The organism is Streptomyces sp. NPDC086766, from assembly GCF_044746005.1.
Taxonomy (GTDB): domain Bacteria; phylum Actinomycetota; class Actinomycetes; order Streptomycetales; family Streptomycetaceae; genus Streptomyces.
The window spans coordinates 1-111,073 of the sequence record NZ_JBIVBI010000003.1; the positions used below are offsets into that span (position 1 = coordinate 1).

104 protein-coding genes, 2 rRNA genes, 2 pseudogenes and 1 riboswitch (1 of these 109 cut by a window edge) are annotated in these 111,073 nt (G+C 73.5%); of the genes and pseudogenes, 54 read left to right on the forward strand and 54 right to left on the reverse strand.

The window, feature by feature from the left end; all coding sequences use genetic code 11:
* The 12 genes from ACIPM1_RS05770 to ACIPM1_RS05825 all read left to right on the forward strand — a co-directional run.
* Positions 1 to 73, forward strand: a 23S ribosomal RNA gene (locus tag ACIPM1_RS05770); the annotation flags it as partial.
* An 85-nt stretch (positions 74 to 158) separates the two neighbouring features.
* Positions 159 to 275: ribosomal RNA gene (rrf, locus tag ACIPM1_RS05775) — 5S ribosomal RNA — on the forward strand.
* A 110-nt stretch (positions 276 to 385) separates the two neighbouring features.
* Positions 386 to 994: a CDP-alcohol phosphatidyltransferase family protein gene (locus tag ACIPM1_RS05780; protein WP_356193823.1), complete on the forward strand. Its 609-nt coding sequence runs from the start codon at positions 386 to 388 to the stop codon at positions 992 to 994.
* Between the two features lie 113 nt (positions 995 to 1,107).
* Positions 1,108 to 3,603 (forward strand): mannose-1-phosphate guanyltransferase, encoded by a 2,496-nt coding sequence (locus ACIPM1_RS05785; protein WP_356193825.1) that lies wholly within the window; start codon positions 1,108 to 1,110, stop codon positions 3,601 to 3,603.
* Positions 3,604 to 3,780: 177 nt separating this feature from the next.
* A complete protein-coding gene (locus ACIPM1_RS05790; protein ID WP_402429437.1) occupies positions 3,781 to 4,617 on the forward strand; it encodes a DUF881 domain-containing protein in 837 nt (278 codons plus the stop codon).
* Complete coding sequence (locus ACIPM1_RS05795; RefSeq protein WP_003988855.1) at positions 4,614 to 4,946, forward strand: small basic family protein; 333 nt, start codon at positions 4,614 to 4,616, stop codon at positions 4,944 to 4,946. Before ACIPM1_RS05790 ends, ACIPM1_RS05795 begins: the two co-directional genes overlap by 4 nt.
* 5 nt (positions 4,947 to 4,951) lie before the next feature.
* Positions 4,952 to 5,929 carry a DUF881 domain-containing protein gene (locus tag ACIPM1_RS05800; RefSeq protein ID WP_402429440.1) on the forward strand — a complete coding sequence of 326 codons (978 nt, stop codon included), beginning with the start codon at positions 4,952 to 4,954 and terminating at the stop codon, positions 5,927 to 5,929.
* Positions 5,930 to 6,119: 190 nt separating this feature from the next.
* A complete protein-coding gene (locus ACIPM1_RS05805; RefSeq protein ID WP_402429443.1) occupies positions 6,120 to 6,944 on the forward strand; it encodes an FHA domain-containing protein in 825 nt (274 codons plus the stop codon).
* 43 nt (positions 6,945 to 6,987) lie between these two features.
* Complete coding sequence (locus ACIPM1_RS05810) at positions 6,988 to 7,725, forward strand: MerR family transcriptional regulator (RefSeq protein WP_402429445.1); 738 nt, start codon at positions 6,988 to 6,990, stop codon at positions 7,723 to 7,725.
* A gap of 84 nt (positions 7,726 to 7,809) precedes the next feature.
* Positions 7,810 to 8,283, forward strand: a complete 474-nt coding sequence (locus ACIPM1_RS05815; protein ID WP_026253112.1) for a bifunctional nuclease family protein — start codon at positions 7,810 to 7,812, stop codon at positions 8,281 to 8,283.
* Positions 8,284 to 8,556: 273 nt separating this feature from the next.
* A complete protein-coding gene (locus ACIPM1_RS05820; protein WP_356193839.1) occupies positions 8,557 to 9,240 on the forward strand; it encodes a MerR family transcriptional regulator in 684 nt (227 codons plus the stop codon).
* A 69-nt stretch (positions 9,241 to 9,309) separates the two neighbouring features.
* Positions 9,310 to 10,890, forward strand: a complete 1,581-nt coding sequence (locus tag ACIPM1_RS05825) for a DNA polymerase IV (RefSeq protein WP_402429449.1) — start codon at positions 9,310 to 9,312, stop codon at positions 10,888 to 10,890.
* Here ACIPM1_RS05825 and ACIPM1_RS05830 read toward each other — a convergent pair.
* Complete coding sequence (locus ACIPM1_RS05830) at positions 10,812 to 11,183, reverse strand: PRC-barrel domain-containing protein (RefSeq protein WP_356193842.1); 372 nt, start codon at positions 11,181 to 11,183, stop codon at positions 10,812 to 10,814. The two genes, ACIPM1_RS05825 and ACIPM1_RS05830, sit on opposite strands and share 79 nt — an antisense overlap.
* Positions 11,184 to 11,296: 113 nt before the next feature.
* A riboswitch (glycine riboswitch) is annotated at positions 11,297 to 11,391 on the forward strand.
* Positions 11,392 to 11,567: 176 nt separating this feature from the next.
* Here ACIPM1_RS05830 and gcvP point away from each other — a divergent pair.
* Positions 11,568 to 14,453, forward strand: coding sequence for an aminomethyl-transferring glycine dehydrogenase (gene gcvP, locus ACIPM1_RS05835; RefSeq protein WP_402429454.1), 2,886 nt, complete (start codon positions 11,568 to 11,570; stop codon positions 14,451 to 14,453).
* A gap of 121 nt (positions 14,454 to 14,574) precedes the next feature.
* Here gcvP and ACIPM1_RS05840 read toward each other — a convergent pair whose 3' ends face one another.
* From ACIPM1_RS05840 to ACIPM1_RS05870, 7 genes are all read right to left on the reverse strand, one after another.
* Positions 14,575 to 14,994 carry a molybdopterin-binding protein gene (locus tag ACIPM1_RS05840; RefSeq protein ID WP_402429457.1) on the reverse strand — a complete coding sequence of 140 codons (420 nt, stop codon included), beginning with the start codon at positions 14,992 to 14,994 and terminating at the stop codon, positions 14,575 to 14,577.
* Positions 14,995 to 15,088: 94 nt separating this feature from the next.
* The gene (locus ACIPM1_RS05845; RefSeq protein WP_402429460.1) at positions 15,089 to 16,180 is read right to left on the reverse strand and encodes an ABC transporter ATP-binding protein; all 1,092 of its coding nucleotides are present in this window, start codon (positions 16,178 to 16,180) and stop codon (positions 15,089 to 15,091) included.
* Positions 16,177 to 17,019, reverse strand: coding sequence for an ABC transporter permease (locus ACIPM1_RS05850; protein WP_402429464.1), 843 nt, complete (start codon positions 17,017 to 17,019; stop codon positions 16,177 to 16,179). The genes ACIPM1_RS05845 and ACIPM1_RS05850 overlap by 4 nt, the downstream gene beginning before the upstream one ends.
* Positions 17,016 to 17,852 carry a molybdate ABC transporter substrate-binding protein gene (modA, locus tag ACIPM1_RS05855; RefSeq protein ID WP_402430694.1) on the reverse strand — a complete coding sequence of 279 codons (837 nt, stop codon included), beginning with the start codon at positions 17,850 to 17,852 and terminating at the stop codon, positions 17,016 to 17,018. Before modA ends, ACIPM1_RS05850 begins: the two co-directional genes overlap by 4 nt.
* A gap of 176 nt (positions 17,853 to 18,028) precedes the next feature.
* The gene (locus ACIPM1_RS05860; protein WP_402429467.1) at positions 18,029 to 18,424 is read right to left on the reverse strand and encodes a molybdopterin-binding protein; all 396 of its coding nucleotides are present in this window, start codon (positions 18,422 to 18,424) and stop codon (positions 18,029 to 18,031) included.
* Between the two features lie 99 nt (positions 18,425 to 18,523).
* Entirely contained in the window at positions 18,524 to 20,473 is a 1,950-nt protein-coding gene (locus tag ACIPM1_RS05865; protein WP_402429471.1) for an amino acid transporter, read from the reverse strand.
* A 333-nt stretch (positions 20,474 to 20,806) separates the two neighbouring features.
* On the reverse strand, positions 20,807 to 21,403 hold the full coding sequence (locus ACIPM1_RS05870) for a hypothetical protein (RefSeq protein ID WP_402429474.1): 597 nt from the start codon (positions 21,401 to 21,403) through the stop codon (positions 20,807 to 20,809).
* A 141-nt stretch (positions 21,404 to 21,544) separates the two neighbouring features.
* Between ACIPM1_RS05870 and ACIPM1_RS05875 the strand changes: the two genes are divergently transcribed.
* Positions 21,545 to 21,772: a potassium-transporting ATPase subunit C gene (locus ACIPM1_RS05875; protein WP_402430697.1), complete on the forward strand. Its 228-nt coding sequence runs from the start codon at positions 21,545 to 21,547 to the stop codon at positions 21,770 to 21,772.
* A gap of 406 nt (positions 21,773 to 22,178) precedes the next feature.
* Here the strand turns inward: ACIPM1_RS05875 and ACIPM1_RS05880 are convergent, their stop codons facing one another.
* Both ACIPM1_RS05880 and ACIPM1_RS05885 read right to left on the reverse strand, forming a co-directional pair.
* Positions 22,179 to 22,385: a DUF5999 family protein gene (locus ACIPM1_RS05880; RefSeq protein ID WP_356193862.1), complete on the reverse strand. Its 207-nt coding sequence runs from the start codon at positions 22,383 to 22,385 to the stop codon at positions 22,179 to 22,181.
* Between the two features lie 406 nt (positions 22,386 to 22,791).
* Complete coding sequence (locus ACIPM1_RS05885; RefSeq protein WP_402429478.1) at positions 22,792 to 23,376, reverse strand: hypothetical protein; 585 nt, start codon at positions 23,374 to 23,376, stop codon at positions 22,792 to 22,794.
* Between the two features lie 562 nt (positions 23,377 to 23,938).
* Between ACIPM1_RS05885 and ACIPM1_RS05890 the strand changes: the two genes are divergently transcribed.
* Both ACIPM1_RS05890 and ACIPM1_RS05895 read left to right on the forward strand, forming a co-directional pair.
* Complete coding sequence (locus ACIPM1_RS05890) at positions 23,939 to 25,456, forward strand: glutamate--cysteine ligase (protein WP_402429481.1); 1,518 nt, start codon at positions 23,939 to 23,941, stop codon at positions 25,454 to 25,456.
* 315 nt (positions 25,457 to 25,771) lie between these two features.
* A complete protein-coding gene (locus tag ACIPM1_RS05895; RefSeq protein WP_402429484.1) occupies positions 25,772 to 26,572 on the forward strand; it encodes a CPBP family intramembrane glutamic endopeptidase in 801 nt (266 codons plus the stop codon).
* A 22-nt stretch (positions 26,573 to 26,594) separates the two neighbouring features.
* Here the strand turns inward: ACIPM1_RS05895 and ACIPM1_RS05900 are convergent, their stop codons facing one another.
* A complete protein-coding gene (locus tag ACIPM1_RS05900; RefSeq protein WP_402429487.1) occupies positions 26,595 to 27,422 on the reverse strand; it encodes a PhzF family phenazine biosynthesis protein in 828 nt (275 codons plus the stop codon).
* A 174-nt stretch (positions 27,423 to 27,596) separates the two neighbouring features.
* Here ACIPM1_RS05900 and ACIPM1_RS05905 point away from each other — a divergent pair, with 174 nt between their 5' ends.
* The 4 genes from ACIPM1_RS05905 (at position 27,597) to ACIPM1_RS05920 (ending at position 31,453) form a co-directional block, all read left to right on the forward strand.
* Entirely contained in the window at positions 27,597 to 28,211 is a 615-nt protein-coding gene (locus ACIPM1_RS05905) for a PadR family transcriptional regulator (RefSeq protein ID WP_402429489.1), read from the forward strand.
* Between the two features lie 325 nt (positions 28,212 to 28,536).
* Positions 28,537 to 29,232 (forward strand): Clp protease N-terminal domain-containing protein, encoded by a 696-nt coding sequence (locus ACIPM1_RS05910; RefSeq protein ID WP_402429491.1) that lies wholly within the window; start codon positions 28,537 to 28,539, stop codon positions 29,230 to 29,232.
* Between the two features lie 84 nt (positions 29,233 to 29,316).
* Positions 29,317 to 30,321, forward strand: a complete 1,005-nt coding sequence (locus ACIPM1_RS05915; RefSeq protein WP_402429494.1) for an EamA family transporter — start codon at positions 29,317 to 29,319, stop codon at positions 30,319 to 30,321.
* 178 nt (positions 30,322 to 30,499) lie between these two features.
* A complete protein-coding gene (locus ACIPM1_RS05920) occupies positions 30,500 to 31,453 on the forward strand; it encodes a DMT family transporter (protein ID WP_402429497.1) in 954 nt (317 codons plus the stop codon).
* A 49-nt stretch (positions 31,454 to 31,502) separates the two neighbouring features.
* On the opposite strand, the gene ACIPM1_RS05925 is transcribed toward ACIPM1_RS05920, so the two are convergent.
* A complete protein-coding gene (locus tag ACIPM1_RS05925; RefSeq protein ID WP_402429500.1) occupies positions 31,503 to 32,135 on the reverse strand; it encodes an FMN-binding negative transcriptional regulator in 633 nt (210 codons plus the stop codon).
* Positions 32,135 to 32,818 (reverse strand): pyridoxamine 5'-phosphate oxidase family protein, encoded by a 684-nt coding sequence (locus tag ACIPM1_RS05930; RefSeq protein ID WP_402429503.1) that lies wholly within the window; start codon positions 32,816 to 32,818, stop codon positions 32,135 to 32,137. The genes ACIPM1_RS05925 and ACIPM1_RS05930 overlap by 1 nt, the downstream gene beginning before the upstream one ends.
* A gap of 35 nt (positions 32,819 to 32,853) precedes the next feature.
* Here ACIPM1_RS05930 and ACIPM1_RS05935 point away from each other — a divergent pair, with 35 nt between their 5' ends.
* Positions 32,854 to 34,185, forward strand: coding sequence for an aminotransferase class I/II-fold pyridoxal phosphate-dependent enzyme (locus ACIPM1_RS05935; protein ID WP_402429506.1), 1,332 nt, complete (start codon positions 32,854 to 32,856; stop codon positions 34,183 to 34,185).
* A gap of 35 nt (positions 34,186 to 34,220) precedes the next feature.
* On the opposite strand, the gene ACIPM1_RS05940 is transcribed toward ACIPM1_RS05935, so the two are convergent.
* Complete coding sequence (locus ACIPM1_RS05940) at positions 34,221 to 35,264, reverse strand: DMT family transporter (protein WP_402429509.1); 1,044 nt, start codon at positions 35,262 to 35,264, stop codon at positions 34,221 to 34,223.
* A gap of 75 nt (positions 35,265 to 35,339) precedes the next feature.
* Between ACIPM1_RS05940 and ACIPM1_RS05945 the strand changes: the two genes are divergently transcribed.
* Complete coding sequence (locus ACIPM1_RS05945; protein ID WP_356192827.1) at positions 35,340 to 36,242, forward strand: LysR substrate-binding domain-containing protein; 903 nt, start codon at positions 35,340 to 35,342, stop codon at positions 36,240 to 36,242.
* 45 nt (positions 36,243 to 36,287) lie between these two features.
* On the opposite strand, the gene ACIPM1_RS05950 is transcribed toward ACIPM1_RS05945, so the two are convergent.
* Positions 36,288 to 36,755, reverse strand: coding sequence for a pyridoxamine 5'-phosphate oxidase family protein (locus ACIPM1_RS05950; RefSeq protein WP_402429513.1), 468 nt, complete (start codon positions 36,753 to 36,755; stop codon positions 36,288 to 36,290).
* A 369-nt stretch (positions 36,756 to 37,124) separates the two neighbouring features.
* Complete coding sequence (locus ACIPM1_RS05955; RefSeq protein WP_402429515.1) at positions 37,125 to 37,601, reverse strand: Rieske (2Fe-2S) protein; 477 nt, start codon at positions 37,599 to 37,601, stop codon at positions 37,125 to 37,127.
* Between the two features lie 161 nt (positions 37,602 to 37,762).
* Between ACIPM1_RS05955 and ACIPM1_RS05960 the strand changes: the two genes are divergently transcribed.
* The 7 genes from ACIPM1_RS05960 (at position 37,763) to ACIPM1_RS05990 (ending at position 43,918) form a co-directional block, all read left to right on the forward strand.
* Entirely contained in the window at positions 37,763 to 38,527 is a 765-nt protein-coding gene (locus tag ACIPM1_RS05960; RefSeq protein WP_402429518.1) for a HipA family kinase, read from the forward strand.
* Entirely contained in the window at positions 38,524 to 38,964 is a 441-nt protein-coding gene (locus ACIPM1_RS05965; RefSeq protein WP_402429521.1) for a DUF3037 domain-containing protein, read from the forward strand. The genes ACIPM1_RS05960 and ACIPM1_RS05965 overlap by 4 nt, the downstream gene beginning before the upstream one ends.
* 161 nt (positions 38,965 to 39,125) lie before the next feature.
* Positions 39,126 to 39,887 (forward strand): 3-oxoacyl-ACP reductase FabG, encoded by a 762-nt coding sequence (fabG, locus tag ACIPM1_RS05970; protein WP_402429524.1) that lies wholly within the window; start codon positions 39,126 to 39,128, stop codon positions 39,885 to 39,887.
* 17 nt (positions 39,888 to 39,904) lie between these two features.
* Complete coding sequence (locus ACIPM1_RS05975) at positions 39,905 to 40,663, forward strand: SDR family oxidoreductase (RefSeq protein WP_356192810.1); 759 nt, start codon at positions 39,905 to 39,907, stop codon at positions 40,661 to 40,663.
* Between the two features lie 210 nt (positions 40,664 to 40,873).
* Positions 40,874 to 42,451, forward strand: coding sequence for an ABC transporter substrate-binding protein (locus tag ACIPM1_RS05980; RefSeq protein ID WP_402429527.1), 1,578 nt, complete (start codon positions 40,874 to 40,876; stop codon positions 42,449 to 42,451).
* Positions 42,452 to 42,543: 92 nt separating this feature from the next.
* Complete coding sequence (locus ACIPM1_RS05985) at positions 42,544 to 43,227, forward strand: uracil-DNA glycosylase (RefSeq protein ID WP_402429530.1); 684 nt, start codon at positions 42,544 to 42,546, stop codon at positions 43,225 to 43,227.
* Positions 43,228 to 43,396: 169 nt separating this feature from the next.
* Positions 43,397 to 43,918 carry a hypothetical protein gene (locus ACIPM1_RS05990; protein ID WP_356192803.1) on the forward strand — a complete coding sequence of 174 codons (522 nt, stop codon included), beginning with the start codon at positions 43,397 to 43,399 and terminating at the stop codon, positions 43,916 to 43,918.
* A 67-nt stretch (positions 43,919 to 43,985) separates the two neighbouring features.
* Here ACIPM1_RS05990 and ACIPM1_RS05995 read toward each other — a convergent pair whose 3' ends face one another.
* The 3 genes from ACIPM1_RS05995 to ACIPM1_RS06005 form a co-directional block, all read right to left on the reverse strand.
* The gene (locus ACIPM1_RS05995) at positions 43,986 to 44,462 is read right to left on the reverse strand and encodes a hypothetical protein (protein ID WP_402429533.1); all 477 of its coding nucleotides are present in this window, start codon (positions 44,460 to 44,462) and stop codon (positions 43,986 to 43,988) included.
* Between the two features lie 125 nt (positions 44,463 to 44,587).
* A complete protein-coding gene (locus ACIPM1_RS06000) occupies positions 44,588 to 45,100 on the reverse strand; it encodes a DinB family protein (RefSeq protein WP_402429536.1) in 513 nt (170 codons plus the stop codon).
* Positions 45,101 to 45,128: 28 nt separating this feature from the next.
* Complete coding sequence (locus ACIPM1_RS06005) at positions 45,129 to 45,734, reverse strand: TetR/AcrR family transcriptional regulator (RefSeq protein ID WP_402429539.1); 606 nt, start codon at positions 45,732 to 45,734, stop codon at positions 45,129 to 45,131.
* A gap of 160 nt (positions 45,735 to 45,894) precedes the next feature.
* Here ACIPM1_RS06005 and ACIPM1_RS06010 point away from each other — a divergent pair, with 160 nt between their 5' ends.
* Both ACIPM1_RS06010 and ACIPM1_RS06015 read left to right on the forward strand, forming a co-directional pair.
* Positions 45,895 to 47,079: an FAD-dependent monooxygenase gene (locus ACIPM1_RS06010; protein WP_402430700.1), complete on the forward strand. Its 1,185-nt coding sequence runs from the start codon at positions 45,895 to 45,897 to the stop codon at positions 47,077 to 47,079.
* A 10-nt stretch (positions 47,080 to 47,089) separates the two neighbouring features.
* The gene (locus ACIPM1_RS06015; protein WP_402429542.1) at positions 47,090 to 48,001 is read left to right on the forward strand and encodes a Gfo/Idh/MocA family protein; all 912 of its coding nucleotides are present in this window, start codon (positions 47,090 to 47,092) and stop codon (positions 47,999 to 48,001) included.
* On the opposite strand, the gene lnt is transcribed toward ACIPM1_RS06015, so the two are convergent.
* Both lnt and ACIPM1_RS06025 read right to left on the reverse strand, forming a co-directional pair.
* Positions 47,919 to 49,493 (reverse strand): apolipoprotein N-acyltransferase, encoded by a 1,575-nt coding sequence (gene lnt, locus ACIPM1_RS06020; RefSeq protein ID WP_402429545.1) that lies wholly within the window; start codon positions 49,491 to 49,493, stop codon positions 47,919 to 47,921. The genes ACIPM1_RS06015 and lnt overlap by 83 nt on opposite strands.
* 165 nt (positions 49,494 to 49,658) lie before the next feature.
* Positions 49,659 to 50,141, reverse strand: coding sequence for a nuclear transport factor 2 family protein (locus ACIPM1_RS06025; protein WP_402429548.1), 483 nt, complete (start codon positions 50,139 to 50,141; stop codon positions 49,659 to 49,661).
* Between the two features lie 265 nt (positions 50,142 to 50,406).
* Between ACIPM1_RS06025 and ACIPM1_RS06030 the strand changes: the two genes are divergently transcribed.
* Positions 50,407 to 51,147, forward strand: a complete 741-nt coding sequence (locus tag ACIPM1_RS06030; protein WP_356192786.1) for a glucose 1-dehydrogenase — start codon at positions 50,407 to 50,409, stop codon at positions 51,145 to 51,147.
* Between the two features lie 25 nt (positions 51,148 to 51,172).
* Here ACIPM1_RS06030 and ACIPM1_RS06035 read toward each other — a convergent pair whose 3' ends face one another.
* Entirely contained in the window at positions 51,173 to 51,352 is a 180-nt protein-coding gene (locus ACIPM1_RS06035) for a hypothetical protein (RefSeq protein WP_402429552.1), read from the reverse strand.
* 196 nt (positions 51,353 to 51,548) lie between these two features.
* On the opposite strand from ACIPM1_RS06035, the gene ACIPM1_RS06040 reads away from it, so the two are divergent.
* Positions 51,549 to 52,490: an N-acetylmuramoyl-L-alanine amidase gene (locus ACIPM1_RS06040; protein ID WP_402429554.1), complete on the forward strand. Its 942-nt coding sequence runs from the start codon at positions 51,549 to 51,551 to the stop codon at positions 52,488 to 52,490.
* Positions 52,491 to 52,496: 6 nt separating this feature from the next.
* On the opposite strand, the gene ACIPM1_RS06045 is transcribed toward ACIPM1_RS06040, so the two are convergent.
* Together ACIPM1_RS06045 and ACIPM1_RS06050 are read right to left on the reverse strand one after the other, a co-directional pair.
* Positions 52,497 to 53,372, reverse strand: coding sequence for an undecaprenyl-diphosphate phosphatase (locus ACIPM1_RS06045; protein WP_402429557.1), 876 nt, complete (start codon positions 53,370 to 53,372; stop codon positions 52,497 to 52,499).
* A 268-nt stretch (positions 53,373 to 53,640) separates the two neighbouring features.
* Entirely contained in the window at positions 53,641 to 54,513 is an 873-nt protein-coding gene (locus ACIPM1_RS06050; RefSeq protein ID WP_402429560.1) for a TVP38/TMEM64 family protein, read from the reverse strand.
* A 371-nt stretch (positions 54,514 to 54,884) separates the two neighbouring features.
* On the opposite strand from ACIPM1_RS06050, the gene tuf reads away from it, so the two are divergent.
* Positions 54,885 to 56,054 carry an elongation factor Tu gene (gene tuf, locus ACIPM1_RS06055; RefSeq protein WP_356192768.1) on the forward strand — a complete coding sequence of 390 codons (1,170 nt, stop codon included), beginning with the start codon at positions 54,885 to 54,887 and terminating at the stop codon, positions 56,052 to 56,054.
* Positions 56,055 to 56,204: 150 nt separating this feature from the next.
* Positions 56,205 to 57,050 (forward strand): spermidine synthase, encoded by an 846-nt coding sequence (locus ACIPM1_RS06060; protein WP_402429563.1) that lies wholly within the window; start codon positions 56,205 to 56,207, stop codon positions 57,048 to 57,050.
* A 61-nt stretch (positions 57,051 to 57,111) separates the two neighbouring features.
* Here the strand turns inward: ACIPM1_RS06060 and ACIPM1_RS06065 are convergent, their stop codons facing one another.
* Positions 57,112 to 58,116 carry a hypothetical protein gene (locus ACIPM1_RS06065; RefSeq protein WP_402429566.1) on the reverse strand — a complete coding sequence of 335 codons (1,005 nt, stop codon included), beginning with the start codon at positions 58,114 to 58,116 and terminating at the stop codon, positions 57,112 to 57,114.
* A gap of 144 nt (positions 58,117 to 58,260) precedes the next feature.
* Between ACIPM1_RS06065 and ACIPM1_RS06070 the strand changes: the two genes are divergently transcribed.
* Complete coding sequence (locus ACIPM1_RS06070) at positions 58,261 to 58,698, forward strand: DUF4442 domain-containing protein (protein WP_402430703.1); 438 nt, start codon at positions 58,261 to 58,263, stop codon at positions 58,696 to 58,698.
* A 97-nt stretch (positions 58,699 to 58,795) separates the two neighbouring features.
* Here ACIPM1_RS06070 and ACIPM1_RS06075 read toward each other — a convergent pair.
* A pseudogene (locus ACIPM1_RS06075) lies at positions 58,796 to 59,248 on the reverse strand (sugar phosphate nucleotidyltransferase); the annotation flags it as partial.
* 359 nt (positions 59,249 to 59,607) lie between these two features.
* Between ACIPM1_RS06075 and ACIPM1_RS06080 the strand changes: the two are divergent.
* Together ACIPM1_RS06080 and ACIPM1_RS06085 are read left to right on the forward strand one after the other, a co-directional pair.
* Complete coding sequence (locus ACIPM1_RS06080; protein WP_402429569.1) at positions 59,608 to 60,720, forward strand: hypothetical protein; 1,113 nt, start codon at positions 59,608 to 59,610, stop codon at positions 60,718 to 60,720.
* A 190-nt stretch (positions 60,721 to 60,910) separates the two neighbouring features.
* Positions 60,911 to 61,564: a DedA family protein gene (locus ACIPM1_RS06085; RefSeq protein ID WP_402429572.1), complete on the forward strand. Its 654-nt coding sequence runs from the start codon at positions 60,911 to 60,913 to the stop codon at positions 61,562 to 61,564.
* A gap of 88 nt (positions 61,565 to 61,652) precedes the next feature.
* On the opposite strand, the gene ACIPM1_RS06090 is transcribed toward ACIPM1_RS06085, so the two are convergent.
* Positions 61,653 to 62,180 (reverse strand): gamma carbonic anhydrase family protein, encoded by a 528-nt coding sequence (locus ACIPM1_RS06090; protein WP_402429575.1) that lies wholly within the window; start codon positions 62,178 to 62,180, stop codon positions 61,653 to 61,655.
* An 86-nt stretch (positions 62,181 to 62,266) separates the two neighbouring features.
* Here ACIPM1_RS06090 and ACIPM1_RS06095 point away from each other — a divergent pair, with 86 nt between their 5' ends.
* On the forward strand, positions 62,267 to 63,121 hold the full coding sequence (locus tag ACIPM1_RS06095) for an acyltransferase (protein WP_402429578.1): 855 nt from the start codon (positions 62,267 to 62,269) through the stop codon (positions 63,119 to 63,121).
* A gap of 57 nt (positions 63,122 to 63,178) precedes the next feature.
* Here ACIPM1_RS06095 and ACIPM1_RS06100 read toward each other — a convergent pair whose 3' ends face one another.
* Positions 63,179 to 64,036 (reverse strand): EamA family transporter, encoded by an 858-nt coding sequence (locus tag ACIPM1_RS06100; RefSeq protein ID WP_402429581.1) that lies wholly within the window; start codon positions 64,034 to 64,036, stop codon positions 63,179 to 63,181.
* Positions 64,037 to 64,129: 93 nt separating this feature from the next.
* Between ACIPM1_RS06100 and ACIPM1_RS06105 the strand changes: the two genes are divergently transcribed.
* Together ACIPM1_RS06105 and ACIPM1_RS06110 are read left to right on the forward strand one after the other, a co-directional pair.
* On the forward strand, positions 64,130 to 64,702 hold the full coding sequence (locus ACIPM1_RS06105) for a helix-turn-helix domain-containing protein (protein ID WP_402429584.1): 573 nt from the start codon (positions 64,130 to 64,132) through the stop codon (positions 64,700 to 64,702).
* A gap of 43 nt (positions 64,703 to 64,745) precedes the next feature.
* Positions 64,746 to 65,300 carry a YbaK/EbsC family protein gene (locus ACIPM1_RS06110; protein WP_402429587.1) on the forward strand — a complete coding sequence of 185 codons (555 nt, stop codon included), beginning with the start codon at positions 64,746 to 64,748 and terminating at the stop codon, positions 65,298 to 65,300.
* Between the two features lie 60 nt (positions 65,301 to 65,360).
* Here ACIPM1_RS06110 and ACIPM1_RS06115 read toward each other — a convergent pair whose 3' ends face one another.
* Entirely contained in the window at positions 65,361 to 66,560 is a 1,200-nt protein-coding gene (locus tag ACIPM1_RS06115; RefSeq protein ID WP_402429590.1) for a cation diffusion facilitator family transporter, read from the reverse strand.
* 62 nt (positions 66,561 to 66,622) lie between these two features.
* Here ACIPM1_RS06115 and ACIPM1_RS06120 point away from each other — a divergent pair, with 62 nt between their 5' ends.
* Complete coding sequence (locus ACIPM1_RS06120; RefSeq protein WP_356192744.1) at positions 66,623 to 66,982, forward strand: metalloregulator ArsR/SmtB family transcription factor; 360 nt, start codon at positions 66,623 to 66,625, stop codon at positions 66,980 to 66,982.
* Between the two features lie 373 nt (positions 66,983 to 67,355).
* Here ACIPM1_RS06120 and ACIPM1_RS06125 read toward each other — a convergent pair whose 3' ends face one another.
* Together ACIPM1_RS06125 and ACIPM1_RS06130 are read right to left on the reverse strand one after the other, a co-directional pair.
* Positions 67,356 to 68,984: an APC family permease gene (locus ACIPM1_RS06125; protein WP_402429593.1), complete on the reverse strand. Its 1,629-nt coding sequence runs from the start codon at positions 68,982 to 68,984 to the stop codon at positions 67,356 to 67,358.
* 210 nt (positions 68,985 to 69,194) lie between these two features.
* Positions 69,195 to 69,602, reverse strand: a complete 408-nt coding sequence (locus tag ACIPM1_RS06130) for a CoA-binding protein (RefSeq protein ID WP_356192739.1) — start codon at positions 69,600 to 69,602, stop codon at positions 69,195 to 69,197.
* Positions 69,603 to 69,807: 205 nt separating this feature from the next.
* Here ACIPM1_RS06130 and ACIPM1_RS06135 point away from each other — a divergent pair, with 205 nt between their 5' ends.
* The 5 genes from ACIPM1_RS06135 (at position 69,808) to ACIPM1_RS06155 (ending at position 76,140) form a co-directional block, all read left to right on the forward strand.
* Complete coding sequence (locus ACIPM1_RS06135) at positions 69,808 to 70,575, forward strand: hypothetical protein (RefSeq protein WP_402429597.1); 768 nt, start codon at positions 69,808 to 69,810, stop codon at positions 70,573 to 70,575.
* On the forward strand, positions 70,572 to 71,114 hold the full coding sequence (locus ACIPM1_RS06140; RefSeq protein WP_402429600.1) for a SixA phosphatase family protein: 543 nt from the start codon (positions 70,572 to 70,574) through the stop codon (positions 71,112 to 71,114). Before ACIPM1_RS06135 ends, ACIPM1_RS06140 begins: the two co-directional genes overlap by 4 nt.
* 129 nt (positions 71,115 to 71,243) lie before the next feature.
* The gene (locus tag ACIPM1_RS06145; protein WP_402429603.1) at positions 71,244 to 71,870 is read left to right on the forward strand and encodes a YigZ family protein; all 627 of its coding nucleotides are present in this window, start codon (positions 71,244 to 71,246) and stop codon (positions 71,868 to 71,870) included.
* A gap of 116 nt (positions 71,871 to 71,986) precedes the next feature.
* Entirely contained in the window at positions 71,987 to 73,150 is a 1,164-nt protein-coding gene (locus ACIPM1_RS06150) for an exonuclease SbcCD subunit D (protein ID WP_402429606.1), read from the forward strand.
* A complete protein-coding gene (locus tag ACIPM1_RS06155) occupies positions 73,147 to 76,140 on the forward strand; it encodes an AAA family ATPase (RefSeq protein ID WP_402429609.1) in 2,994 nt (997 codons plus the stop codon). The genes ACIPM1_RS06150 and ACIPM1_RS06155 overlap by 4 nt, the downstream gene beginning before the upstream one ends.
* A 64-nt stretch (positions 76,141 to 76,204) precedes the next feature.
* On the opposite strand, the gene ACIPM1_RS06160 is transcribed toward ACIPM1_RS06155, so the two are convergent.
* Both ACIPM1_RS06160 and ACIPM1_RS06165 read right to left on the reverse strand, forming a co-directional pair.
* Positions 76,205 to 77,896: a DUF885 domain-containing protein gene (locus ACIPM1_RS06160; protein ID WP_402429612.1), complete on the reverse strand. Its 1,692-nt coding sequence runs from the start codon at positions 77,894 to 77,896 to the stop codon at positions 76,205 to 76,207.
* A 61-nt stretch (positions 77,897 to 77,957) separates the two neighbouring features.
* A complete protein-coding gene (locus tag ACIPM1_RS06165) occupies positions 77,958 to 78,467 on the reverse strand; it encodes an Lrp/AsnC family transcriptional regulator (protein WP_356192721.1) in 510 nt (169 codons plus the stop codon).
* 60 nt (positions 78,468 to 78,527) lie between these two features.
* On the opposite strand from ACIPM1_RS06165, the gene ACIPM1_RS06170 reads away from it, so the two are divergent.
* Entirely contained in the window at positions 78,528 to 79,763 is a 1,236-nt protein-coding gene (locus ACIPM1_RS06170; RefSeq protein WP_402429616.1) for a trans-sulfuration enzyme family protein, read from the forward strand.
* Positions 79,764 to 79,919: 156 nt separating this feature from the next.
* Here ACIPM1_RS06170 and ACIPM1_RS06175 read toward each other — a convergent pair whose 3' ends face one another.
* The 5 genes from ACIPM1_RS06175 to ACIPM1_RS06195 all read right to left on the reverse strand — a co-directional run bounded on the left by ACIPM1_RS06175 (position 79,920) and on the right by ACIPM1_RS06195 (position 88,364).
* Positions 79,920 to 81,368 carry a GNAT family N-acetyltransferase gene (locus ACIPM1_RS06175; protein ID WP_402429619.1) on the reverse strand — a complete coding sequence of 483 codons (1,449 nt, stop codon included), beginning with the start codon at positions 81,366 to 81,368 and terminating at the stop codon, positions 79,920 to 79,922.
* 133 nt (positions 81,369 to 81,501) lie between these two features.
* On the reverse strand, positions 81,502 to 84,171 hold the full coding sequence (locus tag ACIPM1_RS06180) for a DUF6493 family protein (protein WP_402429622.1): 2,670 nt from the start codon (positions 84,169 to 84,171) through the stop codon (positions 81,502 to 81,504).
* Positions 84,168 to 85,592 (reverse strand): SWIM zinc finger family protein, encoded by a 1,425-nt coding sequence (locus ACIPM1_RS06185; RefSeq protein ID WP_402429625.1) that lies wholly within the window; start codon positions 85,590 to 85,592, stop codon positions 84,168 to 84,170. Before ACIPM1_RS06185 ends, ACIPM1_RS06180 begins: the two co-directional genes overlap by 4 nt.
* A 142-nt stretch (positions 85,593 to 85,734) precedes the next feature.
* Positions 85,735 to 87,318, reverse strand: a complete 1,584-nt coding sequence (locus ACIPM1_RS06190; RefSeq protein ID WP_356180463.1) for an alkaline phosphatase D family protein — start codon at positions 87,316 to 87,318, stop codon at positions 85,735 to 85,737.
* A 215-nt stretch (positions 87,319 to 87,533) separates the two neighbouring features.
* Entirely contained in the window at positions 87,534 to 88,364 is an 831-nt protein-coding gene (locus ACIPM1_RS06195; RefSeq protein ID WP_356180461.1) for an alpha/beta fold hydrolase, read from the reverse strand.
* 282 nt (positions 88,365 to 88,646) lie between these two features.
* On the opposite strand from ACIPM1_RS06195, the gene ACIPM1_RS06200 reads away from it, so the two are divergent.
* The gene (locus tag ACIPM1_RS06200) at positions 88,647 to 89,408 is read left to right on the forward strand and encodes a GntR family transcriptional regulator (protein WP_402429628.1); all 762 of its coding nucleotides are present in this window, start codon (positions 88,647 to 88,649) and stop codon (positions 89,406 to 89,408) included.
* Positions 89,409 to 89,762: 354 nt separating this feature from the next.
* Here the strand turns inward: ACIPM1_RS06200 and ACIPM1_RS06205 are convergent, their stop codons facing one another.
* A complete protein-coding gene (locus ACIPM1_RS06205; protein ID WP_402429631.1) occupies positions 89,763 to 90,920 on the reverse strand; it encodes an ROK family transcriptional regulator in 1,158 nt (385 codons plus the stop codon).
* A gap of 240 nt (positions 90,921 to 91,160) precedes the next feature.
* Between ACIPM1_RS06205 and ACIPM1_RS06210 the strand changes: the two are divergent.
* The 3 genes and pseudogenes from ACIPM1_RS06210 to ACIPM1_RS06220 form a co-directional block, all read left to right on the forward strand.
* A pseudogene (locus tag ACIPM1_RS06210) lies at positions 91,161 to 91,406 on the forward strand (ABC transporter ATP-binding protein); the annotation flags it as partial.
* Positions 91,407 to 91,408: 2 nt separating this feature from the next.
* Positions 91,409 to 92,125 (forward strand): ABC transporter permease, encoded by a 717-nt coding sequence (locus ACIPM1_RS06215; protein WP_402429634.1) that lies wholly within the window; start codon positions 91,409 to 91,411, stop codon positions 92,123 to 92,125.
* Between the two features lie 90 nt (positions 92,126 to 92,215).
* Positions 92,216 to 92,659 carry a hypothetical protein gene (locus ACIPM1_RS06220; RefSeq protein WP_402429637.1) on the forward strand — a complete coding sequence of 148 codons (444 nt, stop codon included), beginning with the start codon at positions 92,216 to 92,218 and terminating at the stop codon, positions 92,657 to 92,659.
* 121 nt (positions 92,660 to 92,780) lie between these two features.
* On the opposite strand, the gene mug is transcribed toward ACIPM1_RS06220, so the two are convergent.
* From mug to bioB, 12 genes are all read right to left on the reverse strand, one after another.
* Positions 92,781 to 93,326, reverse strand: coding sequence for a G/U mismatch-specific DNA glycosylase (gene mug, locus ACIPM1_RS06225; protein ID WP_402430706.1), 546 nt, complete (start codon positions 93,324 to 93,326; stop codon positions 92,781 to 92,783).
* Complete coding sequence (gene purB / locus ACIPM1_RS06230) at positions 93,323 to 94,765, reverse strand: adenylosuccinate lyase (protein WP_356180449.1); 1,443 nt, start codon at positions 94,763 to 94,765, stop codon at positions 93,323 to 93,325. The genes mug and purB overlap by 4 nt, the downstream gene beginning before the upstream one ends.
* A 110-nt stretch (positions 94,766 to 94,875) precedes the next feature.
* Complete coding sequence (locus ACIPM1_RS06235; protein WP_402429640.1) at positions 94,876 to 95,658, reverse strand: SGNH/GDSL hydrolase family protein; 783 nt, start codon at positions 95,656 to 95,658, stop codon at positions 94,876 to 94,878.
* 66 nt (positions 95,659 to 95,724) lie between these two features.
* Positions 95,725 to 96,738: a hemolysin family protein gene (locus tag ACIPM1_RS06240; RefSeq protein ID WP_402429643.1), complete on the reverse strand. Its 1,014-nt coding sequence runs from the start codon at positions 96,736 to 96,738 to the stop codon at positions 95,725 to 95,727.
* Positions 96,735 to 98,129: a hemolysin family protein gene (locus ACIPM1_RS06245; RefSeq protein WP_402429646.1), complete on the reverse strand. Its 1,395-nt coding sequence runs from the start codon at positions 98,127 to 98,129 to the stop codon at positions 96,735 to 96,737. The genes ACIPM1_RS06240 and ACIPM1_RS06245 overlap by 4 nt, the downstream gene beginning before the upstream one ends.
* 161 nt (positions 98,130 to 98,290) lie before the next feature.
* Positions 98,291 to 99,178 (reverse strand): LLM class F420-dependent oxidoreductase, encoded by an 888-nt coding sequence (locus tag ACIPM1_RS06250; RefSeq protein ID WP_402429649.1) that lies wholly within the window; start codon positions 99,176 to 99,178, stop codon positions 98,291 to 98,293.
* 46 nt (positions 99,179 to 99,224) lie between these two features.
* Complete coding sequence (locus tag ACIPM1_RS06255; protein ID WP_402429652.1) at positions 99,225 to 101,792, reverse strand: ABC transporter permease; 2,568 nt, start codon at positions 101,790 to 101,792, stop codon at positions 99,225 to 99,227.
* Between the two features lie 3 nt (positions 101,793 to 101,795).
* On the reverse strand, positions 101,796 to 102,647 hold the full coding sequence (locus ACIPM1_RS06260; RefSeq protein ID WP_402429654.1) for an ABC transporter ATP-binding protein: 852 nt from the start codon (positions 102,645 to 102,647) through the stop codon (positions 101,796 to 101,798).
* Positions 102,648 to 102,955: 308 nt separating this feature from the next.
* The gene (locus tag ACIPM1_RS06265) at positions 102,956 to 103,657 is read right to left on the reverse strand and encodes a class I SAM-dependent methyltransferase (protein ID WP_402429657.1); all 702 of its coding nucleotides are present in this window, start codon (positions 103,655 to 103,657) and stop codon (positions 102,956 to 102,958) included.
* 382 nt (positions 103,658 to 104,039) lie between these two features.
* Positions 104,040 to 104,768 carry a dethiobiotin synthase gene (gene bioD / locus ACIPM1_RS06270; RefSeq protein ID WP_402429660.1) on the reverse strand — a complete coding sequence of 243 codons (729 nt, stop codon included), beginning with the start codon at positions 104,766 to 104,768 and terminating at the stop codon, positions 104,040 to 104,042.
* 1 nt (position 104,769) lies between these two features.
* Positions 104,770 to 106,059, reverse strand: a complete 1,290-nt coding sequence (locus ACIPM1_RS06275; protein WP_402429663.1) for an adenosylmethionine--8-amino-7-oxononanoate transaminase — start codon at positions 106,057 to 106,059, stop codon at positions 104,770 to 104,772.
* Positions 106,052 to 107,335, reverse strand: a complete 1,284-nt coding sequence (bioB, locus tag ACIPM1_RS06280; RefSeq protein ID WP_402429666.1) for a biotin synthase BioB — start codon at positions 107,333 to 107,335, stop codon at positions 106,052 to 106,054. The genes ACIPM1_RS06275 and bioB overlap by 8 nt, the downstream gene beginning before the upstream one ends.
* Positions 107,336 to 107,482: 147 nt before the next feature.
* On the opposite strand from bioB, the gene ACIPM1_RS06285 reads away from it, so the two are divergent.
* A complete protein-coding gene (locus tag ACIPM1_RS06285; RefSeq protein WP_402429668.1) occupies positions 107,483 to 108,610 on the forward strand; it encodes an 8-amino-7-oxononanoate synthase in 1,128 nt (375 codons plus the stop codon).
* 91 nt (positions 108,611 to 108,701) lie between these two features.
* On the opposite strand, the gene ACIPM1_RS06290 is transcribed toward ACIPM1_RS06285, so the two are convergent.
* Complete coding sequence (locus tag ACIPM1_RS06290) at positions 108,702 to 108,926, reverse strand: DUF397 domain-containing protein (RefSeq protein ID WP_356180415.1); 225 nt, start codon at positions 108,924 to 108,926, stop codon at positions 108,702 to 108,704.
* A gap of 17 nt (positions 108,927 to 108,943) precedes the next feature.
* A complete protein-coding gene (locus tag ACIPM1_RS06295) occupies positions 108,944 to 109,804 on the reverse strand; it encodes a helix-turn-helix domain-containing protein (RefSeq protein WP_402429671.1) in 861 nt (286 codons plus the stop codon).
* 212 nt (positions 109,805 to 110,016) lie between these two features.
* Here ACIPM1_RS06295 and ACIPM1_RS06300 point away from each other — a divergent pair, with 212 nt between their 5' ends.
* A complete protein-coding gene (locus ACIPM1_RS06300; protein WP_402429674.1) occupies positions 110,017 to 110,481 on the forward strand; it encodes an ATP-binding protein in 465 nt (154 codons plus the stop codon).
* 176 nt (positions 110,482 to 110,657) lie between these two features.
* On the opposite strand, the gene ACIPM1_RS06305 is transcribed toward ACIPM1_RS06300, so the two are convergent.
* Positions 110,658 to 111,073 carry the 3' portion of a C40 family peptidase gene (locus ACIPM1_RS06305; RefSeq protein WP_402429677.1) on the reverse strand. 58 nt of this gene lie beyond the right edge of the window, so the window shows 416 of its 474 coding nt (coding positions 59-474); its start codon lies beyond the right edge, outside the window; its stop codon occupies positions 110,658 to 110,660.

A 111,073-nucleotide genomic window follows, 5' to 3' on the forward strand; every position in this document is an offset into this window, starting at 1 on the left:
GTTGATAGGCCGGATCTGGAAGCACGGTAACGTGTGGAGGTGACCGGTACTAATAGGCCGAGGGCTTGTCCTCAGTTGCTCGCGTCCACTGTGTTGGTTCTGAAACCACGAACAGCCCCGCTGTAAGAGGCGGTGTGGCGTTCACAGTTTCATAGTGTTTCGGTGGTCATAGCGTGAGGGAAACGCCCGGTTACATTCCGAACCCGGAAGCTAAGCCTCACAGCGCCGATGGTACTGCAGGGGGGACCCTGTGGGAGAGTAGGACGCCGCCGAACTCCTTTTAGAGCTCCGGCTCCTGGGCACACAGCCCAGGAGCCGGAGCTTTTTTGCGTTGAGGTAGGGTCGGGGGGAATCGATCGGTACGTTTACCACAGGAGGCCCCCGGGTGGAGGTCCAGGAGACCCGTGTCCAGACGGACCGGGTCCTCACCATCCCGAACATCCTCAGCATGGCGCGGCTCGTCGGTGTGCCGCTCTTCCTGTGGCTGATTCTCCGGCCGGAGTTCGGCGGTCCCAAGAGTGATGGCTGGGCCCTGCTGGTGCTCGCCCTGAGCGGCGTCAGCGACTACCTCGACGGCAAGCTCGCACGGCGCTGGAACCAGATCAGCAGCCTCGGCCGGCTTCTCGACCCCGCGGCCGACCGGTTGTACGTCCTTTCGACGCTGCTCGGCCTCACCTGGCGTGAGATTCTGCCGCCCTGGCTGACCGCGCTTCTCCTGGCGCGGGAACTGATGCTGCTGGTGGCCGTGGCCGTTCTCCGGCGCCACGGGTATCCGCCGCCGCAGGTGAACTTCCTGGGCAAGGCCGCGACGTTCAACCTGATGTACGCCTTCCCCCTTCTGCTGCTCAGCGACGGAAGCGGATGGATCGCGTCACTGGCCGCTGTTTTCGGATGGGCGTTCGCCGGATGGGGTACAACCCTGTATTGGTGGGCAGGAGTCCTCTACGTGGTACAAGTCCGCCGCCTGGTCCGTGCGGACGCCATGGCCGACTGAGCCTGCCAATGGGGGCGGCTGCGGTGGCTCGATGGCCCGCTGGGGAAAAGTGCGGGACAATCTGGACGGGTGAAGTCGGCTAGACCGTCGTCTCTGAGGAGGACGCTTCCGACATGAAGGCCGTCGTGATGGCCGGAGGCGAAGGCACTCGCCTTCGTCCCATGACTTCGAGTATGCCGAAACCGCTCCTGCCGGTGGCCAACCGGCCGATCATGGAGCACGTTCTCCGGCTGCTCAAAAGGCACGGGCTGAACGAGACCGTCGTCACCGTCCAGTTCCTGGCCTCCTTGGTCAAGAACTACTTCGGTGACGGTGAAGAACTCGACATGGAGCTCACCTACGCCAACGAGGAGAAGCCTCTCGGAACCGCCGGAAGCGTCAAGAACGCCGAAGAGGCGTTGAAGGACGATGCCTTCCTGGTCATCTCCGGCGATGCCCTGACCGACTTCGACCTCACCGACCTGATCCGATTCCACAAGGAAAAGGGCGCGATGGTGACCGTGTGTCTCACCCGCGTGCCCAACCCCCTGGAATTCGGCATCACCATCGTCGACGAAGAGGGGAAGGTCGAGCGTTTCCTCGAGAAGCCGACCTGGGGCCAGGTCTTCTCCGACACCGTGAACACGGGCATTTACGTGATGGAGCCCGAGGTCTTCGACTATGTCGAGGCCGACGTTCCGGTCGACTGGTCCGGTGATGTCTTCCCGCAGCTGATGAAGGAAGGCAAGCCGATCTACGGCTATGTCGCCGAGGGCTACTGGGAGGACGTCGGCACACACGAGAGCTACGTGAAGGCCCAGGCGGACGTCCTGGAGGGCAAGGTCGACGTCGAGATCGACGGCTTCGAGATCTCGCCCGGCGTCTGGGTCGCGGAGGGCGCCGAGGTGCACCCCGACGCCGTGCTCCGGGGCCCGCTCTACATCGGCGACTACGCCAAGGTGGAGGCCGGCGCCGAGATCCGCGAGCACACCGTCGTCGGTTCGAACGTCGTCGTGAAGAGCGGTGCCTTCCTGCACAAGGCCGTCGTCCACGACAACGTGTACGTCGGGCAGCACAGCAATCTCCGCGGCTGCGTCGTCGGGAAGAACACCGACATCATGCGGGCGGCGCGGATCGAGGACGGCGCCGTCATCGGCGACGAGTGCCTGATCGGCGAAGAATCGATCGTGCAGGGCAACGTCCGGGTCTACCCGTTCAAGACGATCGAGGCCGGCGCGTTCGTCAACACCTCGGTCATCTGGGAGTCGCGGGGCCAGGCGCACCTCTTCGGGGCGCGCGGGGTCTCCGGCATCCTGAACGTGGAGATCACCCCGGAACTCGCCGTGCGGCTCGCCGGCGCCTATGCGACGACGCTGAAGAAGGGCTCCACGGTCACCACGGCCCGTGACCACTCCCGTGGTGCCCGTGCGCTCAAGCGGGCGGTCATCTCCGCGCTCCAGGCCAGCGCCATCGACGTCCGGGACCTGGAGAACGTGCCGCTGCCGGTCGCACGGCAGCAGACGGCCCGGGGCAGTGCCGGCGGCATCATGATCCGGACCTCGCCCGGAGTGCCCGACTCCGTCGACATCATGTTCTTCGACGGGCAGGGCGCCGACCTGTCGCAGGCCAAGCAGCGGAAGCTGGACCGGGTGTTCGCGCGGCAGGAGTACCGGCGCGCGTTCCCGGGCGAGATCGGAGACCTGTACTTCCCGTCCAGCGTCTTCGACTCGTACACCGGATCGCTGCTGCGGAACGTCGACACGACCGGGATCGCCGAGTCGGGACTGAAGGTCGTCGTCGACGCGTCCAACGGCAGTGCCGGGCTCGTCCTGCCCAGCCTGCTGGGCAAGCTCGGTGTGGACTCGCTGACCATCAACCCCGGTCTCGACGAGTCACGGCCGACGGAGACCGCCGACATGCGGCGCGCGGGGCTGGTGCGCCTCGGCGAGATCGTGGCGTCCTCCGGGGCGGCCTTCGGTATCCGGTTCGACCCGGTGGGCGAGCGGCTGTCCCTGGTGGACGAGAAGGGCCGCATCATCGAGGACGACCGGGCTCTGCTGGTCATGCTCGATCTCGTCGCGGCCGAGCGGCGCAGTGGCCGGGTCGCGCTGCCGGTGACCACCACCCGGATCGCCGAACAGGTGGCCGCCTACCACGGCACGCAGGTGGAGTGGACGACCACTTCTCCGGACGACCTGCAGCGGGTCGGCGGCGAGGAGGGCACGATCTTCGGAGGTGACGGCAAGGGCGGCTTCATCGTTCCGGAGTTCAGCAGTGTCTACGACGGCACGGCCGCCTTCGTCAGGCTCATCGGTCTGGTGGCGCGTACGCAGCTCACGCTGAGCCAGATCGACGCGCGGATCCCGCGGGCGCACGTCATCAAGCGGGACCTGGCGACGCCGTGGGCCGTCAAGGGACTGGTGATGCGCCGGGTCGTGGAGGAGGCCGGAGACCGCTCCGTCGACACCACGGACGGAGTGCGGGTGGTGGAGACCGACGGCCGCTGGGTGATGGTCCTGCCCGACCCCGCCGAGGCCGTCACGCACCTGTGGGCCGAGGGTCCGGACGACGCCTCCGCCCAGGCCCTGCTCGACGAGTGGGCCGCGGTCGTGGACAGCGCCGGGCGCTGACCGGTAGCAAAACGGACAGCGCGCACGCGTGCCGGACAAGTGTCCCCAAGGGGGCCTGTCCGGCACGCCGGTGGGGCCATTCGGAGGACACGGCCGCCCCATGCGACTATGTGCGACATGCCGCAGCAACCCCCCATTCGGAGCACCCCCTCGCGGCCCTCCCGTCCGGATGCCTCCATGTCGTTGATCACCAACGTCATGGACCACAGTCTCGACGAGGGTTACGCCGAGGCGGCGGCCCGGAAGAAGGCCGCGGGCGAGAGCGGGATGCCGAAGACCCTCAGGGCGCGCCTGGGACTGGCCGCCGGCCTGGTGCTGGCGGCGCTCGTGGTCACGGTGGGCGCGGCACAGGCGAGGGTGGCCGCTCCCGTCGTCGCCAAGGAGCGCCAGGAGCTGGTCGACCGCATCGACCGTGAGACCGCGGCGGCGGACGACCTCGAGGGCACCGTGGACAAGCTGCGCGACGATGTGAGCGCGCGCCAGCGGCAGGCCCTCCAGAAGAGCGGCGGCAATGCGCAGGCCGATCTCGTGAGCATCCTGGCGGGCGCGACCGCGGTGCACGGCCCCGGGGTGAAGCTGGTCGTGAACGACGCCAAGGAGGCCAGCTCGGGCGGGGGCGGCAACCCGCGCGAGACGTCGGGTTTCTCCGACACCGGCCGGGTACGCGACCGGGACATGCAGCGCGTGGTCAACGGACTGTGGCAGTCGGGCGCCGAGGCCGTCTCCATCAACGGGCAGCGGCTGACCGCCCTGTCCGCGATCAGGGCGGCCGGGGACGCCATACTGGTCGACAACAAGCCGCTGGTGCCGCCCTACACGGTGCTGGCGGTGGGGGACGGCGACAAGGTGAGCACCCGGTTCCAGAACAGCCCGGACGGGCTGTACCTCCATGCCCTGCAGGAGAACTACGGCATCCGGACCAGCATCTCCACGGAGGGCGACCTCCGGCTGCCCGCCGCACCGAGCGTGATCGTACGTACAGCACAGCCGAGCACTGAGAAGGGCACATCGTGATCGCCGTACTGGGCCTCGTCGTGGGAGTCGTGGCCGGCCTTTTGGTCCGGCCGGAGGTTCCGGCGGTGGTCGAGCCTTATCTGCCGATTGCCGTCGTGGCGGCCCTGGACGCCGTCTTCGGCGGTCTGCGGGCGATGCTCGACGGCATCTTCGACGACAAGGTCTTCGTGGTGTCGTTCCTGTCGAACGTGGTCGTCGCCGCGCTGATCGTGTTCCTCGGCGACAAGCTGGGCGTCGGGGCGCAGCTGTCCACGGGCGTCGTGGTCGTCCTCGGCATCCGCATCTTCTCCAACGCCGCGGCGATCCGGCGCCACGTGTTCCGGGCGTGAGACCGATGAGCAACCAGGACGAACTGCCCCAGACGCCCCGCGACGGCCTGTCCCGCGAGCCGGCCGGGAGCGAACCGCACCGCGATCATTCCGGCAACAGGCTGCGCAAGGAACTGCCCGAGGAGATTCCCGCGGCGGCTTCCGGCGCCGCCCCTGAGGCCACCGCCGAGGCCGCGCCCGAGGCCGCTGCGGCGCCCGGGGCCGAGCAGACCTCCGGCCCCGGCGGTCCCTCCGGAGACGAGGAGCGGACCGAGCCGGCGCTGACCGGCCGTCGGCGACTGGCCGATGGCCTGTGGCCGCCGCGCGTCAGCCGGGCCCAACTCATCGTGGCCGTGCTCCTGTTCGGCCTCGGCTTCGGGCTGGCCGTCCAGGTGGCGTCCAACAGTGACAGCGACAGCGCGCTGCGTGGCGCCCGCCAGGAGGATCTCGTGCGCATCCTCGACGAACTGGACGGCCGCACCCAGCGTCTCGAGGACGAGAAGCAGGGTCTGGAGAAGCAGCGTCAGGAGCTCCAGAACAGCTCCGACCAGGCCGCGGAGGCACGCAGGCAGACGGCCGAGAAGGAGAGGCAACTCGGCATTCTGGCGGGCACGGTGGCCGCGCAGGGACCCGGCATCACCATCACGATCGAGGACGCGAAGGGGACGGTCCAGGCGGACATGCTGCTCGACGCGATACAGGAGCTGCGCGCCGCCGGTGCCGAGGCGATCCAGGTGAACGATGTGCGGGTCGTGGCCGGCACCTACCTGACGGACTCCGGGAAGAGCGTGGACGTCGACGGGAACAAGATCAACGCCCCCTATCGTTTCAAGGTCATCGGCAAGCCGCAGGACCTCGAGCCGGCGCTCAACATCCCCGGAGGCGTGGTGCAGACCCTGGAGAAGGAGCAGGCCACCGTTACCGTGGAGCAGTCGGGCAAGATCGTCGTCGACGCCTTGCGGGCGGCGAAGCGGCCTGACTACGCTCGGTCGTCCTCCCAGTGAACCGGGGGTGCATGGCGGCCGTCCGGCAGGGGCATGAGGTTGCGGGGGGTCGGCGCACCGATTGGGTGGTGCGTGATGGAAACTGTTTGGTGGATACGGACGTTGTGAGGATGTCCGGGTCGACCGGTGTACGCAATCAGGGTTCGTCCTGCCCCACGGGCGGGTCTGTTTCGGTCAAGGGGAATCGCCCGTGAAGTTGTTTGCGAAGTTGTTCGGCAAGAGCGCGCGAGAGGACAGCGACAACGCGACCGCTCGGCATCGCGCACAGCCCGACGCGGAAGGCCGGCGCCCGCTGTTCCGGGACCAGGTTCCCGGTCCGGGCGGCGACATTTCCGGTGGTCAGGGCGTGCCGTCTGTTGACCCTGCCCAGGCGGGCGACATAGGTTTCGGGCAACCGTCAACCTCAGGTACGGGTGGAGGGTTTGCTCCCGACCCGTACGCGTCCCATGCCCCCGCGGGGCAGCCTCGGCAGGAGGATCCGTCCATGTCGGCCCTGGTGTGTACGAGGTGCGGTAACCGCAACGCGGAGAACAGCCGCTTCTGTTCCAACTGCGGTGCCCCGCTGCGTCCGGGCGTCGCTCCGGAGCGTCCCTCGGAGACGACGTCCACGATCTCCATCTCGGGTCTGGAGGCGTACGACTCCGAGGCCACCGGCCAGACTCCGATGCTCTCCCCGGAGGCGCAGGCGGCCGTCGACGCGCTGCCGCTGGGCTCCGCCCTGCTGGTGGTGCGCCGTGGTCCGAACTCGGGCAGCCGCTTCCTCCTGGACGGTGAGCTGACCACGGCCGGGCGTCATCCGCAGAGCGACATCTTCCTGGACGACGTGACCGTCTCCCGTCGCCACGTGGAGTTCCGGCGCAGCCCGGACGGCTCGTTCACGGTGGCCGACGTGGGCAGCCTGAACGGCACGTACGTCAACCGGGAGCGGATCGACTCGGTGGCGCTGTCCAACGGCGACGAGGTGCAGATCGGCAAGTACCGGCTGGTGTTCTACTCGAGCCGGCAGGCCATCTGACCCTCTCCCGGACTAGTTCCGGGGGGATGTCGAGGGAAGGTCCATGGGTCAATCACCGAGCGGCGGTGCCTGGCACGGCACCGCCGCCGCGGACAGTGGGCTGATGAGCATCGGCGCGGTGCTGAGCGCGCTGCGCGACGAGTTCCCCGAAGTCACCATCTCCAAGATCCGGTTCCTGGAGTCGGAAGGGCTCATCGAGCCGCGGCGGACCCCCTCGGGGTATCGCAAGTTCAGTGCCGAGGACGTCGAGCGCCTCGGGCACGTGCTGCGAATGCAGCGGGACCACTACCTGCCGCTGAAGGTGATCCGCGAGCACCTGGACGCGATGGAGCGCGGGGAGGCCGCCCCGCTGCCGGCCGCGGGCCGCCAGCGCGACGGTGAGCCCGCGCCGACGCCCGCCGAGGGTCCGGCGGTGGCCCGGGTCGGGCGGGCCGAGCTGCTCGCCGCCGCCGGGATCGACGACACGGACCTGCGGGAATGGGAGTCGTACGGGCTCATCACCCCACTGGAGGGCGGGGCCTACGACTCCGAGGCGATCACCGTGGCCTCGCTCGTCACCGAGCTGGGGCGGTTCGGTATCGAGCCACGGCATCTGCGTGTGATGAAGGCGGCCGCCGACCGCGAGGCCGGCCTCGTCGACCAGGTGGTGGCCCCGCTCAGGCGCCACCGCAACCCGCAGACCCGCACCCATGCCGAGGCCCGCGCGAAGGAACTCGCGGCGCTGACGGTGAAGCTGCACGCGGCGCTGGTGCAGACCGCGCTGGGGGTGCGCCTGCCCTGAGTGCCGGGCGTCGAGGCGGCCGGATCGGCCTCCCGTTTCCGGCCCGACTACCCAAACCTTGCGGGCACGGCCTAGGGTTGCTGTGTGAACGAGCTCGATGTCGTAGGTGTCCGGGTCGAAATGCCCTCCAACCAACCGATCGTGCTCCTGCGTGAAGTGGGAGGCGACCGCTACCTCCCCATCTGGATCGGGCCGGGGGAGGCCACGGCCATCGCCTTTGCCCAGCAGGGCATGGCGCCCGCACGGCCGCTGACCCACGACCTGTTCAAGGACGTGCTGGAGGCCGTCGGCCAGGAGCTCACCGAGGTGCGCATCACGGATCTGCGCGAGGGTGTGTTCTACGCCGAGCTGGTCTTCGCCAGCGGGGTCGAGGTGAGCGCCCGGCCGTCCGACGCCATAGCGCTGGCCCTGCGCACCGGGACGCCGATCTACGGCAGCGACACGGTGCTCGACGACGCGGGGATCGCGATCCCGGACGAGCAGGAGGACGAGGTGGAGAAGTTCCGCGAGTTCCTCGACCAGATCTCGCCGGAGGACTTCGGCACCAGCAGCCAGTGACCGACCGGGCTTGAGGCGGGCCGTGCCCGCCGGAGCAGTGACCTGCCGGGGCGGCCGTCCGCTCGGTGCCGGACCGGCCGTCGGCACATGCCGTCGGCCATTGAGGGCGTCCTGCGGGTTTCCGCGAGGTCATTCGGCTAGCCTTTCCCCGCGGTAGGGCACGGGAAACCACTCTTAGGGTGATTATCACTCGGCGTGCCTAGTGTGGCGATCGTTGACGCACCCCAGGTGACTGCCTACCGTCGAGGAGGCAGGTCAAGGACGGAGGTCGGCGTGAGAAGCAGCGGCGACGGTACGGCTGGGGGTGCCCCCGAACGCGGTGTCGGGGGGAACGGCCCGTACCCTCCCACGCACTCCCGGCTCCGCGCGAGCAGGGGATATCACTCTCACGGCGGCGCGGCCGACCACGTTCCGCAGCGGCCCGCAGCCGTGCCGAACAGCGGAGGGGCGACGTCCGTGGCGTCCGAGCAGATCGGCTATCGCGGTCCGACGGCCTGCGCGGCCGCCGGCATCACCTACCGGCAACTGGACTACTGGGCGCGCACCGGGCTGGTCGAGCCGAGCGTGCGGCCCGCCCACGGGTCCGGCACACAGCGGCTGTACAGCTTCCGCGACGTCGTCGTCCTCAAGATCGTCAAGCGGTTCCTGGACACCGGGGTCTCGCTGCAGAACATCCGCACCGCCGTTCAGCACCTGCGGGAGCGCGGCTTCAGCGACCTGGAGCGGATGACGCTGATGAGCGACGGCGCCACGGTCTACGAGTGCACCTCGCCGGACGAGGTCCACGCCCTGCTCCAGGGCGGCCAGGGCATCTTCGGGATCGCCGTCGGCGTGGTGTGGCGCGACGTGGAGAACGCGCTGTCGCAGCTGCATGGCGAGCGTGTCGACACCGGGGAGACCCTGCTGGGCCACAACCCCGGCGACGAGCTGGCCCGGCGGCGCAACCGGGCGGTCTGACGGCGCTCCGGCATCCCCGCCGGTGGGACGCCCGTCGCATTGTCAGTGGTGTGGTGCAGCATCGGACATGTGAGAAGCGCGCCCACGATCCTGCATCTCGACATGGATGCCTTCTTCGCCTCGGCGGAGCAGGCGTCCAAGCCGAGCCTGCGCGGCAAGGCGGTCGTCGTGGGCGGCCTCGGACCGCGCGGGGTGGTCGCCACCGCGTCGTACGAGGCACGGGTCTTCGGTGTCCACTCGGCGATGCCGACGGCTCAGGCGCGCCGTCTGGCGCCGAACGCGGCGTACCTGACGCCGCGCTTCGCCTTCTACCGGTCGATCAGCGAGCAGGTCATGGAGCTGCTGCGGGCGCTGTCGCCGCTGGTGGAGCCGCTCAGCCTGGACGAGGCGTTCGTGGACCTGGAGGCCGGGGGAGCGGCCTGGGACGAGGAGTCGGCCGGCCGGGTGGGGAGGCGGCTGCGTGCCGACATACGGGCCGTCACGGGCCTGACCGGGTCCGTGGGTCTCGCCGCGTCCAAGATGCTCGCCAAGATCGCCTCGGAGCAGGCGAAGCCGGACGGGCTGGTGCTCATCCGGCCCGGCACCGAGCGGGCCCTGCTCGGGCCCCTGTCGGTGCGGACCCTTCCGGGGGTGGGCCCGGCCACGGGTGACCATCTGCGCCGGGCCGGGATCCACACGGTCGAGGAGCTCGCCGAGGCGGGCGAGGACGAGCTCGTCCGGCTGGTGGGCAAGGCGCACGGGCACGCGCTGTACGCCATGGCGCTGGCCCACGACGAGCGGCCCGTGGTCGCCGAGCGCGAGGCCAAGTCGGTGTCGGTGGAGGACACCTACGACGTGGACATCCACGACCGGGTGCGGGTGGGACTCGAGGTGCAGCGGCTCGCCGACCGCTGCGTACGGCGGCTGCGCGGGGCCGGGGTGTCGGGGCGGACCATCGTGCTGAAGGTCCGCCGGTACGACTTCTCCACCCTGACCCGGTCGGAGACGCTGCGCGGGCCCACGGACGATCCGGCGGTGGTGCGGGAGGCCGCGGCCCGGCTGCTGGACTCCGTCGACACCACGGGCGGGGTGCGGCTGCTCGGCGTCGGCGTCACCGGGCTCGCCGACTACACCCAGGAGGACCTGTTCGCCCAGGCGGCGGGCGCCCGGCCGGAGGGGCCCGAGGAGGAACCGGCGGTCGAGCCGGCCGTGGAGCGGCCGGCGCCCGCCGAGCGGCGCTGGCCGGCGGGCCACGACGTGCGGCACACGGTGTACGGCCACGGGTGGGTGCAGGGCAGCGGGCTCGGCCGGGTCACGGTCCGCTTCGAGACTCCCGACTCCGGGCCGGGACGCGTACGCACGTTCCGCGTGGAGGACCCGGAGCTGGAGCCGGCGGATCCGCTGCCGCTGGTGGCGCGAAGACCTGGAGCCGGCGGGCCCGGGGAAACCTCGGCGGGTTCGGCCGATCGGGGCGCGGACGCCGCCGCGATGACGTCGCCGGAGGCGGCCGGGGCGGTGTCGCCGGACGCGGACGGGGCGAGGTCGCCCGACGCGGCCGGAGGGGATGTGGCGGAGGCGGACGACGCCGTGGCTCAGGCCTCCTCCGAGCCCGCCAGCTTGCCGAAGTCACGGTCCGGGACCGCCGGCGGAGCGGCCACGTCGAGGCCGTAGTGGTGGTAGAGCTGCAGTTCCTGTTCGGGGGAGAGATGGCGGCCGACGCCGAAGTCGGGGGCGTCCCTGATCAGGGCCCGGTCGAAGGGGACGCGCAGGGCGCCCTCGACCAGTTCGCTGGGCTCCAGGGGCACGAAGGCGTCCCTGGAGAACAGGCCGGTGCGTATCGCCGCCCACTCCGGCACGCCGGTCGCGTCGTCGAGATAGACCTCGTCCACCGTGCCGATCTTGATGCCTCTGCGGTCGAACGCCTTGCGGCCGATCAGGTTGCGCGGATCGATGTCGGTCTGCACGGGCCCTCCACATGGTCGCAATACATCCGTAAGCACTACAAAAGAGCACATCGCGATAGGCGGCCACTCGAAAGCCCGTGTGGTGGGCCCGCTGGTACGCTGGCAGCGGCTGCTGACCCCGTGCGGGAGAGTCCTCCAGCATCATCGGAGGCGCCGAAGGAGCAAATCCTCCCCGGAATCTCTCAGGCCCACGTACCGCACGGACGAGGTCACTCTGGAAAGCAGGGCGGGTGTCGACGGCTTCCGCTCTCACCGACGGTGAAAGCCGGGAGCCTCAGTGCGACCCGGTGAAGCTCTCAGGTCGAGATGACAGAGGGGGAGGCCGTTCGGGTACCCGCGCCGTGGTGCCCCTCGAAGGTCGCGTCAGACCAGGAGGCCTCCGCAATGACCGCCCACCGCATTCCGCTCTCCGAGCTCGAACAGGGAACACCCTTCGAGCAGCGCCACATCGGCCCCGACCACGAGGCCCGGGCCAAGATGCTCGCGCAGGTGGGCTACGGCTCGCTCGACGACCTCACGGCCGCCGCGGTCCCCGATGTGATCAAGAACGCCGGCGCGCTGGACCTGCCGGACGCGCGGACCGAGGCCGAGGTGCTCGCCGAGCTGCGCTCGCTCGCCGACCGCAACGAGGTCCTCGGCTCCATGATCGGCCTCGGGTACTACGGGACCTTCACGCCCCCGGTGATCCTGCGGAACGTGATGGAGAACCCGGCCTGGTACACGGCGTACACCCCCTACCAGCCGGAGATCTCCCAGGGCCGCCTCGAGGCGCTGCTGAACTTCCAGACGATGGTCGCCGAGCTGACCGGCCTGCCGACCTCCGGCGCCTCCCTGCTCGACGAGGGCACCGCCGCGGCCGAGGCCATGGCCCTGTCCCGGCGCATGGGCCGCAACAAGAAGGGCCTGTTCCTGATCGACGCGGACGCGCTGCCGCAGACCGTGGCCGTCATCCGCACCCGCGCCGAGCCGTCGGGCGTCGAGGTCGTCGTCGCGGACCTGAGCGAGGGCATTCCGGCCGACGTCGCCGGGCGGGAGATCAACGGCGTGCTCCTGCAGTACCCGGGCGCCTCCGGTGCCGTACGCGACCTCAAGCCCGTCATCGACCAGGCGCACGAGCTGGGCGCGCTGGTCACCGTCGCCGCCGACCTGCTCGCCCTCACGCTGCTGAAGTCGCCCGGGGAGCTCGGCGCGGACATCGCGGTCGGCACCACGCAGCGCTTCGGCGTGCCGATGGGCTTCGGCGGGCCGCACGCCGGCTACATGGCGGTGCACGAGAAGTTCGCCCGCAGCCTTCCGGGCCGCCTGGTCGGCGTCTCCGTCGACGTGGACGGGAACCGGGCCTACCGCCTGGCCCTGCAGACCCGCGAGCAGCACATCCGCCGCGAGAAGGCCACCAGCAACATCTGCACCGCCCAGGTGCTGCTCGCCGTGATGGCGGGCATGTACGCCGTCTACCACGGCCCCGACGGCCTGCGGACCATCGCGCGCCGCACCCACCGCTACGCCTCCGTGCTCGCCGAGGGGCTCACCGCGGGCGGCGCCGAGGTCGTCCACGGCGCCTACTTCGACACGCTGACCGTCCGGGCCGAGGGCCGTGCCGCCGACGTGGTCGCCGCCGCCCGCCGCGACGGAGTCAACCTGCGCCTCGTGGACGCCGACCACGTCTCGATCGCCTGCGACGAGACCACCACCCGCGCCCAGCTGGGCGCCGTGTGGTCCGCGTTCGGGATCGAGGGCGATGTCGAGGCGCTGGACGCCGCCGCCGCGGACGCCCTGCCGCAGGCGCTGCTGCGCACCGACGACTACCTCACCCACCCGGTCTTCCACCAGCACCGCTCCGAGACCGCGATGCTGCGCTACCTGCGCAGGCTGGCCGACCGCGACTACGCGCTCGACCGCGGCATGATCCCGCTGGGCTCCTGCACCATGAAGCTCAACGCGACCACCGAGATGGAGCCGGTGACCTGGCCGGAGTTCGGTCAGCTGCACCCCTTCGCGCCCGCCGAGCAGGCGCAGGGCTACCTCACGCTCATCCGCGAGCTGGAGGAGCGCCTCGCCGAGGTCACCGGATACGACAAGGTCTCCCTGCAGCCGAACGCCGGCAGCCAGGGCGAGCTCGCCGGTCTGCTCGCTGTCCGCGGCTACCACCGCGCCAACGGCGACGCCCAGCGCACCGTCTGCCTCATCCCCTCCTCCGCGCACGGCACCAACGCCGCCAGCGCCGTGATGGCCGGCATGAAGGTCGTCGTCGTGAAGACCGCCGAGGACGGCGAGATCGACGTCACGGACCTGCGGGCGAAGATCGAGCAGTACCGCGACGAGCTCGCGGTTCTGATGATCACCTACCCGTCCACGCACGGCGTCTTCGAGGAGCACGTCGCCGAGATCTGCGCGGCGGTGCACGAGGCCGGCGGCCAGGTGTACGTCGACGGCGCCAACCTCAACGCCCTCGTCGGCCTCGCCGAGCCCGGCCACTTCGGCGGCGACGTCTCGCACCTGAACCTGCACAAGACGTTCTGCATCCCGCACGGCGGCGGCGGTCCGGGCGTCGGCCCGGTGGCGGTCCGCGAGCACCTCGCGCCGTACCTGCCGAACCACCCCCTCCAGCCCGAGGCCGGTCCGGAGAGCGGGGTCGGTCCGATCTCGGCCGCGCCGTGGGGTTCGGCGGGCATCCTGCCGATCTCGTGGGCGTACGTCCGTCTCATGGGCGGCGAGGGTCTCAAGCGGGCCACGCAGGTGGCCGTGCTCTCCGCCAACTACGTCGCCAAGCGTCTGGAGCCGCACTACCCGGTGCTCTACACCGGCCCGGGCGGCCTGGTCGCGCACGAGTGCATCATCGACCTGCGGCCGCTGACCAAGGCGACCGGGGTGAGCGTCGACGACGTCGCCAAGCGGCTGATCGACTACGGCTTCCACGCGCCGACGATGTCCTTCCCGGTGGCCGGCACGCTGATGATCGAGCCGACCGAGTCCGAGGACCTGGCCGAGCTGGACCGGTTCTGCGACGCGATGATCGCGATCCGTGCCGAGATCGAGAAGGTCGGCTCGGGCGAGTGGCCCGCGGAGGACAACCCGCTGCGGCACGCCCCGCACACCGCCGCCGCGCTCGGCGGGGAGTGGGAGCACGCCTACAGCCGTGAGGAGGCGGTCTTCCCGGCCGGGGTCTCGGCCGCCGACAAGTACTGGCCGCCGGTGCGCCGCATCGACCAGGCATTCGGCGACCGCAACCTGGTCTGCTCGTGCCCGCCGCTGGACGCGTACGAGGACTGAGCACCGCGTGTGGGCTCCGCCCCGGCCTCTTCGGAGGCCGGGGCGGAGCCTTCGCCGTGTCGTGGTCCTGCCCGGACGGGCCACGGCTCCCCGGGGCCGGTGTCCTCGGCGGCACGTCACGTCAGGGCGTCGAGAGCGCGACCTCGGTCGACTTGATCAGGGCGACGACGGGGCAGCCCGCCGCGAGGCCCAGCTCGGTGACGGCGTCCCTGGTGATCGCGGCGGTCAGCTCGCCGCCGTCGACGCCTACCTTGACGGACGCCATGGCCCGGCCGGTGGCGATGCCCGTCACCGTGCCGGGCAGCCGGTTGCGGATGGACAGGCCCTCGACCGGCCCGGTGGCCAGGGACACCTCCGTGGACTTCACCAGGGCGCGGACGGCGGACCCCACGGTCAGGCCCAGTTCGTCGAGGGACTCGCGGGTGATCGCGGCGGTCAGGTCCTGCCCGCCGTCCAGACGGACCCCGACCGTGGCCATGGCCTCGCCCGGGTTGACGGCGGTGACGGTACCGGGCAGTCGGTTGCGGATGCTCAGGCTCATCGGCACGCCTCGCAGAGTGAGGAGAAACGGAAGACACGGCAGAGAGAGGGGGGATTTCTCCCCGGCGGTCCTCACCGTAGCCGCGGCGGCCGGCTCAGGCCGGGTAGGCGTGGGTCTGCGCCGCCTTCACCGTCGCCCAGACCGGTGCACCGGGATGCAGGTCGAGTTCGGCCGCGGCGACCGTGGTCAGGTCCGCGGTGAGGGGCAGCTCGCCGCTCAGGTCCGCGCGGATCTGGTCGCCGTGGGTCTCCAGACCGGCGACCTCGCAGCGCCACAGGTTCCGGGCGCTGGAGCCGACGGGCCGGTCGCGGTGCAGGGTGACCGCGGCGGGCGGGAACGCCACGAAGACCGGGCCTGTCAGGATCTCGGTGGTGGTGAGGGCGGCACCGCCGTCGAGCCGGACCAGATGGCCCTCGGCCCGGCCCCGGTACAGGTTGAGGCCGACCAACTGCGCGACGTAGTCCGTCCGCGGGTGGCGGGCGATGTCGGACGGGGCGCCCTCCTGGACCACACGGCCGTCCTCGACGACGACGAGCCGGTCGGCCAGCACCATCGCGTCCAGCGGATCGTGGGTGACCAGGACGGCGACGGCCTCGAACTCCGCGAGCCGGCGCCGCAGCCCGGCACGGACCTCCAGACGGGTACGGGCGTCGAGCGCGGCGAGCGGTTCGTCCAGGAGGAGCAGCCGGGGCCGGGTGGCCAGGGCGCGGGCGAGCGCGACGCGCTGCGCCTGGCCGCCGGAGAGACGGCCGGGCCGGGCACCGGCGTGGTCGGCGAGCCCCATCCGTTCCAGCCAGACGGCGGCCTGAGCGCGGGCCTCCGCCTTCGAGGCGCCCCGGCAGCGCGGCCCGAAGGCCACGTTGTCCAGCGCGGACAGGTGCGGGAAGAGCAGGTAGTCCTGGAAGACGACACCGACCGGGCGCGCCTCGGGCGGCGTACGGTCCAGCGCGGCGCCGTCCAGGCGCAGATGCCCGGCGGTGAGCGGGGTCAGACCGGCGAGCGCGCGCAGGGCCGTGGTCTTGCCGGCGCCGTTCGGGCCGAGGAGCGCGACGACGTCGCCGGGGGCGGCGGTCAGCCGTACATCGAGGCGGAAGCCCCCGCGCTCGACGACGAGACGGGCGTCGAGACCCGGGGCGCGGGTGTCCGCGGCGAGGGCGCCGCGCGTGGTGTCGTCGAGGTCGGTCATGACGCCGTCATCCAGCGGTCGCGCAGCCCCGCCAGGACCGTGATCGACACGGCGAGCAGCACCAGGCTCAGGGCGATGGCGGCGGCCGGGTCGTTCTGCAGTGCCAGGTAGACCGCGAGCGGCATGGTCTGGGTACGGCCGGGAAAGTTGCCCGCGAAGGTGATCGTCGCGCCGAACTCGCCGAGGGCCCGCGCCCAGGCCAGCACCGCACCCGCGGCGATGCCGGGTGCGATCAGCGGAAGGGTGACCCGGCGGAACGCGGTGAAGCGGGAGGCGCCGAGTGTGGTGGCCGCCTCCTCGTAGCGCGGGTCGGCGGCGCGCAGGGTGCCCTCGACGCTGATGACGAGGAACGGCATGGCCACGAACGTCTCCGCGACCACCACCCCGGCCGTGGTGAACGGCAGGGTGAGCCCGAACCAGGAGTCCAGCCACTGCCCGACGACACCGCCCCGGCCGAGCGCCAGCAGCAGCGCCACACCGCCCACCACCGGCGGCAGGACCAGCGGCAGCGTCACCAGTGCCCGCACCAGTCCGCGCCCGGGGAAGGCGGTGCGGGCCAGCAGCCAGGCCAGCGGCACGCCGAGTACCAGGCTCACGGCGGTGGCGGCGGTCGCGCTGACCAGGGACAGCCGGAGCGCCTGCCAGACCTCGGGGCTGGTCAGCTGGTCCGGCAGGCCGCGCCACGGCGCCCGTACCAGCAGGGCGAGCAGCGGCAGCAGCAGGAACGCCAGACCCACGAGCGCGGGGACCAGCAGGGGCAGCGGTACGGGGCGGAAGGGGCGTCCGCGCCGGGACCCGCCCGCCGGGGTCACCGCGTCGGACCTGTCGGTGGCGGTCATGGCCTGAGGAATCCCGCCGCGGTGAGCACCCTCTGGCCCGCCGCGGAGCGCACCAGCGCGACGAACGCCTCGGCGGCCCGGGCGTTGGGCGCGTTCTTCAGCAGGGTGATCGGGTAGTCGTTGACGGCCCGGGCGGACTCGGGGAACTCCACGCCCTCGACCTTGCCACCGGCCGCGCGCACGTCGGTCCGGTAGACGACGGCCGCGTCGGCCTCCTTCAGCTCCACCTTCGTCAGGGCGCTCTTGACGTCCTGTTCGTAGGAGACGGGGGTCAGTTCGAGACCGCCGGCGGCGAGCGCCTTCCGGGCCGCGGCGCCGCACGGCACCGTCCTGTCGCACAGCACGACCTTGAGCCCGGGCCTGGTCAGGTCCTTGAGGGAGGAGACCTTGTCCGGGTTGCCGGGCAGGGTGGCGATCTCCAGCCGGTTGCGGACGAAGGTGACCGGCGCACCGGCGGCGTCCCGCTGGTCCGTCACCATCGCCATGGTCTTGGGGCTGGCCGCGGCGAACACGTCGGCGGGGGCACCGCCGGTGATGCCGGCGGCGAGGCTGTCGCTGCCGCCGAAGCTGAACGTGACCTTCGTGCCCGGGTGCTGCTTCTCGAACTCCTTGCCGAGCGTCGTGAAGCTCTCCTCGAGAGAGGCCGCAGCGAAGACGGTCACGGTTCCGGACAGCTTCGTGGGAGAGGACGGGCCGGAGCCGGCCGCCTTCTGCGACCGCGCCGAGTCCGACGAGTCCGACGCGGAGGAGCAGGCACTCAGAACCAGCAGCGCGGCGGCCGCGGCGCCGGCCGCCGGCAGGGTGCGGCGGGTCCGGCGCACGGGACGGATGATCACGGTCGACTCCCTCTGGCGCTTGCTCACCAGGACCCCCGGTCCTGCCACGGCCTCTCGGCGGCCATGTGGCGATCATACTGCCGCAGGTGCGAGGCGGAAGTCCCTTGTCGCATCGCATGAGCCGGGCAAGGGTTGCGTCGAGGGCCGCATGTGCGTTCGTACGGCCGTCCGGCTCAGGTCCGGTCGATGTGCACGTTCGTCGACTTCACCCTGGCCGTGGCCTCCATGCCGACCTCCAGGCCCAGCTCCTCCACGGCCTCCCGGGTCAGCAGCGAGACGAGACGGTGCGGGCCCGCCTGGATCTCGACCTGGGCGGCGACGTCGCCCAGCTTGACGGCGGTCACGATGCCGGGGAAGGCGTTGCGCACCGACGTGCGGGAGGGGATCTCCTCACCGTCCCCGGAGCGGGCGAGCTCGACGGAGAACGCGGCGAGGTCGCGGCCGTCGATGAGCCGCCGCCCGGCGTCGTCGCGGTGCGTGGCGACCCGGCCCGCGTCCGCCCAGCGGCGGGCGGTGTCCGGGCTGACGCCGAGCAGCCGGGCGGCCTGACCGATCGTGTAGGACTGCATGCCGGTCACGATAGGGCCCTCTGGGAGCTCGCCGCGGACGTGGGGCCGAGGTGGGGAGCCCTGTCACCGGCGGGCGGCCCCGTTGCCCGTGCCGATGGCTCAGCCGGTGTGCACCCGCGGCCGCTTGGCGCGGTCCGGCTCCGCCTCGCGCAGCACCTCGCGGGTCACCGGGGCGACCTCGCCCTGCCCGAAGAGGAAGAAGCGGAGGAAGTTGGCGAACGGGTTGCCCTCGGTCCACTCGAAGTAGATGTGCGGGGTGCGGCCCGTGCGCTCGCGGATGTGCAGGAGGAGGGCGGCCAGCGCGTTGGGAATGGAGGCGGATTCCAGGCTCAGGACGCGGTAGCGGTTGTGCAGCACCTCGCCGCGCACCGTGAGGCCGGCCTCGAACTCGGACGGGTCGGTGACCGTCACCTCGACGAAGACGAAGTCCTCGGTGGCCGGGATGTCGTTGTCCTGGCGGATCTGCTCGACCTTGTCGCGGTACTCGGCCTTGTCGCGCAGTCCCGGCTTGTTGGCGATGAGCCGTATCTTGCGGCTGGCCATGTCCCGGACGAAGCGCTCCGCCATGGGGTCCAGCGTCACGCCGGTCACCCGCAGCTCGAAGGACCGGGCCAGCCGGGACAGCAGCGAGACCAGGATGATGCCGACGATGAAGCAGGCGCCGATCTTCACGCCGTCCGGCCGTTCGACGACGTTGGCCACCGTCGTGTAGAGGAACACCGCGGCGATCGACCCGAAGGCGACGGTCCACCCCCGCTGGCCCGCCTTGCGGGCGGCGATGGTCACGGCGATCGCCGCCGAGCTGATCAGCACCAGCACGCCGGTGGCGTAGGCGCCGCCCTGCTTGTCGACGTTGGCGTCGAAGATCCAGGTGACCAGGAAGGCGATGAGGGTGAAGACGATGACCATCGGACGCACGGCGCGCGCCCAGTGCGGTGCCATGCCGTACCGGGGCAGGTAGCGCGGCATGAGGTTCAGCAGACCGGCCATCGCGGAGGCGCCCGCGAACCACAGGATGGCGATGGTGGAGATGTCGTAGACCGTGCCGAAGGCGTTGCCCAGGTACTCGTGCGCCAGATAGGCCAGCGCGCGCCCGTTGGCCTGGCCGCCGGCCTTGAACTCCTTCGCCGGGATGAGCAGGGTGGTGATGAAGCTCGTCGCGATCAGGAAGACGCTCATGATCAGGGCGGCGGTGGTGAGCAGCTTCCTGGTGTCCCGGATCCGGCCGGTGGGCCGCTCCTCGGTGTCGTCCGGGTTGCCCCGCACATGCGGCATGACGGCGACGCCGGTCTCGAACCCGGAGAGGCCGAGGGCGAGCTTGGGGAACACCAGCAGCGCCACCCCGACCATCGCGAAGACGTTTCCGTGCTGGGCCGTCAGCGCATGGGACCAGTCGGTGACCACCTGGCCGGCGGTCACGACGTGCCACAGGCCGACGACCACCACGACCGCGTTCAGCACCAGATAGACGCCCACCAGGGCCACGGCGACACCGACCGCCTCCAGGAACCCCTTGAGGAAGACCGCGCCGAGCAGCGCCACGAGCAGCAGGGTGATCAGCATCTGCTGGTTCTGCAGCACGCCTGTCAGGTGCGGGTTCTCCACCAGGTGGGTGGAGGCGTCCGCCGCCGACAGGGTGATGGTGATCAGGAAGTCGGTGGCGGCGAAGCCGAGCAGCGTCAGGACGAACAGCTTGCCCTGCCAGAAGGACAGCAGCCGCTCCAGCATCGCGATGGAGCCCTCGCCGTGCGGGCTCTCCGCGGCCACGCGCCGGTACACGGGCAGGGCGCCCGCGAGGGTGACGACCACCAGCACGAGGGTGGCCACCGGCGAGAGGAGGCCGGCCGCCAGCGCGGCGATGCCCGGCTGGTAGCCGAGGGTGGAGAAGTAGTCGACACCCGTCAGGCACATCACCCGCCACCATCGCTGGCCCTCGTGCGCCGGCTCGGGTGCGGCTTGCGGCGCCTGCTGCACGCCCTTGCCCATGTCGGACAGGCCCTCCAGCATCCAGGCGCGCAGACGACTCGGAGGGTGATCGGTGGTGGCCATCGGCCGGGCTCCTGGTGTGCGGTACGGGAACGCCGCCATCCCGCGGACGGCGGCACCAGCGTATGCGGAGAGTGATGTACGGGCCCACGGATACCTGGCCTCGCGGGCGTCAATCTTCCGTTAAGAACGGGCCCCGGCGGGGGAAAGGCGCACCAGGGAGGGCGTGCGAGCGCCGCCGCGCAGAGGATCGGGCAGGACAGGGGCGCACGGCAGACGGGCCACGGGCGTGCACCCAGCGTCATCGGTGCACGGGGCGCGGGGCGGGGACCGGTCGGCCGCACCTCGCCGGAAGCGGGACTGCCCGGCCAGTCGGGTCCGCCGCCCCGGCAGCCCTCATTCCAGCCCGGAGATCCTGAACACGGACAGGGCGGTCTCACGCTCGACCTGCTCCGCCAGACTCCGCAGCCCGTCCGGGTCGCACGGCGGGGAGCCCCGGGCCGGCGATGTCCGCGCGTCCGCGTCGAGCCGGTACCAGAGGTCCGGGTTGTCCACCAGGATTTCGGGGTCGATCTCCAGGCGGCCCCCGAGGGCGTCACGCAGGACCACGCGGCGGCAGACGCCGTCCGGGCACCGCACCGACACCAGCAGATCGGTGCGCACCGCTCGCCCGCGCAGCAACGAGCGGGAGGCGAGCCAGCCCTCGCCGGCGGAGACCCGGGCCGGGCAGAGCACCAGGAAGAGCAGTCCCGCGAGGGCGGCCCACAGAGCGGCACGCCACCAGGTGAGGCTGCCCGAGGCCCAGTCCAGCAGGAGCAGCAGGGCGAGGAGGGCCGCCGCGCACCCGGCAGAGCCGCGCACGTTCCGCGCCCAGTGGCGGTCGTGGAGGGCGGGTCCGCCGGATCGGGTGCCGGCCGGGCCGGCGGCGTCCGCCGCGCCTGCCGTGCCGGTCCTGTCCTCCGCGCCCGGCCGCGCGTCGTCACGGTGTCGCATACGACCCACCGTAGGACCGGGTGGAGCCGGTGCCGCGGGCGTTGACACGTCTCTGACGGCCGGTGGGCCTTTCTTGACGTCCTGACAGCGGCGACCCGAGGCCGCCGCGGGGAACGCAGGCCCCATGACCGGATTCCGGACATCTCCCCGGCGTGCGCGCGGATTCGGGTGGACGGGGTCGCCGAGCGGAAGGGTGTGCCCGTCACCCGGGTGGAGTGGCTGGTCAGGGACCGCGTCCCGCGGCGCACGCCCGGTCTCCCGGGCGAACCGCGGGTGAAGGTCGTTGAAATCGACACCGCGCCCCGGGAGCCGATCCGGGGCGATCGGGGACCGGGGGCCGACCGTGGCGGACGGCTCCTCACCTGGTGAAGCGTGGCCGCGCCGGACGGCCGGGGCGGAGCCGCCACCCGGGTGGCACCGTCGTGTCCACGGCGGGCCGATCACCGTCAGCATCGCGTCGGGGGGATGTCCGGGAGCGGGGTGCCGGGCATAGGGTCGGGTCCAGCCCCGGTCCGCCTCCCCGCGTCCGGGGCGCTTCGCTCGCCGTCGCGGACATGCCGCCCGCCTCGGCGTGTTGGCGCACGTCAGCCCGCCCGGGGCACATGCGTGCCCGTCCGGCCGGCGCCTCGCGGGAGGCGCGCTCACCGGGGGACCGCGTTCCCAATCGGCTACCGGGAGTAGTCGCCCCCGGACATGCGTCGGGGCCGGTGCGCACCGCGTGGGTGCGGGCCGGCCCCTGGAGAATCACGGACGGCCGCCCGGGCCGCCGGACCGCTCAGGCGGCCGTCATCACCTTGTCGCTGCCGAGCGGGCGGTGCGGGGCGATGATCTGGCCGTCAGGCAGGAGCTCACCGGTGTCCTCGAAGAGCAGAACGCCGTTGCACAGCAGGCTCCACCCCTGCTCCGGGTGATGCGCCACGAGGCGCGCGGATTCCCGGTCGGCGGAGTCGGCTGACGGGCACGGTGGCTGGTGCTGGCACATGGGTGGGATCTTTCGCTCTGTCGTGTGGTGTGGGCTGGCTGTCGTGCGTGATCCGCGGCTAGAGACATTCTCCATGGCCGCCCCCCGTTTGATAAGTCGGTCTGAACCCAGTGTTGCCCCACGGACGTGATTCCGCAGGCATTTCGCGGCACCGCTTCTCACAGGATGAGGACGCGTCACCCACCTGGGCGGTTCATCCCAACTGCCCTGTCCTTTTGGGTGGTTCGACGTGGCCGGATGGGGCTAGTCCGGTGGGGACGCGTCCTTTTGCGGCTCATGCGAGCGTATTCCGGCTCGTCCGAGCGTATTTCCTCGGTAAACGCCGCCGCACCCTCCGTAAACGGCGACGTACCCCGCTTCCGGGAATTCCGGCGGCGGGGTACGAGGCGGGGCGTGCGGCGCGCTGTCAGGCGGGTGATCCCATGAGCCGGACGGGAGTCGCCCGGTGCGTGAGGACCGGGATCAGCTCGGCGACCCGCAGGGGCCGGTGGGCCGCGATGCCGGGCGGAGCCGGCGCCAGCGGGACGAGCAGGTCGGTGGCGGCCGGGTGACCGGTGGCGCCGTCGGCGGTGAGGTCGCCGTGCAGCCACAGCGTCAGCATGTACAGGCCGGGCACGGACAGCAGGCGCGGCTGGTAAGGCTGGCTCATGGTCTCGGCCTGCCGCAGTGCGCGTTCGGTCGAGGTGACGTAGGGGCCCTCGAAGAAGTGGGAGAAGGTCCAGCCGTCGGGCGTCAGCTTGGTCTCCGCGGCGGCCACCGCGTGGCTGCCGCACCGGATCTGGAAGCGCCAGCCGGCCAGTCTGGTCGCGGAGACCCCCTCGGGGGTGATCCGGTCCAGTACGTGCACGGGCAGCGGAAGCTCGGCGGTGGCGGGTTCCTGAGCGGCGCGGAGGGCGGGAGTGCGGGCCTCGCGGACGGCGGTGGGGGACGCGAGGGCCGTGAGGACGGAACGCAGTGCGGGCGCGGGAGCCGGGGGGACGTGCAGGGGCATGGTGGGCCGCCTCTCTTTCGACAGGCACGGTGGCGCGAGGGCGCGGGCGGGGGCGGACGGCGCTGTCAGCTCTCGAGGCAGGGGAGGGTGGGACCGGGAGCGGCGAAAACGAGGGAGTGCGAAGTGCGGCCTGCACACGTGACCTTGGCGGCAGGATCCAGGGCCGTGGGCGCCAACCTTCTGCCTGTGGTGTGGAGTTTATACGACGCAGGTTCAGACGGTGTTTCGTCTAGCCGTTTTCGGCGCGCAGAACAAGGGTCTATTCGGCCGCGGATACGCGGGGATGATCCCGTTTCCGCACCGGCTTCGCCGCGCTGACCTCGGGTTGTGCCCGCGGGGCGGTCGGCCCGTTCTCGTCGGCGTTTTTCACGAGTTCTGCCGGGAACGGAAACTGCTTCGTGCCCCATGCCTCGTGAATGTGCCTCTGGTCACCTGGATCCAGAGTAGTCGGTGCGGGGCCGCCGTGGGACGTTATCGATCGCGTTCGCGGGGCATCATCACACCTGACCGGGACCCCAGGCGGCCGTATGCGCGGCCCGCCCATGCAAGGAGGGACACTGCGATGGGCGAGAAGGTCGTGGCAGGCCAGTTCGACCTGTCCGATCGCAACCGCTACCGCGACAAGCTCAAGCGGTGTCTGCGGGGGCTGGAGCGGCTCCTGGAGGAAAAGCGGTTCGATCGCCCCAAGAACCTCATGGGGTTGGAGATCGAATTGAATCTCGTCGGCTCCGACGGGACGCCGAAAATGCTGAATGCGCAAGTGCTGGAGCGCATCGCGAGCCGGGACTTCCAAACAGAACTCGCCATGTTCAACCTGGAAGTCAACATCGCCCCACACCGGCTCGGCGGCCGGGTATTCGACCGGCTCGCCGAAGAGGTGACGACCTCTCTGGCATATGCCCACCGGAAAGCGGGAGAGGTCGACGCCGGAATCGCGATGATCGGCATCCTGCCGACCCTCGACCGGGACGACCTGGTCTCCTCGAACCTCTCCGACGTCGACCGCTACACCCTCCTCAACGACCAGATCGTCGCGGCCCGCGGGGAGGACTTCACGCTCGACATCGAGGGGGTGGAACACCTCCGCTGCACCTCGAAGTCCATCGCCCCCGAGGCCGCCTGCACCTCCGTGCAGCTGCATCTCCAGGTCACCCCGGGCCGTTTCGCCGACGTGTGGAACGCGGCGCAGGCCGCGTCCGCCGCGCAGATCGCCATGGGCGCCAACTCCCCCTTCCTCTTCGGCCGCGAGCTGTGGCGCGAGTCCCGGCCCCCGCTGTTCCAGCAGTCCACCGACACCCGCCCGCCCGAGCTCCAGGCCCAGGGCGTACGGCCGCGCACCTGGTTCGGCGAACGGTGGATCTCCTCGGCGTACGACCTGTTCGAGGAGAACCTGCGCTACTTCCCGGCCCTGCTGCCGATCTGCGACGACGAGGATCCCCTCGACGTGCTCGACGGGGGCGGCGTCCCGAAGCTCGCCGAGCTCGTGCTGCACAACGGCACCGTCTACCGCTGGAACCGCCCCGTCTACGACATCGCGGACGGTGTCCCCCACCTGCGGGTGGAGAACCGCGTGCTGCCCGCCGGACCCTCCGTCGTCGACGTGGTCGCCAACGCGGCCTTCTACTACGGCCTCGTCCGCGCCCTCGCGGAGGAGTCGCGGCCGGTGTGGACCCGGCTGCCGTTCGAGGCGGCGGCCGCCAACTTCGACGCCGCCTGCAAGTACGGCATCGACGCCCGCCTCACCTGGCCGCGGCGCGGCCGCCATTCCGGCACGGCCGAGGTCGACGCCGTCAGCCTGGTCCGCGACGAACTGCTGCCGCTCGCCGAGTCGGGCCTGAACGCCTGGGGTGTGGAGCCCGCCGACCGGGACCTGTACCTCGGGGTGATCGAGGAGCGCTGCCGGCGCCGGGTCAACGGCGCGTCCTGGCAGGTCGCCACCTTCCACCAGGCCCTCGAGCAGGGACTCGGCCGGGAGGCCGCGCTGGCCGCCACCACGCGTGAGTACTGCCGCCTGATGCACCTCGGCGAGCCCGTGCACACCTGGCCGGTGGGCATGCCCCAGCCCGTGCCGACGGGGTGATCCGCCGGGCCTGAGGCCGGGGGACGGGAGGGGCGTCGGGCCACGTCCGCCTGCGCGGTCCTCCGGTCCACCGGCCGTGCGGTCCTTCCGTTGCGTACGGTTCCCGGTTCCCGCGTGTTTCCGGGGCCGCCGGTGTGCACGCCGGGCGGATGGGGCAAGCTGTGACGTCCGAGGACCGTCGTACCCCTGCCCACGACGGCCTCGTCGCCGCGTGTCCCCCATCGGCTCGGTCGCCTCTGCCGCGGTCCGGGCCGGTGCGGACGGTGATGCGGATCGGGTGAGGACGGGGGCGAGGCGGGACTACTGGAGGCAGGTGTGGAAGCGGAGGCGGGACCGGGGGCCGAGGCCGTATGGCGGGAGCGGCCGTCGCGGCGGATCCTGCGCGACGAGACCCTGCTCGTGCTGGCGCTCTCGCTCGGCGCGAGCGGAGTGTCCGCCCTGATCAGCTTCGTCGGGTCGGTCACCAAGCCCGGCGGCCTCAAGGACCAGGCGGCCACCCTCAACGCCTCCGCGGCCCCGGGCCGCCCCTGGCTCGACCTCGCCTGGCAGCTGTTCGGGATCGCGTCGGCGCTGGTGCCGGTGGCGCTCGTCGCGCACCTGCTGCTGCGGGAGGGCCGCAGCCTGCGGACCATCGGCTTCGACCGCACCCGGCCGTGGCCCGACCTCGGCCGGGGCGCCGGGATCGCCGCCGTGATCGGGGGCACCGGCATCGCCTTCTACCTGGCCGCCCGCGGCCTCGGCTTCAACCTCACGGTGGTGCCGGAGGCGCTGCCCGACGTGTGGTGGAAGTACCCGGTGCTGATCCTGTCGGCGCTGCAGAACGCGATCCTCGAAGAGGTCATCGTCGTCGGCTATCTGCTGCGCCGGCTCGGGCAGCTCGGCTGGACACCGGGGACCGCGCTGGTGGCCAGCTCCGTGCTGCGCGGCTCGTACCACCTCTACCAGGGCATCGGCGGCTTCGTCGGCAACATGGTGATGGGCGTGGTGTTCGTCCGGCTGTACCGGCGCTGGGGCCGGGTCGGCCCTCTCGTGGTCGCGCACTCCCTGCTCGACATCGGGGCCTTCGTGGGGTACGCGCTGCTGGCCGGGAAGGTGGGCTGGCTGCCCACCGCGTGAGCCGACCGGGAAGGGGTCCGGACTACCGGGCAGGCCCGGGTCCGGCGAGCAGTTCGCCGTCGATCACGGTGACGGCCCGGCCGGTGAGGAGGGTGCGTTCGCCGCGCAGTCCGGTGCGGACCAGTCCGGAACGCGGCGAGGCCTGGAGGCCGGTGAGGTCGGGGCGGCCGAGCCGTTCGGACCAGTAGGGGGCCAGTGCGGTGTGCGCGCTGCCCGTGACGGGGTCCTCGTCGATGCCGACGTTCGGGAAGAAGCACCGGGAGACGAAGTCGTAGCCGCGGGCGGGGTCCTCGGCACGGGCGGTGGCGATGACACCGCGGGTGGAGTACGCGGCGAGGGCCCGGTGGTCGGGGGCGAGACCGCGGACGGTCTTCTCGTCGGCGAGTTCCAGGACCAGGTCACCCACGTTCGGGCCGGTGTCGAAGGCGGTGCGCGGCTCGGCGCCGAGGGCTTCGGCGACGCCGTCGGGGACCTCGACCGCGGTGAGCGGCGCGGTGGGGAAGTCCAGGGTGATCGAGCCGTCGGCGGCGGGTGTGGCGACGAGTACGCCGCTGCGGGTGGCGAAGCGCACCGGGCCGTCGTGGGTTCCGGTGGCCTGCAGCACATGGGCGGTGGCCAGCGTCGCGTGGCCGCACATCGCGACCTCGGTGGCGGGCGTGAACCAGCGCAGCGCCCAGTCGGCCTCACCGCCCTCGGGCAGCCGGTGCGCGAAGGCGGTCTCGGCGTGGTTGACCTCCAGCGCCACCTTCTGGAGCCAGTCGTCCTCGGGAAAGGCGTCGAGGAGCAGGACCCCCGCCGGGTTGCCGGAGAAGGGACGGTCGGTGAAGGCGTCGACGATTCGTATGCGCATGTTCCGACGCTAGGCGGTCGGTGAAGCCCCGGGCCAAGGCCAATTCGCGGTCGGCGGCCTCTGTGCGGGAGGCGGCGGGGTCCGGAGATAGTCCGTCGGGGGATTGTCGCACGAGTTGTTCCGATATATCGTTGAGGTGTCGTGACCGATCAGCGATGGAATGGAGTGATGGCCATGCACGGCCATGGATTCGAGCGTGGCCACCGGCAGGACGGCCCCGGGGGCGGTCGGGGCGGCTTCGAGGGGCGGCGGGCGGCCTTCGGGCCCTTCGGTCCGGGCGGTTCCGGCTTCGGGCCGGGTTTCGGTCCGGGCTCCTGGGGTGGGCGAGGGCGCGGCGGGCCGCGCGGGAGGGCGCGGCGCGGTGACGTACGGGCGTCGATCCTGGCCCTGTTGAAGGACCGGCCCATGCACGGCTACGAGATGATCCAGGAGATCGCCGAGCGCAGCGGCGGCGCGTGGAAGCCCAGCCCGGGCTCGGTCTACCCCACGCTCCAACTGCTGGAGGACGAGGGGCTGATCGTCAGTGAGAGCGAGGGCGGTAAGAAGCTGTTCTCGCTCACCGAGGCGGGGCGCGCCGCGGCCGACGAGGGCGCGGACGCTCCCTGGGAGGAGGCCTCGCGCGGGGTCGACTGGGAGGCGCTGGGGGAGATCCGCCAGGCCGGCTTCGGTCTGATGGAGGCCTTCGGGCAGGTCTGGAAGACGGGGAGCAAGGAGCAGCGCGCGAAGGCGCTCACCGTCATCAACGACGCCCGCAAGAAGCTGTATCTGATCCTCGCCGACGAGGACTGACGGCCCGTCGGGCCCGGTGGACGCGTGCGGCCTGCCGCCCCCACCGCCGCGGCCAGACACAGGCGGCCCAGGGCGCCTCGCGGATCCTCCGCGGGGCGCCCTCGCTCGCGGTGCGGGGGACGTCCGAGCGCGTGGGGGTGTCGCGGAACGTGACGGCCGGAACGGCGATGTTCCGTACTGATGAACTGTCAGGAAGTTGTGGCCGTCGGCCTGATCTCATCCCCAAGGAGGAGATTCCATCGGCCCGAGTCCACTTTCCGTGGGACGCGAAGATGCTTCCCGCCGGGGATGCCCCCGGCCGCCGGGGGCTGATGAGGTGGGGGATGTGCACCCCCGTATTCCGCGGCAGTCGGCCGATGAGCAGGGCGACCGCCGCCCTGACGGCGAAGCCGGGCTGCTCAGCGCCGAACTGGCGACGGTGGTCGCCGGTGCCCGCCGGAGGGCCGTCCGGGACGGGGACCGGCAGATCGACACCGCCCATCTGCTGCACTCGCTGCTGGAGGCCGACCCCGGGGTGCGCGCCGTCTTCGCCGGCCCGCAGATCGCCCGGCTGCTCGGCTACCTCGTGCAGCGCAGCATCGGCTACGGCCTGCGCTGGCAGAGCGCCGTGGAGGACTTCGGCGCCGGCCCGCCGCCGACCGGACCGGTCGTGACCGGGCCCCTGGCGACGGGGCCCGTGGGGGCCCGGCCCGACGTGACGGACACCGACGGCTTCTCGCCCCTGGCCGCGGCCGCCCTGGAGTCCGCCCGGGCGCGGGCCGGCCGGCGCGGCGACGTCCTGGCGCGCGGCGTCGACCTGCTCGCCGGCAGCGTCGCGCACCCGCGGGCGCGTGCCGTCGAGGTGCTCACCCGCGCCGGCATCGACGCCCAGGACCTCGCCCTCAGGCTCGAGAACGAGCTCGGCAGCAAGCTCGACGGCGGGCTCGGCAGCCGACTCGGCGACGATCTCGGGAAGGGCCTCGACAACGATGCCGAAAGCCGCGTGGGGGAGTGCGCCAAAGGCGGCGGAACCGGCCCCTGAGCGCCCGGCGCCGGGAGATGGTCCTGTCCAGCCGATGAGACAGGTGCCATCGGGGGTGACGCTCATGTCATCGCCTGTCATCATGTGCCGATGCGTACGTCTGAGAGCAGTCGGGGCCGCTCCGGCAGAGGCGCGGGGCTCGGCCTGGCGCTCGTCTCCGCGGTGGCCTTCGGCGGGTCGGGTGTGGCGGCCAAGCCGCTGATCGAGGCGGGCCTGGACCCGTTGCACGTCGTCTGGCTGCGCGTCACCGGCGCGGCCCTCGTCATGGTCCCGCTCGCCGTGCGGCACCGCGCGCTGCTGCGCCGCCGCCCCGCGCTGCTCCTGGGCTACGGGCTGCTCGCCGTGGCGGGCGTACAGGCGTGCTACTTCGCCGCGATCTCCCGCATACCCGTCGGGGTCGCCCTGCTCGTCGAGTATCTGGCGCCCGCCCTGGTGCTCGGCTGGGTGCGGTTCGTGCAGCGGCGGCCGGTGACCCGGGCCGCCGCCCTCGGTGTAGTGCTCGCGGTCGGCGGACTCGCCTGTGTCGTGGAGGTCTGGTCGGGCCTGGGCTTCGACGCCCTCGGGCTGCTGTTCGCGCTCGGCGCCGCGTGCTGCCAGGTCGGCTACTTCATCCTCTCCGACCACGGCGGCGAACCGGGCGGCGCGGCCCCGGACCCGCTCGGCGTCATCGCGTACGGGCTGCTGGTCGGCGCCGTCGCGCTGACCGCCGTGGCACGCCCCTGGACCATGGACTGGACGGTGCTCGCGCACACCGCGCGCATGGACGGCACCGCGGTCCCGGCGGCCGTGCTGCTGGCCTGGATCGTGCTGGTCGCCACGGTCCTCGCCTACGTCACCGGAGTGCTCTCCGTGCGCCGGCTCTCGCCGCAGGTTGCGGGCGTGGTCGCCTGCCTGGAGGCGGTCATCGCCACCGTGCTGGCCTGGGTGCTGCTCGGCGAGCACCTCTCGGCGCCGCAGGTCGTCGGCGGTGCGGTCGTGTTGCTGGGCGCCTTCATCGCCCAGTCGTCGGCGCCCGCGAAGGGCTCCGCGGAGCCGGTGGCGAGCGGCGGCGCGGAAAGGGAGTTGGCGGCCCGGGGAACGGCGGCCTAGGGTGACGATCATGCACCTGCACGCACTCGTTCTTCCGCCTCCGGCCGCCTGAGGCGGGCCCTCCGGTGACCGAGCCCGGCGTTGTGCCGGGCCGAACGGTGCTGCCCGCAGAAGAAGTCCGCCGACCCCGCTCGACCGGGGTCCCTTCCCGAACTTCTGCACTCTGCGGAGAAATCTCGTGTCCGATGCTTCCTCCGGCCTGCCCGTCGGGCGTGGCCTCCTCTACCTGATCGTCGCCGGCGCCGCCTGGGGCACCGCGGGCGCGGCCGCGCTGCTGGTCTACCGGACCAGCGACATGGGCCCGGTCGCGCTGTCCTTCTGGCGCTGCGCCACCGGGTCCGTGCTGCTGATCGCCGTCCGTCTGCTGCGTCCGCGCGACCGGTCCGCGCCCTCGCTGCCCCTGCGGCGCAGGGTGGTGCGGTCCGGTGCCACCGGGATCGGCCTCGCGGTGTTCCAGACGGCCTACTTCGCCGCGGTGTCGGCCACCGGCCTCGCCGTGGCGACCGTCGTGACGCTGGGCGCCGGTCCCGTCCTCATCGCGCTCGGGGCCCGGCTCGCGCTGGGCGAGCGGCTGGGCCGCGGCGGCGTGATCGCCGTCGCCGGGGCGCTCACCGGTCTCGCGGTGCTGGTGCTCGGCGGCCAAGGCGCCACGGTGCGCCCGTGGGGTGTGCTGCTCGCGCTGGCGTCGGCGGCCGGCTACTCCCTGATGACGCTGCTCACCCGGTGGTGGGGCCGGGACGGCGGCGCGGACAACTCCGGCACGACCGTGGGGGCGTTCGCGGTCACCACGCTGTGCCTGCTGCCGTTCGCGCTCGCGGAGGGGCTGGTGCCGCACACCGCCGACCCCGGGCGTCTGCTGTGGCTGGTCGCCTACATCGCCACGGTCCCCACCGCCCTGGCCTACGCCCTCTACTTCGCGGGCGCGGCCGTCGTACGGTCGGCCACCGTGTCGGTGATCATGCTGCTGGAGCCCGTCAGCGCGGCCGTGCTCGCCGTCGCCCTCGGTGAGCGGCTGACGGCGGCGACCCTGGCCGGCACCGCGCTGATGCTCGGCTCGGTCACCGGCCTGGCATACGCCGAGGCGCGCGGGGCTCGGGCCGTGCGGGCGGAGCGGGAGCCGGTCCTGGTGTGACCGCGGGGGCGAACCCTGGCCACCAGGGCTCGCCCCCGCCTTCACGGCGTCACGCTCCGCCGCGGCGCAGCAGGTGCTCGCGCGCCGCCGCGTCGCGCGGGCCCCCGCGCTCCCCGAGCCCCACCGCGATGCGGTCCCGGACCTGCTCGGACCTCTTCCCCGCGTACTTGAACTTGGCGCGAACGCCGGTGACGGCCAGCCGCAGTCCGCGGATGCCGGACAGCAGGCGCCCGTACGGTTCCTCGCCCGCCGCGGCCCGGGCCGAGCCGCCCTCCGGCTGGAAGTGGCCCGTCTGCCGGTTCAGCAGCTCGGCCTTCTCCCGCGGATCGTCCACGACCCGCGCGGTGCAGGTGAGCTGGACGGCCGCGTACAGACTCGTCGGCACGCCGTGCTCGGGCGGGGAGTCCGGCGCCGCCTGCCAGGGGCCGGGGACGTACACGTAGTCGTCGACCACGCTCAGCAGCACCGTCGGGTTCGCCTCCAGCGCGGGCCACAGCGGGTTGGGTCGGGCGAGATGGGTGACGGCCTCGCCCCGCAGCGGGTCGTAGGCGAAGTGGAGCGGCTGGACGAACGGCGGTGCGCCGGCTGGGCCGTTGACGGCGAGCTGGCCGAAGTCGTGGGCGGCCAGCCAGCGCTGCCACTCCTCGTCGTCGCGCGGCGCGTCCCAGGGGTGTATCAGCATCACAGGGCCGTCAGGTAGTCCGGGAGCGCGGTGCCGGACGCCAGCCCGGGGTCGGGGACCGGGGCGCCGTACTGCCTGCGGACGGGGACGAGGCCCGCCCAGTGGGGGAGGGAGAGGTCCTCGGCCTCGTCGACCACGCCCCCGGTGTGCACCTTGGCGGAGACCTCGTCCAGATCGAGCCGGATCACCGCGGTCGCGGCCAGCTCCTTGGCGTTCGCGGGCCGGGAGTCGGCCGAGCGGCCCGCCACCACATGGTCGACCAGCGCGTCCAGCGCCGTGAGCTTCTCCTCGGGGTCGGTGACCTGGTGGGCGGTGCCGTGCACCACGACGGAGCGGTAGTTGACCGAGTGGTGGAAGGCGGAGCGGGCGAGGACCAGTTCGTCGACCAGGGTGACCGTCAGGCAGACCGGGAGCCCCGGGTCCGCCTTGCCCGTCATGCGCAGGGGGCGTGAGCCCGTCGAGCCGTGCACGTAGAGCCGCTCGCCGATCCGGCCGTACAGCGTGGGCAGCACCACGGGTGCGCCGTCACGGACGAAGCCGAGGTGGCAGACGTAGTCCGCGTCGAGGATCGCGTGCACCAGCTCCCTGTCGTACGAGGCCCGCTTCGCGGAGCGCGTGGGGACCGTCCGGTCGGTCGGAACGTACGCGCTGGGCGGTGACGTCGGCTGCTGGGTCCCCTGCATTGCGGTCTCCATTGCACTAGTGCATAATCATGTTTGTGCTAGGAGGATATCGGATCGAAGGGCGAGGCGCAGCGGAGATCGCGGCGAGCGTGGAGCGCGCGGTCGGGTCCGGAGAGCTGGAGCCGGGTCAACTGCTGCCGTCCATGCGGGAGTTGGCGGTCGAAGTGGGCGTCAACCCGAACACCGTCGCGGCCGCCTACCGCATCCTGCGCGAGCGGGGAGTCATCGAGACCGCCGGGCGCCGGGGCAGCCGGGTGCGGCCCGCGCCCGCCACGACCGGGCGGGACCACATCCGCGTGGACGTGCCCGAGGGCGTGCGCGACGTGTCGAGCGGCAACCCGGACCCGGCGCTGCTGCCGCCGCTGGCGCCCGCGTTCGCGGCGGCCGCCGCACAGGGCGACCGGGAGCCGGTGCTCTACGGGGACGACGCGGTGGAGCCCGATCTGGCGCGGACCGCGCGCGCCGGGCTGGACGCGGACGGAGTGCCGGACGGACCGCTCGCCGTCCTGTCCGGAGCGCTCGACGGAGTGGAACGCGTCCTCGCCGCCCACCTGAAGCCCGGCGACACGGTCGCCGTCGAGGATCCGGGCTGGGGCCGCACCCTGGACCTCGTCCCCGCCCTCGGCCTGCGCACGGCCGGCGTCGGCGTCGACGACGAGGGGCCGCTCCCCGACGACGTGCGGCGCGCACTGGAGGGCGGCGCGCGGGCCCTCATCGTCACCGACCGCGCGCAGAACCCGACGGGCGCCGCGGTGACCGCCACGCGCGCGCGTGCCCTGCGGGCCGTCCTGCGCGAGCACCCCGCGACGCTGGTGATCGAGGACGACCACGGCCACGGGATCGTGGACCTGCCCCTGCACCCGCTCGCCGGGGTCACCCGGCACTGGGCCTTCGTGCGCTCGGTCGCCAAGGCGTACGGCCCCGACCTTCGTCTCGCCCTGCTGACCGGCGACGACGTCACCGTCGACCGCGTCCGGGGCCGGCAGCGGCTCGGGCCCGGCTGGGTCAGTCTGCTGCTGCAACGGGCCGTGGTGCGGCTGTGGGCGGACGGTGTGCCCGACACGCGTGCGGTGGCCGCGGAGTACGGCAGACGGCGCGATCTCCTGATCGACGCGCTGGCCCGGCGCGGGGTGCGGGTCCACGGGCGCAGCGGAATGAACGTGTGGGTGCCCGTGCCGGACGAGACGGGGGCCGTCGCCCGGCTGCTCCACGCCGGCTGGGCCGTCGCGCCCGGCGCCCGCTTCCGCATGAGCGCCCCGCCGGGCATCCGGATCACCGTCTCGGCACTGACGGACGAGGACATCGCCGTACTGGCGGACGCGGTCGCCGCGGCCCTCGGACCGGCGCCTGCCCGCGGGTACGTCTAGGACAGGGTCAGGGCCTACCGTCTCCGGGCCGGGCCTCAGGCCTGGGCCGCCGGGGCGGCGCAGGCCGTGAGTTCGTCGCCGGCGCGGAGGGTCTCGTCCTCGGGCCGCGGCGCCGGCTCCCGAACGGCCTTGCGGGCGGGCTCGGTCCGCCGCTTCGGGCGGACCTGGGTCAGCGCCGCGCCCGCCAGGACGATCACCGCGCCCACCGGGGTCGACCAGGCCAGCTGCTCGCCGAGCACGGCGACACCGGCGGCCGTGGCGATGATCGGGACGAAGTAGGTGACCATCTGCGCCGTCGTCGGGCCGACCTCGGCCACCAGGCCGTACTGGACGAGCATGGCCAGGCCGGTGCCCAGGGCGCCCAGTGCGGCGACCGCCAGCAGGGGCAGCACGGACACATGGCGCGGCAGACTGGTGAACAGCGGCGTGACGACGGCCAGTTGCAGCGTGGCCAGCAGCAACTGCCCGCCGGTCAGCGCCAGGTGAGACTCGGTGGAACCGGCCAGGGTGCGCCGGACGTAGATCCAGCCCACCGGGTAGCTCAGCGAGGCCAGCAGGGCCATCGCCGTGCCCGCGGCGTCCAGGCCGTGGAAGCCCTGCCAGGCGCCCAGCACGGTGAGCACCCCGAGGAAGCCGAGCCCGAGCCCCGCGACCCGCACCCGGGTCGGGCGGTCCTCCGAGAGGGCGACCAGGGACAGGGCCATGCCCCACAGCGGAGAGGTGGCGTTGCAGATGCCCGCGAGCGTCGACGGGATCGTGAGCTCCGAGTAGGCGAAGAGCGAGAACGGCAGCGCGTTGAGGAAGAACGCCGCGACGGCCAGATGCATCCAGGTCCGCACCCCGCGGGGCAGGCGCTCCCGCTTCACCGCCATCGCCGCCGCGAGCACCGCCGTGCCGAACAGCAGCCGCCCGAAGGTGACCTGGAAGGGTGCGAACCCCTCCGTGCCGACCTTGATGAACAGGAAGCTGAAGCCCCACACGGACGACAGGAAGGCGAAGCGGACCCGCCACGGAAGGGGCCCGCGGGCGCGTGCGGCGGGACGGGGCGGGGTCGACGGGGCGGCGGTCGCTGTGGTCATGGCCGTAACCATGCCGCCCGGCAACCTCGTAGCACAAGCGAGAATTCGAGCGCTGCATCTCGTAGCATCGCTTACATGTTGAACTTGGAGCGCCTGCGCACCCTGGACGCGCTCGCCCGCCACGGCTCGGTGAGCGGCGCGGCGGAAGGGCTGCACGTGACGACGTCCGCCGTCTCGCAGCAGATGGCCAAGCTGGAGCGGGAGGTGGGCCAGCAGCTCCTCGCCAGGAACGGCCGGGGGGTGCGGCTCACGGACGCGGGCCGGCTGCTCGCCGAGCACGCGGCGCGCATCCTCTCCCAGGTGGAGATCGCCCAGTCCGATCTGGAGGCGCAACGCGGGCAGGTCGTCGGCGAGCTGCGGCTGGGCGCGTTCCCCACCGCCGCGCGCGGGCTCTTCCCCGCCGCGCTCGGCCATCTGCGCGACCGGCACCCGGGCCTGCGGGTCACCACCACCGAGATGGAGCCGGCGGCGGCCGTGCGCGCGGTGCTGCGCGGCGACGTCGACCTGGCCGTCGTCCTGGACTGGTACAACAAGCCGCTGCCCGTCCCCGACGGGCTCAGCCGGGCCCCGATCCTCGACGACCCCGCCGATGTGGCCCTGCCCGCGGCCCACCCCCTCGCGGCCCGCGCCGAGGCGGACCTGGAGGAGTTCGCGGACGACGAATGGATCACCTGGGGCGAGGCCGAGTTCTGCCACGAGTGGCTGCTGGACACCCTGCGCTCCAAGGGCGTCGAACCACGCATCGCGCACCGCGCCGAGGAGCACGCCACGCAACTCGCCCTGGTCGCTGCCGGACTCGGGGTCTGCGTGGCGCCGCGGCTGGGGCGCGGTCCGCTGCCGGCGGGCGTGCGCACGGTCCCGGTGCGGCAGGCGGTGCGGCGGCACGTCTACGCCGTGTGGCGGGCCGACGCCGACCGCCGCCCCTCCATCCGCGCGGCGGCCGACGCCCTGCGCGCGGCGGGGGAGGCGATCGGCTGAGCCACGCCTCGAGTCGACCGGTGGGTCCCAGGGCCCCCGCCGGGATCAGACCGAGCCGAGTTTGCGGAAGTCCCAGGAGACGATCTTCTCCGGGGTCAGGCGCAGCCACGCGTGCCGGCCGTCGTGGGGCATCTCGTCCAGCCCGAAGTTCTTCCGGGCGAACAGGGTCTCCGGCACGTCGAGTTCGGCGTGCAGCTCCCCGGTACGGGGGACCTCGCCCACGAACTCGACCGTGCCGGACAGCTCCGCGCCGCGCAGCTGGTCGTACTCCTCGCCCGTGTCGACCACGACCGCCACCCGGGGATCGCGGCGCAGGTCGGCCCAGCGCCTGCTGCGCACCACGGAGTACAGCCACAGCGACTTGCCGTCCCAGGCGAACCAGAGGGCGCTCACGTGCGGGGCGCCGCCGGTGGACACCGTGGCCACCCGGCAGGTGCGCTGGGTGGTGAGGAACTCGTCCAGCTCGCCCGGCGTCATCATGATCTTCCGGCCCCGGCGCTGTGTGGCGGTCATGCGGCCCCCTCCATGTCTCACGTCGTGCCAGAGGGGAAAGTCCCCCGGCCCGCCCGGGGGAGAGTCTCTGACATCACGTCAGAAAAGGATGGGTCGTCTTCCCTCCGCACGCAACGGTGGCCACTCTCGCCCGGCCGCACCGCCGGCGGCAAGGGGGACCGCGCCGTTGTCGCGGCGGCTCGGCGAGGCCGTCCCGGCCGAGTCGCCCGGCAGGTCGCCGCGCACGAGCACGGCTCGCCGGCACCCGCGCGGTGCGGGTGGCGCCGACCGCGATCGGGGTCGGCGGGGAGGACCTCGTGGTCCGTCGGCCGCGCGGCCCGTCCACGGTCCGGCGCCCGGAGGGCCCGGCCGGCGGGCCGGGCGTGAGCGTCAGGCGAGCGTGATCTCCTCCCCGGACACCGTGATGTCCTTGGCGGGCAGCGGCTGGGTCGCGGGGCCCTTCTTGACGCTGCCGTCGGTGGCGGAGAACTCGCTCTTGTGGCACGGGCAGCTGATCACACCGTCGGCGATCCGGTTCACCGCGCAGCCCTGGTGGGTGCACTTCGACGAGAACGCCTTGAACTCGCCCTTCGTCGGCTGGGTGACGACCACGCCCTGGCTCGCGAACACCTTGCCGCCGCCCTCGGGGATGTCGGCGGTCTTCGCGAGGACCGCGCCGCCGGCCGCGGCCCCGCCGCCCGAACCGCCGCCGTTGCCGTTGCCGTTGTCCTGGGTGCTGGAGGAGCCGGACGCCCCGTCGTCCGACCCGCACGCGGCCAGCGCGGCGGCGAGTCCCGCCGCGCCCACCGCCGCCACGACGGTGCGGCGGGCCGGTGACCCCGGGGGCTGAAGCGATTCGCTGGTCATGCTGACGTTCCCTTCCGCGCAGGCTTCGTGCGTCCGCACAGGGGTACGGCCGGCGGGCCCGAGGTGTTCAGGCGGGCCCCGCGGCCCGCCCTCCACCGGCCGGGCCCGGGCCCCGCCGCACGCCGGTGACCTGCCCCGCCGCACGCCAGTAACCTGGGGCGATGCTCAAGGAAGTCATCGCGACCCGCTTCATCACGCCGCTGCGCGAGGGCGGCTCGCTGCCGGGGCTCGTCGAGGCCGACGACTTCGGGACGTACGTCCTGAAGTTCAGCGGCGCCGGGCAGGGCCGCAAGACGCTGGTCGCCGAGGTGGTGTGCGGGGAACTCGCCCGGCGGCTGGGTTTCCGGGTGCCTCGGCTGGTGACCGTAGGCCTCGACCCGGTGCTGGGACTCGGCGAGCCCGACGAGCAGGTGCAGGAGCTGCTGCGGTCCAGCGGCGGCACCAACCTCGGCATGGACTTCCTCTCCGGCGCCCTCGGCTTCGACCCCCTCGCCTTCCCGGTGGACCCCGAGGAGGCCGGGCGGATCGTCTGGTTCGACGCGCTGGTGAACAACGTGGACCGCTCCTGGCGCAACCCCAACCTGCTCAGATGGCGGAGCGGGCTGTGGCTCATCGACCACGGCGCCACCATGATCTGGCACCACAACTGGCCCGGCGCCCAGACCTCGGCCGCCCGTCCCTACGACGCCTCGGAGCACGCCCTGCTGCCCTTCCACCCCGATGTCGCGGCCGCCGCCGCCCGCCTCGCGCCCCTGGTCACCGAGGACCTGCTCGCCGAGGTGACCGCCGAGATCCCGGACGCCTGGCTGACCGGCGAGCCCGGCTTCGCCACCCCGGACGAACTGCGCCGGGCCTACGCGCGGCCCCTGCTCGCACGGGCCGCCGTCATCCACGAGCGCGTCCGGGGCGTCGGGGAGGCCGCATGAGCGGGCAGCGCGGCGGCCGTCCGGACGACCGCCACATCATCAGGGGCGGCCCGGCGAGCGACCGGCACGTCTTCGAGTACGCCCTGCTGCGGGTGGTGCCGCGCATCGAGCGCGGCGAGTGCATGAACGCGGGCGTGCTCGTCTACTGCCGGCCCACGGCCTACGTCGGCGCCCGCACCCACCTGGACGAGGCGCGTCTGCTGGCGCTCGACCCGGACGCGGACGTCGCGGGCGTGCGCGCCGCACTACGTGCCGTCGAGGGCGTGTGCGCGGGGGGCGAGGCCGCGGGGCAGGCCGCCGGCGACGACGCCGGACGGCGTTTCCGCTGGCTGATCGCGCCCCGCTCCACCATCGTCCAGCCGGGGCCCGTGCACACCGGCCTGACCGCCGATCCGGCCGCCGAGACGGAGCGGTTGCTGGACCTCCTGGTGAGGTAATGGATCACACGCACCGGGTGTGCCGTTGACACCGGGTGCCAGGGCTTCTAGCGTCACGTCTGCTGAAGGTACTAAGCGGTCGCTCACCTGAGGGGCGTACCGTTGCAGCCGCAGATGTTCCGAAGGTGTTCCAGGCTTTCCAAGGGCGAGGAGAACCAGCAATGTCCACCACTGAGCAGCGGGTGGCCGTCGTCACCGGTGCCGCGCGCGGCATCGGCGCCGCGACCGCCGTACGACTGGCCGCCGAGGGGCGCGCGGTCGCCGTGATCGACCTCGACGAGGCCGCCTGCAAGGACACCGTGGAGAGGATCACGGCGGCCGGCGGCAGGGCCGTCGCGGTCGGCGCCGACGTCTCCGACGAGGCACAGGTCGAGGCCGCCGTCGCGCGCGTCGTCGAGGAGCTCGGCGCGCCGACGATCCTGGTCAACAACGCGGGCGTGCTCCGCGACAACCTGCTGTTCAAGATGAGCGTCTCCGACTGGGACACCGTCATGAACGTGCATCTGCGCGGCTCGTTCCTGATGGCCAAGGCCTGCCAGAAGCACATGGTCGACGCGGGCTTCGGACGCATCGTCAACCTCTCCTCGTCCTCCGCGCTCGGCAACCGGGGCCAGGTCAACTACTCGGCCGCCAAGGCCGGTCTGCAGGGCTTCACCAAGACCCTCGCCAAGGAGCTCGGCAAGTTCGGCATCACCGCCAACTCCGTCGCCCCCGGCTTCATCGCCACCGAGATGACCAAGGCCACCGCCGAGCGCGTCGGCATGGGCTTCGAGGACTTCAAGGCCGCCGCCGCCACCCAGATCCCGGTGCACCGCGTCGGCGAGCCGGATGACATCGCCAACGCGATCGCCTTCTTCACGGGCGACGCGGCCGGCTTCGTCTCCGGCCAGGTGCTGTACGTCGCCGGCGGACCGCTCGACTGAGGCCGGGGGACGGGAACATGACTTCCGTGGAACTTTCCGGCAAGGTCGCGCTCGTCACGGGCGCCAGCCGGGGCATCGGCTACGGCGTCGCCGAGGCGCTGGTGGCCAGGGGCGACCGGGTGTGCATCACCGGCCGCAACGAGGAGGCCCTCAAGGAGGCCGTCGAGAAGCTCGGCGCCGACCGGGTCATCGGCGTCGCGGGCAAGGCCCACGACGAGGCGCACCAGGCCGAGGCCGTCGAGCGCGTCATGGAGGCCTTCGGGCGCGTCGACCACCTGGTCAACAACGCCGGCACCAACCCGGTGTTCGGGCCGATCGCCGACCTCGACCTGAACGTGGCGCGCAAGGTCTTCGAGACCAACGTGATCTCCGCGCTCGGCTTCGCCCAGCGCACCTGGCACGCCTGGCAGAAGGACAACGGCGGCACGATCGTCAACATCGCCTCCATCGCCGGCCTCGCGCCCTCGCCCTTCATCGGCGCCTACGGCGTCAGCAAGGCCGCGATGATCAACCTGACCCAGCAGCTGGCGCACGAGTTCGCGCCGAAGGTGCGGGTCAACGCGATCGCGCCGGCCGTGGTGAAGACCAAGTTCGCCCAGGCCCTGTACGAGGGCCGCGAGGCGGAGGCGGCCGCGTCGTACCCGCTGGGCCGGCTCGGCGTGCCCTCCGACATCGGCGGCGCGACGGCCTTCCTCACCTCGCAGCAGTCCGACTGGATCACCGGGCAGACGCTCGTCGTCGACGGCGGCATCTTCCTCAACGCCGGAGTCGGCTGACCGGCCCGGGCGCCGTTTCCGTTCCCGTGACGATTTCCGCGGACCCCTTGACGGAAACGGCGCCCGCGTCGATGTATGACCCGTGCCGCAGACGGATGACAACGTAGTCAATCACGCGCTGATCAAGGTCTGGTTCAGACCGGGTTCAGCGGGCGGGGCACTGCGGTATGGTCTGCCAACCCTGGGTATGGCGGATCGAGGAGCGTGCGCGTGTTCAACCGGAACCGATGCCTGCGGCCCGTAATGGGCCTCGCGTCCATATCCCTGGTCGCCGGGTGCAGCGTCTTTTCCGACGGCACCCCGGACGACCAGGGACCGATCGTCGTGGGCACCACCAGTGCCCCGAGCACGCTGGATCCGGCCGCCTCCTGGGACGGCTCCTGGGAGCTGTTCCGCAACATCTACCAGACGCTGCTGGCCTATCCGAACGGTGCGACCACGCCCCAGCCGGACGCGGCCGAGAGCTGCAAGTTCACCGACAGCGGGAACACCACCTACAGCTGCGTGCTGCGCTCCGGGATGAAGTTCGCCGACGGCGACCCGCTCGACGCGCGGGCCGTCAAGCACTCCATCGACCGGATCCGCACCATCAACGTGGCCGGCGGCCCGGCGGGGCTGCTCGGCAGCCTGGACCGGGTGCAGGTGCTCGGCGACCAGCAGGTCGTCTTCCACCTCAACAAGCCCGACGCCACCTTCCCGTTCGTCCTCGCCACCCCGGCGATGTCGATCGTCGACCCCGACGAGTACCCGGCCCGCACTCTGCGCAAGGACGACAAGGTCTTCGGCTCGGGGCCGTACACCCTCAAGTCCTACGAGGACGGCAAGCAGGCCGAGCTGGTCAAGAACGGCAACTACAAGGGATTCGCCCAGCGCAGAAACGATGCGGTGACCATCCGCTACTTCCAGGACTCGGCCACCATGGTCAAGGCGCTGCGGGACCGGCAGATCGACGTCACCTACCGCGGCCTGGCCGCCGACGACATCATCGCCCTGCAGCGCAAGGACGCCAAGGACCTCCAGCTGGTCGAGGGCGCCGGCACCGACATCAGCTACCTGGTGTTCAACCCGAAGGACCCCTGGGCGGACAAGGTCGCCGTCCGCAAGGCGGTCGCCCAGGTCGTGGACCGCGGGGCGATCGCGCACAAGGTCTACAAGGACACCGTCGACCCGCTGTACTCGATGGTCCCCAAGGGCCTGACCGGCCACACCACCGGCTTCTTCGACGACTTCGGCGACCCCAGCGTGGCCAAGGCCCGCAAGATCCTCTCCGGGGCGGGCATCGACCAGAAGGTCCCGCTCACCCTCTGGTACACCACCGACCGCTACGGCTCGGAGACCGCCCTGGAGTTCCAGGAGCTCAAGCGGCAGCTGGAGGCGTCCGGCCTGTTCACCATCACCCTGAAGAGCCGCCCCTGGAAGACCTACGTGGTCGGCTACCAGAAGGGCGAGTACCCGGTGTTCGGCCGTGGCTGGTTCCCGGACTTCCCCGACGCGGACAACTTCATCGCCCCCTTCGTCGGCCAGCAGAACGCGCTCGGCACGCCCTACCCCGCGACCAAGATCACCACGGAGCTGCTGCCGAAGTCGCGCGGCGAGAGCGACCGCGGGGCCGTGGTGAAGGAGTTCGAGCAGGCGCAGCAGATCCTGGTGAACGACGCGCGGCTGCTGCCGCTGTGGCAGGGCAAGCAGTACGTGGCCGCGAGCGACGACATCTCCGGCGGCGAGCGGGCGCTCGACCCGTCGACCATCATGATGATGTGGGAGCTGTCCCGGAAGACCAGCTGGTAGGCGGGGGCGTTCTCCGGGGCGGCAGTCCGCTGTCAGTGGTCGCCGGTAGGTTCTGAGGCCTGGAAGTGACCGCACATCGTGAGGACGTTGACGTGACCGACATCGCCATGCTGCCCGAGTCCTGGCGCGGGGTTCTGGCCGACGAGCTGCAGCAGCCCTACTTCAAGGAGCTGACCGAGTTCGTCGAGGAGGAGCGGGCGAAGGGTCCGGTGTACCCGCCCCGGGAGGAGGTCTTCGCCGCGCTGGACGCCACGCCGTACGACGAAGTGAAGGTCCTGATCCTCGGTCAGGACCCCTACCACGGCGAGGGGCAGGGCCACGGCCTGTGCTTCTCCGTCCGGCCGGGGGTCAGGATCCCGCCGTCGCTGCGCAACATCTACAAGGAGATGCACGAGGAGCTGGGCACGCCCGTTCCGGACAACGGGTATCTGATGCCCTGGGCCCGGCAGGGAGTCCTGCTGCTGAACGCGGTGCTCACGGTCCGCGGCGGCGAGGCCAACTCGCACAAGGGCCGGGGCTGGGAGAAGTTCACCGACGCGGTGATCCGGGCGGTGGCCGGCCGCCCCGACCCTGCGGTCTTCGTGCTGTGGGGCAACTACGCGCAGAAGAAGCTCCCGCTGATCGACGAGTCCCGGCACGCGGTCGTCAAGGGCGCGCACCCCTCCCCGCTGTCGGCCAAGAAGTTCTTCGGCTCCCGGCCGTTCACCCGGATCAACGAGGCGGTCGCCCGGCAGGGCCACGAGCCGATCGACTGGCACATCCCGAACCTGGGCTGAGCGTCCCGCCCGGCGACGGGGGCCGGGCGGGGATCCGGTGCGCCGCGTGCCCGGGCTCGGCCGGGTCAGGCGCAGCCGGGGCGGTGTTCTTCGGGGGTGCCTGAGCCGGATCGGTCTGCGCTGCGGTTAGCGTCGGGGGATCGGGTCCGGGACAGGGCTGGAGGCGCTGGTGGTGGAGCGACAGGAGCAGGCGGCGCCGGACGCCGTGCTGACGCGGATCGGGCAGAGCGTCCTGCTGCATCACGCCGGGGACCGCGAGGAGGCCCGGGGCCGTTTCCTCGACCTGTGGGGGGAGATCGGCGAGGACGGCGACCCGTTGCACCGCTGCACCCTGGCCCACTACCTCGCCGACACCCAGGACGACCCCGAGGACGAACTGGCCTGGGACCTCAGGGCGCTGTCGGCGGCCGAGGAGCTCAGGGAGGACCGGTTCGCCGGACCCGAGGGCGCGCCGGCGGTCCGTACGCTCTACCCGACCCTCCACCTGAACCTCGCCGCCGACTACGTGAAGCTCGGCCGCGCCGAGGCCGCCCGCGTCCACCTCCACCGGGCCCGCGGCGCGGCCGGCGCGCTCGGCGACGACCGGTACGGCGACGGGGTCCGGGCGGCGATCCACCGGCTGGCGCTGCGGCTCGGGGAGGGCGGCCCCACCGGGGGCTGGTGGAGCCCGCCACGCCAGCGCCCGGAGTGACGGCCTCCCGCCCGATCTCCGCCGGACCCGACGGAGCCGCCGGACGCGCGCGGTGTCCGTGCCCGTCTCACCGGCCGTACGCCTGCCCGCAGATGACCGCCTCCGGGCTGCCCGGCTTCCAGTCGCCGTACTTCCGGCCGAGGGCGCAGATGTCCGCCTTCCTCCGCGCCGCCTGTGGCGGGAGCTTCGGGAGGTCGATGCGCGGGGGCGGCGGCGCGTGGCGGTTCCGTGGTGCCGGGAGGGGCGGGTGGGGTGCGGGGAAGTGCGCTGGGGGGTGGGAGCGGTCTTCCGCCGGGCCGGCCGGGGCGTGCGCGCGGGCGGCCGCCCCGGGCGTGCGCTGCGGGCTGATCAGCTCCAGGGCCTCCCGGGCGGGCGCCTGCACGTCCCGCGGCTCGGCGCTGCCGTCCGGGCGGGGCGCCGACGGCCGGGAGGGAGCCGTCTGCGGGCCGGAGACGGACGGTCGCTGCTGGACCGTGACACAACCGGAGAGGGCCGAGACGGCCACGGAGAGCAGGAGCGTTGCGGTGGTCGTCGTTCGATGCACCCGCGCCACTCTGCTGGGTCGGGACCACCGGCGGACGGCGGACCGCCGGAGGATGCCCCGCACGAGTGATCTCCTGACCCCCTGCGAGTGCGGGCGGCCCGTCCGGCTGACGCCGGGCGCCGCGCTCAGTCCCCGGTCGCGCCGTCGAGGCGCTCCCGGATCAGGTCGGCGTGGCCGTTGTGCCGCGCGTACTCCTCGATCATGTGGGTGTAGATCCACCGCAGGCTGAACGGCTCCTCGGTGGATCTGCTCCGGCCCTTGGAGAGGTCGTCCAGGGCGAACGGGACGCAGGTGCGCCGCGCGACCTCGATCTCGGCCTGCCATGTGGCGTACGCCTCCTGCCAGGTGTCCTCCTCGGCGAGGTGGAAGTCGCGGTCCCGGTCCTCGCCGGTGCAGTAGATCGGCCCCACGTCCTCTCCCACCAGCACCTGGCGGAACCAGCCCCGTTCGACCTCCGCCATGTGCCGCACCAGCCCCATCAGGGACAGTTCGGACGGCTCCACGGCCGCGGTCCGCACCTGCTCGTCGGTCAGGCCCTCGCACTTCCAGGCCAGGGTCTGCCGGTGGTAGTCCAGCCAGCCTTCCAGCATGGTGCGTTCGTCGGCGTTCAGGGCGGGCTCTCGGCGCTCGGTCGTCATGTCCCCGATCCTGTCCCGGGCCGAGCTGTCACGCCAGCCGTTTTCCGGCACCGAACATGCCCTCCAGCAGTTCGCGCAGCCCCGCGCGCACCTCGTCCAGCGCCGGCACCCGGGTGTGGAAGGCCCCGGCCACGCAGGAGAACATCAGGCCGTCCGCCCAGGCGACCAGCAACAGCACGTGCCGGTCGGCGTCCGTCGAGCCCATCGCCCTTACCAGCGCGCCCAGTTGGTCGCGGAAGCGGGCGCCCGCCGCGTCGAAGTGCTCCCGCAGCTCCGGGCGGCGGGTCGCCTCCAGGGCCAGTTCGTAGCGGGCGACGGTCAGTTCGCGGTTGAGGGTCAGCGCGCGGTGCGTGGCCAGGGCGAGCCCGTCGGTCAGCGCGTCGAGTCCGCCGCGCGGGTCCGGCATCTCGTGCAGGGCCAGCACCCGCGCCTCGCGGTCCGCGAGCCGCCGCACCGCCAGCTCCAGCAGGGCCAGGCGGGTGCGCGCCACGTTGGAGGTGGAGCCCTGCGGCAGCCCGGCCGTCTCGTCGACCGCCCGGTGCGTCAGACCGCGCATCCCGCGCCGGGCGAGCAGGGCGAGGGCGGTGTCGGCGACGAGGTCGGCGCGCGGGGCGCTCGGGGGGTGTGCGGCCATGGTGACGAACCTACCCGCGGCTCCCTCCCGGGGACTACGTCCGTAGTCACCGCGCACTACGGCCGTAGTCGTACTCACTCCATCCCTTACTACATCCGTAGTACAGTCGGCGGGCCGGGACACTACACTTGTAGTCAGCGCGCCAGGAGGAGCCATGGCCATGCCCCAGTCGTCACGCGTCGTCGTCATCGGCGGCGGCATCGCGGGCCTCGCCGCGGCCGCCGCGCTGCACCTGACCGGCCGTCAGGTCACCGTCCTGGAGCGGGCCCGATCCCTGGACCCCGTCGGCGCGGCCATCTCGCTCTCCCCGAACGCGCTGCGCGCCCTGGACGTGCTCGGCGTGGGCGACCCGATCCGCGACCTCGCGGCCTGGCAGGGCGACGGCGGGTTGCGCACCCCGGGCGGCCGCTGGATCGCCAGGACCGACGCCGCCGCGGCGGCCGAGCGCTTCGGCGGCCCCCTCGTCCTGCTGCACCGCGCCACCCTGATCGACCGCCTCGCCGCGCTCCTGCCGCCCGACGCGGTCCGCACCGGCACCGCCGCGCACCTCGCCGACCCCGGGGACGCCCGGCGCCCGGCCCGCGTCCGCACCCCCGGCGGCGAGCTGGAGGCGGACCTGGTGGTGGGCGCCGACGGCCTGCACTCCGCCGTACGCCGGACCCTGTTCCCCGGCCACCCCGGACCCGTCTACTCGGGCTTCACCACCTGGCGGCTGGTGATCCCGGTCCCCGGCGCCGCGTTCGCCGCGCACGAGACCTGGGGAAGAGGCCGCTTGTGGGGCACCCAGCCCCTCAAGGACGGCCGGGTCTACGCGTACGCCGCCGCCGTCACGGCCGCCGGGCAGCACGCGGCCGACGACGAGCGGGCCGAACTCCTGCGCCGGTTCGGCGGCTGGCACCACCCGGTCCCGGCCGTGATCGAGGCGGCCCGCCCCGAGGACGTGCTGCGCCACGACGTCTACCACCTCGCCGAGCCGCTGCCCGCCCACCACCGCGGCCGGGTCGCCCTCCTCGGGGACGCCGCGCACGCCATGCCGCCGACCCTCGGGCAGGGCGGGAACCAGGCCCTCGAGGATGCGGTCGTGCTCGCCCACCATCGCGACGACCTCGCCGCCTACACGGCGGCCCGGCTGCCCCGTACGACCGCCGTCGCCCGCCGGGCCGTGCGGGCCGCCCACCTGAACATGACGAGCAGCCGCGCCGGGACCGCCGTCCGCGACACCGCCCTGGCCGCACTGTCGCGGGCCCGCCCGGCACTGCTGCTGCGTGGTTTCGACGGGATCGCCGACTGGCGTCCGCCGCAGCCCCCGTATGCTGCGACGCAGGCGGGGACAGGCGAGCGGTGAGGGAGCCCCAGTGAAGGTCGGCTGCGTCGGACTCGGCGACATCGCGCGGAAGGCGTACCTGCCGGTGCTCGGCACCCTGTCCGGGGTCGAACTGCACCTGCAGACCAGGACACCCGCGACCCTCGAAAGCGTCGCCGACAGCCTGCACCTCCCGGCCGGCCGGCGGCACCCCAGCCTGGACGCGCTGCTCGCCGAGGGCCTCGACGCCGCCTTCGTGCACGCCCCCACCGCCGCCCACCCGGAGATCGTCACCCGGCTGCTGGAGGCGGGCGTCCCGACCTACGTCGACAAGCCGCTCGCCTACGAACTCGCCGACTCCGAGCGCCTGGTGACCCTCGCCGAGGAGCGCGGCGTCCCGCTCGCCGTCGGCTTCAACCGGCGCCACGCCCCCGGATACGCGCAGTGCGCCGAGCACCCGCGCGAGCTGATCCTGATGCAGAAGAACCGCATCGGGCTGCCCGAGGAGCCGCGGACGATGATCCTCGACGACTTCATCCACGTCGTGGACACCCTGCGGTTCCTGGTGCCGGGCCCGGTCGACGACGTCACCGTGCGCGGCCGTGTGCGCGACGGCCTGCTGCACCACGTCGTGCTCCAGCTCGCCGGGGACGGGTTCACCGCGCTCGGCGTCATGAACCGGCTCAGCGGCTCGGCCGAGGAGATCCTGGAGGTCTCGGGGCAGGACACCAAGCGCCAGGTCGTCAACCTCGCCGAGACCGTCGACCACAAGGGGCAGCCGTCCGTACGGCGGCGCGGCGACTGGGTGCCGGTCGCCCGGCAGCGCGGCATCGAGCAGGCCGTGCTGGCCTTCCTCGACGCCGTGCGCTCCGGCAAGCCGCTCAGCGCCCGGGACGCGCTGGAGACCCACGCCCTGTGCGAGCGGGTGGTACGAGCCGTGCTGGAGCGTTCCGCCGCGGCCTGAGCGCCCGCACGCCCTCCGCGGCGCAGGTCGCGAGCAGCACGAGCAGCGCGCCGTACACCGGCCAGTCGCCGAAACGGACGTAGACGGTGGTCCCGTGGGCCGTCGGCACGTCGTACACGGCGGCCGTGCTCGCGTCGGTGCCGAGCCAGGACCCGATGCGCTGCCCGTCCGGCCCGTAGACGGCGGAGACGCCGGTCAGCGTCGCGTGCACCATGGGCCGGCCGGTCTCGGCGGCGCGCAGCGCGCCGAGCGTCGCGTGCTGCTCGGGCGCCCAGCTGTGCTGGAAGGTGGAGGTCGAGGACTGCGCGAGCAGCACCTCGGCGCCGTCCTCGGCGAGATGCCGGCTCATGTCCGGGAACGCCGTCTCGAAGCACACCATCGGGCCCACCCGCAGGCCGTGGCCGACGTCCATCACCACCTGCGCGGTGCCCCGCCTGCGGTCCTCGCCGGCCGCCTTGCCGACGGACGTCGCCCAGCCGAGCACGGAACGGGCGGGCACGTACTCGCCGAAGGGGACCAGCCGCATCTTGTCGTAGCGCTCGCCGGTCGGGCCGTCCGGGCCGACGAGCACGGAGCTCTTGTAGATGCCGGGCCGGTCGGAGCGCCGGGCGTCGACGTTGACCAGGACGTCGGCGCCGGTCTCGCGGGACAGTGCGGCGACGCGGCGCGCCAGGTCGGCGCGCCGGGCGAGGTCGTAGCCGACGCTGCTCTCGCCCCAGACGACGAGGTCGGCATGACGGCCGGCCAGCCGGCGGGTCAGCCGTTCCTCCAGGCCGAAGCGTTTGGCGGGACTGTCGACGCCGTCGACGACGCCCGGCTGCACCACGGCTATCCGGACCCGGCCGTCGACGTGCGGGCGCGGCGCCCAGACCCAGGCCGCGGAGGTCAGCGCGGCGGTGGCCACCAGGCCGGCCACCGCGGGCACCCGGGACGCGCGCACCGCGACGAGCACGGCCACCGCCACGTTCACCGCCACCACGAGAAAGCTGACCAGCCACACTCCGCCGACCGAGGCCAGCCGCAGCGCCGGAGGCACCTGCCACTGGCTGGCGCCGAGCATTCCCCACGGCCCGCCCAGCCCCTGCCAGGAGCGCACGAGTTCGACGGCCAGCCAGCCCGAGGGCAGCACGACCAGGGCGGCCGCGGCGCGCCCCGGCGAGGGAGCACCGGCCAGGAAGCGGCGCACGAGCCACCCCCAGGGGGCCCACAGGGCGCCCAGCAGCCCCGCTATCACGACGGTGAAGACGTGCAGCTCGGGCAGCAGCCAGTGGTGCACGGCCAGCATGTAGCCCAGGCCGCCGCACCAGCCGTCGTACGCGGCCCGCCTCCCGGTCGGGGCGGAGCGGGCGAGCAGGATCCACGGGACCAGGGCGACGCAGGCGAACCACCAAAGCGAGGGCGCGGGGAAGGCGAGCATGGGGAGGGCGCCCGCCAGCGCGGCGAGGAGCGAGCGCCGCCACGGGGAGGCCGGCCAGTCGGCGAAGGTCTTCATACGGCGCCCTCCTACCCCGTGGTCATTCCAGTGTGCGTGCTGCGGGCGATCTCGCACAGAGGGCCCCGGCGCACCCGCTCGGCCCGCCCGGCGGGCGACGGTTCACCCGCTCGGCCCGCACAGCCGGCCCGGTCGGCCCGCCCGGCTCGCCCCGCGGGACCCGGGTCAGCCGGGCGTCGGCGTCGACCGTTGTCCGGGCAGGGAGCGCCACTTCTCGTGGACGACCACCTCGCGCACCCGCCAGCCCTCGTCCGTGCGCAGCAGCGCGAACGCGTACCGGCCGCCGCACACCAAGTCGGGGGCTCCTCCCGCGTCGTCGCCGGAGAGGCGCATCGGGTTGACGTAGTCGGCCTGCACCCGGGCGGTGTCGCCCGTGTCCTGGTCGAGGATCCCGAACCGCAGCCGCCGGTTCACGATGAGGTGCTGGCTCATCGGGACGTGCCGCATGGTCTCGGCGAGCCACCCGGCGACCTGCCCGGCGCCGCCCTCGATCCCCCCGGCCGACCGGTAGTCCGCGCGCCCGTCCGGGGTGAACAGCCCCCGGTAGGCGGCCCAGTCGCCGTCGTCCACCGCCACCGCGTACTCCGTGATCAGGCCGTCCACGGCCAGCCGGTCCATCACCGTCGCGAGCTCGATCCGCTGCGTCATCGGTTCAGTGTTGGGCACCGGACGCGAACAGCCAAGGGGCGCGGCCGGGACTGTGTGGGGCGGAGGGCCGCTCGCGGGGAGGAACGCGCTGCGCCGGACGGGTGATCCACCCGGTGCGGGCGGATGCGCGGGGCGGGACGGGGTACGGCGGTGGGGCGCGGGGCGGGGTCGAGGTGGAGGCCGACGGGTGCGGCGATGTGCCCGGCCGCCGACGGGCCTAGGGTGATCACGTGCGGGGGTGTCGGCGGGTGGAGCGGAGGTCCGTATGAAGCGTCTCGTCACCGTGGTCACCGGAGGCAGCCGGGGCATCGGCGCCGCGGTCTGCCGGCGGCTGGCGGCCGACGGGCACGACGTGGTCGTCGGGTACGTCCGGGACGCCGAGGCCGCCGAGGCGGTGGCGGACGAGGTGCTCGAGGCCGGGGCGCGAAGCGTCACCGTGCCGGTGGACACGTCGGCCGAGGCGGACGTGGAGCGGCTCTTCGCCACGGCCGAGGAGCGGCTCGGCCCGGTGACCGGGCTGGTGAACAACGCCGGGGTGACCGGCCCGCTGGGCCGCCTCGCGGACGCGGACGTGACCGACCTGCGGCGGGTGGTGGACGTCAACCTCCTGGGCACCCTCCTCTGTTCGCGCCGTGCCGCGCAGTTGATGACGCCCCGGGGGAGCGGCGCGATCGTGAACGTGTCCTCCGCCGCCGCCACTCTGGGCAGCCCCGGCGAGTACGTCCACTACGCCGCGACCAAGGCGGCTGTGGACGCCCTGACCGTGGGCCTCGCCAAGGAGCTCGGCCCGGACGGCATCCGCGTCAACGCGGTGTCGCCCGGCGTCGTCGACACCGAGATCCACGCCGCGATGGGCGATCCGGACCGGGCCCGGCGCGCCGCCGAGACGACCCCGCTGCGCCGTGCGGGGCGCGCCGAGGAGATCGCCGCGGCGGTCGCCTGGCTGATGTCACCGGACGCCTCCTACACGACGGGAGCGGTGCTGCGGGTGTCGGGCGGGCGGTGAGTGCCCGGCACGTGGCCGGAAGACGTCAGGCCGCCTCGATGACCTCGCCCCGGAGGGCGGCGGCCCACTCGACCACCAACAGCTCGTACTCCGCGCGTTCCTGAGCCGACAGGGAACCGCCCGAGCGCAGCCAGAGCGCCCGGATCCGCTCGTTCAGCTCGGCGGCGGACCGCACGGAACCACGGGCCGTGGATTCGGGGAACATGGCGACCAGCCTAGGGGCAAGAGCTGACTCTGCGCTACCGGACGGCTACGCGGACCGCATGGACTCGGTCACCGGCGCCGCGCCCGGGCCGGACGCTTCCCACGGGTGTCGGTACCGGCCGGCGGGGCCGATCGGGAGCACCATGGCCTGGGCGACGCGACAGCCGTCGTCCCACCGCGACAGGGAGGAGGCCGTCATGGCCGCGCCCATGACGGCCACTCAGGTCGTCGACCAGCTGGACAAATGGCGGATCGCCCACGCCGGGATCTCCGGATGGGCCACCCACAACCGCAACCACAAGGGACCCTGGGGGCCGGTCAACGGATTCGTCTGGCACCACACCGGCGTCGACGTCACCGACGCGCGGGCGTATGCCGCGGGGCACCTCTTCAGCGGGGACGCGCGCCTGCCCGGCCCGCTGTGCCACTTCTCCGTCGGCGCCGACGGCACCGTCTACCTCGTCGGCTGGGGCCGCACCAACCATGCGGGCGGCGGCGACCCGGTGGTGCTGCGGCACGTTGTCGAGGAGGACTACACCGGCCAGTTGCACCCGGCCAAGGGGGACCGGGACGGCGTCGACGGCAACGCCCACTTCTACGGTGTCGAGATCCAGTACAGCGGCAGTCACCCGATGGCCGAGGCCCAGTACCGGACGGCCCTGCGGCTCTCGGCGGCCGTGCTCGACTTCCACGGCTGGTCCGAGAAGTCCGTCATCGGGCACGGCGAGTGGTCCATGGACAAGTGGGATCCGGGGCAGGCCCGCGACACCATCATGGCGATGCCGCAGGTGCGGGCCGACGTGAAGGCGACGCTCGCCGCCGGTCCGGCACCGGCCGCCGCCCTCGCCGGGCCGGGCACGGCCGACCGGGTGGGCCCGGGCGGCCGGACGGTCGAGGGCGCGGTCGAGGGCGCGGCGGTGACGCTCGCGGACGCGGTCACGGTCGCGGAGTGGGCGCGGGCCCGGTGGCCGGAGGACGGTGTCCTGTCGGACGGCTCGGTTCCGGTGAGCACCGCGCTCGGCTCGGGCTACGCGCACGCCCGCGCCGCGCACGAGGGTGTGGACGCGCTGCGCCGGGAGGTCGCGAACCTGCGGGCCGCGGTCGCGGAGCTCACCACCCTGGTGGCCAGGGGCTCCTGAACGCGCTCAGCCCGCGGACTCCGCCGCGTGCGGGCTCAGGAGACCGGCGCCGACCAGGGCGATGATCACCGTTCCGAGGGCCACCCGGTACCAGACGAACGGCATGAAGCTCTTGGTCGAGATGTACTTCATGAACCAGGCGATGACCGCGTATCCGGACGCGAACGCGATGACCGTGGCGAACAGGGTCGGCCCCCACGCCACATGGTCGCTCTCCATCGCGTCCTTCAACTCGAAGACACCGGAGGCCAGGACCGCCGGAATGGCCAGCAGGAAGGAGTAACGGGCCGCCGACTCCCGCTTGTAGCCCATGAACAGCCCGCCGCTGATGGTGGCGCCGGAGCGGGAGACGCCGGGGATGAGGGCCATGGCCTGGCAGCAGCCGAAGACCAGACCGTCCTTGACGCCCAGGTTCTCCAGGGTCTTGCGCTGCTTGGGCGCGCGGTGGCGGCCGCCCGCCTCGTCGCGCGCCGCCAGCCGGTCCGCGACGCCGATGACCACGCCGACGACGATCAGCATGGTCGCGGTGACCCGCAGATCCCGGAACGGCCCCTCGATCTGGTCCTTGAGCGTCACCCCGAGCACCCCGATGGGTATCGAGCCGACGATCACCAGCCAGCCCATGCGGGCGTCGTGGTCGCGGCGCATCCCCCTGTCGGCGAGTGAGCGGAACCAGGCGGACAGGATCCGGCCGATGTCCTTGCGGAAGTAGATGAGCACCGCCGACTCCGTGCCGATCTGGGTGATCGCGGTGAAGGCCGCGCCCGGGTCCTTCCAGCCCGAGAAGGCCGCGGTCAGCCGCAGGTGCGCGCTGGAGGAGACGGGGAGGAACTCGGTCAGCCCCTGGACGAGTCCGAGGATGAGGGATTCAAGCCAAGACATGGAGGTTGCGAGTCCAAGTGCCGATCGGGAAAGGGGAGATGGACACACGGGACCGCCGTGCGCGGTGATCGGGTGTCGTGAGGGGCAGCGTAGCGCCCCGTGAGCACGGGTCTTTCACAGGGCTGTGCGGGCTGGGAGTCGCAGCTCTCCCCGGCCGCGGGGGAGGGACTGCCGCCGGGGCGCGCGGGCGGTCAGGGGCGGCGCGGGTGGTGGTGCCGGTGTTCGGGGGCGGGCGCGAACGGTGGTGCGGCCTCGGCGGCGCGGGCGTTCAGAGGCGGCGCAGGTGGTGGCGCTTGCGCCACGCCAGCACCGCGCCCACCACGGCCGGCACGGCGATGAGGGCCAGGGCGACCAGGAAGGCCGGCGAGGTAGGCGCGGAGGCACGGGCCCCCGCGACGGCGTAGGCGGCGGTGTTGGGGACCGAGCCGAGCGCCGTCGCGAACAGGAACGCCGGCCAGCCCATGCGGGAGACGGCGGCGCAGTAGTTCGCGGCCCAGAACGGCACGCCCGGGAACAGCCGCGCCGCCATCATCGAGCGGAAGCCGTGCCGGCTCAGCTGCCCGTCCGCCGCCGTCAGCCAGCGGCCGCGCAGCAGCCGGCGCAGCGCGTCCTGCCCGAGCATCCGGCCGAGGCCGAAGGCCACCCCGGCCCCGAGGACGGTGCCGGCCAGCGCCGACGCCAGTCCCAGCTGGGAGCCGAACACCGCGCCCGCCGCGAGGTTGAGCAGCGGACGCGGCACGAACGCCACCGTGCACAGGCCGTACGCCACCGCGAACGCGACCGCCGCGGCGGCACCGCCGAGCTGCGGGGGCCAGCCGTCCTCCAGCAGCCGCTGCGGCTCGAAGAGCAGCACCGAGGTCCCGGCCGCCGCGAGCAGGACCACCAGCAGTGCCAGACGCGACCACGGTGAGAGCAGCGCTCTGGAGCAGCGGGCGAGCGGCCCGCCCGGGACGTCGGCCGGGGCGTCCGGGACCGGAACGACGGACGCGCCGGCCTCGACGGCCGGGACCGGCGAGGCCGGCGCGCCGGGCGCGGCGAGCGAGACGGGCAGGGGCGTGGCCACGGCGACGGAGTGCTCCGTGGCGGCGGCCCGGGGAGAGGCCGTGGCGGTGCCCCCAGAGCGGGTGGTGGCATCGAGCATCCGGCGACACTAACCGACATTCGGGTGTGATCGCCGTATGGTCCGTCCCCCGGGCGGTACGGATGCGGGCGCCTCCGGCGGGCGGCGCGCGGAAAAACCGGTCGACGCGCGGGGACGCGTCGGACATGATCGTCCCATGTTCCGGTACGCCTTCCTCCTCGCAGCATCCGCCGCCGCGGATGCGCCGAAGGCTGCCGTCCTGATCCTCGCGGCCGCAGTCGACGGCGCCCGAAGCTGACCCTCCCCGGATCGTCCGGCGGACCCCGCAGGGGGAGGGTCGGGGAGTTCCCGGGGTCCCCGTTCCGGCCGCGTGTCCGCATCCGCGCCGGGACCGTCACCGAGCACCACCGAAGAGGCTTCGAGGTACAGCCATGCCCAAGACGGCGTACGCGCGCACCAAACCGCACCTGAACATCGGCACGATGGGCCACGTCGACCACGGCAAGACCACCCTGACCGCCGCCATCACCAAGGTCCTCGCCGAGCGCGGCGGCGGCACGTTCGTGCCGTTCGACCGCATCGACCGGGCTCCGGAGGAGGCCGCCCGCGGCATCACCATCAACATCGCGCACGTCGAGTACGAGACCGACACCCGGCACTACGCGCACGTGGACATGCCGGGTCACGCCGACTACGTCAAGAACATGGTCACCGGGGCCGCGCAGCTCGACGGGGCGATCCTCGTCGTCTCCGCGCTCGACGGGATCATGCCGCAGACCGCCGAGCACGTGCTGCTCGCCCGGCAGGTGGGCGTCGACCACATCGTCGTCGCCCTGAACAAGGCCGACGCGGGCGACGAGGAGCTGAACGACCTCGTCGAGCTGGAGGTCCGCGACCTGCTCACCGCGCACGGCTACGGCGGGGACGGTGTGCCCGTCGTACGGGTCTCCGGGCTGAGGGCCCTGGAGGGCGACCCGCGGTGGACGGCGTCGATCGAGGCGCTCCTCGACGCGGTGGACACCTATGTGCCCATGCCCGAGCGGTATCTCGACGCGCCGTTCCTGCTGCCGGTGGAGAACGTGCTCAGCATCACCGGCCGCGGCACGGTGGTCACCGGCGCGGTGGAGCGCGGCACGCTGCGGGTCGGCGACCGGGTCGAGGTGCTCGGCGCGGGCGTGGAGACCGTGGTGACCGGCCTGGAGACCTTCGGCAAGCCCATGGAGGAGGCGCAGGCGGGGGACAACGTGGCGCTGCTGCTGCGCGGCGTCCCGCGCGGCGCGGTCCGCCGCGGCCACGTCGTCGCCGCTCCGGGCAGCGTCGCGCCCAGTCGGCGCTTCACGGCGCGGGTGTACGTCCTGTCGGCGCGCGAGGGCGGCCGGACCACGCCGCTGACCACCGGCTACCGGCCGCAGTTCTACATCCGCACCGCGGACGTGGTCGGCGACGTCGACCTCGGCGGGAGCGCCGTCGCCCGGCCCGGCGACACCGTCGCGATGACGGTGGAGCTGGGCCGCGAGGTGCCGCTCGAGCCGGGCCTGGGCTTCGCCGTCCGCGAGGGCGGCCGCACCGTCGCCGCGGGCACGGTGACCACCGTGGAGTAGTCCGGCCCGCCGCCCGAGCCTTCGGCGCCCCGAACTCCCCGGGAAGGGGGGACCGGGGCGCCGGGGGCTCGGCCCGGTCGGGCCCGGCCCGCTCCGGCCGGGGCCGGCGTGCGGGGGCCGGTGCCGGCCCGTCCCCGGCACAATGGAGCCGTGACCGAGCCGATACCCGTGCTGCGCGACGTCGATCACGGGACCGCCAAGCTGATGCCCGACGTGGACCGTGAGCGGGCCTGGCTGCTGACCGTGGACGGGGCGCCGCAGTCCTACGTCGACCTGGACGCCCCCACCCACCTGGAGTTCGAGTACGCGCGCCGGCTCGGGCACGTCCTGGACACCCTCGCCGAGCCGGGTCGCCCGCTGGACGTGCTGCACCTCGGCGGCGGTGCGCTCACCCTTCCCCGGTACGTGGCCGCGACCCGGCCCGGCTCCCGGCAGGACGTCGTCGAGGCGGACCGCGGCCTGCTGGAACTGGTCGCCGCCCATCTGCCCCTGCCCGACGACGCCGGGATCGCGCTGCACGCGGCCGACGCCCGCGGCTGGCTGGAGGACGCCCCGGCCGACTCCGCGGACGTGCTGATCGCCGACGTCTTCGGCGGCTCCCGGGTCCCCGCCCACCTCACGTCCCTCGCCTACGCCCGTGAGGCCGAGCGTGTGCTGCGCGCCGGCGGGGTCTATCTGGCCAACCTCGCCGACGCCGCGCCCTTCGCCTTCCTGCGTTCCCAACTCGCCACCTTCGCGGCGGTGTTCGAGGAGGTCGCGCTCATCGCCGAGCCGGGTGTGCTGCGCGGCCGCCGGTTCGGCAACGCGGTGCTCGCCGCCGCGCACCACCCCCTCGACACGGCCGCCCTGGCCCGGCTCACCGCCGCCGACGCCTTCCCCGCCCGGGTCGAACACGGCGCCGCCCTGCGCGCGTTCGTCGCCGGGGCCGAGCCGGTACGGGACGAGGACGCCGTCCCGTCGCCCGAGCCCCCCGGCGGGGCGTTCGGCATCGGCTGACCCCGCTCTCCGCCAGGTCCCCGGGACAGCGCGCGGGCCGGGCGGGTCCGGCCGTCGCGGGTCAGCCCGTGGGGTCGCCGTGCAGCCGGACCGTGCTGAGGATCTTCTGGATCGTGGCGTCCGGGATCTCCTCGCGCACGCCCTTGGCGCCGTGAAGGGTCCAGGAGACGAAGTCGCCCTGCGAGTTCTTGAAGGCGAAGGTGGTGGCCTTGCCGTCGCTGTCGCACTTGTGGGTCTTCTTCACCCCCGTCGTGTACGACGTCGCCACGCTGCCCTTCACCCCGGACTTCGTGGTGTAGGGCTTGGCCGCCCCGATCTTCAGGTACTTCTTGGCGGCGTCGCTCTGGTCGGTGTACCCGCCGAAGGCGAACGCGGCCGCGTCGCCGCGGGCGATGCTGGCGGTGTCCTTGCCGCCGTCCTCACCCTTGGTGCCGCTCGCGGCCAGCGACGACGACTCCTCCGTGCCGTCCTTGTCGTCGTCGGACGTGCACCAGTTCTCCTTCAGGAACGCGGGCGCGGAGAATCCGATGTACGCCGAGCCGTCGCCCTTCTTCTTGTCCTCGAAGAAGGTGAAGATGCCGGGGGAGTCGACCGACCAGGTCGGGGGCACGTCGAACGCGGTGCCGTACTTCGGATTGACGACGACCTTCCAGCCGGGCACCGTCGGCTTCTCGGTCTCGTTGCCGCGCGGGTTGTCCTCCGACTCCGACGCCGAGACGCTCGGGTCCGCGGACGCCGACGGGCTGCCCTTGTCGCTCGTGCCGCCGCCGGCGCTGTCGTCCTTGCCGCCGCCCAGGACCAGGAAGCCGGTCACGCCGGCGGCCACCACCACGGCCGTCGCAGCGATGATCGCGACGAGCTTGGTCCGGTTGCCGCCGTCCCCGCCCTGCGGCGGCCGAGGTGCCCCCGCCGGTCCGGGCGCACCCCACTGCGGCTGCTGCGCATAGGGGTTGCCCTGCTGATAGCCGGGCTGCTGATACGGATTCGGCTGCTGGTATCCCGGCTGCTGATACGGGTTGTTCTGCGGGTTCTGCTCGCCCCCGGGCGGCTGCTGTCCTGGCCACATGGCCAGTAACCCTAGTGGCGCCGCGGACACGATTCGGTCACCGGGTCTTGTCAGGGACGTACCAGAAACGAGAGCCGGCCGGCGGGAGCCACCCTGGCCAGCGCGGCTACCCATGAGTAACATGCCGCCATGAGCGCAGACCAGATGTCCATCGGCGAGATGCTCGCCGCCACCGTGCCGATGGCCCGGACGCTGAACCTCGAGTTCGTGGAGACGGCGCCGGACAAGGCCGTGGTGGCCCTGCCGGACCAGGGCGCGTACCACAACCACGTGGGCGGGCCGCACGCCGGAGCGATGTTCACGCTGGGTGAGTCCGCCAGCGGTGCGATCGTGCTGGCCGCGTTCGGCGACCAGCTCTCGCGGGCCGTGCCGCTCGCCGTGCGCGCCGAGATCGCCTACAAGAAGCTCGCGATGGGCGCCGTCACCGCCACCGCGACCCTGGGCCGGCCGGCCGCCGAGGTCGTCGCCGAACTGGACGCCGGACAGCGGCCCGAGTTCCCGGTCACCATCGAGATCCGCCGTGCGGACGGCGCCGTGACCGGGGAGATGACCGTCCTCTGGACCCTGCGCCCCAACGGCTGAGGCGCTCCGGCGCCGCTCGTCGGACCGCCGCGCCCCCGCTCGCGGCGGGTCCGGTGCCGGTGGTGCCCCCGCTCGCGGCGGCCCCGGTGCCGGTCGGGCCGAGTTCCGTCACGAACTCCTCGAGCCAGGCCACGAATTCGGGCCCCGGGTCGAGCCGGTCGCAGGCGAGCCGGACCACGGTGCTCAGATGGTCGGCCCGGTCGCCGGTGTCGTAGCGCGGTCCGGTGAGGACGACCCCGTGCACCGCGCCCCGCGCGGCGAGTTCCCCCAGGGCGTCGGTCAGCCGGATCTCGCCGCCGCGGCCGGGCGCGTGCGTTCCAGGGCGTCGAAGACGCCGGGGTCCAGGGCGCAGCGCCCGATGACCGCGCAGGCGCTGGGCGCCTCCTCGCGGGAGGGCTTCTCCCCCCAGGCCGGTGACGCGTACGACGCCCTCCTCGCCGGTCGGGTCGACGGCCGCGCAGCCGTAGAGGTGGATCTGCGGCGGATCGACCGCCGTCAGGGCGGCCACGCCGCCCGCGTGCCGGTCGCGGACCTCGATCATGCGGCCCATGCCGGTCCACCGGGATGAAGCGAGCCGGGTGGGACGTAGGGGCGGGCTGTGAGCGGCGAGCGGGAGATTTCGTGTGCGCCCCGCCGCAGGCCCGCACAAGGTGACGCCGCTGCGACGGATTCGTCGAATGCGGGTGGGGTGTGCCGGGCGACGGCGTTCGTTTTCCGCCCTTCGCGGCGCCGCCTTTCGCCCTTCTTGTTGGGTGCGATCGCGTGTGCGAGGGTGAGCGTCCCCGTCGGGAATCGGGAAAGGCGACGGCCGGCCCCGTTTTCCGGTCGGGTATGCACCAGTCAGGCACCTGCTTTCCAGTGGACGGGCATTGCGCATGTCCGTCCTGCGTCTTGGAAGGAAATGCTTTCGTGCAAAATCCCCACCCCCCACGTCCTCCTCGTCCACCCCTCCCCGGCCTGGTCCCGGGGGAGTCCGACCGGGCTCTCGTCGCCCGGCTGCGCGACACCGACGGCGGCCACCACGCCGTCGCCCTGCTGCTCGCCCGGCACTGGCGGGCCGCTCACGACTACGCGGTCATCTGCCTTGCCGGCTCGGGCAGTTCCGCGACGATGGTGGCCACCGCCGCCTATCACCGGGTGCTGCGGCGGCTGGCCGGCGGAGCGGTCGGCGGCGCCCTGCGCCCCCAGCTCCTCGTCGCCGTCCGGGACACCGTCCGCGCGTGGGCCGCCGACGACGCCGCGTGTGTGGTCCTGCCGGAACTGCGCAGGCCCACCGGTGGCCGTGGACTGCGTGCGGCCAGGTCCATGACGTCCGAAAAGCGGCAACTCGCCGCGTGGGCATTCCAGGCCCTTCCCGGAGCCTTCCAATGCCTGTTGTGGCACACCGAGGTCGAAGGCGAACCCATAACCGTACCGGCCGGTCTGCTGGCGATGGACACCGATACCGCGACGGTCACGCTGGAGCGGGCCCGCGAGCGATTCCGGGCGAGCTGCGTGCGCGCCCACCGGGAACTCGCGCCCACCCGGGAATGCCGTTTCCACAACCGTCTCCTCGAGGCCCCCGCGCGCCGCGGCGGGGCCCTGCTGCCCGACGTCCGACGGCACCTGAGGGAGTGCCGCCACTGCCGCCACGGCGCCGAGCAGCTCGGCCTGTGCGAGGACGGCCTGCCGCTCCTGCTCGCCGAGACCGTGCTCGGCTGGGGCGCCCGCCGCTACCTCGGCTCCCGACCGGCCCGGGCCGCCTCCCCGGACGGTCCTCGGGCCGCCGGCCGGGTCCGGGGCGAGGGCGGCGGCCGCCACAGGACCCCGCCTGCCGGCGCGGACGAGCCGGGGCGCAGGCACCGGGCGTCCGTCGCCGTCGTCGTCGGCCTCACGTCCCTCGTCCTGCTCGCGACCGTGCTCGCCGTTAGGGGCCGGACCGACGACCCCGCCGCCCCGGGCCCGCACGCCACCGTGTCCGGCCGGGGGCGCGTCGTCGTTCCGGGAACCGGCCTGGTCGTAGGCGCGCCGACCGGCGGCTGAGGTGCCGTCGGGTCCGGGGGAACCGCCCCGCGCCGGCTCCTGACCGGAAACCTGTCGACGGAACCGGGCGCCGCTCGTGGACGCCCCCCGGTTCGGGTCGAGCGGGTAGGCTTCCCGGGGGCGCGTCCTTGCGGGCGCCCCCGGGAAGCACGGAAGCACGCACGGACGCGAAATCGGGGAGGAACCGGCGGTGCACGTCCAGGAATGGCTCGACACGGTACCCGCGGCCGCCGTCTACGCCGTGGTGGGCCTGGTCATCGGTCTGGAGAGCCTGGGCATCCCGCTGCCGGGCGAGATCGTGCTGGTCTCCGCCGCGCTCATGTCCTCCCAGCACGCGGGCATCGACCCGGTCGTCCTCGGCACCTGCGCCACCGTCGGCGCGGTGGTCGGCGACTCCATCGGCTACGCCATCGGCCGCAAGGGCGGCAGGCCGCTGCTCGCCCGGCTCGGGAGGAAGTTCCCCCGGCACTTCAGCGAGGGCCACGTCGCCACCGCCGAGCGGTCCTTCGAGAAGTGGGGCATGTGGGCCGTCTTCTTCGGCCGGTTCGTCGCCCTGCTGCGGATCTTCGCCGGTCCGCTCGCGGGCGTGCTGCGGATGCCGTACTGGAAGTTCCTCGTCGCCAACGTCCTGGGCGGCATCTGCTGGGCGGGCGGGACCACCGCCGTCATCTACTACGTCGGCGTGGTCGCCGAGTCCTGGCTGAAGAAGTTCTCCTGGCTGGGCCTGGTGGCGGCCGTGCTCATCGGGCTCACCTCGATGCTGGTGCTCAGGCGCAAGGCGAAGAAGGCACAGGCCGCGCCGCGGACGGCCGAGGAGCCGGAGCCGGTCCCCGCCGGCGAGTGAGGACCGCGGGAGCCCCTTCCCGCTCCCGGGCACGCACGTCTCCCCCCGCCCCGAGCGCACCGGCCGAAGCCCGAGCCCTCGCGGGCGGCTACGCGTGCGTGTCGCGATGCGCCTTGGCCAGCTCCGCGTACATCGTGCCGTTCAGGGTGATCCCCTGGCGCTCCTCCTCCGTCAGCTCCCGCCGGACCTTGGCCGGGACCCCCGCCACGAGCGACCCCGGCGGCACCGTCATGCCCTGCGGGACCAGCGCCTGCGCGGCCACCAGCGACCCGGCGCCGATCACCGCGCCGTTGAGCACCGTCGCCCCGATGCCGATCAGGCAGTCGTCCTCGACGGTCGCGCCGTGGACGACGGCGTTGTGCCCGATCGAGACGCGCTCGCCGACACTGACGGGGAGACCCGGGTCGGCGTGCAGGGTGCAGTTGTCCTGCACGTTGCTGCTCGCGCCGACGCCGATCCGCTCGACGTCGCCGCGCAGCACCGCGCCGTACCAGACGCTCGCGCCCGCGCCGAGCGCCACGTCACCGATCACCGTGGCCGTGGGCGCCACGAACGCCCCCGGATCGACTCGCGGCTCCCTGCCGCCGATGCCCGCGATCAGCGCCTCGTGCGTCATCCCGGTCCTCTCCCTCGTCCGGTCCTCCTGGATGTACCGGCACCGTACGTCATCCGTTGGGGCGAAGATCACAGGCGTCCGGTCTCATGGGCGCGGCCCGCGCTGAGTACCGTGAGCGGGTGCCCAAGCGCAAGAACACGTTCTCATCATGGCGGCGCCGCCTCGCGCAGCGCGCCGTCCACGCGGGCTGGGCCTGGGTGCAGCGCGCGGGGTCGGTCTCGGCCGAACACCCCGGCCGGCTGCGCTTCGGCGCGATGGGAACAGGTACCAGGCTCGCCTTCCCGCTCGGCACGGTCTTCGGTGAGCCCTGGATCCACCTCGGCTCCTACTGCATCATCGCCGAACAGGTCACCCTGACCGCCGGCCTGATGCCCGATCTCGACCTCGGCCCGGACCCCATCCTGCGCATCGGCGACGGTGTGGTCCTCGGCCGCGGCAGCCACGTCATCGCGGACACGACGGTCAGCATCGGCAACGACTGCTACTTCGGGCCGTACGTCTACGTCACCTCCACCAACCACTCCTACGACGACCCCCACCAGCCCATCGGCAGGCAGTGGCCCCGGATGGAACCGGTGGAGATCGGCCCCGGGTGCTGGATCGGCACCGGCGCGGTGATCCTGCCGGGCGCGCGGATCGGGCGGAACGTGGTGGTGGCGGCCGGCGCCGTGGTCCGGGGCGAGGTGCCCGACCACGCGGTCGTCGCCGGGGCGCCCGCCAGGGTGGTACGCCGCTGGACGCCCGCCGAGGGATGGCAGCCGCCGCTGCGGACGCCGGCCCCGACGCCGATTCCGGAGGACGTCACCCCGGAGCAGCTCGCCGCGCTGGCGGAGCTGGACGAGGAGAGTGTGGCCCGGCTTGCCGCCCTCGACGAGGCGGCCGGGGCCGGGCTCGCCGCGCCGGCCGCGCAGGCGGGACCCCGGCTCGAGGCCGAGGGCTGAACTCGGGTGGTCCGACAGCGCGGCAGGGCGGGCGTCGCGAACCCGGGCTGAAACCCCTCAGCCCGTCGCCAGCAGCAGCGTGCCCACCAGGGCCAGGCCCGCGCCCGCCGCCTGGATCGCGCGCAGCCGCTCGCGGAGGAAGCCGCGGGCGGCCAGGGCGGTGATCACCGGGTAGAGGGAGGCGAGGACCGCGGCCACGGTGACCGGGCCGTGCTGGGCGGCCACCGAGTAGGTGCCGTTGGCCGCGACGTCGGCGAGACCGACGAAGGCCAGTGCCGGGAGCGAGGACCAGCGGAAGCCGCCCTCCGGCAGCGCTGGGGCGCCCCGCCGGGTGGAGAGCCACAGCGCCGCGCCCCCGGCGACGACGTTCGTCACGCGCTGCACGAACAGCGCCAGGAAGAGCCCGGTGACCGTCGTGGACGCCTCGGCGATCAGCGCGAACACCGCGCCGAAGCCGAGCGCGGCGGCCAGCGTCAGCCCGATCGTCCGCCGCTCCACGGCGGCACCCCCGAGCCGCGGGCCGCCCGCCAGCACGACGCCCGCGACGGCCACCGCGATCCCCGCGACCTGTACCAGGGCGGGCCGCTCGCCGAGCACCAGGCCGACCCCGACGGGAACGGCCACGCTCAGCGTCGCGAGCGGCGAGACCACGCCCATCGGGCCGAGGGCCAGCGCCTTGTAGAAGGAGAGCATCGCCACCGGCCCGGCCAGGCCCGCGGCGACCGCGAACCACAGCCGCGGACCGGCCTCGCTCCAGCCGCCGGTGGCGAGCACGATCGCGCCGAGCACCACCGCCGCGATCGTCTGGGAGACCACGACGACCGTGAGCGCCGGGCTGCGCCGGGTGAGCAGCCCGCCGCCGAAGTCGGCCAGCCCCCACAGGAGGCTGGTGGCCAGGGCGAAGAATGCTGTCACGACGTGCCTCGCAGTACAGTTCGGTGAACGATCGGGTGCACCCCACCGTAGTTCAATGTAGTGAACTCTGTCATCCATGATATTGGACGGAATGTGTCGGACCTCGACTTGCTGACCCAGTCCCTGGCGCGGAACGTCAAGCGCTGGCGCACCGAGCGCGGCTTCACCCTGGACACGCTCGCCGCCCGCGCCGGAGTCAGCCGCGGCATGCTCATCCAGATCGAGCAGGCCCGCACCAACCCCAGCCTCGGCACGGTCGTCAAGATCGGGGACGCGCTGGGGGTCAGCATCACCACCTTGCTCGACTACGAGCAGGGCCCGACGGTCCGCATCGTCCCCGCCGACCAGGCCGTCCGGCTGTGGCACACCGACGCCGGCAGCTACAACCGGCTGCTCGCGGGCGTCGAGGCGCCCGGCCCGCTGGAGATGTGGGAGTGGCGCCTCATGCCCGGTGAGGGCAGCCCCTCCGACCCGCACCCGGCGGGCACGGTCGAGCTGGTCCACGTCACCGCCGGGGAGCTGACGCTCACGGTCGACGGAGTGGAGTACCGCGTGCCGGAGGGGGCGAGCGCCTCCTTCGAGGCGAACACCCCGCACACGTACGCCAACGCGGGCGCCGTGCCGGTGGGCATGGTGATGACGGTGTCGGTGCCGCCCGTGCACTGAGACGTCCGGCCGGCCCGCCCCGCCGTGCTGTTAGCGTGCGGTCATGCGCGCTCCCCTGGGGAACTTCGACCACGCCGCCCCCGCTCCCGACCGCCTCGACGAGCTGCCCCGCCCGGTCGCCGAGGCCGTCCGCCACTGGCGCGGCAGCGTCCCCGCCGAGCAGATCGTCCACGTCGACACGGACCCCCGGTGGGCGGACACCGCCGTGTTCGTCGAGCACTACGGGCAGGACCTGCTGGAGCGGTCCGCCAACTGCGTGGTGGTCTCCGGCCGGCGGGGCGCCGAGACCCGCATGGCCGCGTGTGTCGTGCTGTCCACCACCCGTGTCGACGTCAACGGTGTCGTGCGCCGCCGGCTGGACGCCCGCAAGGCCTCGTTCGCCGCGGTGGACGTGGCCACCGGGTCGACCGGCATGGAGTACGGCGGGATCACCCCGATCGGGCTGCCCGAGGGCTGGCCGGTCCTGGTCGACCCGGCCGTCGTCGACCTGCCGTACGTCCTGGTCGGCAGCGGCCGGCGCCGCGGCAAGCTGCTGGTACCGGGCAAGGCGTTCGCGGAGCTGCCGGGGGCCGTTGTGCTGGAGGGGCTCGGAACCTGACCGCGCCCGGGCGGACCACGGCCGGGCGGACGGCCGGGCCGGGGCCCGGCGCTCACCGGCTCAGTTGGCCGTGTGGTGGGCCAGGGCCCGGTGCGGGTCGCCGGCGCCAGGGCCCGCTGCCGGGTCGGCGTGCACCAGGGCCGCGGTGAGCCTCGGCACGGCGTGCAGCAGGGCGTGCTCGGCCTCGACGGCCACGTCGTGTGCCTGGCGCACCGTGACGTCGCCGTCCACGACGACCGCCACCTCGGCCCGCAGCCGGTGACCGATCCAGCGCAGCCGCAGCTCCCCGACCCCGTGCACACCGGGCACCTCGCGCAGCGCACGCTCGGCCCGGTCCACGAGGGCCGGGTCGACCGCGTCCATCATCCGCCGGAACACCTCACGCGCGGCGTCCCGCAGCACCAGCGCGATCGCCGCCGTGATGGCCAGCCCCACCAGCGGGTCCGCGAGATGCCACCCGAGCGCCGAGCCGCCCGCGCCGAGGAGCACGGCCAGGGACGTGAAGCCGTCCGTGCGCGCGTGCAGACCGTCGGCGACCAGCGCGGCCGAGCCGATCGCGCGCCCCACGCGGATGCGGTGCCGCGCCACCCACTCGTTGCCCGCGAAGCCGACCAGGGCGGCCGCGGCCACGGCGGGCAGGTGCTGGACCGGGCGAGGATCCAGGAGCCGTTCGACGGCCGCCCACGCCGCGAACACCGCCGACGCGGCGATGGTCAGGACGATCACCAGGCCGGCCAGGTCCTCGGCGCGGCCGTAGCCGTAGGTGAAGCGGCGGGTCGCCGCGCGGCGGCCCACCACGAACGCGATGCCGAGCGGTACGGCGGTCAGGGCGTCCGCGGCGTTGTGCACCGTGTCGCCGAGCAGCGCCACGGAACCGGAGGCGACCACCACCAGGGCCTGGACCAGGGCCGTGGCACCGAGCACCGCGAGCGAGACCCACAGCGCCCGCATCCCCCGTGCCGACGACTCCAGCGCGGAGTCGAGCTTGTCGGCGGTCTCGTGGGAGTGAGGGGTGAACAGATGCGCGAGGCGGTGCCGGAGGGAGGCGGAGGCGGGGCCGTGGTCATGCCCCTGGTCGTGCCCCTGGTCGTGCCCGTGCCCGTGCTCGTTCCCGTGGCCGCCGTGGGCGTGGTGGTGTCCGGGCGCGTGCTCGCGGGTGTGGGCATGGCTGTGGCCGTGGTCGTCCCGCCCGTGACCGTGGCCGCGGTGGCCGCCGTGCGCATGGTCGGCGCCGTGCTCGTGGTGATGCCGGTGGCTCACGTGGTTCCCCTTCCGGTGCGCGGACAGTGGACGCTCGGCGTCCCCGACGCCATTATGTGCGTATGAGCGCACGCATGCACCTATCACCTGCGCATCATGCGCACCCGCACCACCCGGGCGAGGAGCAGTTCACGCTCGCCGCGGAGCTGCTCGCCCTGCTCGGCGACCGTACGCGGCTCGTCCTGCTGCACGCGCTGACGGGCGGGGAGGCGGACGTCACGACGCTCACGGACGTGTGCGGTGCCGCGCGGCCCGCGGTCAGCCAGCACCTGGCGCGGCTGCGCCTGGCGGGGCTGGTGACCACCCGCAAGGAGGGGCGCCGGGTGGTCTACTCCCTGCGCGACGGCCATCTGCGCCGCCTGGTCGACGAGGCGCTCAGCGTCGCGGACCACCGCATCGGCGACCGGCCCGTGCACGACTGATCCCGCCCGAGGACGACCGCACGCCCGTCGGTCTCCGTGTCGTGCGGGCGGACGTCCGGCACGCCGAAGCGGATGTCGCCGCCGCGGACATCGGCGTACTCGTGCACGAGGTCCGTCACCAGCGGGGGCTGCGGGTAGACGTAGTGGTGATCTGCCGTCAGCTCGGTGTCACGCAGTCGACCGAGGCGGCCGCAGGATGTTGCCGACGGTGAGCCCCGCGGGGGCCGCACCGACGACGACCACCGAACGGCGTTGCGGGGAAGGGGAGTCGGGGTGGGGGGAGATGTGCGTCATCCGAGCAGTATGACGGTGTCCCGTCGGCCGCAGCGCTGGGGCCGCGGCCGACGGGACACCGTTCGGGACCGGATCGGGGTCAGTGCGCGGGGGCGTCGGTGACGACGACCTCCTCGATGCTCCGCTCGATCGCCTCGGGCTTGGACGCGGTGGCCCGGGCCCAGTAGTAGACGGCGAGCGAGAAGGCCGCGACGACCACGATGTCCCACCACAGCGGGATGTTGCCCTGGCCGCCGAAGCCGCCCTGCCAGGAGATGAGACCCATGCCCACCAGGTAGCCGGGCAGCCACTGCGCGGCCTTCCAGTCCATCAGGGGCGCGTCCGGCAGGTTCTTGCTGGTGGCGTACCAGGCGTAGCCGCCGAGCAGGACGTAACCGAGGACGATGGCCACGCCGAGCCGCCACAGGGTGTCCCAGCCGGCCCAGTAGATGATCAGGTTGGCGACCACGAAGGACAGCGGGGCCAGCACCTTGCCGGCCGGCAGGCGGTAGGGGCGCTCGTGGTTCGGCAGCTTGTCGGCGAAGACGCCGTAGGCCAGCGGGGCGCCGGCGTACATCAGGACGCTTGCCGAGGTGATGAAGCCGACCAGCTCCTGCCAGCTCGGGAAGGGCAGGAAGCAGACGATGCCGGTGACGAAGGAGATGATCAGGCCGAACCACGGCACGCCGCGGGAGTCGGTCTTCGCGAAGATCTTGGGGGCGTAGCCGTTCTTGGACAGGCCGTAGGAGACCCGGGAGGTGGCGGTGGTGTAGATGAGGCCGGTGCCGCCGGGGGAGATGACGGCGTCCAGGTAGAGCACCACGCTCAGCCAGCCGAGGCCGACCAGCGTCGCCAGACCCGCCCACGGGCCGCTGATGCCCGGGAAGTCGAGCTTGGCCCAGCCGTGCGCGAACGAGCTGTGCGGCAGCGCGGCGATGAAGACGACCTGGAGCAGGACGTAGATGACCGCGCCGATGGCGACCGAGCCGAGCGTGGCGCGGGGCAGGTCGCGCTTGGGGTCGCGGCTCTCGCCCGCGAGCTGGATCGCCTGCTCGAAGCCGAGCAGCGCGAAGATGATGCCGCTGGAGCTGATGGCGCCGAGCACGCCCTTGGCGCCGAACGGGGCGAAGCCCTCGACGGTGAAGTTGTGCGGGTGGAAGTTGCCCACGGCGATGATGAAGATCGCGGCGAGCGGTACGGCGATCTTCCACCAGGTGGCCGCGCTGTTGGTGTGGGCCAGGACGCGCACGCCCAGGAAGTTGACGGCGACGAAGAGGGCCATCAGGACGACCGCGACGATGAGACCGCTGGTCGTCAGTGTTCCGTCGGTGTGCTGGAAGCCCTTGGCGAAGTTCCAGTGGGCGGCGTAGCCGATCATGGCCTCGACCTCGATCGGCGCCACGGTCGCCGCCTGCAGCCAGGAGAACCAGCCGAACGACATGCCGGCCAGGCCGCCGAAGGCGTAGTGCGGGTAGCGGGCCGTGCCGCCCGCCACCGGGAACATGCCGCCGAGTTCGGCGTGCACGAGTGCCAGCAGGACGATCGCCACCGCACCGATCATCCACGAGATGATCGCTGCGGGGCCGGCCGTCACCACGGCCTTCTCGGCGCCGTAGAGCCAGCCGGAGCCGATGATGGATCCGACCGAGGCCCACATCAGCCCGATCAGTCCGACATCGCGCCGCAGGCTGCTTGTGTCCCGCGTGGTCTCACGCGTTACATGGTCCACTTTCACCATGTCAAGGGGCCTCTCACTATCTGGTCACCGAATTAACACTCAACGGCGGCTCAGATTAGGAATCGAACCCGCTTCGCAGAAGGCCGTACTTCGAAATTTGCTCTGCCATGGGGACTTCTTTTGCGCGGCCTTTGCACAGGTCAAATCATGTGGCGGAATGTTTCTATTCAGTCGCACTATGTGAGAAGAGAGTGACACAGGTCACGTCAGGCGCGGAATTTCAATCGCCGGACAGCGGTCCATGACCATGTAGAGTCCGGCCGCGCGCGTGCGCGCGAACGCCGCGTCGTCGACCACGCCGAGCTGGAACCACACCGCCCGGGCGCCCACCGCGACCGCCTCGTCGGCGACCGGGCCGGCCAGCGAACTGTTGACGAAGACGTCGACGACGTCCACGGCGAAGGGGATGTCCGCGAGGGTGGCGTACCCGCGCTCGCCGTGCACGGTCTCCGCCTTCGGGTGCACGGGCACGATCCGCTTGCCGAACCGCTGCAGCACCTGGGCGACGCCGTACGCGGCGCGGTCGCGGTTCGACGACAGGCCCACCACGGCCCAGGTGTCGCCGAGTTCGGTCAGGATCCTGCGGATCGTCGCTGCGTCGCCGTACACCAGGGGTCTCCTCGGTCTGAGTCGGTCTCGAACGCTCTCGGCCGCTCCCGGACGGAGCCACCGACCGGTCAACAGCGGGTTCCCCCCGGGCGATTCCCCGCCCGGTGGCATCCGCGCGCCGCCCCGCGCGGAGGGGGTGCGCTGGTGCTGTTGTACCGCCCAGGGGTGGGTGGAAACCCGCCAACATGTCCGGACAGGGCGCGACATGCCTGCGCGCGGCCCCCGGCGCGCCTACGCTCGGGCCGTGCTGCGCATCATCGACGCCCGAACAGGCGAGCCCGTGGAGGCCGCCCCCGCCCGCCGCGGCCTGACCCGTGTCGAGGCGCACGCGTCGGGCTTCGACGCCTCGGGGCTGCGTGTGCTACTGGTCGCCGACCTCCTCGTCCGCGCCCTGGAACTGGGCGGCACGCCGGTGTGGGCGCTGCTGACCGGCGACCGGGAGCAGGCGGAGCTGCGCGCCGCCGCCGCGGCCCTCGGCATCCGGCCCTTCGAGGACAGCCGCGACCTCGGCGCCGCGCTGGGCGAGGCCCAGGTCGTCCATGTCGTCAAGCAGGACGGCGCGGCGGCCGACGGTGTCCGGATCGCGGTCGCGCCCGTCGACGCCGAGGCGGCGGTCACCCTCGCGGCGGGCGACGACGCCGCCGCGCTGCGCCTGGCGCTGCTCGCCCGCCGCCGCGAGGTGCCGCTGCGGCTCGACGCGGACGCGCTGGACGACGCCCGCCGCACCGTCGCCCGCTGGCGCCGCGCGGTCGCCGCCTGGGCGATGCGGCCCTCGCGGCCGATCCCCGAAGAGGTGCGCGGGCGACTGCGCGGGGCCTGGGAGGACGACCTGGACGTGCCGGGCGTGCTGCGCGTGCTGGAATGGGTGGAGACCCGGCCGGACCTCGCGGACGGCGCCCGCTTCGAGACGTACGCCTACGCGGACCGCCTCCTGGGCCTCGACCTCACCCGCGACCTGGGGAGCATGCCGTGAGCGCTCGTGGGGAAGGGCGGCCGCTGCGCCGCCTGGTGGTGCTGCGGCACGCCAAGTCCGCCTGGCCGGCGGGGGTGGCCGACCACGAGCGGCCGCTGGCGCCCCGCGGACGCCGGGACGCGCCCGCCGCCGGGCGCGCGCTCGCCGAGGCCGACTGCCTGCCGGACCTCGCGCTGTGCTCCACCGCCCGGCGCGCCCGCCAGACCTGGGACCTGGCCTCCTCCCAGTGGGGCACACCGCCCCCGGTGCGGTTCGACCGGCGGCTCTACGCCGCCGATGTGCCCGCGCTTCTGACGGCCGTGCGCGAGACGCCCCCCGAGGTCGGCACCCTGCTGCTGATCGGGCACAACCCGAGTCTGGAGGAACTGGTCCTCGACCTGGCCGGGGACGGCCTCGACGACACCCTCGACCGGCTCCGGGTGAAGTTCCCCACCTCGGCCCTCGCCGTCCTGGCCTGGCACGGCGCCGGCTGGCGGGCGCTCGCCCCCGGCGCCGCCCTGCTCACCGACCTGACCGTCCCCCGGGGCGCGAAGCACTGACGCCACGGCCCGGCCGCCGAGGCCCGTCACCGGCGGCCGCACGGTGCCGCCCGCGGGCGGCGTGTGTCCCCCGGCCGGTCCCTCGCACCTGCGGCGGGGGCGGACGCGGGCTGCGCATAGGCTGGCCGGATGCAGGACGAGTACCGCACCGTCGCCCGCGCCGGCGTGCACGAGACCGAGGTCAACCGTTCCCGCTTCCTGTGCGCCCTCGCCCCGGCGGCCACCGAGCGGGAGGCCCAGGACTTCGTCGCCGCCGTCCGCAGGGAGCACGCCGACGCCACCCACAACTGCTGGGCCTACGTCATCGGCGCCGACGCCTCGGTGCAGAGGGCCAGCGACGACGGCGAGCCCGGGGGCACCGCGGGCGTGCCCATGCTCCAGATGCTGCTGCGCCGCGACATGCGGTACGTCGTCGCCGTCGTCACCCGCTACTACGGCGGCGTCAAACTCGGCGCGGGCGGACTCATCCGCGCCTACGGCGGGGCGGTCGGCGAGGCCCTGGACACGCTGGGCACGATCACCCGGCGCCGCTTCCGGCTGGCCACGGTGACCGTCGACCACCAGCGGGCCGGCAAGCTGCAGAACGAGCTGCGGGCGACCGGCCGCGCGGTGCGGGAGGTGCGCTACGGCGAGGCGGTCACCCTCGAGATCGGTCTGCCGGACGCCGACGTGGACGCCTTCCGCGCCTGGCTGGCCGACGTCACCGCCGGCACGGCCGGCTTCGAACCGGGCGGGGAGGCCTACGGGGACGCGTGACGATCCGGGCCAATCAGGCACAACGGGCTTATGTGTACGGCTCGTACGGCTCATGCCGGGCCGATACGGGAGTAACCGCCCGTGATGTCAGACCCGGCCGTTAGTCTTCGAGGATCATGAGGCTGCTGCACACTTCCGACTGGCACCTGGGCCGGGCGTTCCACCGGGTGAACATGCTCGACGCCCAGGCCGCGTTCATAGCGCACCTCGTCACGACCGTGCGCGAGCGCGGCGTCGACGCGGTGGTCGTGTCGGGGGACGTGTACGACCGCGCGGTGCCCCCGCTGGCCGCGGTCGAACTGTTCGACGACGCGCTGCACCGGCTCGCGGACCTGGGCGTGCCCACGGTGATGATCTCCGGCAACCACGACTCGGGCCGGCGCCTCGGCGTCGGCGCCGGGCTGATCGACCGGGCGGGCATCCATCTGCGGACCGAACCGGCGGCGTGCGCCACCCCCGTGGTCCTCGCGGACGCCTTCGGGGACGTCGCCTTCTACGGGCTGCCCTATCTCGAACCGGCCCTGGTCAAGGAGCAGTTCGGGGTGGAGAAGGCGGGCCACGAGGCGGTCCTCGCCGCCGCCATGGACCGGGTCCGCGACGACCTCGCCGCCCGCGCGCCCGGCACGCGGTCCGTCGTCCTCGCGCACGCCTTCGTCACCGGCGGCGAGGCCAGCGACAGCGAGCGGGACATCACCGTCGGCGGCGTGGCGGCGGTGCCCGCGGGCGTCTTCGACGGCGTCGACTACGCGGCCCTCGGCCATCTGCACGGCTGCCAGACCATCACCGAGCGCGTCCGCTACTCGGGCTCCCCGCTGCCGTACTCCTTCTCGGAGGCCGGCCACCGCAAGACCATGTGGCTCGTCGACCTCGACTCCGACGGCTCGGTCACCGCCGAGCGGGTCGACTGCCCGGTCCCGCGGGCGCTGGCCCGGATCCGGGGCACGCTGGAGGACCTGCTCGCCGACGCCGGCCTCGCCGGACACCGGGAGGCGTGGGTCGAGGCGACCCTCACCGACCCGGTCCGCCCGGCCGAACCCATGGCCCGCCTCACCGAGCGCTTCCCGCACACCCTCAGCCTCGTCTTCGACCCCGAACGCGCCCCGGACGACCCCGACGTCTCCTACGCCCGCCGGCTCGCCGGACGTGGCGACCGGGAGATCGCGGAGGACTTCGTGGCCCACGTCCGGGGCACCGGCCCCGACGAGCACGAACGCGCGGTGCTGCGCGAGGCCTTCGACGCCGTGCGTGCCGACGCGACGGCGCGGGAGGTGGCCCGGTGAGGCTCCACCGGCTCGACATCACCGCCTTCGGCCCCTTCGGCGGCGCGCAGACCGTCGACTTCGACGCGCTGTCCGCCGCCGGGCTGTTCCTGCTGCACGGCCCCACCGGCGCCGGCAAGACCTCCGTACTGGACGCCGTCTGCTACGCGCTGTACGGGTCCGTGCCGGGCGCCCGGCAGAGCGGTCAGGGCACGACGCTGCGCAGCGACCACGCGGCGCCGGCCACCCGCACCGAGGTCACCCTCGAACTGACCGTCGCCGGACGCCGGCTGGAGCTGACCCGGCAGCCGCCCTGGGAGCGGCCCAAGAAGCGCGGCACGGGCACCACGCTCGACAAGGCCCAGAGCCTGCTGCGCGAGTACGACCCCGCGCGCGGGGCCTGGAAGGACCTCAGCCGCTCCCACCAGGAGATCGGCGAGGAGATCACGCAGCTGCTCGGGATGAGCCGGGAGCAGTTCTGCCAGGTGGTGCTGCTGCCGCAGGGCGACTTCGCCCGTTTCCTGCGCGCCGACGCCGAGGCCCGCGGCCGGCTCCTCGGCCGGCTGTTCGACACCCACCGCTTCGCCGAGGTGGAGAAGCGCCTCGCGGAGCGCCGGCGCGCCACCGAGGCGCAGGTGCGCGAGGGCGACGCGGCCCTGCTCGCCGACGCGCACCGCATGCAGCAGGCGGCGGGCGACGCCATGGAGCTGCCGGAGCTGGCGCCGGGCGAGCCCGGCCTGGCCGAGGCGGTCCTGACCGCGGCGGCCGTCGCCCGCAGCACCGCCCGCGAACAGCTGGCGGTCGCCCACTGCCGGCTCGACGCCGCCGAGTCCGCGCAGTCCGCCGCCGAGCGCGCCCTGGACGCCGTACGCGAGGTGGCGCGGCTGCAGCGGCGGTTCGCCCAGGCGCGGGAGGGCGCCGCGCGTCTCGAGGCGCGGGCCGACGCCCACCGCGAGGCGCAGACCCGGATGGAGCGCGGCCGCAAGGCCGAGAAGGTGGCGCCCGCGCTGGAGCTGCGGGAGGCCGCCGAGACCGAGCACCGGCGGGCGGCCGCCGCGGAGGCGCGCGCGCGGGCCCTGCTGCCGGAGCGGCTCGCGGGCGAGGGCGCGGCCGGACTGGCGGCCGCGGCCCGCCGGGCCGCCGAGGAGCTGGGCGGGCTGGAGTCGGCCCGCCGCGCCGAGCGCCGTCTCACCGACCTCGTGGCCGAGCGGGCCGACGCCGACCGGCAGGAACGCGCCGACGAGGACGTGCTCCAGGAGTCCGGCGCCTGGCTCGCCGCATGGGACACCACCCGCGCGGGACTCCAGGCCCGTATCGAGTCCGCCCAGGAGGCGGCCACCCGCGCCGAGCAGCTCGCCGTGCGCCGCGAGCCCGCCGAGGCCCGCCTGAGGGCCGCCCGCCTGCGCGACCGGCTCGCCGGGGACGCCGACGACGCCCGGCGGCGCGCCCACGCCTCCGAAGACCGCGCCCTGCGGGCCAAGGCGCACTGGCTGGAGCTGAAGGAACAGCGCCTGAACGGCATCGCCGCCGAACTGGCCGGGAACCTCGTCGACGGCGAGCCCTGCGCCGTCTGCGGCGCCACCGCCCACCCCGCGCCCGCCCGCAAGGTCTCCGGGCACGTCGGCCGCGAGGCGGAGGAACGGGCGCTGGCCGCCCACCAGGAGGCCGACGAGCGGCGCGCCGAGGACGAACGGCGCCTGGGCGTCGTACGGGAGGCGCTGGCCGCCGCCACCGCGGAGGCCGGTGACACGCCGGCCGCGCGGCTCGCCGAGGAAGCCGGGGAACTGGAGCGGCAGTTCGCCGAGGCCCGCCGGGACGCCTCCGCGCTGCACCCGGCGCGCGAGGAGCTGCGCGCCGCCGAGCAGGAACGCGAGCGGCGGCTGGCCGACCGCCGGCAGGCCGAGGTCCGGTCCGCCGCACGGCTGACCCGCCGGGACGCCCTGGACCGCGAGGAGGCCGCCCTGGAGGAGGAGCTCGAGCAGGCCAGGGGCGGCGCCGGCAGTGTGGCCGAGCGCGCCGCGCACCTGGAGCGGCGGGCGGCGCTGCTCACGGACGCCGCCGACGCGGCCCGCGCCGCGGAGGAGAGCGCCGAGCGGCTCAAGGACGCCGACGGACGGCTCGCCGAGGCCGCCTTCCGGGCCGGCTTCGACACCCCGCGGGCCGCGGCGGCCGCCCTCCTCGACGACGCGGCCCACCGCGAACTGCAACGGCGCCTGGACGCCCGGCAGTCGGAGGAGGCCGCCGTACGCGCCGTCCTCGCCGAGGCCGACACCGCGGCCGCCGCCCGGCGGCCGCCCGCCGACCTCGCCGCGGCCGAACGCGCCGCCGAGGACGCCGGCCGGCGCCTGCGGGAGGCCGCCTCGGCGCGGGACGCCGCCGCCCGGCGCTGCGCCGAACTCGACCGGCTCTCCCGGCAGGCCGCCGCCGGGACGCGACGGCTGGCCCCGCTGCGCGAGGAGTACGACCGGGTGGCCCGGCTGGCCTCGCTCACCGCGGGCACCGCGGCCGACAACGAGCGCAAGATGCGACTGGAGTCGTACGTCCTCGCGGCCCGCCTGGAACAGGTGGCCGCCGCCGCGACCGTGCGGCTGCGGCGGATGTCGTCCGGCCGCTACACCCTGGTGCACTCCGACGACCGGGCCGGACGTGGCCGCAGCGGTCTCGGCCTGCACGTCGTCGACGCCTGGACCGGACGGGAGCGGGACACCGCGACCCTGTCCGGCGGCGAGACCTTCTTCGCCTCCCTCGCCCTCGCCCTCGGCCTCGCGGACGTCGTCACCGACGAGGCCGGCGGGGTGCGTCTGGACACGCTCTTCATCGACGAGGGGTTCGGCAGCCTCGACGACCAGACCCTCGACGAGGTCCTCGACGTGCTCGACTCCCTGCGCGAACGCGACCGCAGCGTCGGCATCGTGAGCCACGTCGCCGACCTGCGGCGGCGGATCCACGCCCAGCTGGAGGTCGTCAAGGGCAGATCGGGGTCTTCGGTGCGGCAGCGGGGCGTGGACTGAGCCCGCCGGCCGCCGCCACCGGGCACCGCGGAGGGGCGGCCGGACGCCGGCCGCCCCTCCCGGCTCACAGCCGCGCCAGCTCGTCGACCAGGTCGTCCAGCCCCAGGGACCCCTGGGACAGAGCCGCCATGTGCCAGGACTTCAGGTCGAAGGAGTCGCCGTGCCGCTGCCGGGCCTTCTCCCGGCCCAGCAGCCAGGCCCGCTCACCGAGCTTGTAGCCGATGGCCTGGCCCGGGATCGTCAGATAGCGGGTCAGCTCGCTCTCCACGAAGTCCGCAGGGCGGCTGCTGTGCGCGCCGAAGAACTCCTGGGCCAGCTCCGGCGTCCAGCGCTCGCCCGGGTGGAAGGGCGAGTCGGCCGGGATCTCCAGCTCCAGGTGCATGCCGATGTCGACGATGACACGGGCGGCCCGCATCATCTGCGCGTCCAGGTAGCCCAGCCGGTGCTCCGGGTCGGTGAGGAAGCCCAGCTCGTCCATCAGGCGCTCCGCGTACAGCGCCCAGCCCTCCGCGTTGGCGCTGACCATGCCGACGGTGGCCTGGTAGCGGGAGAGGTCCTGCGCCACGTGCGCCCACTGCGCGAGCTGGAGGTGGTGACCGGGGACGCCCTCGTGGTACCAGGTCGAGACCAGGTCGTAGGCCGGGAAGCGGGTCTGGCCCATCGTCGGCAGCCAGGTGCGGCCGGGACGCGAGAAGTCCTCCGACGGCTGCGTGTAGTACGGCGCCGCCGCGCTGCCGGGCGGGGCGATGCGCGACTCCACCCTCCGCACCCGCTCGGCGAGTTCGAAGTGCGTGCCGTCCAGCTCGGCGATGGCCCGGTCCATCAGGTCCTGCAGCCACTGGCGGACCTCGTCGACGCCCTCGATGTGGGTGCCGTGCTCGTCGAGGTGCGCGAGCGCCACCCACGGCGTCTCGGCGCCGGGCAGGATCTTCTCCGCCTCCTGCCGCATCTCGCCGAGGATGCGGTGGAACTCCGCCCAGCCGTACGCGTACGCCTCGTCCAGGTCCAGGTCGGTGCCGTTGAAGTAGCGCGCGAAGCGGGCGTAGCGCTCGCGGCCCGCCGTGTTCGGCGCGCCCTCGACGGCCGGCGCGTAGACGTCGCGCATCCAGTCGCGCAGCTCCACCACGGCGGCGGTCGCCGCGCGGGCCGCCTCGTCCAGCTCCGCGCGCAGGGAGTCCGGGCCCGCCGAGGCGAAGTCCTCGAACCAGCCCCGGCCCTTGCCGTCGGTGTCCGACCACTCGGCGAGCTGCTCGACGAAGGTGGCCGTGGGGCGCGGGCCCGCGTACAGCTTGCGCTCCAGGCCCAGCGTCAGGGAGGCGCGGTATCCCGCCAGCGCGGCCGGAACGGCGCGCAGCCGCTCGGCGATCGCCGCCCAGTCCTCCTCCGTCTCCGTCGGCGTGACCGTGAACACCTCGCGGACGTTGTGCGCGGGCGTGGCCATGTTGCCGACGGCGCGCAGGCCCTCGTCGGCCTCGTGCACGGCGAGTTCCGCGGTGAGGCGCTCGCGCAGCAGACGGGCGCACCGGCGCTCCACGTCGCTGTCCGCGCCGGGCCGCCGTTCGGCCTCGTCGAGCCGGGCGAGCGTGGTGCGCGCCAGGTCGGCGAGCGCCTCCTGACCCACGGGCGAGAGGTCGGGCAGCCGGCTGGAGCTCTCCTTCACGCCGAGATACGTACCGGTGACCGGGTCGAGGGCGATGAGTTCGTCGACGTAGGCGTCGGCGACCTGTCGGGGCAGCGGGCTCTTGGTCTCTGACATGCGGACCATCCTGGTACGGGGACACGGTCCATGTCAGTCCCGTTTTCCGCTCGTGGGGCTGTCAGCGGTCCGATTTCGCCGAGGGCGTGGCCGCCTCCGCGCCGGGCGGCAGCAGCGGGCCACAGTCCCACTGCTGGAATATCAACCGCGTCTCCACCCGCGCGACTTCGCGCCGGGCCGTGAACTCGTCCAGGACCAGCCGCTGCAGATCCGCCATGTCCGCGACCGTGACATGGACGAGGTAGTCGTCGGGCCCGGTCAGATGGAAGACGGTCCGCGCCTCCGGCAGCGCCCGTATCCGCTCCACGAACGGCCCGACCAGCTCCCGCCGGTGCGGCCTGACCTGCACCGACAGCAGGGCCTGCAGCCCGCGGCCCAGCTTCGCCGGATCCAGCCGCAACTGGTGGCCGAGGATCACCCCCGAGCGGCGCAGCCGCGTCACCCGGTCCAGGCAGGTCGAGGGCGCCACCCCGACCTGGGCGGCGAGATCGCGGTAGGTCGCCCGGGCGTCGTTCTGCAGCAGCCGCAGCAGATGGAGGTCCACCGGATCCAGTACGACAGATTCAGCCATTGGCCGAACGTAACACGCTCCCCGGCCCCGACGCCCCGGCCGGTGTTCACCCTTCCGCCCATGGACTCAGCGAGCACGCACGCGTACGACGACGTACGCACCGCACCCAGGGCTCTGGCCACCGAGGCCGTGCACGCCGGACGTGACGACCTCGCCCGGCGGGGACTGCACGCCCCGCCGATCGACCTGTCCACCACCTATCCCTCCTACGACAGCCGTGCGGAGGCCGCCCGCATCGACGCGTTCGCCACGGACGGCGCCGACCCGGAGGGCCCGCCGATCTACGGGCGGCTCGGCAACCCGACCGTCGCACGCTTCGAGACCGCCCTGGCCCGGCTGGAGGGCACCGAGGCCTCCGTCGCCTTCGCCAGCGGCATGGCAGCGCTGAGCGCCGTGCTGCTCGCCCGGTCCGCCATGGGCCTGCGGCACGTGGTCGCCGTGCGCCCCCTGTACGGCTGCAGCGACCACCTGCTCACCGCCGGGCTGCTCGGCACCGAGGTGACCTGGACGGATCCCGCGGGGATCACCGACGCGCTGCGGCCGGACACCGGGCTGGTCATGGTCGAGTCGCCGGCCAACCCCACGCTCGCCGAGGTCGATCTGCGGGCCGTCGCCCACGCCTGCGGCTCCGTGCCGCTCCTCGCCGACAACACCTTCGCCACGCCCGTGCTGCAGCGTCCGGCCGAGCAGGGTGCCCGGCTGGTGCTGCACAGCGCCACCAAGTACCTGGGCGGGCACGGTGACGTGATGGCCGGCGTGGTGGCCTGCGACGAGGAGTTCGCCGGGCGGCTGCGGCAGGTGCGGTTCGCCACGGGCGGTGTGCTGCACCCGCTGGCCGGCTATCTGCTGCTGCGCGGGCTGTCCACGCTGCCGGTGCGGGTCCGGGCCGCGTCCGCCACGGCCGCGGAGCTGGCGGCGCGGCTGGCGGCCGACCCGCGGGTCGCCCGCGTCCACTACCCGCGCATCGGCGGCGCGATGATCGCCTTCGAGGTGCACGAGGACCCGCACGCCGTCATCGGCGGGGTCCGTCTGGTCACCCCCGCCGTCAGCCTCGGCAGCGTCGACACCCTCATCCAGCATCCGGCGTCCATCAGCCACCGCATCGTGGACGCGGACGACCGGCGCGGCGCCGGGGTGAGCGACCGGCTGCTGCGGATGTCGGTGGGGCTGGAGGACGTCGAGGACCTCTGGGCCGACCTGGACCGGGCCCTGGGGGAGCGGCCGCCGGCCCCGGCGGCGCCCAGGGAGCTGCGCGAGGCGCTGGCAGAGACGGGTTCCGTGAGCCCGGTCGCCTGAGCCGGATTGCGTGAGCCCCGGTTGCGTGAGGCCGGTTCCATGAGCCCGGTTCCGTGAGGCCGGTTGCGTGAGACCGGTTGCGTGACACCGGCCCCGGAACGGAGAGCGGCCCGGCGGGAATCCCGCCGGGCCGCTCTCCGGCTCCGTGACCCGCCGTCAGTCCCGCACGCCGGGCCCGTCGTACTCCTGCCGCCTGCCGCCGTGCGACGGCGGCGAGGTCACCGGGGCCGCCTCCAGGCGGGCCGTGATGACCAGGGTGCCCTCCTCGATCTGGTAGTCGAGCGGGAGGCCCAGGCCGCGCATGGCGGCGACCATGCCGGTGTTCGACGCCTGCGTCACGGCGTAGACGCTCTCGCAGCCCGCCTCGACGGCCAGGGCCACCAGGCGGCGCAGCAGTTCGGCTCCGATGCCGCGCCGCTGCCACTCGTCCTCGACGAGCAGCGCGACCTCCGTCTCGTCGCCGTCCCACAGCAGATGGCCCAGACCGACGATGCGCCCGGACGCGGTCCGCACGGCGAGCGTCCGCCCGAACCGGGGGCTGAGCAGGTGGTGCAGATAGCGGTCGGCGTCGCCCACCGGGCCGTGATAGCGCATGTTGAGCGTCCGTGCCGAGCACCGCTCGTGCATGGCGCGGGCAGCCGGCAGGTCGCCGGTGTCGGCGCGGCGCACGGTGATGGCGTTTCCCTCCGGCAGCGTCAGCACGTCCTGGCTGCGCGGGATGCGCGGTCCGAGCCGGGCATCCAGATCCACCAGGGCCCGCGCCCGGGCGAACTCCGTGGGTGTGAACGGCAGATACGGCCGCTCCACGGTGATCACTCCGCCCTCGGGCGCCCGCAGCCGCATCACGGTGCCCTCCAGCGCGCCCTCGACCGGCACCTCCTCGGGACCGCGGCCGCCGGCCGGCGGCCGGCCGGGCAGCGAGCGGATCGTGCACCGTCCCAGCAACTGGCGTAGTGCCAGGGGCAGTTCCGCCGCGTCCAGGGCCGTCCGCGCGGCGAGCCCGAGGACCCGGGTGGGCGCGTCCACCAGATCGTGCGGGTCGGCCCGCTCGATCCAGGTGTCGCCGCCGCCGGCGAGCGTGACCGCCCGGGCGATCCCGGCGGCCTCGACCTCGCCGGGGGCGCGCAGCAGGAACTCGTCCACCGTGCCCTCGGCCAGCGGGTGCGTCTGCAGGCTGAGGATGTCGACCCGGTGCGCGGCCAGCGCCGCGCACAGCGCGGCCAGTGATCCCGGCTCGTCCTTCACCGTCGTCCGCATCCGCCACAGGGCGCTCGCGGCCGCCGCCCCGGGCAGCGCCGGGGCGGCGGCCGACGGCCCGGCCTGGTCCCGCCGCGGGGCGGGCGGCCGGGCGCCGGTATGGTCCGCCGGCGGCGCGTGCCCGTGGCGCCGTGCCCACCAGGTGTGGAACGCGGCCGTCGCGACCAGCGCCATCGCCGAGATCACCAGCAGGGCCGGGCCGTCCGGTCCGTGGCCGATCAGATTCGCCACCGCGTCCGCGACCGCCACGGCCGTGAAGAGCGCGGCGAGTTCTATCACGTCCCGCCGCCAGTGGTGCACCGGGCGACCGTGCTTCGCACGGGTCACATCAGGGAGTTCACGAGTCATGCATCCACTGTGAAGGAATGGTGTTGCGTGATCACGAACGCTTTGTGACCGATGGGTAAAGCGTGCTTCCGTGCTTTTTGCCGTTTATTGGACCTGCGGGCGGTGACGCTTCGGGGCGAGCGGGCGGACCGGTTCACGCGGCCGCCTCGGGTGCCAGCGCGCTGCGCAACCGGCGCGCCTGCACGGCCAGGCGGGACGAACCGCGCCGGTCCGCCGTCCGTGCCAGGTGCGGCAGCTCGCCCCGCGCCCCCGACCGTTCGGCGCACTCGGCGGCGACGGCCAGGAGATCCCCGAGCCCGCGCACCGGCCCGGCCGGGCCGTCGGCCGCCAGGTCCGCGAGCAGGACCGGCAGCGCGTGCCGGAGCATCTCCCAGATGGTGGCGTTCGCCCCGGTCGACGCCGCGGTGCGCAGCGACTCGGCCAGCCGCAGCGGCTTGACGGTGCCGCTCCGCACCAACTGCCCCAGATCCGCGCCCAGTCCGGCCGCGTCCAGCTGCCCCCGGGCCGCGAGGACCAGCAGCGCGTCCACGGAGGCGAGCCGGTCCTCCGGATGCCGGGCGCCGAGGCCGTAGGCCACGCACAGGTGCGTCGCCTCGCCCGCCGTCCCGCCGGACTCGGCCAGCGGCGGCAGTACGGCCGCGGCGCCGCGCGAGTCCTCGACGGCCGGTCCGGACACGTCCCGCAGCAGCCGCGCCGCCACCAGCTCGCGCCGCTCGGGCAGCACGGCCAGCCAGTGCCGGCGTATCCCGTGGCTCGAGTGGTGGCAGTACCAGCGCTCCCGGAAGACGCTCACCGGTCTGCCCAGCGGCTTGAAGGCCGCCGGGAAGTCCTCCCGCAGCTCCCGCAGTTCGCCGAACTCCACCAGGACCCGGCCGTGCGAGGTGCGCCGCCGCCCGATCGGCAGCTCCTCGCCCTCGGCGGTCAGCCAGCGGGCCAGGCGGGTCCCCTCCGCCGTGCCGAGGGCCAGCGCCCGCCCTGCCGCCGCGGAGGCCGCCGCCCGGTCCGTCCGCCGCACCCGCAGCAGGGCTTGGGCGAAGTCGGCCGCCGAGGTCCTCGCCCCGAGCCGCCCGTACGACTCCAGCCGCGTCACCAGTTCGTCCGGCTCCAGCAGCCCCGTGCTCCAGGTGGGCGTCGACAGCAGGAACGGCAGTGGCTCGGTACGCACCCGGTACGCCACCTCCCACAGCCGGGCGCCGAACGCGCGGGAGAGCGGCGCGTGCCCGCAGTCGGGAGACGTCGTGCCGTGCTGGACCGCACGGTGGAGCGTGGCGGTCGGCACCCTCCCGGCCAGGGTGGCGAGGATCATCTCCAGCCCGCCGCGCGTGCCGAACGCTTCCTCGGACGCCCTCGCGAAGTGCTCCTCGGCGCCATAGGCGTGCCCGGCACCCGAAGACGTCCTGCTCCACCACTGCCGCGCGATCACCGGGGCGAGCGCTTCCAGCAGTCCGTCCCGGTCGTCGTGGGCCAGCCGCACCAGGCCGTCCAACGCCCGCTCGAAGACCGCCACCCCGCCGTCCGACGCCAGCAGCGCGCCGACCTCTTCGGCGGCCTCGGCCGCGGACCGCGGGGGAGCGGCGAGCCGCTCGGGCTCCGGCACCGGCGGCAGCACCTCCTCGTACCGCCCCGCCGCCGGGTCCGAGGGCGCCGCGCCCAGCGTGCCGACCGCCCGCGCGCGCAGAGCCGGGACCAGCTGTTCCGCGGCCGCGGCCAGTTCGTCCCGGACCTCGCTCGAGCGGGCCTTGCGCAGATGCCGCTCCACCAGTCTGAGCGCGCGCTCCTGCACGTCCGCGTCCTCGTGCGCGAAGACCTGGGCAGCGGCGGGCAGCAATACGTCCGCCGCCGACGGGTCCCGGGCGAGCACCTTGCCCAGCAGCACCAACTGCGCCCGCACCAGCTTCTTCTCGGAACGGAAGAGCACCGCGCCGCACAGGTCCGCCAGCCGGCGGGGCGCCAGTTCGCCCTCCAGGGCCAGTTCGCCCAGGACCGACTGGGCGTGCGAGGCGACCACGGGCACCGCGTCCGAGGCGAGCGCCAGCCAGTCCGCCGTACGCTCTCGCCGCTCCTCGGGGGTGAGTGCCAGGGATTTCAGCACGCGCAGGAACACCCGCTGATCGGCGGCCGTGCCGCCCCGGAGCAGACGGGCCACGCACGCGTCGACCGTCGCCCCGCGGTCGAGCGCGCCTTCCAGGGTGAGCCGGGCGAGGGCGCGGGGCCAGCTGTCGGGCCCGTCCGCGGCACCCCACTCCAGCGGCCCCCCGATGTCGTCCGTGACGAAGAGGGCCGCCACGAGGCCGCCGAGGTGCGGATCCCGGCGCAGTCTGTCGAAAACGGTGTCACCGTGCTGCCAGGTGGAGCCCATGTGCCGCACCCAGCCCCGCACATAGGCGTCGGTCGCCGGCGCCGGACAGCCCGCGAGCCGCACCAGTGCCGCCATCAGCTCGTACGGCACCCGAGCGCTCGCCGGGCGCTCGGCGAGCCGGTGCGCCACGTCGGCCAGCCACTCCGGGTCACGATCGCCCAGGAGGTCGACGAGCACCGCCGGCGAGGCGCCCGAGGACCGCATGTCGGCGGCCGCGATCCAGCCGGCCACGGCCGCCGCGCCGGTCTGGCACGCCGCTCCGGCCACCCGGAGGGCCGGATAGGCGCGCCGTGCTCCGGCGTCCCAGCGCACCGGCCTCAGCTCCTTGCGCAGCGCCTTCAACTCGGGGAAGACCGCACGCCGTTCGGCATCGGTCATGCCGTCCAGCAGTCCGACCACCTCGGCCGTCCGTCCCGCCCGTACCGCCTCGATCAGCGAACTCATCGCACACCCCCGTCGACCCGTGCCCTGCCCTGCTCCACCGCGGTGCCGCCCCGCCGCACCATGCGCACCGCCAGCGCGTGCTTGCACGGCCCGCGCCCGCCCCGGTACCTGGCCCACCACAGGCAGCTGCAGCTGAGCGCACCCGCCTCCTCCCGCACCCGGTGCACATGCCCGTCCTCGGCCGTGACCGTGCCGAGCGGCCCGTCCAGCGCGACCGCGCCCGCGGCGGCGAGAGCCCGCGCGGCCCGCAGCCGCGGGTTGTGCCGCTCCGCGCGCTCGCCGTCGTACGGCAGCTCCCGGTGGAAGTAGGCCGCCTCCGCAGTGTCGTAGCCGACGCGGCCGGAGGTGCCCAGGCGGACCAGCGCGGCCCGCACCCGCTCCGGTGTGAGGCCGGAGGAGGCGGCGAGGTCGGCGACGTCGACACGCGGCTCCCACGCCAGCAGCACCGCGATCAGCTCGGCGTCCTCGGCGGCCTCGTCCGTGGCGAGCGCCTCCAGCACCCCGCCCTCACCGGAGAACCCGCGCGAGGCGTCCGGCGACAGCGTGAGGGTGAGCCGCATGCCCGGCAGCACGGCCTCCCAGGCACTCGCACCGCCACCGGAGCCGGCGCCGGTGCCCGCAGCGGTCACCGCGGGCCCGTACACCCGCAGCGCCGTCGCGTGGCGCAGCACCCGCTGGAGCGCGGCCAGCCGATCCGGGCCGGGCAGGCACACAGCGCCGGGCGCCGGACGGGTCGTCGGCCGCAGCCCGCGTCCGGCCGGCACCACCCAGCGCGGGCCGCCCGCCGTGCCCCGCGACCCGCCGCGCGGCAGCGACCGGAGGAACCGCACCGCCTCGGCCGCCGGCAGCTCGGCCCGCAGATCGAAGCCGGCCGCGATGACCTGGGCCTCCGCGAAACCGCGCAGCCACCGGTCCGGGAGCGGCACCTTCTTCTCCACGACCGGGCCGTCCAGCGTCGTGACGGCGAGTTCCTCGGGCCCGACCCGCAGATGCAGGGGATCGTCCGAGCCGATCCGGGAGAGGGCCTCCCGCAGCGGGTTGTTCACGTCGACGTTGGTCGTGCCGTGCCCCACCTCACCGCCGTCGAGGCCCGAGCGCAGCACGTCCAGGCGCGCGTACACCCCGGCGCAGCCGGAGAAGGACTCGAAGCGCAGCCGGTCGCCGTTGCCCGTCACCACCGGGTCGAGGGAGGCGCGCAGCCGTGGCCGGTAGTAGCGAGCGGCCGCCACGTCGGCCACGGCCAGCAGGCCGGCGGCGGCCACCTGAGGAGACGTCAGGAATCCCGCGAAGAACCGCGGATGGTCCTGGACGCCCGAGGGCGTCGCGCCCCGCGAGGTCTCCAGCCCCAGGCGCCGTCCGCCCGCGGCGGACTCCAGTACGGAGGGCCGGCGATAGGCCACGGCCTGCAAGGATCGCGTCATGGGGAAACCGTAGAAGCGACCACTGACAATCGGCTCCGACCTGCGAAAACACCCGTCTGCCGGGGGAGTCGGGAGGGGCCGCCCCGGGCCGCGCACCGGGAGATGACGCCGGTGCGCGGCACGGGGTGAGAGGGTACGGGAGCTACTGGCCGACGCGGCCCGGCTGGAGCGTCTTGGTGAACAGGACGGTGCCGTCCTGCTCGCGCAGCCGCACCGTCAGCTCGCCGCTGTCGCCGTCGATGTCGACCTCGCCGAAGAACTGGTAGCCCTCGGCGGGCGAGACGTTCGCGACGTCCGGCGCCTTCACGAACACCCGGTCCGGACCGAACGTGCCGTCCAGGGCGCTGGCCGGGAAGGCGCCTGCGTTGAGCGGCCCGGACACGAACTCCCAGAACGGCTCGAAGTCCTTGAAGGCGGCCCGCGACGGGTCGTAGTGCTGGGCCGAGGTGTGGTGGACGTCCGCGGTCAGCCACAGCGTGCCGGTGATCCGCCGGTGCTTGACGAACCGCAGCAGCTCCGCGATCTGGAGCTCGCGGCCGAGCGGCGCGCCCGGGTCGCCCTGCGCGACCGCCTCGAAGTTCGGCCTGCCCTCGAGCCCGTCGGGCACGACCAGGCCCAGCGGCATGTCCGCGGCGATGACCTTCCACACCGCGCGCGACCGGGCGAGCTCCCGCTTGAGCCACTCCAGTTGCTCGGCGCCGAGGATGCCCTGCGGGTCGGTCGTCTGGTCGTCGGGCGAGTTGGGGTCGCGGTAGGTGCGCATGTCGAGCACGAACACGTCGAGCAGCGGGCCGTGGTGGACGACCCGGTGGATCCTGCCGTCCGGGCGTCCGGCCAGGGTGGAGACGGGGAAGTACTCGGAGAAGGCCTGCCGGGCCCGGAGCGCCAGGTCGTCGAGCCGGGTGCCGGCCGGGTAGGGGGTGCCGGACCCGATGACCTCGCCCGGGTACCAGTTGTTGCGGACCTCGTGGTCGTCCCACTGGACGATGTTCGGCACCCGGGCGTTGAACCGGCGCAGCGCCGCGTCCAGCAGGTTGTAGCGGAAGTTGCCCCGGAAGTCGGCGAGGGTGACCGCGACGTGCGACTTCTCCTCGGTGGTGACGTTGCGGTACACGTCCCCGTTCGGGAGTGTGGCCGTGGGCTTGATGGGGCCGTCGGCGTAGATGTTGTCCCCGCTGCACAGGAAGAAGTCGGGATCCAGCTTCGCCATGGCGTCGAAGATCCGGTAGCCGCCGATGGACTCGTTGATGCCCCAGCCCTGTCCGGCCAGGTCGCCGGACCACACGAACCGCACGTCCTGGCGGCGCCGTGCGGCGGCCGTGCGGAACGTGCCGGTCACCGGCTCGCCGGTGCGACGCGGGTCGTCCGGGTCGGCCAGGAGCACCCGGTAGTGGATCTGCTCGCCCGGTGGCAGCCCGCGCAGCCGGGTCGTGCCGGTGAAGTCCGTGTCCGCGCCCAGCAGGGGGCCCTGCCACCTGCGCGGATCACGGAACGACTCCGTGGCGGACGTCTCCACGACCATCCTGGCCGGGCGGTCCGCACGCACCCACACCAGGCCGGAGTCGGCGGTCACGTCTCCCGCCTGCACGCCCCAGTCGGCCCGGGGGCGGCCGGACAGGGCGAAGGCCGGCGCAGCGCCGAGGGCGCCGGGCAGGGTCAGGGCCGCCGACGCGGCCAGCGAGCCGCGCAGGACGCTGCGGCGACCGGGCAGGGGACGGTGGGACATGAGGACGCCTCCGGGGACGGGATCCGGCCAGTGTGCAGAGCCACACCTACTGGTGCGGCGCGGCGCGCACGGAAACCGCGGGTGAACAACCGCCCGCGCGAGCGGCGGAACCGGCGCGCCGTCGCGGGTCCGGGGCACACCTCGGCGCCGGTCGCACCGGGGAGCCCTCCGGAGGAGCTCTGGGGTCCGGTGCGCCGGCGCGGGCCGTGCGGCGGTCAGCGGCTGCCGTCGAGGATCACCCGGGCGACCAGGGCGGGGTCGTCGTTCATCGGGACGTGCCCGCAGCCGGGCAGCCGCACCAGCCGCGCGCGGGGGATGATCTGCTTGGCCCGGACCCCCTGCCGCCGCATCAGCAGGCGGTCCCTGGTGCCCCAGGCGATGGTGACGGGGACGCCGGCGACGTCGTCGGTGAACTGGACGGTGACACCGGCCCGCAGCGTGTCCTCGAAGCCGGTGGCCCCCGCCAGCGCGAGTGTCTCGGCGACCACGGCCTCGGGTGAGCGGCGGGCGGGCCGGGCGTAGATGGTGCTCGTCAGGGCCGTACGGCCGGCCGCCGTGCGCGCGAGCCGCTCCACCAGCGGCAGCGGCATACGGCGCGCGATCTGCCGCATGCCGAGCAGCACGCCGAAGGCGTAGCGCCGCTCGGCCTGCGTCCAGAAACCGGCCGGGGACAGGGCCGTGACGGACCGTACGAGCTTCTCCCGGCCCAGTTCCAGCGCCAGCAGGCCGCCCAGGGAGTTGCCCGCCACATGGGGCCGCTCGATCTCCAGCGTCTCGCACAGGGCGCCGAGCGCGGCGTTCATCGTCGGCAGGTCGTGCCGCAGTCCGCCGGGCAGCGCGGGGGAGGCGCCGAAGCCGGGCAGGTCCACGGAGATCACGTCGCGCTCGGCGGCGAGCAGGTGGACGACCGGGTCCCAGGCCTGGCGGTGGTGGCCGATGCCGTGCAGCAGGAGCAGCGGCGCACCGCTGCCCACGCGCGCGTAGGAGAGGGTCACGGTCCGCGGGCCGTGCTCGGTGGGGACGTCGAAGGACACGGTTGCGGACATGGATGCTCCTCGTCGGGGGATCGCCGGCCAACGCCTCGTAGACAGCTTGTCAGCAATTACTACCGACGGGTAGCCCCGGGTTCGGTCGTCATGTCACGAACAGGGCCGGGAGCGAACGCCTCGTGAACGCCCGGCGGCACCGCGTCCGCGCCGCCCGCGGAGGGACGAGGATTGGTCTTGACCAAGGGTGGGGGCCGCCCTATGGTCGCAGACAAGTACAACAACCTTTAATAAACAAGGGCGCTAAAACGCCGCCGTACCACGGCGATTGCGGAGGACAGGGTGGGGACCACGCAGCTGGAGACGGTGCCGGAGCCGAAGTACTGGCATCTCAAGACCGTGCTCAGTGAGGCACTGGACTCCGAGTTCTCGGTCGGCGAGATCCTGCCCAACGAGCGGGAGCTCGCGGCCCGTTTCGGCGTCGCCCGCGCCACGCTCCGCCAGGCCCTTGAGCAGCTGGAGCTGGAGGGCCGGCTCCAGCGCCGCCGCGGCGTCGGCACGACCGTCGCCCCGCCCCGAGTCGGCGTCGCCGTCGGCACCGAGCAGCACACCTGGCCGGGGGCGGCCGACGACGCCTGGCAGCCCGTGGACTGCGCCCGGACGGTCCCGCCCGCGGCCGTCGCCGCCGCCCTGGAGACCGGCCGCGAGGACGCCGTCCACACGCTCCGCCGGTCCCGGGTGAGCCACGGGCAGCCCGTCGCGGCGGAATTGCTGTACATCCCGGCCTCCTCGGTGCCCGACCTCACGGCGATCGACGCGCCCGAGGGGCCCGCACGCGCGCGTGCCGTGCTGCGCGAGCTGCAGCGCCTGGAGCTGGAGGGGCAGGACCGCGCCGTCGAACTGGGCTCGGCCCGCGCGGACGACGCCAGGGAGCTCGACCGGCTGCCCGGCGCGCCCGTCCTCGTCGTCACGACGCGGTACTTCGCCGAGGGCCGCACCGCCGCGCTCTCGGTCGCCACCTACCGCGCCGACACCTGCCGCCTCACCTTCGGCGACTCGGGCGGCGTGGAGATCCACGACGGCCCGGAGCGCCAGGCTTCCTAGGACCCGGACGCCCGCGGCCTGGAGTACCCGCCCCCGGCGCACCGCGGCCCGGCGTCCCCAGCCCCCGGCGCACTGCGGCCCGGCGTCCCACGACCCGGGTGCACCACCGCCCGGCGTCCTGAGACCCGGGTGCAGCGCCGCCCGGTGACCTGGGACTCGGGAGTGCCCGACCGTCGGACGTCTTGGAGGCCGCGTATGCCCGGCGGCCTGAGATCGGGAGCCCGCCAGTGCCCGGCCGCCGGGCGTCCTGGGGACCGCGTACGCCCGGCCGCCTGACGTCGTGGAACCCGCGTGTGCCCGGTCGCCGGGCGTACGGACCCCGGCCGTCGGCACCGCGCCGGCTTCGCCCGAACCTCAGCGGCGGGCCGTGACCGTGCCCTCCACCGCGAACAGCTGCTTCTCGACGTGGTCGAGGGCCAGCCGCAGCGCGCCCGTCGCGACGGCCGCCTCGCCGAGCAGCGAGAGCGTCACCCGCGGCGGACGCAGGCAGTAGCGGGCCAGTTCGCGTCGCAGCGGCTCCAGTACGCCGTCCAGACCGGCCGCCCAGCCCCCGATGACGACCAGCTCCGGGTCCAGGGCCAGCACGAGTGCCGCCACGTCGTGGACCAGGCGCCGGATGAACCGGTCCACGGCCGCACAGGCCCGCCGGTCGCCCTCGCGGGCCAGCGCGAACACCTCGGCCACCGCCTGCTCGTCCAGCGGGTGCAGCGGCTGGTCCGTGGTCGACAGCAGCGTCTCGGGGGTCGCCTCCCGGCCCAGCAGGTGCAGCGCGCCGATCTCGCCGGCCGCCCCGCCGTATCCGCGGTGCAGCCGCCCGCCGATCAGCGAACCGGCTCCCGGGCTGAGTCCGGCCAGGACGAAGACCACGTCGTCCGACTCGGTGGCGGCGCCCTTCCAGTGCTCGGCGACCGCGGCGGCGTTGGCGTCGTTCTCGACCAGGACCGGGCACTTGAAGGACCGGCTCAGCCGCTCGCCCAGGCGCAGGCCCGTCCACCCGGGCAGCGCCGTCCCCAGCCGTACGGTGCCGTCCGCCTCCACGATCCCCGGCGTGGCGACCCCCACGGCCCGCAGCGACCCGCGTGCCACCCCGGCCCGGCGCAGGAGTTCGGCGACCGCGCCGCGCAGCCGCTCCAGGCGCTCGTCCGCGCCGGCGGTCTCGTCGACGTCCTTGGCCTGGGCGCCGATGACGCGGCCGTCCAGGTCGGCCAGCAGCGCGGCCACCCGGTGCGGGCCGATCTCGAGACCGAGCAGATGCCCGGCCTCGGCGCGGAACCGGAACCGCCGCGCGGGCCGGCCCTGCCGCCGGGCGGCGCCCTCCTCGGCGGCCTTCTCGACGACGAGCCCGGCCGCGATGAGATCCTCGACGACGCCTTCGACGGTCGGCCGGGACAGTCCGGTCACGCGGGTGATCTCGGTGAGCGTCGCGCAGTCCGTGGCCCGCAGCGCGTGCAGCACCACCGCGGAGTTGATCCTCCGCAGCAGCGAGGGATCCCCGCCGGTCAGCCGCCCCACCGTCCGTCCTCCCAGCTCGTGCGCGTGTTGGCCGGATCGTACTCGGCACCGGCCGGAGCAGCGAGAGCCGGGCCACCGGGCACCCAGGGCGGCGCCCCGGCCCCCGAACGTGCCGCGCGCCCCGCGGCACGCGACCGCTGAGCCCGGCGCCACGAACCCCGACTCGTACGCCGTGATCACCGCCTGCGTGCGGTCACGCGCCCCGAGGTTGGCCAGGACGGCGCTCACATGGGACTTCACCGTCTCCGTGCCGACGACGAGCCGGCCGTCCACGAGGCGCTCAACCGGCGCGGTTTTGACGCGGTGCCGCACGAGGACGGGCACGGGACGGTGGCGCACGCGCGCGTGGAGGACGTCGGTCGCCTGGCGGCCGAGGCGGGGCTGACCGTTCTCGAACTCGCCGCCGAGGAGAGGACCCTGGAGCAGGCCTACCTCGATCTGACGGCCGCCGAAGCCGAGTTCGCCGCACAGTCCGAGGAGGTCTGACCATGGCGCGCACGCCCGTGATCCACTCCGAATGGATCAAGATCCGTACTCTGCGGTCGACGGTGGGAGCCCTGTGCGGGATCCTCCTGCTGACCACCGTGTTCACGGCGCTCGCCGCCCTCGACACCGGAGGGACCGACTCCGACCGGTTGTACGCGGCCTTCTTCGGCGTCTCCTTCGGTCAGGTCGCGGCGATCGCCTTCGGCACGACGGCCGTCTCGACCGAGTTCCACGGCGGTGCGCTGCGGGTGTCGCTGGCGGCGGTGCCGCGACGGCAGCGGTGGTTCGCGGCCAAGGCGACGGCGATCGGCGTGCCCGTGCTGGTGGTCGGCCTGCTCACCGGGCCGGCGAGCCTGACCGTGGGCAAGGCGCTGATGGGGGAGGACGGACCGGGCTGGACCGAGGGCGTGCGGGGCGTGGCCGGCTGTGGGATCTACCTGGCGCTGATGGCCCTGTTCGCGGTCGGGCTCACCGTCGTGTTCCGCAGCGGCGTGGCGACGTTGAGCGTGGTCGTCCCGTTCCTGCTGATCGTGTCCTTCGTGATCGGCGATCTGTCGGGCGGTGTCGCGGACCTGCTGCCCGACCGGGCGGGGCAGATCGCGCTCCACCACCGCCGGGACGGGGAACTGGGTCCGTGGACCGGGCTCGCGGTGACCGCGCTGTGGACGGCGGCCGCGCTGCTGGCGGGGGCGTGGAGTCTGCGGCGACGGGACGCCTGACCCCGTCCCGTCCCTCCGACGTCCGCGTAGCTGGTGTCCGGGCGGCTGACGCCCCGCCAGTTGTCAGTGCCGGCCGGTTTACTGGAACGTATGGACATCGAGCAGTGCCTCGCCACGATCGATCTGCTGTGTGGCCGGGACTTCCCCGAGCAGCGCGGCAGGACGGACCGCGGCTCGGCCGGACCCGGCTACCACATGGCGGAGCTGGCGGCGAGTCACGGGCTGCGGGCGGGAGACGGCGCGGAGCGGGAGGCGACGGCCGACGACTTCCGTGCCTGGATGGAGCTCGTCGCGGACCGGCTGAACGGCCGTCTGGGGCAGGCCGAGCACCTGGGGCTGGTGACGCTCGGCGTGCGCATCGCACGCGGCGAGGAGATACCCGAGCCGTGGGCCAGGCTCAGCCATGTCGTGCGGGACGTGTACGTGTGGTCTCCGCAGCGGCGCGACCGGTGGGTCGCCCTCGGTGTCGCCGATCTCGACGACTCGGACGAGGTGCACCTGCTGGTCGCCGTCACCGACACGGACCCGCCCTGACGAGGCCCTCCCTGACCCGGCTCGCCCCGACCGGACTCGCCTTGACCGGCTCCACTGACGGACGCGTTCAACCGGATCCGCTCCGACCGGCCGCGCTCCCCGCCGTCCGCGTCCCGGCCGGTTACGCCTCCGCCGCCGCCCTGAGCCGGGCGAACTCGTGCGCCATCGTCTCCGCCGTCCAGTGCGCGTTCAGCCCGCTCGGATTGGGCAGCACCCATACGCGTGTGCCGCCGATCGTCCGCTCCTGCGGCCCCACTCGGGCCGTGCGGTCGCCGAAGGCCGCCCGGTACGCCGTCACCCCCACCACCGCCAGCCACCCCGGCCGCAGCCGCGCGACCTTCAGCTCCAGCAGCCGCCCGCCCTCGCGGTACTCCTCCGCGGTCAGCTCGTCCGCCCGCGCCGTGGCCCGTTCCACCACGTTCGTGATGCCGAGCCCGTACGACAGCAACTCCCGCTGCTCCGCCGGTTTCAGGAGCCTCGGCGTGAAGCCGGACAGGTGCAGCACCGGCCAGAACCGGTTGCCGGGGCGGGCGAAGTGGTGGCCCGTCGCCGCCGTCATCAGGCCGGGGTTGATGCCGCAGAAGAGCACCCGGAGGCCGGCCGCGGCCACGTCGGGGACGAGGCGGTCGCGGGCGGCCTCCAGCTCGGTCCGGGTGAAGCGCGTCAGAGGATCGCTCCCGGGGTGTATCCGGCCGCCTCCGGGTGCCGCTTCACGATCTCCTCGACCCGGCCGACGACGGTGCCGACCTGGTCGGCCGCCGCTCCGGTGAAGGAGAGCTTGTCCGCCATCAGCGCCCGCAGCCGCTCGTGGTCCAGCGGGAGGCGCTCGTCGGCGGCGAGCTTGTCCAGCAGGTCGTTGCGCTCGGCGCCCTGCTCGCGCATGGCCAGCGCGGTGGCCACCGCGTTCTCCTTGATCGCCTCGTGGGCGACCTCGCGGCCGACACCCGCGCGCACCGCGCCCATCAGGACCTTGGTGGTGGCCAGGAACGGCAGGTACCGGTCCAGCTCGCGGGCGATCACCGCGGGGAAGGCGCCGAACTCGTCGAGCACCGTCAGGAAGGTCTCCAGCAGACCGTCCAGCGCGAAGAACGCGTCCGGCAGCGCGACGCGGCGCACCACCGAGCAGGACACGTCGCCCTCGTTCCACTGGTCGCCGGCCAGCTCGCCCGTCATGGACGCGTAGCCGCGCAGGATCACCATGAGACCGTTGACGCGCTCGCAGGAGCGGGTGTTCATCTTGTGCGGCATCGCGGAGGAGCCGACCTGCCCCGGCTTGAAGCCCTCGGTGACCAGCTCGTGCCCGGCCATCAGCCGGATCGTCTTGGCCAGCGAGGAGGGGGCGGCGGCCAGCTGCACCAGGGCCGTGACGACCTCGTAGTCCAGGGAGCGCGGGTAGACCTGGCCGACCGACGTGAAGGCCTGCGAGAAACCGAGGTGCCCGGCGATCCGCCCTTCCAGCTCCGCCAGCTTGGCGGCGTCGCCGCCGAGCAGGTCCAGCATGTCCTGAGCAGTGCCGACCGGGCCCTTGATACCGCGCAGCGGGTAGCGGGCCAGGAGCTCCTCCACCCTTCCGTACGCGACGAGCAGCTCGTCGGCGGCGGTCGCGAAGCGCTTGCCGAGGGTGGTGGCCTGGGCGGCGACGTTGTGCGAGCGGCCGGCCATGACCTGCTCGCCGTACTCGGCGGCCAGCTTGGCCAGGCGGGCGAGGACGGCCACCGTGCGGTCGCGCACCAGCTCCAGGGAGAGCCGGATCTGCAACTGCTCGACGTTCTCCGTCAGGTCGCGGGAGGTCATGCCCTTGTGGACGTGCTCGTGCCCGGCGAGGTCGTTGAACTCCTCGATCCGCGCCTTCACGTCGTGCCGCGTCACCTTCTCGCGCTCGGCGATGGAGGCGAGGTCGACCTGGTCGAGGACGCGCTCGTAGTCGGCGAGCGCCGCGTCGGGCACCTCGATGCCCAGGTCCTTCTGGGCCCGCAGCACGGCGAGCCAGAGCTGCCGCTCCAGCTTCACCTTCTGCTCGGGGGACCAGAGCGTGGCGAGCTCGGCGGAGGCGTAGCGTCCGGCGAGGACGTTCGGGATGCGGGGCTTGGCGGGCGCAGAAGTCACGTGTACGGATTCTACTGGCGATTCGTGCAGGCCAGCGCCACGGGGGTATTCGTCGGAAACTACGAGAGGGTGGGGCGTGCGGGCCGGGCCGCCCCCGTGCCCGTCCCTCTCTAGAGGATCTGGTCCTCGTACGGCAGCAGCTCGGGGCGCTTCGCCGGGCGGCCGTCGCCGGAGGAGCGGCCGGTCAGCCGCCGGCCTATCCACGGCAGCAGGTGCTCCCGGGCGAAGCGGACGTCCGCGGTCCGGCGGGCGACCCAGTGCAGGGGCGCGGTCGGCGGCATGGGCGTGTGCCACCCGGGGTCCTCGGCGGAGTACCCGAGCGCCTGCCACACCGCCTCGGCGACCCGGCGGTGCCCCTCGGCGGTGAGGTGCAGCCGGTCCACGTCCCACAGGCGCGGATCGGCCAGCGAGGGCGCCCCGTACAGGTCGACCACCACCGCGCCGTGCCGCCGCGCCAGCTCGTCGACGCAGGCGAACAGCTCCTCCATGCGCGGCCGGAAGCGCTCCAGGACCGGGCCCTGGCGGCCGGGGCTGCGCATCAGCACGAGCCGCTCGCAGGACGGAGCCAGCCGCTCCACGGCCTCCGTGAGCAGGTCCCGGACCCGGCCCATGTCGCACTTGGGGCGCAGGGTGTCGTTCAGCCCGCCCACCAGGGTCACGACGTCCGCGCGCATGGCCGCCGCGACGCCGACCTGCTCGTCGACGATCTGCTGGATGAGCTTGCCGCGCACGGCCAGGTTGGCGTACCGGAACCCGGGGGTGCGGGCGGCCATCCGGGTGGCGAGGAGGTCCGCCCAGCCCCGGTAGGAACCGTCGGGGAGCAGGTCCGACATGCCCTCGGTGAAGGAGTCGCCGACCGCGACCAGGCTGGTGTACGTGGGATTCGTCTGCATGGCGTGAGCGATGGTATCCCGCGCGGGGCCGTACATACCAAGCGGTCGGTCCGCCCCCGCGACCCCTCACACCTGCTGGCCGAACAGCTCCCGCAGCACGTCCTCCATGGTCACCAGACCGGCCAGCCGCCCGTCGGCCCCGAGCACGGCCGCCAGGTGCGTACGGCTGCCGCGCATGGCCGTGAGCACGTCGTCGAGCGGGGTGCTCTCCCGTACCCGGGCGATGGGCCGCATGTCCCGCAACCCGAACGCCTCGTCTCGCGGGGAGGCGTCCAGGGCGTCCTTGACGTGCAGATAGCCCACGATGCGGTCGTCCCCGTCCACCACGGGGAACCGGGAGAAGCCGGACTCGGCCGACAGCCGCTCCAGGCGCTCCGGCGTCACGCCCACGCGCGCGTGGACGACGCGTTCCAGCGGGACCACCACGTCGCGCACGGGCCGGCTGCCCAGCTCCAGCGCGTCGTGCAGCCGCTCCTGCGCCCGGTCGTCGATGAGGCCCGCCTCACTGGCGTCCCGGACGATCTGGGCCAGCTCCGTGTCCGTGAACGTCGCCGAGACCTCGTCCTTCGTCTCCACCCGCAACAGCTTGAGCAGGCCGTTCGCGAAGGCGTTCACCGTGAAGATCACCGGGCGCAGGGCCCGGGACAGCGCCACCAGTGGCGGGCCGAGCAGCAGCGCGCTGCGCACCGGCTCGGCGAGCGCGATGTTCTTCGGCACCATCTCGCCCAGCAGCATGTGCAGATAGGTCGCCAGCGTCAGCGCGATCACGAACGACACCGCGTGGCCCGCGCCCGACGGCACGCCCAGCGTGTGGAACACCGGCTCCAGCAGATGCGCGATGGCGGGCTCGGCGACCACACCGAGGACCAGCGTGCACAGCGTGATGCCGAGCTGTGCGGCGGCCAGCAGCGCGGACACGTGCTCCAGCCCCCACAGCACGCTCCTCGCGCGCCGGTCGCCCTCCTCCGCGTACGGCTCGACCTGGCTGCGGCGCACCGAGATCAGCGCGAACTCGGCGCCCACGAAGAAGGCGTTGACGACCAGGGTCGCCAGACCGATCAGGATCTGCACGGCGGTCACCGGCCGTCCCCCTTCGCCTCGTGCTCCGCCTCGTGTTCCGTCCCGTGCGGCTCCCGGCGGCCGTCCGGGTGCTCGTGCGGCGCGTCGTCGAGCGGTGCGTGCAGCAGGACGCGCGCGGCGCGGCGCCCGGTCGCGTCCACCACGTCCAGCCGCCACCCGGCGACCTCCAGGGTGTCCCCGGTCCGCGGTATCCGGCCCAGCTCGGTGGCGACGAGGCCGGCGAGGGTCTCGTACGGGCCCTCCGGCACCCGCAGGCCGACGCGTGCGAGCTGGTCGACGCGCGCGGAGCCGTCCGCCGAGTACAGGGCGCGGCCCTCCTCGTCGGCCCCGGCGGGGGCGAGGTCGGGCGTCTCGTGCGGGTCGTGCTCGTCCCGCACCTCGCCGACGACCTCCTCGACGATGTCCTCCAGCGTCGCGACGCCCGCCGTGCCGCCGTACTCGTCGATGACGACCGCCATCGTGCGCTTGCCCGAGAGGCGGTCCAGCAGCCGGTCGACGGTCAGTGACTCGGGGACCAGCAGGGGCTCGCGCATGATCTCGGAGACGGGCACGAGCCTGCGCCGATCCGCGGGAACCGCCAGGCAGTCCTTGATGTGCGCGACGCCCGCCACCGAGTCCAGGCTGCCCCGGTAGACGGGGAAGCGCGACAGCCCGGTCGCCCGGGTCGCGTTCGCCACGTCCTCGCAGGTGGCCTGCGCTTCCAGGGCGACCACCTGCACGCGCGGCGTCATCACGTTCTCCGCGGTCAGGTCGGCGAGGTTGAGCGTGCGGACGAACAGCTCGGCGGTGTCCGCCTCCAGCGCGCCCAGCCGGGCGGAGTGGCGGGCGAGCGCGGCCAGCTCCTGGGGGCCGCGCGCGGAGGCCAGCTCCTCGGCGGGCTCCACGCCGAGACGGCGCACCACCCGGTTCGCCGTGTTGTTGAGATGGGTGATGAAGGGGCGGAAGGCGGCGCTGAACCAGCGCTGGGGGTTGCCCACCCGCTTGGCCACCGGCAGCGGCGAGGAGATCGCCCAGTTCTTGGGCACCAGCTCGCCGACGACCATCAGGAACACCGTGGACAGGGCCGTGCCCAGCACCAGCGCCACCGAGGTCGCCGTGGAGGCGGACATGCCGAGCGACTCCAGCGGGCCCGCGATCAGCGTGGCGATCGACGGCTCGGCGAGCATGCCGACCACCAGGTTGGTGACGGTGATGCCGAGCTGGGCGCCGGAGAGCTGGAACGTCAGATTCCGTGCGGCCTTGAGGGCGCCCGCCGCACCGCGCTCGCCCCGCTCGGCCGCCCGCTCCAGCGCGCCGCGCTCGACGGTCGTGAGCGAGAACTCGGCCGCGACGAAGGCGCCGCAGGCCAGGGACAGCAGGATCGCCACGAGCAGCAGGAGCACTTCGGTCATCGGGTCACCCCTGTCCCATGGTCGGACAGGGCAGTCGGAAGCGCGCGGTCTCGCGCACCGGGAGGCTCGCCCATCGGCGGACGCTCACAACCTTTCATGGAGAACCGAGTGATCCTCCAAGGGTAAAGGATGGGCAAAGAAGTGTCCGGCCTCGGTCCGGTTCAGTCCCGCAGGGCCCGGAGGACCGGGGCGAAGGCCTCCATGGACGGCTCCAGGACCGTCAGGTACGAGAAGCCGAACCGCTCGCGGTGCGCCCGCAGCCGCCCGGTGATCTCCTCCAGGGTGCCGATCAGGACGATGGGCAGGGCCAGCACCTGATCCGCGGTCAGGTGCGGGAGCCGTTCGAGGAGCGGGCGGACCGCGGCCTCGGGGTCGCCGGTGACGACGACCTGCTGGAGCAGCAGGTTGAGCTCCGCGGGCTCCGCGCGGCCGGCCGCGAACTCCCGGTAGCGCGCCACGCGCTCGTCGAGCTCCTCGGCGGAGAGCGGGTCGAGCTGCCCGGAGGCGCTGCCCGGCACCGCCCGCGCGCCCGTGAACGCCGCGATGTCGGCGTGCTCGGCGGCCAGGCGCAGCATCCGGTCCCCGTTGGCGCCGATCAGCAGCGGAACCCCGGGCCGCTGGACCGGCCGCGGCCGGTGCTCCGCGGAGCCGAGCAGCCGGCCCAGCTCCTCGACCGTGTGCCGCAGGTGGTCGACGCGTTCGCGCGGGGAGCCCCAGGGCAGCGCGGCCCTCTCGTGCTCCGCCTGTACGTATCCGGTGCCCAGGCCCAGTTCGAGGCGGCCGCCCGTCAGCGCGTCGGTCGTCGCGACCTCGCGGGCCAGCAGCGCCGGATTCCACAAGCCGGCGTTGAGCACGAACGTGCCCAGCCGCGGTCGATCGGTCGCCTCGGCGGCGGCCACCAGCGCCGGGAAGGGCGCCGGCATCCCCAGGTGGTCGGGGACCAGGATCACGTCGTAGCCGAGCTCCTCCGCCCGGCGGCACTTGGCCCGCCACTCGCGGCCGGGCGCGGACTCCAGCAGATTGACCCCGAAGCGGAACGGACGCGGCATGAACTTCCCCCGGTGACAGGCGATTTCGGCTTCCGCCGTGATTCCATCACTCGTGTGCGATGGCCGCCAGCACATTCATGCGCGACGCACGCAAGGCGGGCAGCAGGGCCGCCACCACCCCGACGACCGCCGAACCGATCACCACCGCCACGATCGTCCCCCACGGGATCGCCAGCGCCTTCATGCCCTGCAGCGCCAGCACCCGCTGGACGCACAGGCCCCAGACCAGCCCCAGCCCCAGCCCGAGCACCGCGCCGAACACCGCGATCACCACCGACTCCAGCCGGATCATCCGGCGCAGCTGCCGGCGGGCGAGCCCGATGGCGCGCAGCAGCCCGATCTCCCGGGTCCGCTCCACCACCGACAGGGCGAGGGTGTTCACCACGCCCAGCACCGCGATCACGATCGCCAGCCCCAGCAGTGCGTAGACGAGGTAGAGCAACACCGCGATCTGGTCGTGCACCAGCTTCTTGTAGTCGGCCTGGTCGCGGACCTGCACCTGCGGATACCCGGCGAGGGTCCTCTCCAGCCGGGAGCGCAGCTCACCCGCGCCCGTGCCGGGGGCGGCGTTCACGTACAGGGCCGCGTCCGGCGTGCCCGGCACGAACCTCTCCACCGTGTCCAGGCCGAAGTACACCCCACCCTGCACGCCGAACCCCTCGGCGTCGCCCTGGTCGGTCAGCGCGCTCACGGTCAGCCGCGTACGGCGTCCGCCCTGGAACTCGAAGGGCAGCACACTGCCCAGCCGCACCCGGTGCTTGCGCGCGAAACCGGAGTCCATGGCGACGTGCCCGCCGGCCAGCGCGGCCGCTGTGTCACCGGCCGCGTACGTGAGGTGGGCGACGGCGTCCAGTCGCGGGTCGTACCCGGACGCGGTCGTCTCCACCCGGCTGCCGTCCGGCAGCCGCACCGCCACCGCCGCGAACCGCTGCCGTACGACCGTGCCGACGCCCCGGGTGCCGCGCACCCGGTCGGTGACCTCCCGCGAGAACGGCAGGAAGTTGCGGTTCTGCACCACGAAGTCGGCACCGAGCGTCTTGTCGATCTGGTGGTCGAAGGACCGGTTCATCGAGGCGCTGGCCACCGACATCCCGCCGACTAGGGCCAGGCCGACCATCAGCGCGGCCGCGGTGGCGCCCGTACGGCGCGGATTGCGCAGGGCGTTGCGCTGGCTCATCCGGCCGATCGAGCCGAACAGCGCGGGGAACGCCCCGCCCAGCACCCGGATCAGCGGACGGACCAGGAGCGGCCCGGCGACCACGGTCGCGACGAGGGTGAGGACGACCCCGAGTCCCAGCAGGGAGGCGGCGGTGGCGGTCCGGCCGGCCAGGGCACAGCCCGCCAGCGCGGCCGCGCCGACCGCCCCGAGGACGGCGCCGACCACCGCCCGTACCCGCAACGGGCGCCCCACACCGGCGACCTCGGCTTCCGCCAGGGCGGCCATGGGGGAGACCGCCGCGGCGCGCCGGGCCGGGAGATAGGCCGCCACGAAGGTGACGCCGACGCCGACCACGTACGCGGCGAGGGGAGTGGTCCACCCGATGACCATCTCGGTGGTCTTCAGGTTCATGCCGAAGGCGCCCATGAGCCTGATCAGCCCGGCCGCCAGCCCGATGCCGGCCCCGAGGCCCAGCGTCGAGCCGACCAGGCCGAGCAGCACCGCCTCGGTCAGCACCGACCGGCGCACCTGCCGCCGGTCGGCCCCCAGGGCGCGCAGCAGGCCCAGCTCGCGTGTGCGCTGGGCGATCAGCATCGAGAAGGTGTTGACGATCAGGAAGATGCCGACGAGCACCGCGATCCCGGCGAAGCCGAGCATGACGTACTTGATGACCTTGAGGAACCCGCCGAGGTCGGCGGCGGCCGACTTGGCGTGCTCGGCGGCCGTCCGCAGGTCGTAGGCGCCGCTGCCGACCGCCGCGGCGAGGCGGCTCTTGAGTTCGGCGTCGGTGACCCCCTTCGCCGCGTCGACCGAGATGCTCGTGGCCCGGTCCGGGGAGCCGAGCAGCCGGGTCTGCGCGGTCGGCGTGTCGAGGAAGAGCCGGGCGGCGCCGGGGTTGGTGGTGGTGAAGGTGGCGATGCCGACCACCCGCACCCGGAAGGTGCCCGGCGGCGCCTGCACCGTCAGCATGTCCCCGATCCGCACGCTCTGGTGCCGGGCCGTGTCGGCGTCCAGGAGGGCCTCACCGCCGCCGCGCGGGGCATGACCCGAGGTCAGCCGGACCGGGCTGCGCCGGGTGGGCTCCCAGTTCGAGGCGATGGTCGGGGCTCCCGTGGTCGGCCCGACGGGCTTGTTCCCGCTGTTGACCACCACCACGTTCTGGATCGCCGCGTCCACATGGGTCGCCGCGACCCCGTCGACCTTCGCCAGCCCCCCGGCGAGCGCGGCGGGCACGGTCTGCACCGCGCCGGTCGGCACGGACGACCTCAGGTCCCGCTTCGGCTCCACCGTCACATCGGCGGAGGTCGAGGCGAACAGCCGGTCGAAGGTGCGGGCGACCGTGTCGGAGAAGATCAGGCTGCCCGCGACGAACGCCACGGACAGGATCACGGCCAGGGCCGAGAGCAGCAGGCGCCCCTTGTGGGCGAGGAAGCTGCGGAGCGTCGCCTTGAGCACGGGTCAGGCCTCCTCGGGGACGGCGGCGTCTCCGTCGAGCCGGCCCCGGATCACGTCGAACCGCTTCATCCGCTCCAGCACCGCCTCCGCCGTCGGATGCTCCATCTCGTCCACGATCCGTCCGTCGGCGAGGAAGAGCACCAGGTCGGAGTGGGCGGCGGCGCCCGGGTCGTGGGTCACCATGACGACCGTCTGGCCGAGTCGGTCGACGGCGTCGCGCAGGAAGCCGAGCACCTCGAGACCGGCCCGCGAGTCGAGGTTTCCGGTGGGCTCGTCCGCGAAGATCAGCTCGGGGCGCGAGGCGAGCGCCCGCGCGCAGGCGACGCGCTGCTGCTGGCCGCCGGAGAGCTGGGCGGGCCGGTGCGCGAGCCGGTCCCGCAGGCCCAGCGTGTCGATGACCTGGTCCAGCCACTTCGGATCGGGCCGCTTGCCCGCGATGTCCATCGGCAGGGTGATGTTCTCCAGCGCGTTCAGCGTGGGGATGAGGTTGAACGACTGGAACATGAACCCGATCCGGTCCCGCCGCAGCCGGGTCAGTTCGCGGTCCTTCAGCCCCGTGATCTCGGTGCCGCCGAGCCACACCTGCCCCGCCGACACGGTGTCGAGCCCGGCCAGGCAGTGCATCAGGGTGGACTTCCCGGAGCCGGACGGGCCCATGACCGCGGTGAACCTCCCGCGCGCGATGTCCACGTCCACCGAGTCCAGCGCGAGCACGGTGGTCTCCCCCGAGCCGTACGCCTTGGTCATACCTCGGGCGCGGGCCGCGATCCGGTCGGCCGGCGCCCCGTCCGGCGCAGCGGGTGTGGGCACGGCGGCCTCCTCGGTGATCCTGCGACCCTGCACGTTCTGGCTCATGTACTGCTTTGTCCCCGGCCGAGCGTAGTGTGACCGGGGCCACGCTCGGTATCCCCCGTTGAGCCGAGGCGGTCGGTTGCCGGCCAGGAGCGGCGCGCCGGCGCGCGAGGGTACGGGGGGCACCACGCCGGGCGCGCTCTGGGGCACGGTGGACCACGACGCCGCTCGCGCCCCGCGGTACGGGCACGACGATGCCGTTCGCGTTCAGCGGTACGGGGCATGGCGACGCCGTCCGCGCCGAGGGGCGGAGCGGACGACGAGGGCGGCGGCCGGGTGCCCGGAGCAGCCGTGGCGGCCGGGCTCCGTGGTCAGGCCCGGGCGGTGAGTGTGCCGGCTTCGGGACGCCAGGCGGTGCCCAGCACGCAGTACGAGGTCGGCAGCGCCGGGCCCTTCTCCGGCATCAGCACCCGGCGGTAGGGGCCGAGACGGAACCCGGCGTCGCGCAGGGCGGCGACCGGGTCGCGGGCCAGATGGCAGCCACCGCTCAGCGGCGGCCACAGGGTGCGGTCCAGCGCCCGCTGGGTGAGCCTCATGACCCGGCCGCCGCCCCTGCCGTGCTCGAAGAACCGCACCTCGCCGCCCGGCCGCAGCACCCGCCGCGCCTCGGCGAGGGCGCGCGGCACGTCGCGCACACTGCACAGCACCAGCGCGAGCACCACCGCGTCGAAGGCCTCGCTCTTCACCGGCAGGGCCTCCGCGGCGCCCGGCACCACGTCGACCGGGACGTCGGCGCGCAGCGCGGCCCGCACGGCGTGCTGCCGCAGCAGGCGTTCCGGTTCGATCGCGACGACCTCCGAGACCGTGCCCGGATAGTGCGCGAAGTTCAGGCCGTTGCCCGCGCCGATCTCGAGGACCCGCCCGGTCAGCCCGGCGAGCAGCCTCTCGCGCATCCCGGCCATGCCCAGCCGGGTCTCGGCGGCCACGCTGGCGCGGGCGTAGTAGCGGGCGAACAGCGGATGGTGGACGGGATCCCGGGCCGGCTTGCCGGAACCGGTGGACCGCAGCCGCATGGCGACCTCCCGGACAGGACGGGGCTACGGAGATTCTCCCCCGCACGGCGGCGCCGCACGCCCGTCCGTACGCCCCTCCGTCCGCACGGACGGACGGGCCCGAAACGACCGCCGCGCCCGCGCGACCGCGAGCTCCCTCGGACCCACCGGCCCGCCGGGCCGCACGGGCCGACGGCTCCGAGGCGAACGCCCGCCTGTACAGGGGCTCCTGGGAGGACGCCCCGCCGTACCGGTGTCTTCCGGACGAACGCCCGGCCGTGCCTTGCCTCGCCGGGTGCGGGAACCCGGCGACGCCAACGGCCCGGGCGTCCCTCGCCTCGCGTACCGGCGCCTCGGGGACGAGGGGCCCGCCGGTACCCGCGCCCCTGAGGCGGGAGCCCCGCTAGGCCAACGGCGCCGGTGCCTCCCGCGTCGTGAAGGACTCCGCCTCCCAGCGGCCGTTGAGACGGGGCGCCAGCCAGTTCGGGGCCGCCGTCCGGAAGGCGTCGGGGGGGAGGGCGCCGGCGCCCTCGGGCAGCGCGCCGAGCAGGGGCGCTCCGGCCACCTGGGGCAGGTCGGCGAGGTTGCAGCGCGAGGCGAGGTCGGGTTCCCCGGGCCAGCTGCCGATCACCACGCCGAGCAGGTCCAGCTCCCGGGTCCGCAGTTCACGCGCCGTCAGCTCCGTGGTGTTCAGCGTGCCCAGTCCGGCCGACGCGACGACGAGGACCGGCGCCCGCAGCAGCCGTGCCGCGTCCGCGAGCGTGCCGCCCGCCGCGTCGAACCGTACGAGCAGTCCGCCCGCGCCCTCGACCAGGACAAGGTCGTGCTCGGTGGCCAGCTTGGCGGCGGCCTCGGCCACCTCCTGCGGACGGACCGGCGTCCGCCCGGACCGCCGCGCCGCCGTCGCGGGCGCCAACGGCTCGGGGTAGCGGGCGAGTTCGCGGGCCGTCACCCGCCCCGCCAGCCGCGCCACCTCGTCGGCGTCGCCGCGCTCGCCCGGCCCCACGCCCGTCTGGGCGGCCTTGAGCACGGCCACCGACCGGCCCGCCGCGACCGCGGCGGCGGCCACGGCGGCCGTCGTGACCGTCTTGCCGACCTCCGTGCCCGTGCCCGTGATCACCAGTACCGGCATGTCATCCCTCCCGCACCGCCGCGCACACCGCGCGCGCGACGCGTGCCAGATCCGCGTCGTCCGTGACGTACGGCGGCATCGTGTAGATCAGGTCCCGGAAGGGCCGCAGCCACACGCCCTCGCGCACCGCGGCCCGCGTCGCCGCCGCCATGTCGACGTCGTGGTCGAGCTGCACCACCCCGATGGCGCCCAGGACCCGTACGTCGCGGACTCCTTCGAGCTCCGCGGCGGGAGCGAGCCCGTCCCGCAGTCCCGCCTCGATGCGCTTGACCTCCGCCCGCCAGTCCTGGCCGAGCAGCAGCTCGATCGACGCGCACGCCACGGCCGCCGCCAGCGGATTGCCCATGAAGGTCGGGCCGTGCGCCAGCACCGGCACCTCGCCGCGCGAGATCCCGTCGGCCACGCGCGCGGTGCACAGGGTGGCCGCCATCGTCAGATAGCCACCGGTCAGCGCCTTGCCCACACACATCACGTCCGGTGTCACGGCCGCGTGCTCCGCCGCGAACAGGGCACCGGTCCGCCCGAACCCGGTCGCGATCTCGTCGAACACCAGCAGGACGTCGTGGGCGTCGCACGCCTCGCGCAGCACCCGCAGATAGGCGGGGGAGTGGAACCGCATCCCGCCCGCGCCCTGCACCACCGGTTCGACGACGACGGCGGCCAGCTCGTGGGCGTGCCGTTCGATCAGCTCGCGCAGATGGGCTGCGTAGGCCTCCTCGTAGCCGGCCGGGGGCGCGTCCGCGAACACCTGACGCGGCAGCACCCCGGTCCACAGCTCGTGCATCCCGCCCTCGGGGTCGCACACGGACATCGGCTGCCAGGTGTCGCCGTGGTAGCCGCCCCGCCAGGTGAGCAGCCGCCGCTTGTCCGGGCGGCCGAGCGAGCGCCAGTACTGCAGGCACATCTTGGCCGCCACCTCGACCGACACCGAACCGGAGTCGGCGAGGAAGACGTGCTCGAGCCCCTCCGGCGACATGTCGACAAGGAGCTTCGCGAGCCGGACGGCGGGCTCGTGGGTGAGCCCGCCGAACATCACATGACTCATCCGCGCCAACTGACCGCGGGCCGCCTCGTTGAGCACCGGGTGGTTGTAGCCGTGGATCGCGGACCACCACGACGACATGCCGTCGACCAGTTCGCCCGCGCCGTCGGCGAGCGTCAGCCGCACCCCGCTCGCCGACTCCACGACCAGGGGCTCCTGGCGGCCGGGCATCGGACCGTACGGATGCCACACGTGCCGCCGGTCCAGCTCCAGCAGGTCGGGCACGCGCAGGCCGGACGGATCAGGCATTGGGCGCGAGGTCCGTTCCGGCCCCGCGGCGGCGTACGGCGACCAGGTCGGTGCGCGGCTCACCGGCGGCCGGCGCCGGCGCGGAACCGCAGACCCCGCCGCCCTCGTGGGAGCCGCACCCGGCGCCCTCGTGCGAACCGCATCCGGCGCCTTCCCGGGGCCCGCAGCCCGCGCCCGCGTCCACGCCCTCGCCGGACTCGTGCCCGGCACCCGCGTGCGCACCGCAGCCCGCGCCCGCGCCCTCGTGCGAGCCGCAGCCGCCGCCGGCCGTCGCGCGGTGCTCCGGCAGCGTGACCTGCTCGGCGCCCTCCACCTCGAATCCGGCGTCCGCGATCATCTCCAGGTCGGCCTTGCCCGCCTGGCCCTCGCTGGTGAGGTAGTCGCCGAGGAAGATGGAGTTGGCCAGGTGCAGGGCCAGCGGCTGCATGCTGCGCAGATGGACCTCGCGGCCGCCCGCGATGCGCACCTCCACGTCCGGGCAGACGAACCGCGTCATGGCCAGGATCCGCAGGCAGCGCTGCGGGCTGAGGTTCCACTCCTGGGCGAGCGGGGTGCCCTCGAACGGGATCAGGAAGTTCACCGGAACGGAGTCCGGGTCCAGTGCGCGCAGCGAGAAGACCACGTCGACGAGGTCCTCGTCGCTCTCGCCCATGCCGGCGATCAGACCGGAGCATGCGGACAGCCCGGCCGCGTGCGCCTTCTGCACCGTGTCCACCCGGTCGGCGTAGGTGTGGGTGGTGGTGATGTCGCCGTACGTCGCCTCGGAGGTGTTGAGGTTGTGGTTGTAGGCGTCGGCGCCGGCCTCGCGCAGCCGCTCGGCCTGGCCGTCGGAGAGCAGGCCGAGGCAGGCGCACACCTCGACGCCCTCGTTCTGGTCCTTGATGGCCTTGATGGTCTGGGAGACCCGGTCCACGTCCCGGTCCGTCGGGCCGCGCCCGCTCGCCACGAGGCAGACCCGCTTGGCGCCCCCGGCCAGCCCGGCGGCGGCGGCCTGGGACGCCTCGTCCGGCTTGAGCCAGGTGTACTTGAGGATGTCCGCCTTGGAACCGAGCCGCTGGGAGCAGTAGGAGCAGTCCTCGGGGCACAGGCCGGACTTGAGGTTGACGAGATAGTTGAGTTTCACCCGTCGGCCGAACCAGTGGCGGCGTACCTTTCCGGCCGCGGCCACCACATCGAGCAGGTCGTCGTCGGAGGTGGCCAGCACGGCCAGAGCTTCCTCGCGGGTCGGCAGCTCGCGCCGAAGCCCCTTGTCCACCAGCGTGTTCAGCAGGTCCATGAGAGCCGATCCTGTCCTACGGGAGTGCCCGGGGCCAAGGAGAGTTTGCACAACAGAGACGGATCGACGTGTGGGTATTGCCACACCATGGGGTGTCGGCCGTGCCGCTAGGGTCTGTCCACTGCCTACAAAAGCCCCGGAGGACCCATGGCGTTCGGCTGGATCGACGAGCAGGCCCGGGCGCGCCGCCGCGCCGGACTCGTCCGGACCCTGCGGCCCCGTCCGGCCGAGTCGACGCTGCTGGACCTCGCGAGCAACGACTACCTTGGGCTGGCGCACCACCGGGAGGTCACGGAGGGGGCGGCGGCCGCGGCCCGTGTCTGGGGCGGCGGCGCCACCGGCTCGCGGCTGGTCACCGGCACCACCGAGCTGCACACCGAACTCGAACGGGAACTGGCCGACTTCTGCGGCTTCGAGGCGGCGCTGGTCTTCTCCTCCGGGTACGCCGCCAACCTCGCCGCGGTCACCGCGCTCGCCCCGCACGGCTCGCTGATCGTCTCCGACGCGGGCAACCACGCCTCGCTGATCGACGGCTGCCGGCTGGCCCGCGGCACCACACAGGTCGTGGAGCACGCCGACCCGGAGGCCGTGCGCAAGGCCCTGGGCACGCACGACGGGCCCGCGGTGGTCGTGTCGGACACCGTCTTCTCGGTCGACGGCGACGCGGCCCCGCTGGCCGGGCTCGCCGCGGCCTGCCGGGAGCACGGCGCCGGGCTGGTCGTCGACGACGCGCACGGCCTGGGCGTGCTCGGAGCCGGTGGGCGCGGCGCCGCGCACGCGGGGGGACTCGCGGGCGACGGCGACGTGGTCGTGACGGTCACGCTGTCCAAGTCGCTCGGCAGCCAGGGCGGCGCCGTGCTCGGGCCCGCCCGGGTGATCGAGCATCTGGTCAACGCGGCGCGCACGTTCATCTTCGACACCGGGCTCGCCCCCGCGGCGGTGGGTGGCGCCCTGGCGGCGCTGCGGCTGCTGCGCCGGGAGCCGGAGCGGGCGGCGCGGGCGCGTGCGGTGGCGGCCGAGCTGCACGCCCGCCTGACCGCCGAGGGCCATCGGGCGGTGCGTCCGGACGCCGCGGTCGTCTCCGTAAGGGCGCCCTCCCCGGAGGCGGCCGTGCAGTGGGCGGCCGACTGCCGGGCGGCGGGCCTGGCCGTGGGCTGCTTCCGTCCTCCTTCCGTGCCCGACGGCATCTCACGGCTCAGGCTGACCGCCCGCGCGGACCTCTCCGCGGCGCAGATCGAACGCGCTGTTCGGGTGATCGGAGAGACGCGACCATGAGTCGGCGTGACACGGCCGTTTCTCGCGCGATGCGGATGTGGTCAGTCGGTTCGGGGGTACGGGGTCTACGTCGGGGGTGTACCGGGGGCCGTCACCGCAGCGCGGTGAGGAACCCCGCCCAGCTCTCGGGGGAGAAGAGCAGCGCGGGCCCGGCCGGGTCCTTCGAGTCGCGCACGGCGAGCACTCCGGCTTCGGGGCCGGAGCGCGGCGTGGCCGTCTCGACGCAGTTGTTCGCTCCCGTGCTGTAGCTGCTGCGCAGCCATCGCACGCCGTGCAGATCGGTACTGGAGGGGACGTTCCGAGGCAGAGCGGACATGATGCCTCCCAGCGCTGTTATGCGCCCTCACCCATCGCGGCGATGAAATCCAACGAGTCCTCGGGGGAAAGGGCGTGGATCCGAAGGGTGTTGAAGGCCTCGGTGTAGGCCTCTAGGTCTTCTTTCCGTTCGAGATAGAGGCTACTCGTCAGGTGGTCGAGAACAACCACATCTAGATCAGAAGTGCTCAGGAACGAGAAGATAACGAAAGGTCCGGTGATGCCGATGTGCGCGCCGGCGCCGAACGGCAGTACCTGGAGCCGTACTTGGGGCAACCGCGCCGCCTCCACCAGCCGGTTCAGCTGCCGCGCCATCACCTCGGGCCCTCCGACCTCCCGGCGCAGCACGGCCTCGTCCAGTACCGCCGCCAGTTCCAGCGGCGGCCGGGCGCGCAGCACGTCCTGCCGGGCCAGCCGCACCTCCACCAGCGCGTCCAGCCGCTCGTCGTCGAGCCCCTCGACGGCGGCGCGGGTCACCGCGCGGGCGTACTCGGGGGTCTGGAGCAGTCCGGGGACGACCGAGGTCTCCAGGGTGCGCATCCCGCTCGCCTGGGACTCCAGGCTGATGAAGTCCCGGTAGGTGGACGGGAGTACCCCGCGGTACGCGTGCCACCAGTGATGCCTGCCGCCGCGGTCCTCCGACCCGGCCAGCGCCATCAGCAGCTCGCGCAGCTGGGCGTCCGCGACGGCGTACGCGTCCAGGAGCAACCGCACGTCGGCCGGTTTGACCCCGCTGGCGCCGGTCTCGATCCGGCTGACCTTCGACTGGTGCCAGCCCACCATCCGGGCCGCCTCACCGCTGGTGAGACCCGCACCGGTGCGCAGCGCGCGCAGTTCGGCGCCCAGTTTCCGACGGCGCACCGCGGGACCGTTCTGCATGCGCTCCCACCTACTCCCTCCGGGCCGCCCAAATACGCTCTGCCGTGGCAGAGTTCACCGCTTCGAGCGACAGATATATGCATATCCTGGTGGATCGCCACCGCGAACGACGCGGTAATGGCAGTCTGACGACGAAGCACCAGTCCGGGACCGTACTCGAACCATCCGCTCCGTGTCGGACTGCGGTCCCGTGGGAAAGGGACGACGTCGCCATGGCAGACCATCTGGAAGCATCCGTCACTCTGCCGAGCGATCCGGCCTCGGTCGCCGCGGCCCGCGCCTTCGTGGTGGGCACCCTGGCGGAGTGGGGTCTGTCGTCGGACTCGGAGACCGCAGACACCGTCCGTCTCATGGTGTCCGAACTCGCCACCAACGCCGTTCAGCACACGCTCGGGCAGTCGCCCACCTTCACGGTGGACCTGGTGCTCGCCCGCGAGGAGCAGTTGCGCATCGGGGTCACCGACAGCCACCCGCGGCTCCCGAAACGGCTGCCGGCCGCCGTCCAACAGGACAACGGCCGGGGCATGGTGATCATCCGGTGGCTCACCGTCGAGTGCGGTGGCAGTCTGACGGTGCGGCGCACCCGCGAGGGCGGCAAGACCGTCTGCGTCGAGCTTCCGTGGACGGCGCGGGTCCGTCCGGGGCCGGTCCCGGCCGCCGGTCAGCAGGAGCCGTAGGGCGGCGTCCTGCGGGGCCTGACGGAGCGGGCCCACCGGGGGACTTGCGGGGCTGGGCCCGGCAGGGTCCGCGGACACCGTGCGGAGGAGCCGGCGCGGCCCGTGGCGGAGCCGGGGCGCCGGGCGCCCCGGTGGGTGGTGACGGCGCCCGGGGCGCCGTCACCGTGTCCAGAGGGTCAGCTGACCCGCCCGTACCAGACGCTCTTCGTCCAGATCTTCTCCAGCCTCACCACGTCCCCGGACTTCGGTGCGTGCCAGATCTTGTTGTGACCCGCGTAGATGCCGACGTGGTACACGTTCGAGCCCGAGTGGAAGAACACCAGGTCCCCGGCCCGGCGGCTCCTCGCGGAGATGTGGTGGGTCTTGTTGTACTGCTGGGAGGCGGTGCGGGGCAGCTTCTTGCCCGCCTTCTTGAACGAGTAGAGCGTCAGCCCCGAGCAGTCGAACCTCCGCGGGCCCGACGCGCCCCACTTGTAGGGGGCGCCCTTCTTGGAGGCCGCGACCTGGAGGGCCTTCGTCGCCGTCGTGGCGGCAGCGGCGTCGGTGGCGACACCCGGGACCACGATGGAGCCGCCCACGGCGGCGATGGTCA

Coding starts and splice junctions, on each gene's coding strand:
- ACIPM1_RS06035 (WP_402429552.1), bottom strand. CDS start 51,352: ATGTTCCCCGAATCCACGGCCCGTGGTTCCGTGCGGTCCGCCGCCGAG.
- ACIPM1_RS06070 (WP_402430703.1), top strand. CDS start 58,261: ATGTCCATCGGCGAGATGCTCGCCGCCACCGTGCCGATGGCCCGGACG.
- ACIPM1_RS05965 (WP_402429521.1), top strand. CDS start 38,524: ATGAGCGGGCAGCGCGGCGGCCGTCCGGACGACCGCCACATCATCAGG.
- ACIPM1_RS05925 (WP_402429500.1), bottom strand. CDS start 32,135: ATGCTGATACACCCCTGGGACGCGCCGCGCGACGACGAGGAGTGGCAG.
- ACIPM1_RS06300 (WP_402429674.1), top strand. CDS start 110,017: ATGGCAGACCATCTGGAAGCATCCGTCACTCTGCCGAGCGATCCGGCC.
- ACIPM1_RS05940 (WP_402429509.1), bottom strand. CDS start 35,264: ATGACCACAGCGACCGCCGCCCCGTCGACCCCGCCCCGTCCCGCCGCA.
- ACIPM1_RS05865 (WP_402429471.1), bottom strand. CDS start 20,473: ATGGCCACCACCGATCACCCTCCGAGTCGTCTGCGCGCCTGGATGCTG.
- ACIPM1_RS05790 (WP_402429437.1), top strand. CDS start 3,781: ATGTCGTTGATCACCAACGTCATGGACCACAGTCTCGACGAGGGTTAC.
- ACIPM1_RS05800 (WP_402429440.1), top strand. CDS start 4,952: ATGAGCAACCAGGACGAACTGCCCCAGACGCCCCGCGACGGCCTGTCC.
- ACIPM1_RS05850 (WP_402429464.1), bottom strand. CDS start 17,019: ATGACCGCCACCGACAGGTCCGACGCGGTGACCCCGGCGGGCGGGTCC.
- ACIPM1_RS06120 (WP_356192744.1), top strand. CDS start 66,623: ATGAGCGCACGCATGCACCTATCACCTGCGCATCATGCGCACCCGCAC.
- ACIPM1_RS05845 (WP_402429460.1), bottom strand. CDS start 16,180: ATGACCGACCTCGACGACACCACGCGCGGCGCCCTCGCCGCGGACACC.
- ACIPM1_RS06260 (WP_402429654.1), bottom strand. CDS start 102,647: ATGAGCCAGAACGTGCAGGGTCGCAGGATCACCGAGGAGGCCGCCGTG.
- ACIPM1_RS06250 (WP_402429649.1), bottom strand. CDS start 99,178: ATGCCGCGTCCGTTCCGCTTCGGGGTCAATCTGCTGGAGTCCGCGCCC.
- ACIPM1_RS06290 (WP_356180415.1), bottom strand. CDS start 108,926: ATGTCCGCTCTGCCTCGGAACGTCCCCTCCAGTACCGATCTGCACGGC.
- ACIPM1_RS06090 (WP_402429575.1), bottom strand. CDS start 62,180: ATGACGCACGAGGCGCTGATCGCGGGCATCGGCGGCAGGGAGCCGCGA.
- ACIPM1_RS06010 (WP_402430700.1), top strand. CDS start 45,895: ATGCCCCAGTCGTCACGCGTCGTCGTCATCGGCGGCGGCATCGCGGGC.
- ACIPM1_RS06245 (WP_402429646.1), bottom strand. CDS start 98,129: ATGACCGAAGTGCTCCTGCTGCTCGTGGCGATCCTGCTGTCCCTGGCC.
- ACIPM1_RS06265 (WP_402429657.1), bottom strand. CDS start 103,657: ATGCGGCTGCGGTCCACCGGTTCCGGCAAGCCGGCCCGGGATCCCGTC.
- ACIPM1_RS06190 (WP_356180463.1), bottom strand. CDS start 87,318: ATGTCCCACCGTCCCCTGCCCGGTCGCCGCAGCGTCCTGCGCGGCTCG.
- ACIPM1_RS06005 (WP_402429539.1), bottom strand. CDS start 45,734: ATGGCCGCACACCCCCCGAGCGCCCCGCGCGCCGACCTCGTCGCCGAC.
- ACIPM1_RS05930 (WP_402429503.1), bottom strand. CDS start 32,818: ATGCAGGGGACCCAGCAGCCGACGTCACCGCCCAGCGCGTACGTTCCG.
- ACIPM1_RS05975 (WP_356192810.1), top strand. CDS start 39,905: ATGACTTCCGTGGAACTTTCCGGCAAGGTCGCGCTCGTCACGGGCGCC.
- ACIPM1_RS05900 (WP_402429487.1), bottom strand. CDS start 27,422: ATGCGCATACGAATCGTCGACGCCTTCACCGACCGTCCCTTCTCCGGC.
- ACIPM1_RS06195 (WP_356180461.1), bottom strand. CDS start 88,364: ATGTCCGCAACCGTGTCCTTCGACGTCCCCACCGAGCACGGCCCGCGG.
- ACIPM1_RS06185 (WP_402429625.1), bottom strand. CDS start 85,592: ATGACGCGATCCTTGCAGGCCGTGGCCTATCGCCGGCCCTCCGTACTG.
- ACIPM1_RS05955 (WP_402429515.1), bottom strand. CDS start 37,601: ATGACCAGCGAATCGCTTCAGCCCCCGGGGTCACCGGCCCGCCGCACC.
- lnt (WP_402429545.1), bottom strand. CDS start 49,493: ATGAAGACCTTCGCCGACTGGCCGGCCTCCCCGTGGCGGCGCTCGCTC.
- ACIPM1_RS06220 (WP_402429637.1), top strand. CDS start 92,216: ATGGACATCGAGCAGTGCCTCGCCACGATCGATCTGCTGTGTGGCCGG.
- ACIPM1_RS06295 (WP_402429671.1), bottom strand. CDS start 109,804: ATGCAGAACGGTCCCGCGGTGCGCCGTCGGAAACTGGGCGCCGAACTG.
- ACIPM1_RS06180 (WP_402429622.1), bottom strand. CDS start 84,171: ATGAGTTCGCTGATCGAGGCGGTACGGGCGGGACGGACGGCCGAGGTG.
- ACIPM1_RS05870 (WP_402429474.1), bottom strand. CDS start 21,403: ATGCGACACCGTGACGACGCGCGGCCGGGCGCGGAGGACAGGACCGGC.
- ACIPM1_RS06030 (WP_356192786.1), top strand. CDS start 50,407: ATGAAGCGTCTCGTCACCGTGGTCACCGGAGGCAGCCGGGGCATCGGC.
- ACIPM1_RS05860 (WP_402429467.1), bottom strand. CDS start 18,424: ATGCAGTCCTACACGATCGGTCAGGCCGCCCGGCTGCTCGGCGTCAGC.
- ACIPM1_RS05950 (WP_402429513.1), bottom strand. CDS start 36,755: ATGACCGCCACACAGCGCCGGGGCCGGAAGATCATGATGACGCCGGGC.
- ACIPM1_RS05945 (WP_356192827.1), top strand. CDS start 35,340: ATGTTGAACTTGGAGCGCCTGCGCACCCTGGACGCGCTCGCCCGCCAC.
- ACIPM1_RS05880 (WP_356193862.1), bottom strand. CDS start 22,385: ATGTGCCAGCACCAGCCACCGTGCCCGTCAGCCGACTCCGCCGACCGG.
- ACIPM1_RS05960 (WP_402429518.1), top strand. CDS start 37,763: ATGCTCAAGGAAGTCATCGCGACCCGCTTCATCACGCCGCTGCGCGAG.
- ACIPM1_RS06275 (WP_402429663.1), bottom strand. CDS start 106,059: ATGCCTGATCCGTCCGGCCTGCGCGTGCCCGACCTGCTGGAGCTGGAC.
- ACIPM1_RS06285 (WP_402429668.1), top strand. CDS start 107,483: ATGGCGTTCGGCTGGATCGACGAGCAGGCCCGGGCGCGCCGCCGCGCC.
- ACIPM1_RS06065 (WP_402429566.1), bottom strand. CDS start 58,116: ATGTGGCCAGGACAGCAGCCGCCCGGGGGCGAGCAGAACCCGCAGAAC.
- ACIPM1_RS05840 (WP_402429457.1), bottom strand. CDS start 14,994: ATGAGCCTGAGCATCCGCAACCGACTGCCCGGTACCGTCACCGCCGTC.
- bioB (WP_402429666.1), bottom strand. CDS start 107,335: ATGGACCTGCTGAACACGCTGGTGGACAAGGGGCTTCGGCGCGAGCTG.
- fabG (WP_402429524.1), top strand. CDS start 39,126: ATGTCCACCACTGAGCAGCGGGTGGCCGTCGTCACCGGTGCCGCGCGC.
- ACIPM1_RS05785 (WP_356193825.1), top strand. CDS start 1,108: ATGAAGGCCGTCGTGATGGCCGGAGGCGAAGGCACTCGCCTTCGTCCC.
- ACIPM1_RS06025 (WP_402429548.1), bottom strand. CDS start 50,141: ATGACGCAGCGGATCGAGCTCGCGACGGTGATGGACCGGCTGGCCGTG.
- tuf (WP_356192768.1), top strand. CDS start 54,885: ATGCCCAAGACGGCGTACGCGCGCACCAAACCGCACCTGAACATCGGC.
- ACIPM1_RS06175 (WP_402429619.1), bottom strand. CDS start 81,368: ATGACTCGTGAACTCCCTGATGTGACCCGTGCGAAGCACGGTCGCCCG.
- ACIPM1_RS06135 (WP_402429597.1), top strand. CDS start 69,808: ATGCCTGCGCGCGGCCCCCGGCGCGCCTACGCTCGGGCCGTGCTGCGC.
- bioD (WP_402429660.1), bottom strand. CDS start 104,768: ATGCCGGTACTGGTGATCACGGGCACGGGCACGGAGGTCGGCAAGACG.
- ACIPM1_RS06160 (WP_402429612.1), bottom strand. CDS start 77,896: ATGTCAGAGACCAAGAGCCCGCTGCCCCGACAGGTCGCCGACGCCTAC.
- ACIPM1_RS05905 (WP_402429489.1), top strand. CDS start 27,597: ATGCACGGCCATGGATTCGAGCGTGGCCACCGGCAGGACGGCCCCGGG.
- ACIPM1_RS05885 (WP_402429478.1), bottom strand. CDS start 23,376: ATGCCCCTGCACGTCCCCCCGGCTCCCGCGCCCGCACTGCGTTCCGTC.
- gcvP (WP_402429454.1), top strand. CDS start 11,568: ATGACCGCCCACCGCATTCCGCTCTCCGAGCTCGAACAGGGAACACCC.
- ACIPM1_RS06165 (WP_356192721.1), bottom strand. CDS start 78,467: ATGGCTGAATCTGTCGTACTGGATCCGGTGGACCTCCATCTGCTGCGG.
- ACIPM1_RS06050 (WP_402429560.1), bottom strand. CDS start 54,513: ATGCTCGATGCCACCACCCGCTCTGGGGGCACCGCCACGGCCTCTCCC.
- ACIPM1_RS06095 (WP_402429578.1), top strand. CDS start 62,267: ATGGGCGCGGCCCGCGCTGAGTACCGTGAGCGGGTGCCCAAGCGCAAG.
- ACIPM1_RS06150 (WP_402429606.1), top strand. CDS start 71,987: ATGAGGCTGCTGCACACTTCCGACTGGCACCTGGGCCGGGCGTTCCAC.
- ACIPM1_RS06235 (WP_402429640.1), bottom strand. CDS start 95,658: ATGCAGACGAATCCCACGTACACCAGCCTGGTCGCGGTCGGCGACTCC.
- ACIPM1_RS06000 (WP_402429536.1), bottom strand. CDS start 45,100: ATGACGACCGAGCGCCGAGAGCCCGCCCTGAACGCCGACGAACGCACC.
- ACIPM1_RS06170 (WP_402429616.1), top strand. CDS start 78,528: ATGGACTCAGCGAGCACGCACGCGTACGACGACGTACGCACCGCACCC.
- ACIPM1_RS06040 (WP_402429554.1), top strand. CDS start 51,549: ATGGCCGCGCCCATGACGGCCACTCAGGTCGTCGACCAGCTGGACAAA.
- ACIPM1_RS06045 (WP_402429557.1), bottom strand. CDS start 53,372: ATGTCTTGGCTTGAATCCCTCATCCTCGGACTCGTCCAGGGGCTGACC.
- ACIPM1_RS06110 (WP_402429587.1), top strand. CDS start 64,746: ATGCGCGCTCCCCTGGGGAACTTCGACCACGCCGCCCCCGCTCCCGAC.
- ACIPM1_RS06215 (WP_402429634.1), top strand. CDS start 91,409: ATGGCGCGCACGCCCGTGATCCACTCCGAATGGATCAAGATCCGTACT.
- ACIPM1_RS05890 (WP_402429481.1), top strand. CDS start 23,939: ATGGGCGAGAAGGTCGTGGCAGGCCAGTTCGACCTGTCCGATCGCAAC.
- ACIPM1_RS06145 (WP_402429603.1), top strand. CDS start 71,244: ATGCAGGACGAGTACCGCACCGTCGCCCGCGCCGGCGTGCACGAGACC.
- ACIPM1_RS05810 (WP_402429445.1), top strand. CDS start 6,988: ATGGGTCAATCACCGAGCGGCGGTGCCTGGCACGGCACCGCCGCCGCG.